Raw genomic sequence first — 115,045 nt, forward strand, 5'->3', positions numbered from 1 at the left:
GGCAACCCCCGCAACAGACCACCAACCAGCCGACCAGATCACGCCACCGACCGATCCGCCCAGCAGGACGGCAGATCACCCCCGGCCAATCCACCGACCCACCGATCAGCACCCAGCCGGACCCACTTGGCCGACCCGGCGGGTCACACCCTGGCCAAGCCACCAGGCAGACCCGTCAACCGACCCCCACCAAGCTGACGGTCAAGTTCCATCCAGGCCACCCGACCGGACCGCTCAGGCGGGCCGCAGGTCGTGCCGTGACCAGAGCAGCGGCCAGGCTATTCGTCGAGCCGCTGATCAGGCTGCACATCGTGCTGCCGGTCGGGCCGCGCGCCGTGGACCTCGGTCGGCAGGCCGGGCGTCCGGCGCTCCGCCCTGGGGAAGAGGTTGATCTGCGCTTCGGCGATCCTGGCCCCCGTCGTCGCGTCGGCCCTGGCCCTGACGCTCACCCGATAGGGAGCGATCAGCTCCTCGATCCTCTTCGCCAGCGCTTTCAACTCCTCCGCGTCCACCAGCAGAATCGAACGCATCCAGATGGCCGCGTCCCGCCACTCGACGGCCTCCCTCTCCCGCTGCGCCAGTGCCCGCGAGACCTCGTCGTCGGCACTCGCCCGGAACGCCCTGATCAGCAGGTCCTTCGCCGCCCGCACCTCCGGCTCGTCCTCCGGCTCGGGGGTGACCGACATCCCCCGGTCGCGGGCCTGCCACACGCGCTCCCGGCCGTCGCCGCGCGGCGGCGCGTCCTCCACGAAGCCGTACTTCGCCAGCATTCGCAGGTGGTAGCTGGCCGCACTGGGGGTCACCCCAACCACTTCGGCGACCTCGGTCGCCGTCGCCGCGCCCTCGATCTGCAGCCGGGTCAGCATGGCCAAGCGGGCCGGATGCGCGAGGGCGCGCATCGCCTTCGGATCGCTGAGTGCCATCGGCCGGTCCCCCGTCATGTGCAAACCGTACCCGTCCGCCGATCTGAAGCGTTGCCTTCGTAATCATGAAGCGTTATCTTCACAACTATGAAGGATACCTTTCACGATCCACCGCGTCCGGACCCGGCCACCGCCCCCACCCCCGAGCCACCACTCAGAAAGCAACGCGACTACCGCCTCTACTGGACCGCGCGGACGATCTCGCTCAGCGGTTCGGAGGTCTCCCGCCTGGCCATCCCGCTCACCGCGGCGGCGCTGCTCGGCAGTTCGTCCTTCGAGATGGGCGCGCTGACGGCCGCGTCGACGCTCCCGCATCTGCTGTTCGGGCTGGTCGCCGGCGTGGCCGCGGACCGGATGGCCCGGCGCAAGCCCTTGATGATCGGCTGCGAGCTGGTGGCCGCGGCCACGGCCGCCACCGTGCCGCTGTTCTGGTACCTGGGCATACTGTCGGTGCCCTACCTGCTCACGGTGGCCTTCGTGGTCGGGGCCTGCACGGTCGTCTTCCGGGCGGCCGACTTCCCGTACCTGCTCGCCGCCGTACCCCCGTCCCAGCGCACCGAGGCCATCGCCGGGGCCCAGGCCACGCAGTCCGTCGCCTCGGTCGGCGGCCCGGGCCTGGGCGGCGTGCTGGTACAGGCGCTCAGCGCGCCGCTCGCCGTACTCGCGGAGGCCATAGCCTTCCTGATCTCCGCGGCGCTGCTGCGCTCGATACGGGCCACCGAGCGGCACACCCCCGCCGCCCCCCAGGGCATGTGGCGCGACATCAAGTACGGCCTGCACCTGAGCCTCGTCAACCCGATCCTGCGCGCTCTCCTCGGCGCCGGCGCCACGCACAACTTCTTCGCCAGCGCCTACATAGCGATCTTCATGCTCTATGCCCTCAACGAGCTGGACCTGCCGTCTGGACTGATCGGCGGCCTCACCGCCTGTTTCGGGATCGGCGGCATCCTCGGCGCGATCATCGTCCCGCGCCTGGTCCACCGCTACGGCAACGAACGCGTACTGCTCGGCTCGGTCCTGCTCTTCCCCAGCGACTATGTGGTCGTGGCCCTCACCGGCGGTTCCCTGCCGGTCAAGGCCGCGCTGCTCGGCTCGGCCGCCATCGCCATGGGCATCGTCATCATCTCATTCGCGACCTGCATGAACACGCTGATGGCACGCGAGACGCCGCCCGAGTACATCGGCCGCGTCAGAGCCACCTCGGCCTTCGCGACCCAAGGCGTCCTCACCGTAGGCGGCCTGGTCGGCGGCGTACTCGGCGAACTCTTCGGCCTCCGCCCGGTGATCTGGATCTGCGCCGCGGGCGGCCTCCTCGCCATTCCCTGCATCTGGCTCTCCCCGCTCCGCCACGCCCCGCGCCCGTGACCCTCTGCATCCTCCTGCTCCTGTGGACAACGCCGCTTCGCCATCCACAGAATCCCGTTCACCCGCTCCTCGCCCCCGCCCCATCGGCCACCCTTACGCAGGTGAACCACACCGCCAGAACACGCCGTCCCCCGTCCGCACCCAACATCCCGCCGGTGCCCCATCCCCACCACCCGGCCTCGCCCGAGATCAACGTTCCTGCTCCCCGCCCCCGCCGTGCCTGCCGCCCCATCCAGCGAACACACGCCCCTCCGCTGTCATCAGCCCGCCACCGCCGCCTGTCCACGGTTGCCGTGCTGATCGTCCTCGCCACCTGCCTGCCCGCCCCCGCGGCGACCGGCGCTGCCACCGCCGCCGCACCCACATCGGCATGGACATGGCCCGTGACAGGGCGGCCGAGAATCCTGCGGCACTTCGCGCCTCCCGCGCAGCCCTGGCTCGCCGGGCATCGAGGCGTCGATCTCCAGGCCGCTCCGGGCGACACGATCCGGTCCCCCGGACCTGGCACCGTGGGCTTCGCCGGGCCGGTGGGAGGGCGGGGGGTGGTCACCGTCCTCCACGAAGGCGGGCTGCGAAGCACCTACCTGCCGGTCCGGGCGCGAGTACGGCGCGGCCAGCCGGTGACCGCCGGCGACGTGCTCGGCGTCATCGAGGAGCCAGAGCAGTCGCCGACCGGCGGCCCCGCCCACTGCCCGGTCTCCTGCCTGCACTGGGGACTGCGCAGCGGCACCGACTATCTCGACCCGCTGCTGCTCATGGGGCTCGCCCCGGTGCGGCTGCTCCCGCTGTGGCCGCCGTCCTCCTCAAGCTCGGGGATGCGCCTGCCGGTAGGCGCTCCGGAGCCGGTCGATGGACACATGAGTGTAGATCTGAGTGGTGTTGAGTGAGGCGTGCCCCAGGATCTCCTGAACACTGCGGAGGTCCGCCCCGCCCTCCAGCAGGTGGGTGGCCGCCGTGTGCCGCAACCCGTGCGGGCCCATGTCGGGAGCGCCCTCCACCGCGGCCAGCCGGGTGTGCACGACCCGCCGTACCGTCCCCGGGTCGATACGCCCTCCCCTGGTCCCGAGGAACAACGCCGGCCCGCTCCGCTCCCGGAGCCACAGCGGCCTCCCCTGCACGCACCAGGCGTCCAGTGCCTGCATCGCCGGAGCCCCGAACGGCACCGTACGCTCCTTGCCGCCTTTGCCGAGCACCCGCAACGTCCGGCGGTCGCGATCGACATCGTCCACGTCAAGCGCGCACAGCTCACTGACCCGGATCCCGGTGCCGTAGAGCACTTCCATGATCGCCTGATCGCGCAGCCTCTTCGGCCCCTCCCCTTCAGGCCCGTCGAGTACGGCTCGCGCCTCGTCCTGCCCGAGCACCGCGGGCAGCGTCCGCCCGGCCTTGGCCGTGCCCAGCAACAGCCCGGGGTCATCGGCCAGCCAGCCCCGCCGATGGGCGAACGTGGAGAACACCCGCGCACACGCCGTCCTGCGTGCCAGCGTCGCCCGCGCGAGCCCCGCCCGATGCTGCTCAGCGAGCCAGGCCCGCAGCGCCACGATGTCCAGCCCCGCCAGGTTCTCCGCACCGCCCGCCCGCAGATGCCCCATCAACCCCGCAAGATCGGTCATATAGGCCCGCACCGTGTGCTCAGAATGCCCCCGCTCCAACCGCAGGTACCGCTCGAACTCCCCCGCCACCTCATCCAGCCCCGGAACACCCACCCCGGGACCCTCCCCAAGCACATCCACCATCCCCTCTTACCCAATCGACCTCCTCCACAGCATGGCGAATGAAGGCATCCGAGCCGGAATGCGCCGGAGCAGCAACACAAACCGGCAGGCCATGGTGGCCTGACAGCGTCAAATACCGGGAAGCGTGACCGTGATGTCGAGCCCGCCCCCGGGTCTGGGGTGGGCGGCGAGCATGCCGCCGTTAGTCGTGGCGATCGCCGAGACCATGGACGACCCCCTTGAAACTTCGGGTACGGAAAGGCTCGAACAAGCCGGTCGTGATCTCGGGCGGAACAAGGCACCCTGAGTCGGCGACCCGTACGCTGGCCCGGCCGGGCGAGCCCCCCGTCGTGATGTTCATCCAGCCGCCGGGGGACACTGCGGCGGATGGCGTTGTCGACGAGATTGCTCACCAGCGGTTCCAGCAGCCCGTGGTCGCCCAATGCGCGGGCGGGCGCCAGGTAGTGAGCAACGCCCGCCTGGTCGGTACCGAGGTCGTCCAGCACGCCCCGGACCAGCGCCGCGAGGTCCGCAGGCCCAGGCCTTTCGATCCGTTCCCCGCCGTTCACCAGGACCGGCAGGCTCTCGATGAGACGCCGGTGGCGTTCCGTGGCCGCCTGCACCTTCACCGCCATCCGGCACATCGACGCAACGGCCGGCACCGGGTCGGCCGCTCGCTGAACGGTCAGCGGTGTGCAGAGTTCATGAGAGGGGTTCGCGACGTCCCCGACGCACGGTGGCCCATGAGCCTAGGTGGCCCCTGAGCCCGTTGATGTCTGAGCGACGCGGTAGCGCATGGGCACGGTACTTCCCGGACTGGCTCTGTTGGTGGGAACCGACAGCGAATGGACGCGGGAGCTGACAGCGCACGCCCAGGCCGCCCCTCCTTGTCGCTGAGTTTTGACAGCGGTCCGCGCGGGGCCGGGAGCTGGACGTACGGCGGCCAGTTGCTCCCGGCGCTGCCGGTTCTCGCCAACATTCCGCCGAATCGAAGATCGCCGAGCGCTGCCAGAACTCGCGAACATCCGCTGCTACTCCGCTCTGACATAGCCACCGGACTCGAGATGATCCCGCAACCACGAGGATGCACAGCCACAGTGATCCCGCAGCCCACACTCGCCCGTCCACGCATCAGCGACCATCGCACACGACCCGCAGTACTCCCCGGACTCGAAGTAACCCCGCAACCACGAGGATGGGTAGTGCCCAGGCAGCGGTGGATCTTACGGGATCGAGCCCCGGGCGAGCGCTAGGACCTGCGTAAAGGTGATCTCACCTGGCACCGCCCGAAGCGGTGAAGCCGCCGAGGGGGTTCAGGCGGGCTGTACCAGGCACAGGGCCTCCCAGTGGTGGCCGTCGAGGTCGGTGAAGGCCCGCTGGTAGCGGCCGAAGGACTCGCGGGCCTCGCCCACCGGCTCGGCTCCTGCCGACACCGCCCGAGGATGCGCAGCCGCGGTGGTCCCGTGGCCCACGCTGGTCCGTCGACGCATGAGCGGCGGTGGCACATGGTCTGCGTTGCTCCCCGGACTCGGGGGAGTCCCGTGATGTCCCCGGTGGTTCTGAGTCGCGGTGGTGGGTGGCCGCGATGGGGTGTGGGGGCATGGCGCTTCCCGGGTGGGTGGAGTTCATGGGCGTGTGGTGGGGTTTGGGCTTTGTTGGGTCAGCGGCGGTCGCGGAGGCGCCAGCCTTGGCGGCCGTGTTGGACGTAGCCGGCGGCGGCGAGGGCGCCGAGGCGGCTCAGGGCCGTTTGGAGGTCGATGCCTGCTGTGACGGCGATGGTGGCGGGGCCTGCTCCGGGGCCTCGGGAGGGGATGGCGTCGAGGACCGCGCGCGCCTCGGGGCTGAGGCTGTCCAAGGGGATGACCGTGCCCTTGGGTTCCGGGGCGAGGTCGGCTCCGATCGCGCCGATGAGGTCGAGGACCTCGGCGGCGTTCGTGACGCACTGGGCCTTGCCCTGCCGCAGCAGTGCGTGGCACCCGGCCGAACTCTCGGAGGTGACCGGCCCCGGCACCGCGCCGACGTGGCGGTGCAGGGTTAGGGCGTGGTTGACGGTGTTCAGTGCGCCACTGCGCAGGGCTGCCTCCGCGACGACGGTGCCCCTGGACAGCGCCGCGATGAGCCGGTTGCGGATCAGGAAGCGGCTTCGCGTCGGGTGGGCCCCCGGCGGAGACTCGCTGATCAGGACGCCCCGCTCGCGTATGACGGCGAAGAGGTCATGATGGCCGGACGGATAGCAGTAGTCGGTGCCGCAGGCGAGAACCGCGACCGTGGGCGCCTCCGCGGTCAGGGCGCCGCGGTGCGCCGCGCTGTCCACGCCGTACGCCCCGCCGGATATCACCGTCCAGCCTTCCTGGCCCAGCTCGGCGCCCATGGCGGACGCGACGTGGACACCGTACGGCGTCGCCGCGCGCGCCCCCACGATGGCGACCGAACGCAGACAGGAGAAGCGCAGGTCGGCCGCGCCTTCCACCCACAGCCCCGTCGGGCGGCCCACCCCCAGATCGTCGAGCTGGGACGGCCATTCGATGTCACCGGGGACCACCAGCCGGGCTCCCCGTTCATGGCCCGCGAGCACGTCGCGTACCGGATCGGCCGCCAGCAACCGCGTCCGCCACCCTGTCACCTTCGCCTGCACATCGCGCAAAGTGCGGCCACGATCGTGCGCCAGCCGGCCACCGATCTCGGCGGTCAGCGCGCCTTCGCGGATCTGGGCCAGCGCCTCCACCGGCCCGCACACCTCGATGAGCCGGCCGAGCAGCGGATCTCCGGACTCCCCCGCGCGCATCAGCGCCGCTCTGGCCAGCCTGGTCTCGTCCGCGAGGGGCGCGGCACCGGACGGCTCGGTCATTGGCCGACCCCCAGCCACAGCGCGAGCGCCGCACTGGTCTCCTCGGCTTCCGGATGCTCCTTGCCCGCCAGGTCGGCGAGCGTCCATGCCACCCGGGTCACCCGGTCGAGCCCGCGAGCGCTCAGGGAACCGTTGTCGATGCACGCGGTGAGGGGCCGCATCGCCTCCTCAGGGGGCCGTAGATCGCCGTGCAGGGCACTTGCGGGGATCTCGGAGTTGGTGCGCCAGGGCGTGCCGCCCAGCCGCTGGGCGGCACGCTCGCGGGCCTGTAGGACCCGTTCGCGCACGACGCCGCTGGGTTCGGCGAACCGGCGGTCGGCCATCAGCTCCCGCCGAGTGGAGCGGGCCACGGAGACCTTCACGTCGATCCGGTCGAGCAGCGGCCCGGAAAGACGCGCGAGATAACGCCGTTTCACCGTGGGCGTGCACTGGCAGGGCTCAGACGGGCTCGCCGGCTGGGCGCACGGGCACGGATTGGCCGCGAGAACCAGCATGAAACGGGCGGGGAAGGTGGTCGTGCCGGCGGCGCGCGAGACCGTGACCGTGCCGGACTCCAGCGGCTGGCGCAGGGAGTCCAGGACGGACGTCGCGAACTCGGGTGCCTCGTCGAGGAACAGCACGCCACGGTGGGCCATCGAGACCGCGCCCGGACGGGGCACGGAGGTGCCGCCCCCGACGACGGCGGCGACGGTCGCGGTGTGGTGCGGACTGACGAACGGCGGGCCGGCGAGCAGTGGTTGCCCGGCCGGCAGTGCCCCGGCGATGGAGTGGATGGCGGTGACCTCAAGGGCCTGCTCGTACTCCAGCGGCGGAAGCAGTGTGGGCAGCCGCTCGGCCAGCATCGTCTTGCCCGTGCCCGGCGGGCCGAGCATCCAGAGGTTGTGACCGCCGGCGGCGCACACCTCAAGCGCCTTTCGCCCCATCGGCTGGCCCGCGACGTCTTTCAGATCGGGCGCGGGACGCTGGGACGCCTGCGACGGCTCCGCGCTCTGCGGGGAGGCCGGATCGTCGCACTGCGGCGGGCGGGCCGGGTCTCCCTCCCGCAGCCACTCCACGAGCTGGCGCAGGTGCTGCACGGGGATCACCCGCACACCTGGGACGAGGCCCGCCTCGGCGGCATTGCCCGCGGGAACGACCACGCTGGCGGCCCCCGCCTCGGCCGCCGCGACGATGGAAGGAAGAATCCCCCTGACCACGCGGACCCGCCCGTCGAGCCCCAGCTCTCCGAGGAAGAACGGCTCGGCGATCCGCTCGCCCGGCACCACGCCGGCCGCGCCGAGCAGGCTCATCGCGATGGCGAGGTCGAACTGGCTGCCTCGTTTGGGGAGGCTCGCCGGGAACAGGCTGACGGTGACGCGGGTCTCGGGCCAGCCGTACCGGCTGTTGATGACGGCGGACCGGACACGGTCGCGGGCCTCGCTGAGCGCGGTGTCGAGCAGGCCGATCAGGTGGATGCCGGGAAGGCCGTTGGAGATGTCGGCCTCGATTTCAATGACGTGGCCGGTGACGCCGATCAGGGCGACGCACCGGGTACGGGCGACCGCCATTCAGGACACCCCCCGCTCGTGGTGGATGGAGTAGGCCCGTCCGAACCGCTCCAGAGCGACGACGTCGACGCGCACCGCGTCGAACCGCTCGCTCTGGCCCGCCAGCCATCGGCCCGCGAGTAACCGCAGGCGTAGCAACTTGAGCGGATTGACCGCCTCCAGCGCGGTGCCGTGGGTGCGGCCGGACCGGGTCTTGACCTCCACCACGACCAGCGCCCGGCCGTCCCGCGCGACGATGTCTATCTCTCCTTCCCTGCAGCGCCAGTTGCGTGCCAGGACCTCCCAGCCACGCGCCTGCAGGAAATCTGCGGCGATCTGTTCGCCGTGCTTGCCCAACTCATCCTTGGCCGCCATGACAACCACCTCCGACCCCGAGCATCTCTCGCCCACGCCGGCCGGAAAGGCACCGAACCACGTTCTGTGGATAACCCGGCACACTGCGTCACCACGCCCTGTGGACAACTGCCCCTTGGGAGCGCGGGGTCGCCGCTCCCTAGATGGGACCGTCGGCGTGAGGCGCCTCTCGCATTCCGAGAGCATCCGGACGTCGGCGGGCAGAGGGTACGGCGGCGGCTGGGAGATGCCGAATGCCTCGATATCTGCGGCCTGGGAGCGAGCGGCCTGCACGACGGGATGGAAATCTTCGGGCGGACGGTGTCCCCGAACCACGCACTGGATGTCATGAGGAGCGGGCGTCACGGCAGGCAGGGAGCCTCGCGTGGAGGGCGGATTGAGCCTGCACCCCCGGCGGGAAACCCAATGTGAGCGACCGACCGACGCGGGCGTTCGGTGTCATGGCCGGGCGGCCCTGGATGGTGGGGTGGGAAGCCTCGGGGGTGGCATCCCGAAGGTGGGTGGTCGGGGGCGAGGGGGTGCGGCTCTGGTTGGGCGTGTGCTGGGCGGCGGGGGTCCGCCGTGGTGCTGGGGCCTGGTCCTCGGGGCAGGAGGAAAGGGCCTGGGCCGGGAGGTGGCCAGGAAGTCTCTGGGATCGGGGGTCAGGAGGAGAAGCCCTCCTTGGGCATTTCGAGGTCGGGCTTGGCGAGTTCTTCGACGTTGACGTCCTTGAAGGTGACGACACGGACGTTCTTCACGAACCTCGCCGGGCGGTACATGTCCCAGACCCAGGCGTCCTGCATCTTCACGTCGAAGAAGACGTCGCCGTTCTCGGCCGTGCGCACATCCAGGTCCACGGAGTTGGTGAGATAGAACCGCCGCTCGGTCTCCACGACGTAGGTGAACAGACCCACGACGTCGCGATATTCACGGTAGAGCTGCAGCTCCATCTCGGTCTCATACTTTTCGAGATCTTCTGCGCTCATCCCGTCCTCCTGTCACGTGCCTCCCGGGCCGCCCCTTCAGACGACACCGGCCCCCACTTCATTCTCACCCATCTCGCTACCCAGCCCGGAACGCGCCACCGTGACGAAGGAGAAACGATGTTGCGGACAAGGGCCGTGGTTGGCGAGGGCAAGTCGGTGACCCGGGGTGACATACCCCTTGTGTACGGCAAAACCGTATTCGGGATGTTGCTCGTCCAGTGCCGTCATGATGCGGTCCCTCGTCACCTTGGCCACGATGGAGGCGGCCGCGACGCAGGCCGCGACCTGGTCGCCCTTCCAGATGGCCAGGGCGGGGGCGGGCAGTCCGGGCACCGGGAAGCCGTCGGTGAGGATGTAGCCAGGGTCGCAGGCGAGCCGGGCGACCGCGCGGCGCATGCCGGCGATGTTGCACTTGTGCAGGCCGCGCGTGTCGATCTCCTCCGGCGAAATGATCACCGTGGCGACGCCCTTGGCGGTGGCGAGGATGCGGTCGTACAGGGCCTCGCGTACGGCCGGCGTCACCAGCTTGGAGTCGCACAGCCCGTCGATCTGCCTGCCAAGGACCACGGAGGCCACCACCAGCGGCCCGGCGCAGGCCCCACGGCCCGCCTCGTCCACCCCGGCGATGGGGGTGAAGCCCCGCCGCGCCAGCGCCCTTTCGTAGGCGTAGAGGCCCGAATCCCGCCGTACGACGCTCGGCCTCGGGCGGTACGCCGGCGCGGAGATGCGCGACACAACAGTCATGACAGCATCGAGGTTACGCGCACTGGATCACCGAAAGCTATCGGACCCGTGCGAAAGTCTCGGGCCGCGACAGAATGGTCGCCCGGGAGAACGGCCACACGATCGCGAAGGCGCGGCCGATCACGTCGTCCTCGTCGACCGGGCCGTTGTACTCCTCGCGCGAGTCCGACGACGCCGTACGGTGGTCGCCCATCACCCACAGCTTGCCCGCCGCCAGCTTGGTCTTGAACTTCCGCTTGGAGGGGTAGTCGTCGGGGTGGATGTAGGTCTCGTCCAGCGGCACCCCGTTGACCGAGATGCGGCGCTTGGCGTCGCAGCACTCGACGGTGTCGCCGCCCACCGCGATCACCCGCTTGATCGTGTCGCTGCCGTCCCAGCCGCGGAACACGATGATGTCGCCGCGGTCGGCCGAACCGTGCAGTTTGTTGACGATGACCCGGTCGCCGATCTGAAGGGTGTTCTGCATCGACTCGGAGGGGATCCAGAACTGCCCGATCACGAACGCCTGCAGCAGCAGCGCGATGACCACGCCGATGGCGATCAGGCCGACCGTCTCGCGCAGGGTCCCGCGCTTCTTGCCGGCCCGCTCGCCCTTCGGCCGCTTCTTCTCGTCCTTGGTCACGGTCATCGGCTGCCGGGGCGCCTTCGCAGCAGGCGGCGGCGCACCAGGACCAGGGGCACCGCTCCGGCGAAGCCGAGCACCAGCGGGGTGGCGCCGCCGACCGCGGCGGCAGCGTGCAGCGCGGGCTGGGCGAAGGTCTCCGGGATGGGCAGGGTCGCGGCGCGGGAGAACGGCCAGACGATGACGAAGGCGCGGCCGACGACGTGGTCGGCGGGGATCGTACCGCCGCCGGGGTCGCCCATGTGCGAACGCGAGTCGAGGGACACCGAACGGTGGTCGCCCATCACCCACAGCCTGCCGGGCTCGACGGTGACCTCGAAGTACTTCTGCGAGGGCACATCGCCCGGATAGAGGTAACCGTCCTCTTCGATGGGCGTGCCGTTGACCGTGATCCGGCCCTTGGAGTCGCAGCACTTCACCTTGTCACCGGGGACGCCGATGACGCGCTTGATGTAGTCCTTCTCGCCGGGCACCATGCCGAAGGCGGTACCGATCCAGCGGAAGAAGGCCGAGACCGGGTTGGACGGCTCCTCGAACTGCACCTCGCCGTCCCAGGAGTCGACCCCCGAGAACACCACGACGTCGCCGCGCTCGATGTCGCGGGTGTGGTAGACGAGCTTGTTGACGAGGACCCGGTCATTGGTGAGCAGGGTGTTCTCCATCGACTCCGACGGGATGTAGAACGCCTGAATAACGAACGTCTTGATGATGAATGCCAAGACGAGCGCCACAACTACCAGGACGGGCAGTTCGCGCCAGAACGAACCCTTTTTCTCCTTGCCGCGTTTTGCGGCCTTCTCGGTGTCTTCCGCGACCACGTGCACCTCGTCCTCGGCGGGGGTGTGCGCGGCCGCGCCAGACCCCGGGTCCTCGTTAGCCATTGGTGACGAGCCTAGATGATGCGCGGTGCCAGAGGGTGGGCAGACCGCCTCGGAAAACCCGCGCGTCGCCTTCCGCACGGGCGTCACAGCCGTTCACGGACACGTTTACCCCTTTACGTCCCGGGACCTGGGAATGTCTCCGGCTTTGCGAAACCGAATGGCCCGCGCCCACCGGGGCACGGGCCAATCGGACGACCGGCGGCGCGGGGTCACTGCGCGGCGGTCACTTGCCGGAGGGGGCCGCCTCACGCTTCTCGCGGATGCGGGCCGCCTTACCGCGCAGGTCGCGCATGTAGTAGAGCTTGGCGCGGCGGACGTCGCCACGGGTCACGAGCTGGATCTTCTCGATGATCGGGCTGTGCACCGGGAAGGTGCGCTCCACGCCGACGCTGTAGCTGACCTTGCGGACGGTGAAGGTCTCCCGCGCGCCACCGCCCTGGCGGCGCAGCACGAAGCCCTTGAAGACCTGGATGCGGGACCGGTTGCCCTCGACGACGCGGACGTGCACCTCCAGAGTGTCGCCCGGGCGGAAGTCCGGGACGTCGGTGCGCATCGAGGCTTTCTCAAGCTCCTGGATCTGCGTGTGCATGGCTACGGTCCCTACATAGACGCGAGCCCGCGGAGGTCCGTCCGGCCGCGCGGTGAGGCGCGGCGTCGCGGCGGACACGCGAGCTGACTGGTTTGACGTGCGGTGTCGATGAGGCCGGCTTGGCGAGCCCGGCCACGGCTCACCGACCGATGGACAGTCGGCGACAGCGATTCAGTCTGCCACATCTTCGCGCCACATCGAAATCGGCCTATGCGGAGACGGCGCCCGTCAGGGCCGCGGCTCCTCGCCGGACTCGGAAAGGACCTCCCGGTCGCGCTTGTCGAGCGTGTCCGGGTCCAGCCGCGTCACCAGGTCCGGCCGGTTGCGGACGGTACGGCGCAGCGCCTCGTCCCGCCGCCACCTGGCGACCTTCCCGTGGTGGCCGGACAGCAGGATCTCCGGCACCCGCCGGCCCCGCCACTCCGGGGGCTTGGTGTAGACCGGCCCTTCGAGCAGGTTGCGCATCGCGCCCGGCGCGAAGGAGTCGTCGGCGGCCGACAGCTCGTTGCCGAGCACCCCGGGCAGCAGCCGCCCGATCGCCTCCACCATCACCAGCACGGCCACCTCACCCCCGGCCAGGACGTAGTCGCCGATGCCGACCTCGTCCACCCGGGTCCTTGCGGCGTACTCGTCGATCACGCGGGCGTCGATGCCCTCGTAGCGCCCGCAGGCGAACACCAGCCACGGCTCGGCGGCGAGTTCCAGCGCGAGTTCCTGGGTGAAGGGCCGGCCGCTCGGCGTGGGGACCACCAGGCGCGGCGGAGCCGAGGGGGAACGCGCCGCGACGGCGTCCAGGGCCTCACCCCAGGGTTCGGGTTTCATCACCATTCCGGGACCGCCGCCGTAGGGGCTGTCGTCCACGGTGCGGTGCACGTCGTGGGTCCAGTCGCGGAGCTGGTGGAGGGTGATGTCCAGAATGCCGCGTTCGCGGGCCTTGCCGATCAGCGAGACGTCGAGCGGCGCGAAGTACTCGGGGAAGATGGAGATGATGTCGATGCGCATGGGGTCTCAGACGGACTCGTCCGGGTCGAGCAGGCCGGGGGGCGCGTCCACGACGAGCAGCCCGGCCTCCAGGTCGATCTCCGGCACCAGAGCGCGTACGAACGGCACGTAGACCTCGCGCCCGTCGGTGCGCCGTACGACCAGCAGGTCCTGGCCATGGTGCAGCACGTCGGTGACCCGGCCGACAGGCTCGGCGCCCGGCGCGGCCACCGACAGGCCGATGAGCTGGTGGTCGTAGAACTCGTCAGGGTCGTCGAGCGGCGGGGAGTCGTCGGACTCCACGAGCAGCAGTACGCCCCGCAGCTCCCCCGCGGCGTCGCGGTCGTGCACGCCGGCGAACCGCACCAGCAAGAACCCCGAGTGCGGGCGGACCTGCTCGATGACCAACGGCCCCGCGGACGCCGGATCGGTGGCGAGGGACGCGCCCGGGACGAACCGCAGCGCCGGGTCGTCGGTCCGCACGTCCACGCTGACCTCGCCCCGCACGCCGTGCGGCCGGCCGATGCGTCCCACGACGAGCTGCACGAGAACTGACCTCCATGGGCGCATGTCCGCGCGCCCGGCGAAGAACGGAAGCGGTACCCCACCTGCACGGTGCCTCGCTACCCGAGGAATGTGAAAAGCGCCCCGGCGAAGCCGGAACACGGCCGGCCCACGACACGATGGAACGTGGGCCGGCCGGAAAGGCTCGCGAGGTCAGCGGGCTTCGCTCAGGTCGAGCAGGTCGACGCGGACGAACTTGCCGTCGGCCAGCGCGTTCACGACAGTGCGCAGCGCCTTGGCGGTGCGCCCGCCACGGCCGATGACCTTGCCGAGGTCGTCTGGGTGAACCCGGACCTCCAGCACGCGCCCGGTGCGAATGCGCCGGCCGCGGACACGGACCTCGTCAGGATGCTCGACGATGCCCTTGACCAGGTGTTCAAGGGCCTCTTCAAGCACCTCAGGCCCCGCCTTCCGAGGACTCCTCGGCCGCAGCGGCGGGGGCGGCTTCGGCAGTGGGCTCCTCGGCCTTCTGCGACTTCCTGGACTTGCGCTGCGTGGTGGCGGCACCGCCGGTGTCACCGGACAGCGCCTCCTTGGCCGCGGCCTCGTAGATGGCGTGGCGGTCCGGCTTGGGCTCGGCCACCTTCAGCGGCGGCGGGGCGGGCTCACCCTTGAACTTCTGCCAGTCGCCGGTGAGCTTGAGCAGCTTGAGCACGGGCTCGGTCGGCTGCGCGCCGACGCCCAGCCAGTACTGAGCGCGCTCGGACTTGACCTCGATACGCGAAGGGTTCTCCTTCGGGTGGTACAGACCGATCTCCTCGATCGCCCGGCCGTCCCGCTTGGTGCGGCTGTCGGCGACGACGATGCGGTACTGCGCGTTGCGGATCATCCCGAGCCGCTTGAGCTTGATCTTGACTGCCACGGGTGTGGTCTCTCCTGGACATTCGAGCGTGGGTGAACGGCGTCTCATCGAGTGGGGCACGACGGGAAGTCCGTCCGAGGGACAGACGGCCGGCGAGGATGAGAGGGCACCCGCGTGGCCGTGTTGTTCCAACATGCCATTGTGCCAGATCGAACGGCATGCGGCGCACTCACACGACGATCGTGACCTGATTGGCCCGAATCGGCCGCCGACGGCACCGATTCAGCACCGTCATTTGGTTCAGTTCTGGCCGGGCAGCTTGAGCTTGGAGGGGTCGAAACCGGGCGGCAGCTCCAGACCGGGGGGCAGCTTGCCGCCCAGGCCCGGCGGCAACTGCTGTGCCGGGATGTCGCCCCCACCGGGCTTCCTGCCCAGCGCCGCCTTGCGCGGGTCACCGCTGACCCTGCGCCCCTTCTTGCCCTTCTTGGCGGCCTTGGCGGACTTGCGCCCGCCTCCGCCGCCGGGCATGCCTGGAATGCCCAGGCCGCCCGCCATCCGCTTCATCATCTTCTGGGCGTCGAAGAAGCGGGTCACGAGGCTGCTCACCTCGGTGACGCTCACACCGGACCCGCGGGCGATGCGCGCCCGGCGGGAGCCGTTGATGATCTTGGGTTCGGCGCGCTCGCCGGGGGTCATGGAGCGGATGATGGCGGCGATGCGGTCCAGATCACGGTCGTCGATCTGGTTGAGCTGGTCGCGCATCTGCCCCATGCCGGGCATCATGCCGAGCAGATTCTTGATCGGGCCCATCTTCTGGACCATCGCCATCTGCTCAAGGAAGTCGTCGAGGGTGAAGCCGTCGCCCGAGGTGAGCTTGCCGGCCATCTTCTTGGCCTGCTCTTCGTCGAACGTCTTCTGGGCCTGCTCGATGAGGGTGAGCACGTCGCCCATGTCGAGGATCCGCGAGGCCATCCGGTCGGGGTGGAAGGCGTCGAAGTCGCCCAGCTTCTCCCCGGTGGAGGCGAACATGATCGGCTTGCCGGTGATGTGCCGCACCGAAAGGGCCGCGCCGCCCCTGGCGTCGCCGTCGAGCTTGGTGAGCACGACGCCGTCGAAGCCGACGCCCTCCATGAACGCCTGCGCCGTCGTGACGGCGTCCTGGCCGATCATGGCGTCCACCACGAACAGGATCTCGTCGGGCTGGACGGCGTCGCGGATGTCGGCCGCCTGCCGCATCAGCTCCTGGTCGATGCCCAGGCGGCCCGCGGTGTCGATGATGACGACGTCGTGCTGCTGCCGCTTGGCGTGGTCGATGGACCGGCGGGCCACGTCGACCGGATCGCCCACGCCGTTGCCCGGCTCGGGGGCGAAGACCGCCACCTCGGCGCGCTCGCCCACGACGGCGAGCTGCTGGACGGCGTTGGGCCGCTGCAGGTCGGCGGCCACCAGCATGGGCGCGTGGCCCTGCTCGCGCAGCCAGCGGGCCAGCTTGCCGGCCAGCGTGGTCTTGCCCGCGCCCTGGAGGCCCGCCAGCATGATGATCGTCGGCGGGGTCTTGGCCAGGCGCAGCCGCCGCGTCTCGCCGCCCAGGATCTCGACCAGCTCGTCGTTGACGATCTTCACGACCTGCTGGGCCGGATTGAGCGCCTGGGAGACCTCGGATCCCCGCGCCCGCTCCTTGACATGGGCGACGAAGGCCCGTACCACGGGCAAGGCGACGTCGGCCTCCAGCAACGCGATGCGGATCTCGCGGCAGGTCGCGTCGATGTCGGCGTCGGAGAGCCGTCCCTTGGCACGAAGGGAGGAAAAGACCGATGTCAGGCGGTCGGAAAGCGTCTCGAACACGTGATGGCCAGCCTCTGCGCGTCAGGTCCTGCGTCAGGTCGTGCGGTCGTGCAACGGAGTCGTGCGCCGCCTGGGAGCGTCTCGCACAGCGTGCTCCACACGTTCCCGGGCGACTCAGCCTCCCAGCCTAACCTCTGACGGGCGTTCAGCGTCCCCCACCGGGTACGGCCATGCGAATCGTCAGCGCGTGCTCCACCAAAGTGATCAATGTTGATTTGACCGACTCGCGCACCCGCGCGTCGGTCTGGACGATGGGGATCTGCGGGGCCAGGGTCAGCGCCTCGCGCAGTTCCTCCTCGGTGTGGGAGTAGTGGCCGTCGAAGCCGTTGACCGCCACGATGAACGGCAGATTGGCCTCCTCGAAATAGTCCACGGCGGGAAAACTGTCGGCAAGCCTGCGGGTGTCGATCAGCACCACCGCGCCGATCGCGCCGCGCACCAGGTCGTCCCACATGAACCAGAAACGGTGCTGACCGGGTGTCCCGAACAGGTAAAGGATCAAATCCCGGTCCAGCGACACCCGGCCGAAGTCCATCGCCACGGTGGTCGTCGTCTTGAGCGGCGTAAGGGCCGTGTCGTCGATGGCCGCGCTCGCGTTCGTCATCATCGCTTCCGTGGTCAGCGGCAGGATCTCTGAAACCGCCCCGACGAAAGTCGTCTTCCCAACGCCGAAACCGCCCGCCACGACGATTTTCGTCGAGGTCAGGCCGCCATTCCGATTAGAGTCTGCGAAGTCCACTGAGCACCCTTTCCAACAGATTGCGATCCGGCTTGCCCGCCTCCAAGGTCGTCTGGTGCACCTGGACCAGCCCCTCGGCCGCCATGTCGGCGACGAGGATCCTGGTGACGCCGAGCGGGATACGCAGCAGCGCGGAGATCTCGGCGACCGACCGCACCTGCCGGCACAGCGCACTGATCGCCTGGTACTCGGGGGTCCGGTGGGTCAGATCGTGCTGCAGGGAGGTCAGCGAGGAGACCAGCGCCTCCACTGCGAGCTGCGTACGGGGGGCGGTGCGCCCGCCCGTCACGGCGTACGGCCGGACCAGGGAACTCTGCTCCCCGGCCGGAGGCGGCGTGAGGTGATGCGCCCCACCGGTGTTCCGGTGGGGATCGTCCACGGGGTCGTACAGGGGGTTGTGTGGCATTCCGCCCCCTAGCGGACGGCCATCATGAAAGCCATGTCCTGTCACGGCGACCTCCTAGGGTCCCGCCCATCACCGTGGATGGGCGGCCTGGAGCTCCGCGCGTACGGCGGGCGTGAGCACCTGCCCGGCCCGCTCCACGAGAAGCGTCATCTGATAGGCCACCAGACCCATGTCGCAGTCGGGCGCCGCCAGCACCGCCAGGCAGGACCCGTCGCTGATCGACATGATCAGGAGCAGCCCGCGCTGCATCTCCACCACCGTCTGCGTGACCGCCCCGCCCTCGAAGACCCGGGAGGCGCCCTGGGTCAGGCTGATCAGCCCGGCCGCCACGGCGGCGAGCTGGTCGGCCCGGTCTCTGGGGAAGCCCTCCGAGAAGGCCAGCGGCAGACCGTCGGACGACACCACGACGGTGTGCGCCACCCCCGGCACGTTGTGCACGAAGTCCGTGATCAGCCAGTTGATACCGCGTGCCGCCTGGCTCAGTTCTCGCACTGCCCCTCCTCGATCGCGTGCGCCCGGGCGCTCGCGCCATGCATATGAACCCGCTTGATCACGAGTCCTCCTTGCTGTGTTCGATATTCCAGGTGAAGTCGGTGGGGGCCGGTTCCCCGGCCGGTTCGACGGCCGGTTCGCCGCGCGCGGCGGCACGGGCCTGCCGTACGCCCTGCTGGAAGCCCGCCAGGCGGTCGCGCACGGCCTCCGGCGACACGGGGGGCCTGGGGGGCACGGGCGCGGGCAGCGCGGCGGGCACCGGCACGCCCTGGGACCGGGCGGCGACCGCGCCGGGCAGCAGATTGGCCTTGGGCACGCGCTTGGGCAGTCCGGCGTGGGTGATGCCGCCGAGCGCGGGCCCGCCGGCGACCTGCGCGGCGGCCTTGTAGCCGGGGTCGGCGGGAGAAGTCCATTGGCGGGGGTCCGGCGGCGGGGCGTCCTCGCCCGGCCGGCCGGACTCCTCCCGCGGGCTCGCCGCGCGGAACCAGTCGGACTCGACCGCCGCGAAGATCGGCAGGTAGTCGTCAGGGTCGCGGTGGATGCCGGAGCCGTTGGCCCGCGCCACGGTCTCGGCGAGCGCCCGGTCCTGCGCACCGCCGGTGATCCGGTCGATGGGGCCGGTCGCCTCCGCGGCCGAATCATGGAGAACGGGGGGTTCTGGGGGGACGTGCACGTCCCAGGCGCCGGAGTCCCCGCCGCGCGGTCTGTCGCTCCACATGTCCTCGCGGGGCGCGGGCGCCTGAGGTGTGAACATGGGAGCGGGCGCGGGACCACCGAACACGCCGCCCGGCGCGAGCGCCGCCTGCCGTTCGTGCGCCGCCCGCGACACCCCGTTCCACGGTTCGGATTCGGCCAGCAGCGTGTCCGGCACCAGGACCATGGCGGTGAGCCCGCCGGTCTCCTGCTGGCGGAGCTGGACCCTGATCCCGTGCCGCAACGCCAGCCGCCCGACCACGAACAGGCCCATCCGCCGCGACACCGACACGTCCACCACCGGCGGGTTGGCCAGCCGCCAGTTCGCCTGGGACAGCTCCGCCGCGGTCATCCCGATCCCGACGTCGCTGACCGCGATCATCATGCCGCCGCCGTCGATCCGGTTGGTGGACACGGTCACCGCCGTCTCGCTCGGCGAGAAGGAGATGGCGTTCTCCACCAGCTCGGCGATCAGGTGGACGAGGTCGTTGACACCGGAGCCGACCACGGCGGGGCCGGTCGGGATGCGCAGGGCGACCCTCTCGTAGTTCTCGATCTCCGACAGCGCGGCGCGGGCCACGTCGATCAGCGGCACGGGCCGGCTCCACCTGCGGGCGGGCTCCTGCCCGGCGAGCACCAGCAGGTTCTCGCTGTTGCGCCGCATGCGGGTGGCCAGGTGGTCGAGCCGGAACAGGTTGCCCAGCCGGCCCTCGTCCTGTTCGCCCTGTTCCAGGGACTCGATGAGGGTGAGCTGCCGTTCGACGAGGGTCTGGGAGCGTCTGGACAGGTTGACGAACATCGCGTTGACGTTGTTGCGCAGGGTGGCCTCCTGCCCGGCCAGCCGTACGGCCTCGCGGTGCACCTCGTCGAACGCCCGCGCGACCTCGCCGATCTCGTCGCGGGTGGTCACGCCGATCGGCTGGAGGGCCTCGGACGCGGCCGTCTCGCCGCCCTCGCGCAGGGCGTTGACCGTCTCGGGCAGGCGGCGTCCGGCGACCTCCAGCGCGGCGTCGCGCAACCGGCGCAGCGGGCCGGCCAGCGAGCGCGCCATGACGGCGGTGATGCCGAGGACCATGAGCAGCAGCAGGGCCACCGCGACGGTGACGGACACCGCGCCGCGGCGTTCGCGGTCGCGGAGTTCGAGGCTGGTCGTCACGATCCAGGCGCCCACGCGGCGTTCCACGACGCGCATCCGCTCGATGGTGTCGCTCGCGGCGTCGAACCAGCGGTCGAGTTCGTGGGCGGCGAGCGGCACCGGGGGGACCGGGCGCTCAGCGGACCGGGAGACGGGGCCGCCGGTGGCCGCGATGACGGCCCGCAGCCGCATGTACTCCGCCCGGTCCACCTTCTGGCCGGTGACGGTGTCGTCGTAGAACTGGCGCTGGGCGAGCGTCGCCTCGGACTTGAACGTGGCGAGCGCGCTCTCCCGCTCGGCGCGGGCGGCGGCCAGCTCGTCCACCAGGGTCGCGCTGAAGCCGCCGGAGGCGATGGCCACCGACAGCAGGGCACGTTCGCTGGAGGCGTGCTCCTTGGCCTCGGCCAGCGCCTGGAACGCGGTGACCCCGTTGGCCAGCGTCTCGCCGCCGGACAGCCCCTGGCCGATCTCGTCGTGTACGGCCAGCAGGTCGTCCACGATCCCGTTGTAACGGTAGAGCACCGGCTCGGCGCCCACTTCGGTCTGTACCACGGACGCCCGCACACCGTCGAGTTGTTTCAGCCGGGTGCGAATCTGGGTGATCTCGCCGGCCACCCGCGGGGAGCCGCTGCCGGCGAGCGCGGCGTCGAGCCCGCGGCTCACCTCGCGGCGCAGGTCATCGACGGTCTGCTGTTCCTGGACCCGCAGGCTCTCCAGGTCCTCGGCCCGCCGCCCGGCCGCGACGAACCGGGCCGCGAGGTCGCGTTCCAGTTCCAGCTCGTGGGCGAGGTCGCCGAGCGTGATGGCGAACGACGCGAGCGCGCGCGCCCGCTCGTACTCCTCCGCCTCGGCCACGGAGTCGGCGATGCGGAACCCGCCGAGCACGACTCCCGCCATCGTCGGGATGAGCACGAGCACGATCAGCCGGGACCGCACCCGCCAGTTGCGCACGGACGGCCACCTGCCGCCGGGCGTCGCGTGGGAGGCGGCGGAGGGCAGGGCGCCCTTGGAGGCCCGGCCTGACTCGCCGCCCGGTTCACCGCCCGCGCGGTGGCCTCGTCTCCCGCCCCGCTCCCCCTGCGTCGTGGTGGCCGCCAAAGGGGCCTCCCAGTTGCCGCGATCGCCGCCCGCCTTGTCCGGATACGTCCCCTGCGCGCCCGGATGCGGACCTACGGGCGCGGGTAAGGCACCCGGGCCGCGGTCGCGGCCCGTGGGGGGTGTTGCAGTCATCAGCGTGCGAAACCTCTCCTCGGACGCGTGGCGGCGAGAACCAGGAGGCGCCGAGCTCGTGGGGGGTCACTGTGGGGGTCACTGTGTACGTGGGGCGAGGGTTCATTTGAGCACAAGTGGTCACACTGGGCCAATGCCTCAAAGGCACCAATTTTCATTTCAATCGCAATTGTGAGCAACCGAATCACGCCTACTTAAACTACGTTTACAACCTGTCCGAAACTAAGGGACGCTCCATGAAGGACGCTCGTTGAGCGCCCGGACGTCCATATCCGTGATCCGCTTCTGGACGGCCGCCATATCCGCCAGCTCGGCGGGGGTGAGCACGTCCGCGATATCGGCGAAGCCGTGCGGCGCACGCTCGAGCACCTTGCCGATCGTCTCCTCCATCGGCAGTTCCCGGTGGGCGAGGACCAGCCTGGCGGTGGCCTCCCGCCGCTGATCCTCGTAGTCGGCGAGGGCCGCGGGCACGTCGGGCGCGCGCAGCGCCACCGCCCGGGCGAGCACCCGCGCGTCCAGTACGGCCTGCGATCCGCCGTTCGACCCGACGGGGTACATCGGGTGGGCCGCGTCGCCCAGGAGGGTCACCCGGCCCTCGCTCCAGAAGGGCAGCGGATCCCTGTCCGCCATGGGGTGCTCCAGTATTCGGTCACTGGCCCGAATCAATTCCGGCACGTCCAAATAGGGCAACCGCCAATCCTCGTAGTGGGCCAGAACGTCGTGCAGGCATCCCACCCTGGACCAGTCGGCGGCCGGGGCCGGGCCCGGCTCGCCGACCTTGACCTCGGCCACCCAGTTGACCAGCGCCCTGCCGCGCGCCCGCTCCCGCGCCGAGATCGGGTAGGCGACGATCTTCGCCGCCCGGTTGGACCCGGCGACCAGCAGCGTCATGCCGTCCAGGAACTCCTCCCGGCCGGACGCCGTCCCGCGCCACATCCGGATCCCGTTCCACAGCAGCGGGCCCTCCGAAGGGTGCAGCCGGGCCCTGACCGTGGAGTTGACGCCGTCCGCGCCGACCAGCAGGTCCGCGTCCTCCTCCATCAGGCGGCCGGAACACGCCTCGCGCAGCCGCGCGGTGACCCGGGCCGCGTCCTGAACGTAGTCCTCGAAGACCAGCCCGGTCCGCACGCCGTCCGGGCCGAGGCGCTCGCGCACCGCCCCCAGCATCAGCATCTGGAGTTCGCCCCGGTGGATCGAGTACTGCGGCCAGTGGTAACCGGCCCCGCGCCCGCGCGGCAGGGACAGGATCTCCCCGCCGTACCTGTCGGTGTAGGACAGGTAGCTGGTGGGCACCCCGATCTCGGCCAGCGCCTCGCCCAGCCCCAGTTCGGTCAGCTCGCGCACGGCGTGCGGCTGCAGGTTGATGCCGACGCCGAGCGGGCGCAACTCCGCCACCGACTCCGCGATGACGCAGTCCACGCCGGCGGCGTGCAGGCTGAGCGCGGTGGCGAGCCCGCCGATCCCGGCGCCGATGATCAGGACACGCATCGGTCACTCCCTCCTCAGGTGGCCGCGCGGGCCAGGTGGTGCCGGCGCGGCCCGCGGCGTTCGACGAGTGTGAAGGCGGCGTTGAGCAGGTAGCCGAGCACGCCGACGAACACGATGCCCGCCCACATCGCGGCCGGCTCGAAGTCGCGCTGGCTGTCCACCAGGTGCGCGCCGATCCCGTGCTTGCTGCCGAACATCTCCGACAGCACCATGAGGATCAGCGCGAGGCCGATGCTGATCCGCAGACCGGCGATGATCTTGGGGGCGGCGGCGGGCAGCACGATCCTGCGCAACCGGCGCAGCCCGCGCACGCCGAAGACCTCGGCGCTGTCCAGGTGCAGCCGGTCCACCGTGCGCACGCCGTCCATGGTGTTCAGCACCACCGGCCAGATGACGCCGAACACGATGGTCGCCACCTGCATCGACGTGCCGAGCGCGAACACGCTCAGGAACACCGAGATCAGCGTGGGCGGCGGGATCGCCCGGCCGAAATGCACGATGGGCTCGACGTACCCGGCGAACGCGCGCGACAGGCCCAGCGCCACCCCGAGGGCGACACCGGCCAGGCCGGTCAGCAGCCACCCCGCGAACAGGTTGAGCAGGCTCGGTCCGAAGTCCTCGACGGCCTCCTCGGTCAGGAAGAAGCGGTCCGCCGGGCCGGAGAACCAAAGTTCGCGCCCGGTGGCGACGATCTCCGACGGCGGCGGGAAGTACGCCTCCCCGACCTGGCTGGTGACCCGTTCCCAGAGCCACACCAGCAGGACCGCGAACCACAGCCTGCCCGCCGTCCACGTCACGGCCCCGACCACTCGGCCCCTCACCGCAGGTCCCCCGTGCGTACGGCATGCCACCGGAACGCCGTCCGCGAGAGGCGTTGCAGCAGGGTGTTCACCGCCAGCCCGAAGACGCCCGCCCACAGCGCCACGGCGAGCATCACCTCATCGGAGCCGCCGCCGCTGCGCGCCTGGATCAGCACGACGCCGATGCCCCGCTCGCCGCCGCCGTACAGTTCCGCGCCGATGACCACGACCAGCCCGATCGCGGCCGAGACGCGCACCCCGGTGGCCACGAACGGCGCCGCGCTCGGCAGGGAGACCCGCCACAGCACGGCGAGCCGCCCGAACCCGAAGCTGCGCAGCGCCTCCTTGGCCAGCGGGTCCACGTCCCGCAGCGCGTAGATCGTGTTGAGCAGGATCGGCCAGGCCGCCGCGTAGCAGATCAGCGCGATCTTCATCTGGGTCTCCGCGCCGAACAACAGGATGGCCAGCGGGATCAGCGCCACCGAGGGGATCGGCCGCAGGAACTCCACCACCACGCCCGCGGCGGTGTTCAGGAAGGACACCGAGCCGAGCAGCACCCCGGTCAGCACCGCGGCCACCGTCGCGAGGGCCAGGCCCGCCGCCCAGGCGGCCACGGTGTCGGCCGCGTTCAGCAGGAACCCGCCGTCGGCGGCGAGGGCGAAGAACCGCACGACGACCTCGCTGAAGGGCGCCAGCCCCAGGACGCCGGTCCGGGTCAGCACCTCGGCCGCCGCGGCCGATACCAGGGCGCCGATCGCGCCGCGGACGACACCCCCGGTGTTCACCGGGACGCGGAGAAGAGCAGGTCCGAGACGTTCAGGTCCTCGGCGAGCAGGCCGTACTCACGCATGCTGTCGGCCACCCGCTGCAACCGGGTCGCGTTCAGCGAGGTGGGGAACCCGCCGATGGCCAGGCTGCCCGCCACCCCGGGCTGGATCTTGGTATACGTCGGGATGATCTCCACCACCTTGGCGCGGTCGGCCGCGGCGGCCTGGGCCTTGACCATGGCCCGCTGGAAGGCGGCGAGGGTCTTCGGGTTCTCCTTGGCGAAACCGCTGGTGGTGGCGTAGCCGGCGATCGGGAAGTCGGCGGTGGGGCCCTGGGCGGTGTCCCAGATCATCTTGGCCCCGATGGACTGGCTGAGCAGCGTGCCGAACGGCTCGACCACCAGCGCGGCGTCCACCTTCTTCCCCTTGAGCACCGCCTCCATCTCCGGGAAGGGGAACTCCACGAAGTTGTCGTCCTCGTCGAGTTTCACGCCGTGCGCGTCGGCGGCGACCCTGACCAGCATGGTGCCGACGTTCCTGCGCGTGTTGACCGCGATGGTCTTGCCGGCGAGGTCGGCGGGCGAGGCGATCGGGCTGTCCTTCGGCACCATGATGACGTGCGTCTTGGGCGCGCTCTGGAAGCCGTCGGCGACGACCTTCAGGTCGAGCACGTTCTTGGCCGAGGCGCTGAAGAAGGAGACGTAGTTGCCGAAACTGACGTCCAGCGCGCCGCTCTTCAGCTTCGGAATGGCCTCCGCGCCTCCCGCGAGGGGCTGAAGCTTCACCTGTAGGCCCTCCTGGCCGAACAACCCGTCGCGCACCGCGAGTTGCAGCGGCGCGACGTCCACGACCGGCATCGTGCCGACCGTTATCTCGGTCTTCTCAAGGCCGGAGCCGGACGCCGGGCGCGCGGATGTGTCACCGCCTCCGCTACTGCATGCGGCGGTGAGTGCGAACGCGATGAGAACGGTGAGGGATGTGCGGAGTTTCATGGATCCTCCGGACTGCGCTGGCGCGCCGAAATACAAACTCTGGGGGGGAACGGAGTGGATCGTAGCGCACAATTTTCACTAACAGCGCGTTTTATCACTCCGATATCAAAATGCTCTCTCGCCTCCCGCCAATAGCCACATTCAATGACATATGGCAGCGAATCGGACAGGGTATAGCCGCCCGGCCGACCCCTCCGCTAGAGTGCGCTGGTCTCTCGCAAGGGACAGATCATGCCCGGTGACGAAACGGCGTGAGGATTCGGATTTGTTAGAGATCGCCGAACTGACCCACACCTATCGTGGTGCCCGTGGCGCGCACACGGCCGTGCAATCGATCGATCTGAGTGTCGCGGCCGGCGAACTGGTGTGCATCGTGGGACCATCCGGATGCGGAAAGTCGACATTGTTGCGTTCCATCGCCGGACTGATCCGGCCCACCGCCGGGCGCGTACTGATCCAAGGGGTTCAGGTCGACCGCACACCTGACAATCTGGCCGTGGTCTTCCAGGATTACAGCCGATCTCTTTTCCCCTGGATGACAGTGGCCGAAAACGTTTCGCTGCCACTTCGCCGCAGGAGCGTGAAACGCGCCGAGCGGCGGCGGGTGGCGCTGGCCGCCCTGGAGCAGGTCGGCCTGGCAGGGGTCGGCGGGAAATACCCGTGGGAGCTTTCCGGCGGGATGCAGCAGCGCGCCGCGATCGCCAGGGCCATCGCCTACCGGCCGGCGCTGATGCTGATGGACGAGCCGTTCGGGTCGGTGGACGCGCAGACCCGTGAAGACCTGGAGGACCTGGTCCTGGCCGTCCGCCGGGCGCACGGCATGACGATCCTGCTGATCACCCACGACATCGACGAGAGCGTCTACGTGGGCGACCGGGTCGTGGTGCTGTCGAAGTCGCCCGGCACGGTGGTCGCCGACCTGCGGGTGGAGTTGCCTGGGCCGCGGGAGCAGATCGCCACCCGCGAGCACCCGGAGTTCGTACGGCTGCGCGCCGAGGCGGGCCGGTTGGTACGCGGCCGGTCCGCCCCGCCCGAGCCAGCGGGGCAGGGCCGGCGGGTCTCGGCCGGCCCTCAGACGCCGTAGGCGGCGCGCATCGTGAGCGCGTGTTCCACCAGCGTGATCAGGGTGTTCTTCACCGACTGCCGGTCACGCGCGTCGGTGCGCACGATGGGGATGTGCGGGGCCAGCGTCAGCGCCTCCCGCACCTCCTCCTCACCGTGCGGATAGGCCCCGTTGAAGCCGTTCAGGCCCACCACGAACGGCAGGCGGGCCTCTTCGAAGTAGTCGACCGCCGGGAAGCTGTCCGCGAGCCTGCGGGTGTCGATCAGCACGACGGCACCGATCGCGCCGCGCACCAGGTCGTCCCACATGAACCAGAAACGGTGCTGGCCGGGGGTCCCGAACAGGTAGAGGATCAGGTCCCGGTCCAGCGTCACCCGGCCGAAGTCCATCGCCACGGTGGTCGTCGTCTTCTCGGGGGTCAGCCCGAGGTCGTCGATGCCCGTGCTGGCGTCGGTCATCACCGCTTCCGTGGTCAGCGGCAGGATCTCCGAGACCGCGCCCACGAAGGTGGTCTTGCCCACGCCGAACCCGCCCGCGACGACGATCTTCGTCGAGGTCAGGCCGCCACCACTCCGGCTAGAGCCTGCGATGTCCACTTAACACCCTTTCCAGCAAGCCGACCCCCGGCTTGCCGGCCTCATGCCTCCGCCACCGAACGGAGTGCGCGGCACAGCTCCTTGATGGCACGTTACTCCCTGGTGAACGACATTATGAGGTGGTTGGACATCTCCGGGGGTGATCGGCCGTCACACCTGTGCGCCGTACGACGCGCGGACCTGCACGACGTACTCCACCAAGGTGATCAGAGTCGACTTGACCGAATCCCTCGACCGCGCGTCGCAGCGGACGATCGGAATGTGCGGAGCCAGTGCGAGCGCCTCGCGCACGTCGTCCTCGACGTGCGGGAACTGCCCCTCCCAGCCGTTCACTCCGACGATGAAGGGAAGCCCCGCCTCCTCGAAGTAGTCGATCGCCGGGAAGCCGTCGGCGAGCCTGCGGGTGTCGATCAGCACGACGGCGCCGATCGCGCCGCGCACCAGGTCGTCCCACATGAACCAGAAACGGTGCTGGCCGGGGGTCCCGAACAGGTAGAGGATCAGGTCCCGGTCCAGCGATACCCGGCCGAAGTCCATCGCCACGGTGGTCGTCGACTTGGTGGGCGTGAGCGCCAGGTCGTCGATGCCCGTGCTGGCGTCCGTCATCACGGCCTCGGTCGTGAGCGGCAGGATCTCCGAAACCGCTCCGACGAAGGTGGTCTTGCCGACGCCGAACCCGCCCGCGACAACGATCTTCGTGGAGGTTAGACCGCCGCCGCTAGAGCCTGCGTAGTCCACTGAGCACCCTTTCCAGCATGTGCAGATCTGGCTGACCCTCGTTGAGACGCGGCTGGTGGAGACGGACCAGGTTCTCATCGGCCATGTCGGCCACCAGCACCCGCGCCACGCCCAGCGGGACTCGCAGGAGCGCGGATATCTCGGCCACGGACCGGACCGAGCGACACAGTACGACGATGCTCTCCTGTTCGGGGGTGAGCAGCGCGAGGTCGCTGTCCGGCATGGCGTAGGAGGAGACCAGCGTTTCCATCGCCAGGTGGTAGCGCGGCTCGACGCGACCACCGGTCATCGCGTAAGGACGGAACAGGGGCTCGTCGTCCCCGGTTCCGTCAGCGCCGCGCACAGCCCTCTCCATTCATCATGATCATCGCGTCCTGGAAGTCTGGAGTTCGGCGCGCAGCGCCGGGGTCAGGACCTGCCCCGCACGATCCACCAGCAGGGTCATCTGGTACGCCACAAGGCCCATGTCGCAGTCGGGGGCGGCGAGCACCGCGAGCACGGAGCCGTCGCTGATCGCCATGACCAGCAACAGGCCGCGCTCCATCTCGACCACCGTCTGCGTCACCGCGCCACCCTCGAACACCCGCGAGGCGCCCACGGTCAGGCTGAGCAGCCCGGCCGCCACGGCGGCGAGCTGGTCGGCCCGGTCCGCGGGGAAACCCTCGGAGTTCGCCAGGCACAGCCCGTCGGCCGACACGACGACCGCGTGCGCGACACCGGGTGTGCCGCGGACGAACTCGGTGATCAGCCAGTCGAACCTACGAGCGTCGTGGCTCAGCGTGGTCACGCCTCCTCCTTCGCCGGCCGTGTGACCGAGACGCCCTCATGGTCGTATCGCTCACTCACTGGCCCTCCTTCTTGTCCGATCTGTTGGGACCGGACTCGTCACGAACTTCCGCGCGCCCTCGGCGCACGCCCTGTTGCAGGCTCGCCATCCGGGTGCGGACCCGCTCAGCCGAGACGGGGGGCATGGGCGTGGGCGCGGCGACGGGCGTCTGCGCGGCGGCGGACACCCTACCCGGCACGAGGTTCGCCTTGGGCGTGCGCTTGGGCAGCCCGGCGGCGGTGATGCCGCCCAGGGAGGGCTCGGCCGCCGCGGCGGCGGCCCGCCAGCCCTCGTCGGCGGCGGTCTGCCAGACGTCCTGCCCCTGCTTCTGGGCGGGCTTGGCGGCCGGCTTCTGCACCGGCTCCGGCGGCGTGTCCACGGCCGCCCTGGCCGACTCCCACTCCGCGAGGCGGTCCTGTTCCTCGCGCCTGGCCCGTTCGGCCTGCTCCGCCGCCGTCTCGGCGGCGATCTCCTCCGGCGCGGCGTCCGGCTTGCGGAACCAGGCGGACTCCACCGAGGCGAAGATCGGCAGGTACTCCTCCCCCGAATCCAGGGCGGAGACGTCGACGGCGGGCATCGCCGCGGTCGATGGGTCGTCGTCTTGGGGAGTCCAGGAATAGGACGATGTCGAGGACGCGGACGACGTGCCGGTGCGGGCGTCGTTCGACGGTACGGCGGGCGCGAACGGATCGGACCGGGGCGCGCCGGCCGGCGGCTCCTGACGCTCCGGCCGCGTGAAGGCCCCGCTGTCCCCCGGCGAGCGGGTGAACGCGCCGCTGTCACCGGGCGAGGCGCGGAACGCGCCGGAGTCGCCGCCGGTACGGCCGAAGGGATCGGCGTCGATGGACGGCCTGCCGAAGGCGCCGGTGTCGGTGGGCGAGCCGGTCCGGCCGAACGGGCCGGGCTGGGGGCGCGAGTCGCCACCGGTGAACTCGTGGGTCGGGAAGCCGCCCGACGCGCCTCCCCTGCCGAACGGGTCGCTGTGCCCGCCGAACGGATCGGCGTCCGGCCGGCTCTGACCGCCGCCCGGGGAGTCGGCCGTGGTCTGGCCGAAGTTCCACTCGCCGCCCGCGGGCGGCCGGGACGGCGCCTCGAAGGTGCGGTCTCCCGGCTGCCTGCCGAAGCCGTCGTCCCCGCCGGGCATGCTGCCGAACTCGTTCTTGGCCACGCCCGCCGAGTCGCGGCGGGCCAGGGTGTCCGCGCCGAACAGGGTGCCCGAGGCGGAGCCCGTGCCGCCCGGCTGGAAGGGCCCGAAGCTCTGCGGACCGGTGCCCATCCCGTTCGTGGCCGCCGGCCAGCCGGCCGGGGTGGCCGGCGTGGCGCCGGAGTCGGCGATCAGCGCGGGCGGGATCAGCACCATCGCGATCAGGCCGTTGCCCTCGGCCAGGCGGAGCTGGGCGCGGATGCCGTGGCGCAGCGCCAGACGGCCAACGACGAAAAGACCCATTCGCCGGGACACCGACACGTCCACGACCGGCGGCTCGGCCAGCCGGCGGTTGGCCTCGGCGATCTCCTCCTCGGTCATGCCGATGCCGGAGTCGATCACCGACAGCAGCGCCCCGCCGCCCTCGATGAGACTGCTCGACACGGTGACCTGGGTGTTTCGCGGTGAGAACTGGATGGCGTTCTCCACCAGCTCGGCCACCAGGTGGACGAGGTCGTTGGCGGCGCTGCCGACCACGGAGATGGCCCGGTGCACCTTGACCTGGACGCGCTCGTAGTCCTCGACCTCCGACAGGGAGGCGCGGACCACGTCCACCAGCTTGGCGGGCTGGCTGCGCCTGCGGGTCGGTTCGTGGCCGGCGAGGACCAGCAGGTTCTCACTGTTGCGGCGCATGCGGGTGGCGAGGTGGTCCAGCGAGAACAGGTCGCCCAGCCGCTTGGCGTCCTCCTCGCCCTTCTCCAGGCCGTCGATCAGCGAGATCTGCCGCTCCACCAGCGTCTGGGTGCGCCGGGAGAGGTTGACGAACATGGCGCTGATGTTGCCGCGCAGCTCGGCCTCCTCGGCGGCGAGGCGTACGGCCTGGCGGTGGACCTCGTCGAACGAGGTGGCCACCTCCCCGATCTCGTCTCGGGAGTCGACCGAGATGGGCTGGACGGGCGGCGGCGTGGCGTCGCCGCTGAGCCGCATCTCGCGGACGACGTTGGGGAGGCGGAAACCGGCGATCTCCAGGGCCTCGGTGCGCAGCCGGCGCAGCGGCGAGGTCATCGAGCGGGCGATGAACACGGTCAGGACCAGGACCAGGACCAGGAGGGCGAGGATCGAGGCGCCGGCGATGGCCGCGTTGCGCTGCTCGATGTCGGCGAGTTCCCGGTTGCGGGTGATCACGCCGTCGGCGACCTGCTTTTCGACCTTGCCGATCAGCTCGATGGTGGCCGCGCCCTGCTCGAACCACTCGCCTCGCTTGTAGGGCTCGAGCAGCGCGCCCCGGGCCAGCGTCCCGCCGGTGCTCTGGATCTTGATGGCCTGCGACTTGGTGATCTCGGCGTTGGTGCGGCGCTCGTCGGCGATGGTCCGGTAGAGGAGCTGCGCGAAGGCGGCGCCGGCCTCGGTGGCGAACTCCGCGAGGTACTTGCCCTGCTGGTCCCGGGAGGCGATGAAGTCCTCCATCTCCTGGGAGCTGACCAGCTTGGGGTCGAAGGAGCCGATCAGCAGCCGGTCGCGCTGCTTGGACGCCTCCTCCTTGGCGTGCGCGAGGGCGCTCAGGCCACGGAAGTTACTGACCGTCTCGGGGTCCCGGCTGACGGTGGCGAGCTCGTCGTGGACGCGCAGCAGCGCGGTGTTGAGCGCGGTGTAGGGGGCGGACTGGATGACCCGGTCCTTTTCCTTCTTGCGGTAGGCGGGCAGCGCGGCGATCTGCTGCTGGGCCTGGCGTACCGCTTCGGGGGCGAGGGCGCCGTAGGAGGCGTCGATGATCGCGAAGTCCTTGGTGACGCCCGCGAGCAGGACGTTCACCTTGTCCTGGCGCTTCTCGTACAGCTCGTGCAGGCTGTTCGCGGTCACGCGGCTGCCGTCGTACATGATGCGCTGCTGCTGGCGGCGGTTGGTGTTGAGGCGGGGGTTGACCTCGACGGTGAAGGACCACCAGGTGGCGAAGTCGCGTTCCTCTCCGAGGGCTTCGGTGAGGGCCCGGATCCGGCCGGCGGCCTCGGCCGCCGTGGCGGCGCGATCGTGGACGGTGATGCTCTCGATCGAGGCGACCACACGAGCACCGGACAGGAAGACCGCGACGGTGGTCGGAACCAGGATCAGCGCGGCCATGCGGGTACGCACCCGCCAGTTGCGCAGGGCGAAGACGCGCTTCGCGAATGAGGGCCGCCCACGATCGTCCCTGGCGGTACGGTCGGCCTCGTTAGTACCCGTCGCCACGCTCTCGCTACCCCCAACCGTCGCAACCAAACCAGCCATATCAGACCACAAGGTCGCGAGACATATTGGAAAGACCGGCAAACCCGGTTTAATCGTTACAAAGGTGACAGAATGCTGAGCACTGCCGCATTACCGTAGCGCAGCGAGCACATGGTAGCGAACCTGGCTGCGTCGATCTTCATCAGCGAGCAGGCGTCCGGCACTGTCGACGACATAGAAGACGTCCACTGCCTCTGCGCCGAGAGTCTCCACGCACGCGGCCCTGACGTCAAGACCGCATTCCCCGAATGCCCGCCCAATTCGCCACAATAGCCCCGGACGATCATGAACCCGGACTTCTACCACCGTAGCGGTCGCTGAGGCGTCGTCCAGAAGCGTCACCCTCGGCGGAGCCGCGGGCACCCGCGCGGGACGCGCCGCACGTGCCCGGCGAGCGAGCCGCCGCTCGATGTCGAGCCGCCCGGCGAGCACCAGCCGCAGGTCGGACTCGATCGTGGCGGGATCGGGCGGCGAGCCGTACTCCGGGACCACCGAGAACTCGATCACCGCCGTCGCTCCCGCCGACGCCGCCGTGGCCGAGCGGACCACCAGCCGGTGCGCGGCCAGCACGCCCGCGGCGCGCCAGAGCAGCCCGGGGCGATCCGGCGCGGCCACGGTCACCGCCCCGCCGTGAACGCGCACCGCGCCCCCGCCATGGCGGGCGAGCGCCGCCTGCTCCGGGCGCAGCACCGGAGCAGGCGGCGGCGGTGCGCCCGCGAGCACCGAACGCACCCGGCGCACCAGGTCCGACACCAGCGTTGCCTTCCAGCCGTTCCAGGCCGCCGGACCCGTCGCCCGGCCGTCCGCGACCGCCAGCGCGGCCAGCAGGTCCAGCACCTCGCGGGTGCCGACCGCCTCGGCCACCCGGCCGATCGTCACCGGGTCGGCGAGGTCCCTGCGGGTCGCGGTCTCGGGCAGCAGCAGATGGTGGCGGACCACGGCCGCCAGCACGTCCACGTCGGCGGGCGGCAGGCCGATGTGCGCGCCGATGTCCCTGGCCACGATCTCGCCGGTGACCGAGTGGTCGCCGGGCCAGCCCTTGCCGACGTCGTGCAGCAGCGCGGCGATCAGCAGCAGGTCGGGGCGGGACACCTCGCGGGTGAGCGCCGCGGCCCCGGCGGCCGTCTCGATCAGGTGGCGGTCCACGGTGAAGCGGTGGATCGGGTTGCGCTGCGGGCGGTGGCGGACCCGCTCCCAGTCGGGCAGCAGCCGTACCACCAGCCCGGCCTGGTCGAGGTCCTCCCAGACGGGCACCGCGGCGCGGCCCGCGCCGAGCAGCGCGACCAGCGCGTCGCGCGCCGCGTCGGGCCAGGGCACCGGCATCGGTGCGGAACGACCGGCCAGGGCGGTGACCGTGGCCGGCGCGAGCGGCAGCCCGGCCTCCGCGGCGGCGGCAGCGGCGCGCAGTACCAGCGCCGGGTCCCTCGCCGGGTCCGCGCCGCGGGCCAGCGCGACCTCGCCGCTGTGCTCCACGACACCGTCGGCCAGCGGCCTGCGCCCCTGCTGGCCGGGCCGGGAGACCGGCCGGTCCACCGCGCGCCAGGTGCCGTCCAGCGCGTGTGCCACGGTACGGCCGGCCTCGGCCACCCGGCGCATCAGCGTCTCGGCGTCCAGCAGGCCGAGCGCCCCGGCCACCGCGTCCTGTTCCTGGAACACCAGCCGGTCGGCGCCCCGGCCGGTCACCAGGTGCAGGCCGTGGCGTACGTCCAGCAGCAGTTCGTACGCCTCGCGGACGCGCGGCCCCGGCCCCCCGGCGACCCAGGCCGCGGCCACCGCCCGCATCGCCTGGACGTCGCGCAGGCCGCCGCGCGCGTCGCGCAGGTCCGGTTCGAGGAGGAAGGCCAGCTCACCGGAGGTGCGTGCACGCAGTTCGGCCGCCTCGCGCAGTTCGGCCAGCCGCCGCGCCGAACCGGCCCGCCACTCGGCGAGCACCGCCTCCCGTACCGACCGGGTCAGGTCGGCGTCACCGGCGACGTGCCTGGCCTGGATGAGCCCGAGCACCGCCTTGAGGTCGTCCCTGGCGACGTTGACGGCCTCCTCCGGGGTGCGCACCGAGTGGTCCAGGGCGACGCCGCTGTCCCAGACGGGGTACCACAGGCGGTCGGCGATCCCGGCGATGTCGTCCCTGTCGTCGTGGACGAGCACAAGGTCCAGGTCGCTGCCCGGTGCGAGTTCGCCCCTGCCCAGGCTGCCCACCGCGACCAGCGCCACCCCCTGCTGGCCCGTGCCACGCTCCCACGCATACGGCCCGGCACACGCGGCCCGCAACAGCCCATCCAGCCACCGATCCACAGAGGCCACCCGCTGCCTGCGCTCAGCCACAAAGGACTGTGTTTCCATGCGAGTTCCTATGCGACTCGCTCCGCTCGCGCGGGGCCCGGGCGCCTTCAAGGTCGCGTCCTCCGCTCCTCGCTCCCTCGTTCGTCCCTCACTCGATCGCTCGTCGCTCCGGACACGACCGCGCCCGGTCCCATGCGTGCTCATGGTGAGCGCATCCCAGGACAAACCACGTCGCTCGCGACGCTGACGCGTCGCCTCGCGGCCCGGACGCCGACAACCGGCGCACTTCCCTCGCCGCTCATCCGCTCGTCCCTCGCTCCTTCACTCCTCAGACCAGAGCACCGGCGCACCCTCACAGGCTCCTTCACTCCTCAGACCAGAGCACCGGCGCGCCCACACGGGCCCCTTCACTCCTCAGCGCAGGGCACTGGCGTGCCCTCGTGGGTTTCTTCGGGTGCGTGGTGGCGGTCGCGCGCGCGTGTTAGAGGGCTTCGGGGCCGCGTTCGCCGGTGCGGACGCGGACGGCGGTGTCGACCGGGACGGACCAGACCTTGCCGTCGCCGATCTTGCCGGTGCGGGCCGCCTTGACGATGACCTCGATCACCTCGTCGGCGTCGTCCTCCTCGGTCAGCACCTCCAGGCGGATCTTGGGGACCAGGTCCACCTGGTACTCCGCGCCGCGGTAGACCTCGGTGTGACCGCGCTGCCTGCCGTACCCGCTGGCCTCGCCCACCGTCATCCCGGTGACACCGTGCGCTTCGAGCGCGGCCTTGACGTCGTCGAGCTTGAACGGCTTGATGACGGCGGTGATGAGTCTCATGTGCCCACCTTCCTGGTGCTCTGCCCGGCCGGTACGGCCGGGCGGACGGCCGCGGAGACCCCGGCGGCGTGTACGGTGCCGAGGTCGTAGCCGGTCTCGGCGTGTGTGGTGATGTCGATGCCGGTGACCTCGTCGTCGTGCGGTACCCGCAGGCCCATGAAGCGGTCCACGGCCTTGGCCAGGCCCCAGGAGACGGCGAAGGAGTACAGGCCGACCGCGACCGGGCCGAGGATCTGGACGCCGAGTTGGGAGAGCGGCCCGCCGTAGAACAGCCCCTGGTTCTGGGCGGTCCCCGCGACCGGGTAGGCGGCCACGAAGCCCAGCGCGACGGCGCCGATCACGCCGCCGACCAGGTGGACGCCCACCACGTCGAGCGAGTCGTCGAAGCCGAGCCGGTACTTCCAGCTCACCGCGTACGAGCAGACCGCGCCCGCGAGCGCGCCGATCAGGAAGGCCGCCCATGGATCGACGAACCCGCACGCGGGAGTGATCGCGACAAGTCCGGACACCGCACCGGAGGCGACGCCGAGCGTGCTGGAGTGCCCATCGCGAAGCTTTTCGACCAGGAGCCACGAACCGGCCGCGACGGCGGCGGCGACCTGGGTGTTCATGAACGCCAGCCCCGCCGTGCCGTCCACCGCCAGCTCCGAGCCGGCGTTGAAGCCGAACCAGCCGAACCACAACAGCCCCGCGCCGAGCAGCACCAGCGTGAGGTTGTGCGGGCGCATCGGATCCTTGCGCCATCCGGCCCGTTTGCCGAGTACCAGGACCACGGCCAGCGCCGCGGCCCCCGCGTTGATGTGGACGACGGTGCCGCCGGCGAAGTCCTCGACGCCGAGTCCGCTCAGCCAGCCGCCACCCCACACCCAGTGCGCGACCGGGAAGTAGACGACGCTCACCCACGCCAGCGCGAACACCACCCACGCTCCGAACCTGGCCCGGTCGGCGAGCGCGCCGCTGATCAGCGCGACGGTGATGACCGCGAACGTCATCTGGAAGGCGGAGAACACCAGGCTGGGCATCCCGGTGCCGTCGGTCTTGGTGGCCGTGTCGACGAGCCCGGACAGCCCGAGGTGGTCGAGGCCACCGATGATCTTGTGGAGCGGGCCGGTGCCGTCGCCCACGGCGTCGAAGGCCAGCGAGTGCCCGTACAGCACCCAGGCCACGGTCACCACGATGATGCTCACCCAGGACATCATCATCATGTTGAGCACGCTCTTGGCCCTGGTCATGCCCCCATAGAAGAACGCGAGGCCGGGCGTCATGAGCAGGACGAGTGCGGTGCTCGCGAGCATCCAGGCGGTCGAGCCGCTGTCGATCTCCATTTCGACGCGACCCTCCTTCCGATCGGCGGGTACCGGTGGTTCCCCCCCGCGGTGGCCGCCTCCAGGGCTTCGCCGATCGGCCGCGCACCACGGGTTCAGTGAGCCATCAGCGTCGTCTTCCGCCGTTTCGAGTCCCGACAAGGTGTGTTTCACCTGGGTGAATCTCTGACATCTGGGGTTTCCGCAATGTTTCGGATGGGCCGAAATCAAATGTTTTGGTAACTGTGGATTGGCCGTTTCTTCAGGGCACGGTCACCACCGCGCCGGTCAGCCGGGAACGTTCCGCCGCCCAGGCGACCTGGTGACTGTGCAGGCTCTCGCGGGGATCGGACAGGATCAGGCCAGGATCGTCCTGGGCGATGGCGTCCAGGAACGCCCTGACCAGCCCGCCGTCACCGCCGCCGTGGCCGTCGGCCGCCGACGGGCCGCCCTCGGCCACGTCGATCTCCTCGGTGGTCCCGGTGAGGAAGTCGGTCACCGTCAGGACATGACCGTCGCCCTCGATGGAGCCGCGGGTGCCGAAGATCCGGGTCTTGCGGAACGCGAGCGGGGTGAACGCGGTCATGGTGAAGGACGCGCTGGCCCCGCCCTCGAATTCGAGGTTGACCACCTGGTGGTCGACCACATCGTTGTCACAGTCGTACACGCACCTGCCGTACGGGCCCTCGCGCAGCGCGCGGAGCACGCCCTGTTCGGTGACGTCGGGCGTGAGTACGGAAAGCGGCCATGACTCACGGCGGGGGTCGCCGACGAAGGAGAGATAGGTCCGTTTCGCGGAGTAGGGACAGGTGGTCTCGACCGCGCAGTCCAGGCAGCGGTCCGCCGCGCCCGCCGGGCGGTTCTCCGGCCGGAAGTGGTGCAAGCCGCCGAAGGAGGAGGCCCGCACCACTCTGCGGCCCACGATGTGGTGCAGCCAGTCGAGGTCGTGGCAGGACTTGGCGAGCAGCATGAACGTCGACTCGTCCGAGCGCCGCCAGTTGCCGCGCACGAAGGAGTGCGCGTGGTGCCACCAGCCGACCGGCTCCAGGTGCTGCACGCTGACGATCTCACCGATCCGGCCGGAGCCGACCAGGGCCTTGGTGGCGCGGGTGTAGGGGGTGTAGCGCAGTACGTGGCACACGGCGAAGATCACTCCGGCCCGTTCGGCCGCTGTCACGATGGCGGCGCAGTCCTCCTCGCGGACGGCCATCGGCTTTTCGAGCAGGATGTGGTAGCCGAGTCCGGCCAGGCGGACGGCGGGTTCGACGTGGCCGGCGTCCTGGGTGGCGATGATCACGGCATCGGCGAGCCGGGGGCGCTCGGCCAGGTGCCGCCAGTCGGTGAACGCCTCGGCTCCCGGGTGCTCGGCGGCGGCCTTCGCCCGCCGTACGTCGTCGGGCTCGGCCACGGCGACGACCCTGGCGCCGTGCCGTACGGCGTGCCCTGCGTAGGTCGTTCCCCGGGAGCCCGCGCCTACCACCGCGAGTGTGATCATGGATAATCCCTCGGTTATGTAAGGGGTTAACATATTTGCTCGGATGCTAGATTGCCGATCGGTTAGGGTCAATGCTCGCGGGCGAGGTCGGATATGCAGAAGACTGACGTAACCCTGGTGCGGCAGGTGAACACCCGGGTGACGCTGCGCGCGCTACGCGCGGGCGGCGCGCCGACGTTGACCGAGCTGGCCAGGGCCACCGGCCTGTCCAGGCAGACGGTGGAAACGGTGCTCGCTGAGCTGGCCGGGCGCGGGCTGGCCCAGGAGATACCGCCGAGCGAGGGCGGCCCCGGGCGTCCGGCCCGCCGCTTCCGGTTCCGCGCCGACGCGAGGTATGCGCTGGGGCTGGACGTGGGGGCGCACCGGGTGCTCGCGCTGGTCACCGACCTGGACGGCACGGTGGTCGCGACCGAACGCGCCGCCGTCGCGGCCGACGCCCCGGCGGCCGAACGGCTCGCCGCGCTCCGGGCGGTGGCCGAGGCGTGCCTGACCCGGGCGGGCATCGTCCGCACCCGGCTGGGCGCGGTGGCGGCGGGCACGCCGGGCGTCGTCGATCGCAGCGGCCGGGTCACCGTCGCCGGAGCGCTGCCCGGGTGGAGCGGCCTCGACCTGGCCGGTGTGACCGGCGGGTGGTTCGGCCGGCCTGGGTTCGCCGGCAACGACGCCAATCTGGCCGCCGTCGCCGAACACTGGCGGGGGGCGGCCCGGCACGCCCGCGACGTGGTGTACATCCTGGCCGGGCATCGCCTCGGTTCGGGAATCCTCATCGGGGGGCGTCCCCACCTCGGGCGTACCGGCGCGGCGGCCGAGATCGGCACCCTGCGCCTGCTGGGCTGGGAAGACGCCCCCGCCGAACTCACCGGCGAGGCGACCGCCGACCAGATCTTCGCCGCCGCCGACCAGGGCGACCCCGCCGCCCTCAAGGCCATCGACCGCTACGCCCACCGCGTCGCCCAGGGCGCCTCCGCTCTGATCCTGACCATCGACCCCGAACTCGTCGTCCTGGGCGGCGGCTTCTCCCACGCCGGCGACCTCCTCCTGACCCCCCTCCGAGCCCACCTCACCCCTCTCTGCCTCACTCCCCCGGAAATCACCGCCTCCACCCTCGGCGACGAAGCAGTCGCCCTGGGCGCCACCCGCCTCGCCCTCGACCACATCCACCAAGAACTCCACATCTAGACCAGTCCCCACGAGCGAGGGCCGAAGACCGGTTCCCAGCGGCCGAGCAGCCACGCGCAGCATCGCCATGTTGGCCGACGCGGCACGTCGCGTCGGGGAAGGCGGTTCTTCCTGGGACGCACTCAGCGCAACCACACACGGGCCCGGGCGCGATCGTGTCCGGACCGACGAACGAGTGAGGAACGAATGAGTGCCGCGAGGGCACGCCGGTGCCTGGACTGTGAAACGGGCGGATGCCGCCAGGGCGCACGCCGGTGCTCTGGGCTGAGGAGCTGAAGGGGCGAGGGAAGAACGCCGGTCATCAGTGCCTGAGCTGCAGCGCGTAGCGCGCGAGTAAGGCGGTTTGTCCCATGATGCACTCACCGCGACCACCCACGGGACCGGACGCGTCCTCCCTGAGCTGAGAAGCGAAGGAACGAGAGAGGAGAGCCGGTCGCCAGCGCCCGAGCCTCGACGCGCACCGTCGCGATGGTGGCCCACGCGGCGTGTCAGCGTCGGCTTCTCCTCGGACGCACTCACCACGACCACCCACGGGACCGGGCGCGCCCTCTCAGGACTGAGAAGCGAAGGAACGAGAGAGAAGACCCGCGTCGCCGCGTTGGCCGACGCGACACGCAGCGACGCCAGTAAGGCGGTTTGTCCCGTGATGCACCGACCGCAACCACCTACGGCCCCGGGCGCACCCTCTCAGGGCCGAGAAGCGAAGGGACGAGAGAGGAGAGCCGCGTCGCCGCGTTGGCTGACGCGACACGCAGCGACGCCAGTAAGGCGGTTTGTCCCGTGATGCACCGACCGCAACCACGCACGGGACCGGGCGCGGTCGTGTCCGGAGCGACGAGCGATGGAGTGAGGGAGCGAGGAACGAGCGAGTGAGCGACTGAGCGAGGAGCGGAGGACGCGGCCTTGAAGGCGCCCGGGACCCGCGCGAGCGGAGCGAGCGCCATGAGCACAGCGCGGCCTTGAAGGCGCCCGGGACCCGCGCGAGCGGAGCGAGCGCCATCAACACAGGCGAACGCCGATATTACGCTGCGGCCAGTTTGCGGAGGCGGGCCAAGGCGTCGCGTTCGATGCGGCGGGCGCGGTCGCGGCCGATGCCGTAGCGTTCGCCGACCTCGGTGAGGGTGTGCTCGCGGCCGTCGACCAGGCCGTAGCGCCAGCGCAGCATCTCGCGGGTGTTGTTCTCCAGGCCGGTCAGCCACTCTTCGAGGCGCTCGCGTTCGAGCACGTCGATGGCCTGCTGCTCGGGGTCGGCCCAGGTCTCGGCGGCGATCATGTCGCCCAGCTCGGTCTCGTCCTCGTCGCCCACGCCGAGCTGGAGGGAGACCGGGTCGGAGGCCCAGCGGCGCAGCTCGCGGACGCGTTCGATGGGCAGGTCGAGGACCTGGGCGAGGTCGTCGTCGGTGGGCTCGGCGTCGAACTCGGCCAGCATGTCCCTGCGCACCCGCATCAGCCGGGTCATCTGCTCCCCGGCGTGGGTGGGCAGCCGTACCGGGCGGGCCTGCTCGTGGATGGCGCGGCCGACCGACTGCCGGATCCACCAGGTCGCGTACGTGGAGAACTTGTACCCCCGCCGGTAGTCGAACTTCTCCACGGCCCGTACCAGCCCCAGGTTGCCCTCCTGGACCAGGTCGATCAGCGGCATCCCCCGCCCGGAGTACTTCCGGGCCACCGCCACCACCAGACGCAGGTTGGCCTGGATGAACTCGTCCTTCGCGCGCCGGCCGGAGATCGCCAGCCGTTCGAGCTCCTCGTCGGTGGCGTCACCGACGCGGGGCTCGGCCATGGCCGCGTCGAGTAGCTGCTCCGCATACAACCCCGCCTCGATGCGCTTGGCCAGCTCGACCTCCTCCTCGGCCGTCAACAGGGGCACTCGCCCGATTTCCGCCAGGTAAGTGCCGAGCAGGTCTCTATCTGAAACCTGCTGTTCCTGTGCGCGATTCCCCGTGGGCCTTGCCATCCCCTGGCACCTCGTTCCCGCCGCTGCCCAAGATTGCGTCTATTTGCGTATGCGTGTTCTTGAGTGGTTAGTCCTGACTGCGCCGTCTGCTTCGACCAACGACTCGATCAGGGCAAAGATTCCCTCAATGCATACGCCCGCAGGACGGTTTTCGTTTCCTCCTCACGGAGGATGCACGAACACTTCACGAACTTCGCGGCGGGACTCGGGCCGGACACGGGTCACGCCACCTTGCGACCACCCCGCCAGACCTGGTGCACGAGCGGTACTCCCGGCCGGTACGCCAGGTGGACGTAGGAGGGCGCGTCCAGGACCACCAGGTCGGCGCGCGCTCCGGGGCGCAGGACCCCGATGTCGTCGCGGCGCAGCGCGCGCGCTCCGCCGTACGTCGCGGCCCGGACGGCCTCGAGCGGGGTCATCCGCATCTCGCGGACGGCCAGCGCGATGCAGAACGGCATCGAGGAGGTGTAGGACGAGCCCGGGTTGCAGTCGGTGGCCAGCGCGACCGTCACGCCCGCGGCCAGCAGCCGCCGCGCGTCCGGGTACGGCGAGCGGGTGGAGAACTCCGCGCCCGGCAGCAGCGTGGCCACCACGCCGGAGGTGGCCAGCGCCGTGACGTCGTCGTCGCTCAGGTGGGTGCAGTGGTCGGCCGAGGCCGCGCCCAGTTCGCAGGCGATCTCCACGCCCGGCCCCACCCCGAACTGCGCCGCGTGGACCCGCGCGCCCAGCCCCGCCGCGATCCCGGCGGAGAGGATCTCCCTGGACTGGTCGCCGTCGAACGCCCCCCGCTCGCAGAAGACGTCGATCCACCTGGCCAGCGGCGCGCAGGCGGCCAGCATCGGCCCGGCCACCTGCCGGACGTAGTCGTCGGTGCTCACCCCGGCGGGCACCACGTGCGCGCCCAGGAAGGTGGTCTCCTCGGTGAACGCGCCGGCGATCTCCAGTGACCGGCGTTCGTCCTCCTCGGTCAGGCCGTACCCGCTCTTGATCTCCACGGTCGTGGTGCCCTGGGCGAGCATCTCGGTGACCAGCGCGGCCGTGCGCGCGGCCAGCACCGAGTCGGCCGCCTCCCTGGTCGCGGCGACGGTCGTGCGGATGCCGCCCGCGCCGTACTGCTCGCCGGACATCCGCGCGACGAACTCCGCCGTGCGGTCGCCCGCGAACACCAGGTGGGCGTGGCTGTCCACGAACCCGGGGAGCACGCAGCGCCCGCCGACGTCCACCCGCCGGTCGGCTTGCGGCGCGCTCGCGGCGGGCCCCACCCAGGCCACGGTCTCGTCTTCGACGACGAGCGCCGCCGAGGCGATCTCCTCCCCGCCCGTCTGGTCACCGGTGTAGAGGAGCCCGATCTCATCGAACAGAATTGATGCCACTTAAATGCCCTTTGTTAACATCGGCCGGCCGCATGGGAATTGCGCCCGGCGCTCAAATCGAATTGATCGCGGCGGACAGGAGTGGTCCGATCTCGCCGAGCGCGTGCCGTCCTTCGGCGACGACGCGCCGGCCGCCGGACACCACCGAATGCACATCGGCCGCGGTGGCGGCGAACACGACGGACTCGGCGGCGGTGGCCGGGCTCGCGCCCGCGGTACGGACGGAGTCGAGCCGGACGGACACCAGGTCGGCCCAGGCGCCGGGCAGCAGCGTGCCCGCGTCGGGGAAGCCGAGGGACGCCTGGCCCGCGGAGGTGGCGGCGGTCAGCAGTTCGGCGGCGGTCCAGTGGCCGCGCCGTTCGGTGGCCAGCCGTTCGTCCAGTTCCACCGCCCGAGCCTCCTCGAACATGTCGATCATCGCGTGGCTGTCGGTGCCGAGTGTGATCGGCGAGCCGGCGTCGTGCGCCGCGCGGGCCTTGCCGACGCCGTCGGCCAGGTCGCGTTCGGTGGTGGGGCACATGCACACGTGCGTGCCCGACTGGCCGAGCAGGGCCAGATCGACATCGGACAGGTGCGTGGCGTGCACGGCGCTGGAGCGGGGGCCGAGTACGCCGTGCTCGTGCAGCACCTGCATCGGGCTGGCCGCGTACATCTCCACGCAGGCGGCGTTCTCCGCACGCTGCTCGGAGACGTGCGCGTGCAGCGGCACGGCGTGGTGCTGGGAGTATTCGGCCACGATCGGCATCTGCTCGGGCGGCACCGCGCGCACCGAGTGGACGGCCGCGCCCACCACCACATCATCGGCCCCCGCGTAGTCGCCGGCCAGCCGTTCGGCGCGGACCGCCCAGCGCTCCGCGTCGCCGTCGCCGAACCGCACCTGCGGTCCGGCCAGCGGCTTGCCGACGCCGCCGGCGAGGTAGCAGGTGTCCAGCAGGGCGATCCGCAGCCCGGCCTCGCGCGCCGCGCGGACCAGCGCGTGCCCCATCGCGTTGGGGTCGTCGTACGGCGTGCCGTCCGGCTGGTGGTGCAGATAGTGGAACTCGCCGACACAGGTGACGCCCGCCAGGACCATCTCGGCGTAGACGGCCTTGGCGAGGGTGTAGTAGGAGTGGGGGTCGAGCGATCCGGCGACGCGGTACATCTGCTCCCGCCAGGTCCAGAAGCTGCCCTTCTCCGCCTGCGTCGAGCCGCGCAGCGCCCGGTGGAAGGCGTGCGAGTGGGCGTTCGCGAAGCCGGGCAGGGTCAGCCCGGCCAGCCGTACGGCTCCCGCCGGCGGCTCGCCCACCCCGGGCACCACCTCGGCGATCCGCTGCCCGTCCACCCGGACCAGCACCCCCTGGACCACCTCACCCGGAGGCAGCCAGGCGAGCTCACACCAGTAGTTCATCGGCAAGCTCCTTGATGGCGTCGGCGAGCGCGGCGACACCAGCGTGGCAGTCGGCGGGCTCCGCATGTTCCTCTGGGGAATGGGAGATTCCCGTTGGATTACGGACGAACACCATCGCGGTGGGCACGCCTGCCGAGGCGAGGATCCCCGCGTCGTGGCCCGCGCCCGTGCCGATCAGCGGCGCGCCGCCGAGCGCGGCGGCCAGGCGGGCGGCCAGCGCCGGGTCGAACTCCACCCGCGGGCTCCAGGACTCGCAACCCACCCGCGCGCCCGCGCCGACCTCGGCGACCAGGTCGCGTACCGCGTGTTCGTCCTCGCCCCTGACGTCCAGCCAGGCGGTGACGTGCCCGGGGATCGCGTTGGCGCTGCCCGGCGAGACCCGGACCTTGCCCACGGTGGCGACCACCCCGCGCCGCTCGGCGGCCGTCCTGGCCGAAAGGACCGCCTCGGCGAACGGGATCATCGGGTCGTCGCGGTCGGCCAGCCGCGTGGTGCCCGCGTGGTCGGCGCGGCCGGCGAAGTCCAGCCGCCAGCGGCCGTGCGGCCAGATGGAGGTGGCCACGCCGATGGGCGCGTCCATGTCGACCAGGGCCCGGCCCTGTTCCACGTGCAGTTCCACGAAGGCCCCGATGTGGCGGCGCGTCTCGGGGTCGGCGCCGAGGGCGGCCGGGTCGCGGCCCGCCCGGCGCAGTACGTCGGCCATGGTGTCGCCGTCGTCGTCGGTCAGCCCGCGCGCCCGGTCCGGCTCGACCACGCCGGTGAGCAGCCGCGACCCCATGCACGGCACGCCGAACCTGGCGCCCTCCTCGTCGGAGAAGCAGGCCACCCCGAGCGGTACGCCGGGCCGCACCCCCCGTTTCCTCAGCAGGTCGATCGCCGCGAACGCGGACACGACCCCGAGCGGCCCGTCATAGGCGCCGCCCTGCCGTACCGAGTCCAGGTGGCTCCCGGTCACCACTCCCGGCCGCGCCTCCGGGTCGCCCCACCACGCCCACAGATTCCCGTTGCGGTCCTCCCGCAGGTCGAGGCCGCGCCGCCCGGCCTCCTGCCGGAACCACTCGCGCAGTTCGAGATCGGCCGCCGACCAGGCGTCCCGCAGGTAACCTCCCCGCGCGTCCCGTCCCACATCGGCCACCGCCGCCCACATACCGTCGAACTCCATCGCCGATCCCCTCAATCGCCTTGCGGCGGTGTCCCGATCATGCGCCCAAGGGTAGACCGCGCCCATCTGGGAGGACAGAACACCCCATGAGGTACATCACATCCGCAGAGCGGACCTTCACCCCAAACCGGAAACCGGACTCTCCCCTCCCCGGCGGCGGGCGCGTCATGCCTCGCCGGGCGGGCGCGTGTTCGTAGGGTCGGATGGGTGAGTGACATGAACAGGCAGGTCAGACTGCCGGCCGCCTTCGCCTGGTCACCGAAGGGGTGGCCGTCTGAACGGGCCTTCGCCGAACCGGGGGCGGCGGAGGTCTGGTGTTACACCGACAAGTTCGCCTACTTTCCCGGCGAGACGGTCCGGTTCCACCTCAGCGCGAGCGTCCCGTCCTTCGATCTGGAGGTGGTCAGGGACGGCCTCGCACCCAAGGTGGTGTGGGCACGCCGAAGACTCACCGCGGGGCGCTTCGAGGCGCCGGCCGACGCCTACGCCACGGGCTGCGACTGGCCCGCCGGGGCGGAGCTGGAGATCCCCGCCGACTGGCGCAGCGGCTTCTACATCGTCACCGTCCGGGCGACCACGTCGGACGGCGAGCTGTGGGAACGCGAGCACTTCTTCGTGGTCAAGGCCCCGCCGCGGCGGCGGGCGCGGGCCGTGCTGGTGCTGACCACCGGCACGATGCTGGCCTACAACGACTGGGGCGGGGCCAACCACTACCGGGGCCTCGGCGACGACCCGCGGCACGACGCCGGATCGCCGCTCGCCTCCACCCTGCGGCCGATCGCCCGCGGCATGATCCGCAAGCCGCCCGGCGCGCCCCGGGAGGCCGCCACCGGATCACTGCCGATGTACGGCGCGCCGCGCTACCCCTCCTATGAGTGGGCGCGGCTGACCGGCTACAGCCGTCACCACGCCGACGCCTTCTGGGCCACCTACGAGCGGCACTTCGCGCTGTGGGCCGAGCGCAACGGCTACGAACTCGACTACCTCACCCAGCACGACCTGCACTTCGACCCCGCCGCCCTGGACGGATACGCCTGCGCGGTGATCGTCGGCCATGACGAGTACTGGTCCTGGCGGATGCGCGACACCGTCGACGCGTTCGTGGACGCCGGAGGCGGGCTGGCCAGGTTCGCCGGGAACTACCAGTGGCAGGTACGGCTCAGCGACGACGGCAACACCCAGTACTGCTACCGCCTGCCCTCCGCCGACCCGGCCGCCCGGGAGACGCCGCACCTGGCCACGACCGTGTGGGAGGCCAGGTCGGTCGGCAGGCCCGGCGCGACGACGATGGGGCTCAACGGCCTCGGCGGGATCTACAACCGGTACGGCGTGGCGGCCCCCCGCTCCTCCGGCGGCTTCACCGTCTACCGGCCGGGCCACTGGGCCATGGCGGGCACCGACCTGTACTACGGCGACCTGCTCGGCGGCCCGCCGTCGTTCCTGGCGGCTTTCGAGCTGGACTCGGTGGAGTACACCTTCCGGCGCGGGCTGCCGTACCCGACGTTCGAGGACGGCGCGCCGGAGACGCTGGAGATCCTGGCCCTCGCGCCCGCCGTGCGCGGGGAGGAGGACCGCTTCGGCGGGCGGGTGCCGATCGGCGGGCCCGAGGAGGAGGTCTACAACTACAACGCCGGCCTCGGCGACGACCTGCCCGCTTACGTCCACGAGGGCGAGATGCGCGGCGCGGGGATGATCGCCGCGTTCACCCGCGGCGCGGGCGAGGTCTTCAACGGCGGGTCCACCGAGTGGCCGCACGTGCTGGGCCTCGGCGACCCGTTCGCCGAACGCATCGCGCACAACGTGCTGCGCCGGTTCGGTGCGGCAGGGCCGGGAAAGGGCCTCTGACCTGCGGGTACCGTACCTAGCACAGGGAGGAGCGAACAGATGCCGAATCCCGTGATCAAGCCGAGATCCGCGAACGCCCTGGCGGGCGACGCCATGGGCACCAAGGACCTCGTGTTCACCGTCCTGGCCGCCCTGGCGCCCCTGACGCTCATCGTCGCCGTCGCCCCGCTGCACTTCCTCAAGGGCGGGGTGGCCGTTCCCGGCGGTTACCTGGTGGCGGGCGTGGTGATGGCGCTGTTCGCCGTCGGTTTCATGACCATGAGCCGCTATGTCCGAAACGCCGGGGCGTTCTATGCGACCATCTCCCGCGGGCTCGGCCGCCCGGCGGGCTCCGGCGCGGCCATGCTGGCGGTGGTCGCCTACAACGGCCTGCAGATCAGCACGTACGGCGCGCTCGGCGTCTACGCCGGCACCACGTTCACCAAGTACACCGGGCTTGACGCGCCGTGGTACGTGTTCGCGCTGGTCGCCCTCGTCCTCGTCGCCTGGCTCGGCTACCGGGGCATCCACACCAACGCCCGGGTCCTCGGCGTCCTGCTGATCCTGGAGATCGCCGTCCTGGTCATCCTCGTGGTGTGCGTCCTGGCCAGGGGCGGCATCACCGACTGGTCGGCCACGTCGTTCTCTCCCGCGACCGTGTTCGCCCCCGCCAACGCGGCGATGTTCGCGCTGGTCGCCGGGGCCTTCATGGGTTTTGAGGCGACCGCCATCTTCAGCGAGGAGGCGCGCGGCGGCATCAGGACCGTACGGCGGGCCACCTACCTCGCCGTCGGCTTCATCGCCGTCTTCTACGCGTTCGTCACCTGGATCGTGGTCATCGACTACGGCTCCGCGAACATCGCCGCCGCCGCCCAGGCCGACCCGGTCGGCCTGGTGGTCGCGGTCTTCACCGCCAACGTGCCGGGCCCGATCGTCGAGGTGATGAACGTCCTGCTGCTGACCAGCGCGTTCGCCGCCCTGCTGGCGCTGCACAACGCGGCCAACCGCTACTTCTACGCGCTCGGCCGCGAAGGTCTGCTGCCGCGCGGGCTGGGCCGTACCGACCCGCGGACCAAGGCCCCCTGGGCGGCCGGCCTGCTCCAGACCGCCATCGCGGCGGCGGTCGTCGGCGCGTTCGCGATCTTCGGGCTGGACCCCTACCTGGGCCTGCTGCTGTGGGGCAGCGCCCTCGGATTCCTCGGCATCATCACCCTGTGGGCGCTGTGCAGCCTCGCGGTGATCCGGTTCCTGCGCGCGAACGCCCCGGAGACGGGGATCTTCCGGACGACCGTCGCGCCGGGCCTCAGCTTCGCGGCCCTTGCCGTGGTGCTGGTGCTGGTCCTGGTGAACCTGCCGCTGCTGACGGGGGCGGGCGCGGCGGCCAACATCGTGATCGTCGGCATCGGCGTGGTCGCCGTCGTCGCGGGGGTCGCCCGGGCGCTGTACCTGCGCTCCCGTTCGCCCGCCCGCTACCTGGGGCTGGCGCAGACGTCGGTCGCGGAGGGGCGGTGAGCGGCGATGCCCGGCGCGCGAGGAACCGCTCCGCCGCCGGGCGCGCCGGGTCTAGTCCACGTAGAACTCGCCGGTCTCCTCGGCCATCCGGTCCAGTTCGGAAAGCCGCGCGCCGGTGCGCAGCGGGGCCGCCTCGGCCATCGCCTCCACCAGCGCCATCGCCAGGGCCATCGGCGCCGCGTGCGACCCGGCGGCCGGGCGGTCGGCCACCGGCGCGTCGAGCACGACCTCGGCCGGGAAGGGCACCGCGGGCCGGTCGGTGATGGCGGCGATCCGCAGGCCCAGCCGGTCGGCGTAGGCCAGCGCCCGGACCGCCTCGGCCGGATAGCGGGGCAGCATCACCGCGAGCACCCATTCGGCGCCCGCCCGGCGGGCCGAATGCAGGCCCTCGGCCAGCTCCGAGCCGCCGTGGGTGAGCATCCGCACGTCGGGATGGACCCGTCTGGCGTAGTGGCAGAACGTGGTGGCCAGCCCAGCCGACGCGCGCAGCCCGAGGACCGGCAGCGGCTCGCCCGCCGCCAGCGCCCCGCCCAGGTCGCCGATCCGCTCCCCCAGGCCGTCGCCCTCCTCCGCGCACAGCCGCTCGTGGACGGCGGAGAGATTGCGCAGTTCCGCCTCCACTCCCGCGCAGTGGCGCGCCTCGCCGTGCGCCGGCTGGGCGGCGGGGCCGGTGGCCTCCTCGCCGCCCAGCGCCAGCGGACGCAGTGCCTGCCTCAGCTCGGGATAGCCGGCGAAGCCGAGCACCATGGCGAACCTCGTCACCGACGGCTGGCTGACCCCGGCCCGCTCGGCCAGCTCCACGCTGGACAGAAAGACCGCCTCGGTCAGGTGACTCGTGAGGTACCGCGCGATACGCCGCTGAACGGGCGACATTTTCCTGCCGTTGAAAAGCTTCTGCAGTCCCTCGCCCACGTAACAGCGAACACGCGAGGCTCACCGGTCATTCCTGACCACCCAGAATCATTCGCTCATCGGCACCCTGACCTGGCGCTCCCTGGCCACCTCGGCGGCGGAGTCGTAGCCGGCGTCCACGTGGCGGATCACGCCCATGCCGGGGTCGTTGGTCAGCACCCTGGTCAGCTTCTCCCTGCCCAGCGCGGTGCCGTCGGCCACGGTGACCTGCCCGGCGTGGATGGAGCGGCCGATGCCGACCCCGCCGCCGTGGTGGATGGACACCCACGAGGCCCCGGAGGCCACGTTGATCATGGCGTTCAGCAGCGGCCAGTCGGCGATGGCGTCGGAGCCGTCGAGCATTCCCTCGGTCTCCCGGTAGGGGGAGGCCACCGAACCGCAGTCGAGGTGGTCCCGGCCGATCACCACAGGGGCCTGTAGCTCGCCGGAGGCGACCATGTCGTTGAAGCGTTCCCCGGCCAGGTGCCGCTCGCCGTACCCGAGCCAGCAGATGCGCGCGGGCAGGCCCTGGAAGTGGACCTTCTCCTGGGCCATCCGGATCCATCGGGCCAGCGGCTCGTTGTCGGGGAACAGCTCCAGCACGGCCCGGTCGGTGGCGGCGATGTCCTTGGGGTCACCGGACAGCGCGGCCCACCGGAACGGGCCCTTGCCCTCGCAGAACAGCGGCCGGATGTAGGCGGGCACGAACCCGGGGAAGTCGAAGGCGCGGGTGTAGCCCGCGAGCTGCGCCTCGCCCCTGATCGAGTTGCCGTAGTCGAAGACCTCGGCCCCGGCGTCCTGGAAGCCGACCATCGCCTCGACGTGGCGGGCCATCGACTCACGGGCCCTGGCGGTGAACCCGGCCGGGTCCTTGTCCCGCTCCCTGGCCATGTCCTCGAACGCGACGCCGAGCGGGAGGTACATCAGCGGGTCGTGCGCGCTGGTCTGGTCGGTGACGATGTCGATCTGCGCGCCGCCGGCCAGCAGCTCGGGAACCGCCTCGGCGGCATTGGCGGCCACGCCGATCGACAGCGGGCGGCGCTCGGCGCGCGCCTCCTCGGCCAGCCGCATCGCCTCGGCCAGCGAGGAGGCCCGTACGTCGAGGTAGCCGTGCTCGATCCGGCGCTCGATCGAACGCGGGTCGCAGTCGATGCAGACGGCCACGCCGCCGTTCATGGTCACGGCGAGCGGCTGCGCGCCGCCCATCCCGCCGAGGCCCGCGGTGAGCGTGATCGTGCCCGCCAGCGATCCGCCGAACCGCTTGGCGGCGACGGCGGCGAAGGTCTCGTAGGTGCCCTGGAGGATGCCCTGCGTGCCGATGTAGATCCACGAGCCCGCGGTCATCTGGCCGTACATGGTCAGCCCGGCCGCCTCCAGCCGCCGGAACTCCTCCCAGTTGGCCCAGTCGGGGACCAGGTTGGAGTTGGCGATGAGGACCCTCGGGGCCCATTCGTGGGTGCGCATCACGCCGACCGGCCGACCGGACTGCACCAGCAGCGTCTCGTCGTCGCCGAGCGTGGTCAGGGTGCGCAGGATGGCCTGGAAGGAGGCGCGGTCGCGGGCCGCCTTGCCCGAACCGCCGTAGACGACGAGCTGCTCGGGGTGCTCGGCCACCTCCGGGTCCAAGTTGTTCTGGATCATGCGAAGGGCGGCCTCCTGGGGCCAGCTCTTCGCGGTGAGCGTGGTGCCGCGCGGGGCGCGCACCGTCGTACTGCCGGTCGTCATGGTTGGGTCCTCTCCGTCGAGGAGTCGGGGCTCCGTATCCGGATCTTACGTAAGTGTCCGAATTCGACTACGGGGGGGCATCCCCGGTCGGGGTCTCCGGCGGGGATGCCCCTCACGGCCGCCTGCCCGGGCGCACGCCCCGGGGCATGGCCCCCGTCTCGCGAAGGAGAGGCTTCGCAACCACCGCCGTTCCCGGTTTGCCGGCCGGCCAATCGCCGACATCACCCACCCCGCCTCATACTTTGGGCTGACTCGCCCCCGACTTTGTAACGAACTTCCCGCGGTCGCGGAACGCCACCGATGATGGGACCCGTTGACCGATTTGTGAACGGCACCCTCGCGGAACCCGCCCCCGCCACCCCGATCGCCAAAGGGTCGTGGCGGCTTCTCCTCACCCACATCAAACCGCGCAAATGGCCTCTTGTCGCCGGTGGTCTGCTCGGCTTCGTCGGCGGCATCGCCGGGCTCGCCGAGCCGCTGGTGGCCAAGTCGGTGATCGACGCGTTCGGCTCGGGGGCCTCGCTCACCGGTCCCATCCTCATGCTCACCGTGCTGGTGCTCTTCGGGGCCACGCTCTCGGCGGCGGGGACGTTCGTCCTGGAACGCACCGCGGAGTCGATCGTGCTCAGCGCCCGGCTGGGGCTGGTCGGCCGGATGCTGCGGCTGCGCGTCCCCGACGTGGACCGGCTCAAGCCCGGCGACCTGATCTCCAGGGTCACCGCCGACACCACCCTGCTGCGCGCGGTCTGCACCGGAGGCGTCACCAACGGGATCACCGCGCTGTTCATGCTGGCCGGATGCGTCGTGCTGATGGGGTTCATGGACGTCGTGCTGCTCGGCGTCACGCTGGGCGTGCTGACGGTGGTCGCCACGATGGCGCTGTTCGTCTTCCCGCGCATCGGCAGGGCCACCACCCAGGCGCAGGAGGCGCTGGGCGAGATGGGCGCCGTGCTGGACCGGGCGCTACAGGCGTTCCGCACGGTCAAGGCCGCCGGGGCCGAGGAGCGGGAGACCGAGGCCGTGCGCGGGGCCGCGCAGCGCGCCTGGCGCAAGGGCGTCACCGCGGCCGGCTGGAACTCCATCGCCGGCACCGCCACCTGGCTCGGTGTCCAGCTCTCCTTCCTGGCCGTGCTCGGGGTCGGCGGGCTGCGGGTGGCGTCGGGCACGCTGGAGGTCTCGGCGCTGATCGCGTTCCTGCTGTACCTGTTCTACCTGACCGGGCCGATCTCGATGCTGGTGGAGGGCGCCACCCAGTTGCAGACCGGACTCGCCGCGGTGACCCGGCTGCGGCAGGTGGAGGAGCTGGAGGTGGAGTCGCTCACGCCGGGCGAACCGGCCGCGCCCACAGGTACCGCTCCCGCCGCGCTGACCTTCACCGACGTGCGCTTCTCCTACACCGAGGACCGCTCCCCCGCGCTGGACGGGGTGTCCTTCGAGGTGCCCGCGGGCAGCATGACCGCGCTCGTCGGGCCTTCCGGGGCGGGGAAGTCGACGATGTTCGCGCTGCTGGAACGCTTCTATGAGCCGGACGCCGGGTCGATCACGCTCGACGGCAGGGAACTGCGCGACATCCCGTTGCCCGAACTGCGGGCCGCGCTCGGCTACGTCGAGCAGGACACGCCGGTGCTGGCCGGGTCGCTGCGGGAGAACCTGCTGTTCGGCGCGCCCGAGGTGACCCAGGACGAGGTGGCCGCGGTGATCGCCCGCACCCAGCTCACCGACCTGGTCGACCGCCTGCCCGAGGGCCTGGAAACGCAGGTCGGCCACCGCGGCCAGATGCTGTCCGGCGGCGAGCGGCAGCGGGTCGCCATCGCCAGGGCGCTGCTGCGCAGGCCCCGGGTGCTGTTGCTGGACGAGGCCACCTCCCAGTTGGACGCGGTCAACGAGCTTCGGCTGCGCGAGGTGATCGATGAGGTCGCGGCCACCACCACCGTGCTGGTGATCGCCCACCGGCTGTCCACCGTGACCAGCGCCCGGCAGATCGTGGTCCTGGAGGCGGGCCGGGCCCGCGCCACGGGCAGCCACGCCGAACTGGTGGCCGCCGACGACCTGTACCGCGAGCTGGCCACCACGCAGTTCGTGGCGAGCGGGGAGGCGATGGCGGGCAACGCCGGGTAGCCCGGCCGCGGAACAGAACATGATCGGTTCGATCCACGGGATTCGGAGCGCCGAATAGCCGGTCGAGGACCCGGCCGGACCTCGTCGCAAGTCCGGCGGCCGGCTGCGGCCGGTCGCATTCTGGTCGAAGGGACCGAACCGACATGCATTTACGGATCGATCGGCGCGCACTCATCGGGCTGGGCCTGGCGGGGGCGCTGGCCGTCTCCTCCATCGGCCTGCTCCGCGCCGACACCGGCACCGCGTCCTCCCACCGCGAGGCCCCCGGCATCGCCGGTGACCCGCGCAACGACAACACCGACGTGTACGCCTTCGTCAGCCCTGACAAGCCGGACACGGTGACGCTGCTGGCCAACTGGATCCCGTTCGAGGAACCGCAGGGCGGGCCCAACTTCTACACGTTCGACAACGACTCCAGGTACACCATCAAGATCGACAACGATGGTGACGCCAAGCCCGACGTCACCTACCAGTGGACGTTCCGCGAGCAGGACCGGCGCGGCAACACCACGTTCCTCTACAACAACGGGCCCGTCACCTCGCTGGACGACCCCAACCTGCTCTACCGGCAGCTCTACAGCCTCAAGCGGATCACCGAGTCGGGCACCAAGACCCTCGTGTCGGACGGAGTGGTCGCGCCGAGCAACGTCGGCCCGGCGTCCATGCCCAACTACGGCACCCTGCGCGCGCAGGCGATCACCGGGCTGCCCGGCGGCGGGAAGACCTTCGCCGGCCAGTCCGACGAGGCGTTCTTCCTGGACCTGCGGATCTTCGACCTGCTCTACGGAGGCGACCTTTCGGAGGTCGGGCAGGACACCACCAAGGGCTACAACGTCCACACGCTGGCCCTCCAGGTGCCCGCCGACGAACTCGCACTGAAGGGCGACGCCACCCGCAACCCGGTCATCGGCGTCTGGTCCACCACCGACAAGAAGGGCAGCGACGGCTTCGTCCAGGTGTCCCGGCTCGGCAACCCGCTGGTCAACGAGGTCGTGGTGCCCGCCGGGCTGAAGGACGCCTTCAACGCCCTGCCCCCGGCCAAGGACGCCGGCGTGCCCGCGCTGGTCAAGCGGGTCACCGACCCCGAGGTACCGCGGCTCATCGAGTCCGTCTACGGCATCAAGGCCCCGGCCACCCCGCGCGATGACCTCGTGCAGATCTTCCTGACCGGGATCGCCAAGCGGAACGGCCCGATCAAGGCCGACCTCAACTCGCAGATCCTCAACAAGGACGCGAACCCGGGCAAGTTCCGCCCCTCGGAGATGCTGCGGCTGAACACCTCGATCCCGCCGAGCAAGGACCCCGACCGGCTCGGCGTGCTGGCCGGCGACCTGGCGGGCTTCCCGAACGGCCGCCGGCTGGCGGACGACGTGCTGGACATCGAGTTGCAGGCGCTGGAGGGCGCGGCCCGCACCGGCGAGATCGTCCAGGCGCTCAAGGCGGGCGACAAGGTGGACAAGAACGACAAGCCGTTCGGGGCGACCTTCCCCTACATCCCGCTGCCCAGCAACAAGGCCGTCAACAAGAACTGACCCGTGCCGCGGGGCCCGCCCACCCGGCGGGCCCCGCCGCCCGTCTTCTTTCACCGACCTCGGACCGGGCCGACATGAAACCGACACGCAAGGCCGCGCTGCCGATCGCGGCGATCGCGGTCGCCGGGACACTGACCGCCGTCGCCATGCTCATCCCCTCCTCCTCCTCGCCGCCACCCGCCACCGCCGCGCCCGCGGCGGCCGAACGGCCCGCGGGCTCGGCCGCCGACCTCGAACGCACGGTCGCCGCGCTGCGGGCCCGCCTCGCCCGGCTGCCCAAGGACCACCAGGCGTGGGCGGCCCTCGGGTCGGCGCACGTGGAGCAGGCCAGGCTGACCGCCGACCCCGGGTACTACCCCAGGGCCGAACGCGCGCTGGCCACCTCCCTGCGCCTGGCCCCCGGCAACGCCGCCGCGCTCACCGGGCAGGCCGCGCTCGCCGCCGGGCGGCACGACTTCGCCGGGGCGGTACGCCTGGCCACCGCCGCCACGCGGGCCAACCCGCATGGTCCCGGCGGCTACGGCGTGCTCGCCGACGCCTACACCCAGCTCGGCCGGCTCGCCGACGCCGACCGGGCGATCAAGGCGATGATGGGCCTGCGCCCCGGCGTGGCCGCCTTCACCCGCGCCTCCTACGCGGCCGAACTGCGCGGCGACCTCGGCGAGGCGCGGGCCATGCTGCGGTCGGCCGTGCGCGACGCGTTCTTCCCCGCCGACATCGCCTACTGCCGGCACCGGCTGGGCGAGCTGGCGCTGCGCTCGGGCGACCTGCGCGCGGCGGGGGCGGAGTACGACCGCGCGCTCGCCGCCTACCCCTCCTACATCCCGGCGCTGGCGGGCAAGGCCAGGGCCGCCGCGCTGGCCGGGCGGCTCGGCGAGGCCGCCGGGCTCTACCGCACGGTCGTGGCGCGGCTGCCGCTGGAACAGCACGTTATCGAGTACGCGGAGGTGCTGGCGGCGGCCGGGCGGGACCCGGCGGAACAGTGGCGGCTGCTGCGCGCGATCCGCGACCTGGCCGCGGCCTCAGGGGTGCGCGATGACCTGACGTGGGCGGAGTACGAGGCCGACCACGGGGACCCGGCGCTCGCCGTACGGCACGCGCGGGCCGAACACACGCGCAACCCCAACCTCGCCGCCGCCGACGCCCTGGCCTGGGCGCTGCACCGGGCGGGCCGGTCGGCGGAGGCGCTGCCGTACGCGCGGCAGGCCACCGCGACCGGGTGGCGCAACGCGCTGGCCCGCCACCACCGGGCCGAGATCGAGCGGGCGCTGGGCAAGGACGCCGCCGCCCGCCGTTCGGCGAAGCTGGCGCGGAGCTACGATCCGGCGTTCGATCCGAGGCTGCCCGCGCTCGGCAGGCCGTCGTGATCGCGCTGGTGCTGGCCGCCGCGCTGGCCGCGCATCCGCTCGGCGACTTCACCGTCAACCACTACAACGGGCTGCGGGTGCTGCCGGACCGGGTGGAGAACGTCGCGGTGGTGGACGCCGCCGAGCTGCCCACGTTGCAGGCGGCCCCTCAGGTGTCCGCGTCGGGGACCGGGCGCTACGCCGCCGCGCGGTGCGCCGAACTGTCCCGGGCGCAGCGCCTGACGGTGGACGGGACGGCCGTCCCGTGGCGGGTCTCGGGGTCCGCGTTCGCCTACGAGCCGGGCCAGGGCGGGCTTTCGACCAGCAGGCTCACCTGCCGCCTCACCGCGCCCGCGGACCTTTCCGGGCGCGCGTCGGTGGAGTTCGCCGACGACTTCCTGACCGACCGGATCGGCTGGCGCGAGGTCACCGCCGTGCCGCAGGGCGTACGGCTGGCGGCGTCCTCGGCGCCGGCCGTGAGCGTCAGCGGCGGCCTGCGGGCCTATCCGGAGGATCTGCTGTCCAGTCCGCCCGACCAGCGTTCGGCACGGCTTTCGGTCGTGCCGGGCACGGGGACGGCGGCGGGCGCGCCGCTGCCGGGGCCGCTCGCGGCCGGGCCGCTGGGGGACGCGCTGGCGTCGATCGACCGGACGTTCACCTCGCTGACGGGGGCCGGGACGCTGACCGTGCCGCTGGGGCTGCTCGCCGTGCTGCTGGCGGCGGTGCTCGGCGCGGGGCACGCGCTGATCCCGGGGCACGGCAAGACGATCATGGCCGCCTACCTCGCCGGGCGGCACGGCCGGCGCAGGGACGCCCTGATCGTCGGCGCGACGGTCACCGCCACCCACACGGCGGGGGTGATCGTGGTGGGGCTGTTGCTGAGCGCGTTCTCCGCGCTGGCGGGCGAGGCGGTGCTGGGGTGGCTGGGCGCGGCGAGCGGCGTGCTGATCGCCGCCATCGGGCTCGGCCTGCTGCGGTCCGCGCTGCACCGTCGCCGCCACGACGTCGGGCATGGTCACGGGCATGGTCACGGGCACGGCCATGGACATGGACACGGTCATGGGCACGGGCCTTCGCGGCGGGGGTTGGTGGGGATGGGGATCGCGGGCGGGCTGGTGCCCAGTCCGTCGGCCCTCGTCGTACTGCTGGGGGCCATCGGGCTCGGCCGTACGTGGTTCGGGGTGGCGCTCGTCGCCGCCTACGGGTTCGGCATGGCCGTCACGCTCACGGCCGCCGGCCTGCTGCTGGTCAAGGTCTCCCACCGGCTGCTGACCACACCAGGGGCCTGGTTGTCGCGGTTCGCGCCGCTGGGGACCGCCGCGATGGTGTTCCTGCTCGGCGCGGGCCTGGCGGTGCGCAGCCTGATGGGGGCGGTCTGAGTCAGTCGTCCACGGCGGGCAGGTCGAAGTCGGTCGCGGGGTCGAGGTCGCCGTCCTCGGCCCTGCGCAACTTGATGTCATCGGCCCACGCGTACGCGAACCGCCTGATCTCGTCCACCCGCTCCTCCGGGACGCCGAGGGCCACGAAGCCGGTGTCGGCCACCAGATCGACGCCTTCCAGGCGCATGACGAGGTCCTCCAGGGAGAAGTCCTCGTCGTGCAGGCGGGCCAGATGCTCCAGCTCGCGGAACGGGTAGAGCCGGCCCGCCTCCGCCGCGTCGCGGAAGTCGCGGGCCAGCCCCCGCTCGTGGAGATCGCGCAGCCGCAGGCCGATCGCGTCGGGAAGCGCCACGACGGCGATATCGCCGCACCTGACGGGGGCGGCCTGAAGGGCCTCGCGCAGCAGCGCGAGGCGGCAGGTCTGCCCGGTGACCGGCTCGGTGACCAGCAGCAGGGACGCCCTCGGCCCCGACTCCAGATCGCCCACCTCAAACCCCGCCGCCCGGCACGCCTCACCGGCCGCCCAGGCCACCCCGGCCGGCTGCTCCTCCCCCGTCACCGCGAACCGCAGGCTCTCCCCCGGCCGCTCGGCGAGCCCGTGCGCCATCATGGCGTGCCCTCCGGCCAGGGCCAGGCCATGTCGCTCGGCGATGGGCGACAGCACGGACACCAGCCGCTCATGGAACTCCGGAAGCCTCAGTTCATCCATCCGGCCCGAGCCCCCGCATCATGGTCTCCCACGCGTTCCGGTAGCCCGGTCCCAGGCCTATCCGCAGCAAGGGCCAGTCCGCGGCGAGCAGGCCGGCGTTGAGGTAGGTCTCCGCGTCCTGTCCGCCGCCGCCGGTGATCACCGTGCGGTACATGCTCATGCGCAGCCGGCGGTCGGCGAGGTCGAAGCGCGTGAGGCCGGACCACGCCAGGTGCGGCGGAGGCTCGACGACGCCGCTGGACGGACCATGCAGGGCGTCCGGGGAGGGCGGGACCCGCCTTGTGAGTCCGCTGGTGCGGGATGGGAGCGCGTCTGGCATGGTCACAGTATGCCCACTGAGGGTCATCGGGCCGTCCAGGTGCGGGCGGCAGGGATGATGTCCTCGATCGGGGGGATTTCGGGGTACCAGGTGCGTTCCCACTCCAGGGAGATCCAGCCGTCGTAGCCGGCCTCGGACAGGGTGTCGTGGACGGCGTCCAGGGGCACGCCGCCCTCGCCGAGCGGGACCGGGGTGGGGTCCTCGGCGGAGGCCGCGTCCTTGATCTGCACGTAGCCCAGGTGGTCGCGCAGGGCGGCGTACGTCTGCGCCGGGGTCTCGCCCGCTCGCCAGGTGTGCAGGGTGTCCCAGACGGCCCCGGTCGCGCCGGGCTCGTCCGCCGCCGCGAGGAGCCGTCGTACGGCCGCGCCCGTGGGGTGTGAGTCGTGCGTCTCGACCAGCACCCGCACGCCCGTCGCGAGCGCGTGCGGCGCGATGGCGCGCAGCCGCCGCGCGGCCCGTTCGTCGTCCTCCGAGCCGTCCCCGCCGGGGAACACCCGGACGAAGGGCGCCCCAAGATCGGCGGCCAGGCTCACATCGGCGCGCAGCGCGCCGAGCACGGACTCGTCCGGCCCGCCGGCCGCGATGCGCACGTATCCGGAGATCGCCGCCGCCCGCAGCCGGGAGCGGGCCAGCAGGCCGCGCGCCCTGGCCCGCTCCGGCTGGCCCATCCCCGCGTGGACGCCGGTGTCGGGATGCGCGCGCAGTTCCAGCCCGTCGCAGCGCCCCATCACGGCGATCAGGCAGGCGTCCTGCAACCCCGCGCCCGGCATGCCGAGGGTGGACACGGCCAGTGGCCACGGTGCCGTCATGGCAGCCTCCTGGTGCTCTCGCGGATGACGACCTCGGCGGCGACGGACTCGGTGGCCACGGCCTCGGTGCCCAGCGCCAGTTCGACGGCACGTCTCCCCATGCCGGCCAGCGGCAAACGCACGGTCGTGAGCCCGGGGGTGAGATCGCGCAGGGTGGGGATGTCGTCGAACCCCGCGACGGAGATCTCGCCGGGCACGTCCGCGCCGGCCGTGCGCAGCGCGGCGAGCGCCCCGGTCGCCATCACGTCGTTGACCGCGAACAGGCAGGTCACGTCGGTGCCCTCGGACCACAGCCGGGCCGCCGCGGCGTACCCGCCGTCGCGGTCGAACGCGCCGGGCACCGCCCGCGGCGGCGGCAGGCCCAGCGCGGCGAGCCCTTCGGCGAACCCGGCGAGGCGGTCGGCGGCGGTGACCAGCCCCGGCGGGCCGGACAGCACGGCGAAGCGGGTGTGGCCGAGCCCGGCCAGCGCGACGGCGAGCGCCCGCGCGCCGGTGCGGTTGGCGGGCACGAGGGTGTCCACACCCAGCAGGTCCTGGCCGATCACCGCGGCCCGGCCGCCGCTCGCGGCGAACCGGCCGAGTTCGGTGCGCAGCCGCAGGGTCACCGCCTCGTCATCGGTGCGGCTGCCCGCGAGCACGATGGCCCGCACCCGCTGGGCGCGCAGCGTGGCGACGTACCCGATCTCGGCCTCGGGGTCGCGGAAGGTGGTGCCGACCATGACCGTCAGGCCCCGGGCGTCGGCGGTGCGCACGACCGCGTTGGCGATCTCGGCGAAGTACGGGTCGGACAGATCGTGGACCACCAGGCCGAGGACGTCGCTGGCGCTGCGGGCCAGGGCCTGGGCCGCGCGGTTGGTGGTGTAGCCGAGCTCGGTCGCGGCGCGCTGGACGCGTTCGCGCAGGACCTTGCCCACCTGGCGGGTACTGCCGTTGAGCACGCGTGAGGCGGTGGCCAGTGACACTCCCGCCCTCCGGGCGACATCTTCGAGTGTGGCGTCTCGCGGCATGCCTGCCCTTTCGGATAATCGGACGACCGGAAAGCGTTTCCCCCGAAAAATCCGGCGCACGGTCCCCGCCGTGCCTCAGTGCCGCTTGATCCGGCGCGGCGAGGGCAGGTCGTGACGGCCGGAGACGAACTCCTGAACGGCGATCTTGGCACGGATCACCGGGTGCCGCCAGCGTTGTTCGCGGCGTAGCGCGCGGGCCATCTTGCCGGGGTTGGGCCGGCGCGCTTCGGGGGCGAAGGACCAGCGCGCCCACGGCGATGCGGGGCGGGCCAGCCGTACCGCGCCGACGACCAGCAACACCGGCACGAACAGCCCCACCAGCCCGGTCCAGATCTTGCCCTTGAGCAGCGTGGCGACCGCGAGCAGCAGGTTCGCCACCAGGACGCCGGGCGCGAAGAACGGCAGCGTGCTCAGCGGCTCGGGTAGCTCCCAGGCCAGCGGGCGCAGCCCGATGAGCAGCATGCCGGTGACCGCGACGGCCACGAAGACGGCGTCGACCGAGGCCCTGCCCTCCTCCGACCAGTAGACGTCGCGCAGGTGCAGGATCAGCGCGAACTCGTCGAGCACCAGCGCCGCGCCGACACCGAAGACGGCCGCGGTGACCGCGTGCCAGCCCACCGAGCCCTCCGCCACGACCAGCCCGGACACACCGCCGAAGAGCATCAGCACCACGCCGAACACGACGTGGTGGACGTGGACGTCGCCCACGTTGACGTTGGAGAACCACCAGCGCACCCGGGCCCGGATCAGCCGCACATTGATGCGGGTGAACACGAACGCCAGGATCAACGCCGCGAAGAAGCAGAACAGCGGCAGCCTGCCGCTGTCCACGATGCGTGCCGCGAACCAGTCCCCCATTTATCGCCCGCCTTCGATGGTAGGCCGGTCCGGCGGGCGGTGCGGACGTCCGTCAGGCCGGGAATCCGCTAGGCCAGGAATCCGCGCAGCAACGCGGCGGTGGCCTCCAGGTGCTCGGCGACCGCGCGGTAGGCCGCCGCCGGGTCACCGTCCAGGATCGCCGTGACGATGGCCCGGTGCTGGACGGCGGCGTGGTCGATGTTGGTCTGCAGGATCGGGATCGCGTTGAGCAGGTGGGCCACCCGAAGGCGCGCGTCGGCGCACGCGCCGGCCAGCAGCGTGGAGCCGGTGAGTTCGGCGATCGACAGGTGGAAGGCGGTGTCCAGGCGGCGGTAGTCGTCCGGGCCGGATCCGTTGACGTCGGCCAGGCGGCGGCAGAGGGTGTCGCGCTGGTGCGTGGTGAGCGTGGCCGCGGCGAGGACCTGGGCCGCGCCGCACTCGACCGCCATCCGGAAGTCGAGCGCGTCGGCGAGGCCCTGTCCCATGTCGGCGACGGCCTTTCGCAGGTCGGCGGGTTCGGCGCCGGCCTCCCGGTAGATCACGAAGGCGCCGCCGTACCGGCCGCGGCGCACCTGGAGGTAGCCGGCGTCGGCGAGGTACTTGATCGCCTCGCGCAGCGTGACCCGGCTGATGCCGAGCCGTACGGCCAGCTCGCGTTCGGCCGGTAACCGATCCCCCGGCGGCACGACCCCGAGCTTGATGGCCCGCAGCAGTCGCTCGACGGTCTCCTCGAACGCGTTTCCCGCACGCACCGGCCGCAGCACGGCGTCCAGTCGCGGTGAGTTCTCCAATATCACCTCCTGCCCTTGCCAACATACCTCCTGGAAATCGTCAATGGTCGGTAAATGATCCAATGGAACGGCCGTTCAGGGCCGGCCGGTGCCGGGTCAGAGCACGAAGTAGCGCAGCCAGATGTAGACCCAGGCCAGCACCGCGCTGAGCGCCGTGACGACGATGCCGTACCGGGTGAACTGCCAGAAGCCGATCCGGTGCCCGGTGCGGGCGGCGATCCCGATCGCCACGACGTTCGCGCTGGCGGCCACCGCGGTGCCGTTGCCGCCGAAGTCCGCGCCGAACGCGAAGGCCCACCACAGCGCCTGCCCCACCCCCGGGTCGGGGACCTGCGCGACCAGGTCCTCCACGATCGGGGTCATCGTGGCGACGTAGGGGATGTTGTCGAAGAACGCCCCCAGCACGGTCGAGCCGAACAGCAGCGCGGTCGCCGCGAGCAGGTGGTCACCGCCGATCGCCTGGATGACCCAGGTCCCGATGGTCTCGATCACCCCGGTGTGGACGAGTCCGGCCACCATCACGAACAGCCCCATGAAGAACACCAGCGTGGGCCACTCGACCTCGCGCAGCACGTCGGAGACCTCGGTACGGGCCACCAGGATCATGATCCCCGCCCCCACCAGGGCGACGATCGACGGCTCGACATGAACGACCGAGTGCAGCCCGAAACCGACGATCACGCCGCCGAGCACCACCAGGCAGCGGACCAGCAGCCGCGGGTCGGTGATCGCCCGCCGTTCCTGTAGCGCCGTCACCGCGGCCACGCGCTCGGGGTTGTACTGGAAGGACCTGCCGAACAGCGCCCGGCTGAACAGCACGAACACCGCGAAGATGATCACGACGGCGGGGGCCATGTGGACCAGGAAGTCGTTGAAGGTGAGCCCCGCCCGGCTGCCGATGATGATGTTGGGCGGGTCGCCGATGAGCGTCGCCGCGCCGCCGATGTTGGAGGCGAGGACCTCGGCGATCAGGTACGGCTGGGCCGAGATGCGCAGCCGGTCACAGACCATCACGGTGACCGGCGCGACGAGCATGATCGTGGTCACGTTGTCCAGGAACGGCGAGGCCACCGCGGTGATGGCCATCAGCATCACCATCAGCCGGTACGGCCGGCCTTTGGACCGCTTGGCCGCCCAGATGGCCAGGTAGTCGAACAAACCGGTCTGCTTGATCACCCCGACGATGACCATCATGCCGAACAGCAGGAAGATGACGTTCCAGTCGATGCCCTCGTGTTCGGAGAAGAACACCTTGGCCCCGGGGATGAGCCCGAGCACGGCCATCGCCCCGGCCGCGATGAGCACGACCTTGACCTTGTCGGCCTTCTCCGTGGCGATGTAGAAGAACGCGACCAGGAAGATTCCGAGGGAGGCGATCGCGGTCAACGGCCCGGCCCCGGAGGTCCGCTACGCCCGGCTCCTGCGGAGACGAGGACGAATGATGACGTTCGCGGTGAGATGCGATGCACGCGAGACCTCCGGATTGTGCGCACGCTGAAATGACACGAGCCGCCTGGCGGGCCCGTGGAAAGGTCGTGGGGTGCGGCGGGGTCAGCCGCCGCTGCCGCTGCCGCTGATGGCCAGGCAGGTGAGCAGCCGCTCCAGGGTGATGGCCCCGACGAGCAGGCCCGCCGTGTCCACCACCGCGACGAGCGGGCTGTGCTGCCTGGCCATCAGCGCGGCCACTTCGAGCAGGGTGGCGTGCTGCGAGATCGTCTCCGGCCTGGGCCGCTGCCGCGGCAGGCAGTCGCCCACGGTGAGGTCGCCGAGTTCCTGCCAGAAAAGGTCCGCGTGCGCCTCGTCGATCGCGCGGCACAGCGCGGGGTCCTCCTGGTAGGGCGTCGGGATCGCGAGCCTGAGCACCTGGGTGCCGGGCAGTACCGTCGAGGGCCGCCCGGCCGTGTCGACGACGATGAGCCCGGGCAGGCGGCCGACCGCCATCACGCGCACGGCGTCGGCGACCGGGTCGCGGGTGGTCACCGTCGGGAGGGTCACGGCGATGTCGCGCGCTTGCATTGCACCATCCGGTCGGGAGCGGGAGCGGGAGGTCCGCGGCACGGTCACGGCGCCTCCCCGGTCATCTCGGCGAACCGGCGTTCGAGCCGGGCCAGGCGATCGGCGATCGGCCTGGAATGCAGGACCTCCGCGACCTGATCGGCCTCATCGCGTTCCATGACGATGGTCTGCGCGGGCGCGTCGGGGTCGGCGGCCTCGTAGACGAGGAGGTGGCGGCGTCCGGCTTCGTCCACGAGCAGGGCGAACCGCTGGCCGGCGCGAGTGCCGAACTGGTGGATCAGGCCGGTTCCCGGCACGGTCGTGCGGGTCACGTCCATGGCGTGCTCGCCTCCGTTCCGATCGGGGAGCCGGCCGCGCCCTCACCGGCGCCGTGGCCGCCCGTGACCGCGATCTCGCGCCGGGGCCGGGCACCTGCCCGCGGTACGGCGGGCGGCGGGCCACGGCCCGGCGGTGATCACGGCCATCACGCCTCCCAACTGCGTAAAGTGTCCGTGACGCCAGTCTGGCGGCGCTGGGGGGGCGACCGCCATTGGGGCCGGCACCCATAGCCGGGTGGGTGAAATATGTAGATATAGGCGTATTGATGGGGGGCGGCCCGGATGGACACCGTGCGCCGCGGCGATGAGGCTGAGGGGATGAGCGACCACGCGAGCGCCGGCCGCCGCGACGGCGTCCGGCCGCCGGCCCAAGGGGGTGCCACCGACGTGCGCGACGACGACCACCGCCCGGCCCCCGCGTGGCACGACCCGGTCCCGCCAGCCGCGGCCGACACCGGCCGACGGACGCGCCCCGGCGCGAATCCCGGGGAGCGGGAGGTGCGGCCGGCGCGGGCGCTCTTCCGGCGGGTCTTCGTGATCAATGGGCTGGTCTTCGCGGCCGGGACGCTCGTGCTCGCGGTCTCGCCCGCGACCGTCTCCTCGCCGGTGCTGCTGACCGAGGTACCGGTACTGATCATCGGCCTGGCGCTGATCCTCGGCGCCAACGCGCTGCTGCTGCGCCGCAGCCTCGCGCCGCTCGACACGCTCACCACCCTGATGGAACGCGTCGATCCGTTGCGGGTCGGCGACCGGCTCACCGACAGCGGCAACGGCGACCTCACCCACCTGATCGAGACCTTCAACGGGATGCTCGACCGGCTGGAGGCCGAGCGCAGCGCGAGCAGCGCGCACGCGCTCGCCGCCCAGGAGGGCGAACGGCAGCGCATCGCCAGGGAACTGCACGACGAGATCGGCCAGAGCCTCACCGTGGTGCTGCTGAACCTGAAGCACACCCTGGGCCGCGCGCCGGAGGAACTGCGCCAGGAACTCCTCGCCGTACAGGAGACCGTACGAGGCAGCCTGGACGAGGTCCGCCAGGTGGCCCGCCGGCTGCGCCCCGGCGTACTTGAGGATCTCGGGCTGCACAGCGCGCTCAGCGCGCTGGCCGGCGACTTCGCCGAGGCCGGTGAGGTCCAGGTGACCCGCGACATCGATACGGAACTGCCCGAGATGAGCGGCGAGGTGGAACTCGTCCTCTACCGGATCGCCCAGGAAGGGCTGACCAACGTGGCGCGGCACGCCGCCGCCACCCGCGTGTGGCTGTCGCTGCGATCGGCGGAGGACGGCGGGCTGACCCTCCGGGTCACCGACGACGGCCGGGGCGGCGCGCGGCAGGACGGCGCGGGAGTACGCGGCATGCGCGAACGCGCCCTGCTCATCGGGGCCCGCCTGACCCTCGACTCACCGCCCGGCGGGGGCACCGACGTGCGTCTGGTGGTGCCCGCGCGGGCCGTCGCCGAACCCGCGGAGCGGAGCTGACCTGGTGGACACCACATCCAAGACGCGCATCCTCCTGGCCGACGACCACGCGCTGGTCCGCCGCGGTCTGCGCCTGATCCTGGACGCCGAACCCGACCTCACCGTGGTCGCCGAGGCCGCCAACGGCGCGGAGGCCGTGGAGGCGGCCACCGGCGGCGGCGTGGACCTCGCCATCCTGGACATCGCGATGCCGCGGATGACCGGCATCCAGGCGGCCCGCGAGATCTCCAGGCGGGCCCCGCAGGTGCGCATCCTGATCTTGTCGATGTACGACAACGAACAGTACTTCTTCGCCTCCCTCAAGGCCGGGGCCTCGGGGTACGTCCTCAAGTCGGTCGCCGACCGCGACCTGCTCGAAGCCTGCCGGGCGGCGATGCGCGGCGAGCCGTTCCTCTACCCCGGGGCGATCACCGCCCTGGTACGCGACTACCTGCGCCGGGCCAGGCAGGGCGAGCGGCTGCCGGAAAGCGTGCTGACCCCGCGCGAGGAGGAGATCGTCAAGCTGATCGCCGAGGGCAACTCGGCCAGGGAGATCGCCGAGACGCTGGTCATCAGCGTCAAGACGGTGGACCGGCACCGGGCCAACATCCTCCAGAAACTCGGCATGCGCGACCGCCTCGACCTCACCCGCTACGCCATCCGAGCAGGCTTGATCGAACCCTGACGGATGGTCTCGCCCGGTACCGCCCGGCATCGGGTCGCGCGGCGTGATCGATCAGAAGTCAAGCGGCGTTTCGTGTTATGATCATTTTGTCATGAACACTCATGACACCGAGGCCGAGCCGCTCACCGCCCTCCACGCTCATCTCGCGGCTTATGTGGCGGCTTTCAACGCGGGCGACGCCCAGGCCGTTGACCGGATGTACGAGCAGGCGAGCGTCGTCGTCCCCTCACCCGGCACCCCGATGACCGGACCCGCACGGGTCGCCGCCACCCGTCATCTGCTGAGCTGGGGACTGCCCATCGAGGCCACTCCCCGCCATGTCTACGTCTCCGGCGACATCGCCCTGCTGATCGTGGACTGGGCCATTCGTGGCACCACCTCCGACGGCATCGGCGTAGACCTGAGCGGCACCTCCACCGATGTGGTCCGCCAGGGCTCCGACGGTCGCTGGCGCTACGTGATGGACAACCCCTTCGGCACCGCCCTCGCACCCGAACGGGGCTCCGGGACCGGCTGAGTTCCACTGTGTCGGCCAAGGGCATTGCGGGCCGGTAGCCGTTCGGTCACGCTGGGTTGTGACCGAACGATCGCATGGGCGAAGTGTGGCTATTTGTCGCCTTTAGTGGCGTATGGGGCTTAAGGTGCCGTTTATGCGTATCCGATCCCCGGGGTCATCGGGCCCGGTGATCGCGGTGTTGACCGCGATTCTGCTGGAGTTGCTGCGGGCCTTCGGGTCTTCCGCCGGCTCGACGGCGGCCGGGGCGGGCGTCGCGGCGGGCGCCTTGGCCGCGTCCGTGCTGGCCGGGCCGCTCGGGCGGGCGCTCGGTGACTCGGCGGTCATCGTCTCGGTGGCCGGGCTGGTCGCCGCCCGCCTGGCGCTCCAGGCGTTCGAGGCCCCGCCGTACGCGCTCGGGTCGGCCGCGGTCGTCCTCGGGATGATCGCGCTGTTGCTGACCGTCGGCGGGGCCGAGGGCGGGGCCGCAGCGGCGGGCCTGCCCACCGGGATCGCGCTGGACGTCGCGGTGCGCTCGCTGTTCTTCAGCTGGGACGTGATCTGGCAGCCCGGCCCGCTGCCCTGGGTCGTCACCGGCGCGCTGTGCGCGGCGGCGCTCGTGCTCGCCTGGAAGGTCCCGCGCGGCGCGATCCCCGCCGGGCCGCGCGCCTGGGTGATCGGGCCGTTCCTGGGGCTGGCCACGCTCATGCTGGGCAGTCCGGCCTTCGCCGCCTCGCAGGCGGGGGTGCCACTGCCGGTCGCGTCCGGGGTGCTGATCATCGGCGCGCTCTTCGCCGTCGTCGTGGCCGGGGAGGCCGGTCACGCGGCGGCGCTGTGGCGGCGCAGGGTCCTTTGGGCCGCCGGGCCCGCGCTGGCCGGCGCGCTCACCGCCGCCCTGCTGGCCACCGGCCCGGTGGTCCTGGCCGCGCTGGCGGCGGCCCAGCTCTGCGCGGCGCTGCTGCTGGCCCGCGCCCTCGCCGGAGACGGACGCGAGGGGGTCGGCTGGGCCGGGCTCGCGGCGGGCCTGGGCTTCGCCGTGGTCGTACTGCCCTACCAGGCTCACCAGGAGACGCCGCTGGGCGTGCCCGGCCTGGTCTGGCCGCTGGCCGGTACGGCGATGCTGGCCCTCGCCGCCCACCTCGGCCGCCCCCGGGCCCAGGGCGCGGTCGCGCACGAGTTCCATCTGGCGGGCGGCTGCGCGGTGGCGCTGCTCGCCCCGGTGATCGCGCTGGTCACCACCCCCGCCCCGGCGGCCAAGACACCGGCCCGCGCGCAGTTCAAGCTGCTGTCCTGGAACATCCAGCACGGTGTCACCGGCGCGCCCGCCGTCGATCCCGAGGCGATCGCGCGGCTGATCGAGGAGCGCGACCCCGACGTGGTGATGCTCCAGGGGGTCGCCAGGGGCCTGCCCGCCGCCGCGGGCGTCGATCTCGCCGAGTGGCTGACCAGGCGGCTGCGTCCCGTCTCGCGGGTCTGGGCACCCGCCGCGGGCCGGCAGTCGGGCAACCTGATCCTCACGCGGGTGCCGCTCACGGGGCGGGGAGCCGGCGGCGGCCCGTCGTACGCGACCGGGACGATGACCCTCCCCGGCGACCCCTCCGAACCGCGCGGGAACGGGCGGCCCGTCCATCTGATCACCACGCAGCTGCGCCTCCGCCCCGGTGATGCCCCCGCCCTCACGCCCCGGCTCGACGCCCTGCTCGCCGCCTGGAACGGCATGCGGCCCGCGGTGATCGCCGGTGACCTGGGCCGGACCCTCCCCCGCCGCGCCGAGACCGCGATGTTCGACCGCGCCGGGTTCAGCCCCGCCGCCGAACCGGCCGGCGCGCCCGCCGCCTGGCGCGGCGAGCACGACCGGGGCGGCTGGATTTGGGCCACGAAAGACCTGATATTTCGTGATTTCACGGTGCTCAACGATGTGACCGTCCTCGGCCCTCCTCCTCTGGAGGCCACCATCGCGCTCGCCGCTCCCTGAACCTGGCCCATCTTGATAGGCTGGCGCGCGTCGCTGACGATCCCGGCGGGAGAGCGTCCTGGCAGCCGGCCAGGACCCCTGAAGGAGCAAGCCCTCCCCGCGAACCTCTCAAGGCAAAGGACCGCTCGGGGCAGGCGACCTCTGGAAAGCAGGCCGGCGGACCAATGGCCTCGCCGAAGGTGAAAGTCCGGTTAAGAACCGGGCGAAGCTCTCAGGCACCCGTGACAGAGGGGGAGGATGCCCACATCCGACCTGTCTGGGGGTCTGCGTACATGTCCCGACCCACGCCACTACGCGAAGTCCATGAAAGCCTGGGCGCGACGCTGACCGACTTCGCCGGCTGGCTGATGCCGCTGCGCTACGGCAGCGAGGCCGCCGAGCACAACGCGGTCCGCAGCGCCGCCGGGCTGTTCGACCTTTCGCACATGGGCGAGATCTACGTGACCGGGCCGCAGGCCGCCGACGCGCTCGACCACGCCCTGGTCGGCCATCTCGGCACCCTCGACACCGGCCGGGCCCGCTACACCATGATCTGTGCGGACAACGGCGGGGTCCTCGACGACCTGATCGTCTACCGCCTGGCCGCCGAGACCTTCATGGTGGTGGCCAACGCCTCCAACGCCCCGAGGGTCGCCGCCGAGCTGACCGCGCGGGCGCGGCCGTACGACACGGTGGTCGACGACCGCTCCGACTCCGTCGCGCTGATCGCGATCCAGGGGCCGCGCGCCCAGGAGATCCTGGCCACGCTCACCGACGCGGACCTTCCCGGGCTGAAGTACTACGCGGGGCTGCCGGGCACGGTCGCCGGGTTCGACGCGCTGATCGCGCGCACCGGCTACACCGGCGAGGACGGCTTCGAGCTGTTCGTGGCGGGCCCGGACGCGACGCCGCTGTGGCACGCGCTGACCAAGGCGGGCGAGCCGTACGCGCTGCGCCCCGCCGGGCTGTCGGCCCGCGACACGCTGCGTCTGGAGGCCGGGATGCCGCTGTACGGCAACGAGTTGTCCGACGCGCTCACCCCCTTCGACGCCGGGCTCGGCCGCGTGGTGAAGTTCGACAAGCCGGGCGACTTCGTCGGCAGGGCCGCACTGGAACGCGTCCGCGACACCCCGCCGCGCCGCCGCCTCACCGGCCTGGTGATGGTCGGCCGCCGGGTGCCCAGGCACGGCTACCCCGTGGTGTTGCGCGAGGACGGCACGATCGTGGGCGAGGTCACCAGCGGCGCGCCCTCGCAGTCGATCGGCCGGCCGATCGCGATGGCCTACGTCGACACCGGCGCACAGGGCCCCCTCGCCGTGGACATCCGCGGCTCCCACGAACCCGTCGATGTTGTTGATCTGCCTTTCTACAGGAGGAAGAAGTGAGCGAGATTCCCGAAGAGCTCCAGTACACCAAGGAGCACGAGTGGGTGTCCGGTCTTGAGGACGGCGACCTCGCGACCGTGGGCGTGACGGCCTTCGCCGCCGAGCAGCTCGGCGATGTGGTCTTTGTACAGCTGCCCGAGGTCGGGGCCACCGTGACGGAGGGCGAGGCGATCGGCGAGGTGGAGTCCACCAAGTCGGTGAACGACGTCTACAGCCCGGTCGCCGGTGAGATCGTCGCGGTCAACGACACGGTCTCCGACGACCCCTCGCTGGTCAACAGCGACCCCTACGGCGAGGGCTGGCTGTTCCGGATCCGTATCGACGGCGCCACCTCCGAACTTCTGAGCGCGGCCGAGTACACCGCACTCTCCTCCGGCGATTCCTGAGCAAGGCGATATCGGCAGACGGAAGGCCCCCTCGATGGCGATCAGCGTCTTCGACCTGTTCAAGATCGGTATCGGCCCGTCCAGCTCGCATACGGGCGGGCCGATGGCCGCCGCTCACAAGTTCGCCCGCGGCCTTTACGAGGACGGCCTGCTGGAGCGGGTGGCGAACGTCCGTGCCGTCCTCTACGGCTCGCTCGGCCTGACCGGCAAGGGCCACGGCAGCGACAAGGCCGTCCTGCTGGGCCTGGCCGGTGAGAAGCCCGAGCTCGTCGACGTCGACTCCATCGACGACCGGCTGGCCGCGATGCGCGGCTCGGGCACCGTCCCGTTGTACGGCAAGCGGGAGATCCCCTTCGTCGTCGGCGACCACCTGGTCTTCGAGCGCAAGATCTCCCTGCCGCACCACCCCAACGGCATGCGGTTCACCGCCTTCGGCAAGGACGGCGAGCCGCTACGGGAGAAGGTCTACTACTCGGTGGGCGGCGGGTTCGTGGTGGACGAGAACGCCACCGGCGCCGACCGGATCAAGCCCGACGACACCGAGCTGCCCTACCCCTTCTCGACCGGTGCCGAACTACTCGCGCACTGCGCCGAGACCGGCCTGTCGATCTCCGGCCTGATGCTGGAGAACGAGCGGGCCTTCGGCCGTGGCCCGCTGGAGATCCGCGAGCGGCTGCTCGAACTCTGGGGCGTCATGTCCGCCTGCGTGCGGCGCGGCTGCGCCACCGAGGGCATACTGCCCGGCGGGCTCAAGGTCAAGCGGCGCGCGCACCGGCTGCACGTGCGGCTGTCGTCGGAGACCAGCGAGAAGGACCCCATGCAGATCATGGACTGGGTGACGCTGTTCGCCCTGGCCGTGAACGAGGAGAACGCCGCGGGCGGGCGCGTGGTCACCGCCCCCACCAACGGCGCGGCGGGGATCATTCCCGCGGTGCTCACCTACTACGACAGGTTCGTGCCGCACGCCGACGACGACGGCGTGGTCCGCTTCCTGCTCACCGCGGGGGCGATCGGCGTGCTGTTCAAGGAGAACGCCTCGATCTCCGGCGCGGAGGTCGGGTGTCAGGGCGAGGTCGGTTCGGCCTGCTCGATGGCCGCCGCCGGCCTGACCGAGGTCCTGGGCGGCACCCCCGAGCAGGTGGAGAACGCGGCCGAGATCGGCATCGAGCACAACCTCGGGCTCACCTGCGACCCGATCGGCGGCCTGGTGCAGATCCCGTGCATCGAGCGGAACGCGGTGGCCTCCATCAAGGCCATCACCGCCGCCCGCATCGCGCTGCGCGGCGACGGCCGTCACTTCGTCCACCTGGACCGGGCGATCAAGACCATGAAGGACACCGGGCGCGACATGCTCGACAAGTACAAGGAGACCAGCCGTGGCGGGCTGGCCGTCAATGTGATCGAGTGCTGAGATTTCCCGGCGGTGCCCATTACGCCGAATGAATCCGCCTTTCGATGGTCTTCGCAGGTCAGAACCGTTGCGGCCGGGTCAGCCGGACATTGGGTCATGACATCGGGTCACGTCCGAAGTCGATGAAACATGGCCGGACCTGATGCAAACGGCCGGGCGAAATACGTTCATTGTCTAGGATGGTGCGCCTGACCTGACCGGGGCCGGTACGGCCGGCGACCCCGCGCGGGGTCTTTTCCGACCCCGCGCGGCAGACCAGCAGGAGGCGGCTGGAGTGGCGTTTCTCCGCGCCCACTGGGTGTTCCTTCTCGTCCTGATCGCCGGGACGGGGCTGCGCGCGGTGGCGATGCTCGGGTATCAGCCCGCGCTGTGGTTCTGGGCCGACTCCTTCGCCTATCTCAACGCGGCGCTGGACCCACGGCCCCTGGAGTCGCGCCCGGCGGGCTATGCGCTGTTCCTGTGGGCGCTTTCGCCGTTCTCCAGCGTGGCCCTGGTCACCGCCGTGCAGCATGTGCTCGGCCTGGCCATGGCCGTCTGCGTGTACGCGCTGGTCAGGCGGCGGGCCGGGCTGCCGGGGTGGGCCGGGGCACTGGCCGCCGCGCCGGTGCTGCTGGACGTCCACCAGGTGCAGCTCGAACACCTGGTCATGGCCGATCTGCTGTTCACCTTCCTGGCCCTCGCCGCGGTCACGCTGGTGATGTGGCGACCGCGTCCCGCGGTGTGGATGGCCCTCACCGCCGGGCTGCTGCTGGCCGCGGCCACCGTCACCAGGACGGTCGGGCTCGCGCTGGTCGCGGTCGTGGTGGTGGCCATGCTGCTCACCCGGGCGGGCTGGAAGGCCGTGCTGGCCACCGCGCTGACCGCCGCGCTGGGCCTGGGCGGGTACGCCCTGTGGTTCCGCGCCGAACACGGCCAACTGGCCCTCACCCGCAGCAACGTCTTCCTGTGGGCGCGCGTGATGACGTTCGCCGACTGCGCGAAGGTCCGCCCGCCGCAGCCGGAGGCCGCGCTGTGCCCGCGCGAGCCGCTGGGGCGGCGGCTCACGCCGCCGCAGTACATCTGGAGCGGCGACTCCCCCTACAACAGCAAGGCGCTGAACGGGCTGGACCGCAACGCGCTGGCCGCGTCGTTCGCCACCCGGACGATCATGGCGCAGCCGGCCGACTTCCTGCGCACCGGGGCGCTGGACGTGGCGTCGATCTTCGCCTGGGAGCGCAGGGTCTATCCGGTCAAGGGGCCGCAGAGCGCGTACGTCTTCCCCCGCTCGATCCCGCCGTTCGACCCCGCCAAGCCGGCCTCGCGCGACCGGAGCGCGAGCGAGATCACCACCGCCTACCAGGGGCGGCCGGGCGATGTGGCGGTGACCGAGCCGTACGCGGGGTGGCTGCGGGTCTATCAGGAGCAGGGGTACCTGCGCGGGCCGCTGCTGGGGGTGATCCTGCTGGCCGGGCTGGCCGGGGTGCTGGTACGGATCAGGCGGCTGGGCGGGGTGGTGCTGACGCCGTTCGCGGTGGCGGTGACGCTGCTGGCGCTGCCGCCGTTCATCGCGGCCTTCGACCACCGCTATGTGGTCCCCGCGGTGCCGTTCGCGTGCCTGGCGGCCGGGCTGGCCTTCGCCAGGCGGCCGGGGCGCGGGGAGCCGGAGGCGCGCGAGCAGGCCCCGCCGCCGGAGGAGGAGACCGAGGAGGTCACGGTCGCCTCACGGCAGCCCGGGCGAACGCTACCGGCCCGTACCCCGCTGCCGTCGGAGGAGATCACCGCCCCGCTGCCCAAGGTCGAGGCGGCGCCGCTGCCGACCCGCCGTCCCGAGGGCAGGCACGCCGGACCGCCGCTATCGGCGGCGGACATGCAGGCGCACCAGCGCGGGAAGCCCGTCGTCCCGAACCGCCCGCCGCACACGGCCCACCACCCCGCCGTCCAGCGCGGCGACCAGACGGCGGACATCCGTGTCTGGCGCGCAGGCCAGGCCGATCCGCAGCCGCTCGTCTCCGACGACCCTGACCCGGATACGGCGGAGTCCTTCGACTTCTTTAAGCCCCACACCGATCATCGCGACCGCGGACCCGGCCCGTCGTCCCAGCCGCCCCCGGCCTAGCGCCCGTACCAGCCAGCGCAGGGTGACCATGGCCAGCGTCACCAGCGCGAAGGCCAGCAGCCAGCGCAGCCGCCCGTCCGCCGCGACCGTCTCGGCGAACGGCGTGGCGGGCAGCCGGTCGCCGCGCGGGTGCCCGGGCAGGAGGCCGCGTCCGCGCAGGATCGCGTACCCGCCGCCGAGCAGGGTGGGCAGGCCGACCAGGGCCAGGCCGATCCGGTTGCCGAGGTAGGCGCGCATCCGGTCAGCCACCGGTCCCGCGCAGCCGTACCACGACCTCGCCCGCGCCGGACGCGCCCAGCGCGGCCAGCCGGTCCCCGACGGCCGCGCCGACCTGCCGCAGCAGCGTGGCCGGGCGCTCCGCGCCGGTGACCACCATGATCTCGATCCGCCCGCGGCCGAGCCGCACCCGCGCCCGGTCCACTCCGGCGACGCCCTCGGCGACGGTCCGCAGCGTACGGCGCAGCCCCGCGCGCGTGAACCCGACCACGATCAGGGGGTCGCGGGTCTCGGCGGGCACCAAGCGGGTACGGCCGGGCAGTGCCGCGACCGCCAGCAGCACGCCGCCGAGCACGGCCATGGCCGCCGCCCCGGCCTGCACGAACGGATCGGACCACGTCCGCGCGTCCAGCGCGGCCACGATCCGGTCGAACGGCACGACCCGCGGCGGCGCGCCCAGCACCGCCCCGACCGCCTCGGCGGCGGCCAGCAGCGACACCGCCGCCAGCCCGGCGGCCATGGCGATGCCCGCGGGGGCCCGGGTCGGCCGCAACGCCCGCGCCGCGGCCCGCGCGGCATCGTGGCGCTCCTCGTCGCCTTCGGGGGGCGCACGGTCGATGGTCTGCTCCGGCGAAGTCGTCACGGCGAACACAGCTACACCGCCCCACCCCGCCACGGCGGGGACGAACCACCCGCTTGCGCGATCGGGGAACACGACCGGACCAGAATTTACGCACGCCCCGGCCACCCGCACGAGAGAACGGGCGTCACCGGGAGTACGCGGCCGTAGGGAACACGGCTGACCACCCGACGTACGGCGGCCGGGCGAGAGTACGGCCTCCACACGGGAGCAGGGCCGCCGACAGGAGCACGCGGCCCGCAGGAGTACGGCCGGCGAGGCGGTGTACGACGGCTGGGCAAGAGTGCGGCCCCCACCGCAGGGCCTCCACATGGTTCGGCCGTCGCCAGGAGTACGCGGCCTGCGGAAGTACGGCCGGCTACGCGGTGTACGGCGGTCACGCCGGAGGGCGGCAGGCCGGGCGGTAGCGCGGCGACCGCAGGCGAGTACGGCCCCATACGGGAGTCGGGGCCTCCACACGGGAGTACGGCCGCCCACAGGAGCACGCGGCCCGCAGGAGTACGGTCGGCGAGGCGGTGTACGACGGCAGGGCAAGAGTGCGGCCCCCACGGAGGGGCCTTCACGCGAGAGTTCGGCCGCCGACAGGAGTACGCGGCCTGCAGAAGTACGGCCGGCTACGCGGTGTACGGCGGTCACGCCGGAGGGCGGCAGACCGGGCAGTAGCGCGGCGACCGCAGGCGAGTACGGCCCTATACGGGAGTCGGGGCCTCCACACGGGAGTACGGCCGCCCACAGGAGTACGTGGCCCGCAGGAGTGCGGCCGGCTATGCGGTGTACGGCGGGTCGGGCGCACGCGGGTATGGCGGCCGGGTGGGAGCGTGGAGTGGCCGGGGGTGCTCTGCCGGGGGCAGGGACGGGGTCGGTGGCGGTGGTGGTTCAGCGGCGGCGGCGGCGCCAGAGCATGATGGCGGCGCCGACCACCAGGACCGCGCCGACGCCGATCAGGACCGGGGCCAGTTCGCGCGCCCGCTCGCGATCGACCCAGAGGTCGTCCGGCCCTTCGCCCTCGTCGGGACCGAGTGCCGGGCGGGGCGGCCCGGCCAGGCCCACCACGTCGCCGACCGTCGAGCCGACCGTGGAGAGGAGGTGTTCGGCGTTCGCCCGCACTCTCGCCACGCCGCGCTCGGCCACCCGGCGCGGGCTCACCCGGTCGGCGATGGCGTCCACCGTGCGGGCGAGGTCGGCGCGCGTGCGCTCGATCGTCCGCTCCAGCTCATCCGGGTCGATGTCCGCCATGGCTCTCCTCTCGTCGCCGTCGACGGCGATCAGTCTTTCAGGTGGCACCCCCACCCGGCACGCTGGGCGTGCCGGTAAGTTGGCCTCGACCTCATTCCATCCATCTTCCCGCGTCCGGCCCGTCCGTGACGCGCCCCGCCAAGGAGGACCCGTGGCCGACGACAACCGGCTCGCACCGGGCGACGCCGCACCCGAGTTCACGTTGCCCGCCGCCGACGGCTCCAGCGTGTCCCTCGCGTCCCTGCGCGGAAAAAAGGTGATCCTCTACTTCTACCCCGCCGCGATGACCCCTGGGTGCACCAAGCAGGCCTGCGACTTCCGCGACAACCTCGGTTCGCTCGCCGACGCCGGTTACGAGGTGCTCGGCGTCTCCAAGGACAAGCCCGCCAAGCTCGCGCAGTTCGCCGAGCGCGACGCGCTGACCTTCCCGCTGCTGTCCGACCCGGAGCTCGCGGTGCACAAAGCCTATGGCGCGTACGGCGAGAAGAAGCTGTACGGCAAGACCATGGTCGGTGTGATCCGGTCCACATTCGTCATCGACGCCGACGGCAAGGTGGCCACCGCCCTGTACAACGTGAAGGCGACGGGGCACGTGGCGAGTCTTTCCAAGAAGCTCGGTGTTTCCTGAACCCACCCTATTCGGTGCGTTTTCGTAGCCCGGAATTAGCGGCCCGGCGGCGGCCCTCGTCCGCCGCCGGCCCGGCCGAGCGGCAGGCTGCGCCCCCATCGGTCTATCAGGGCTCTGACCTGCGTCGATGCGCTCTGACAGCGGGCGGTGTGCCACTGGTGGGCCTGGCATGTAAGATCGAGGGGGATCTTCGGTCAACGACGAGGATTTCCCGGGAAACCACAACTGAGAAAGGGGCCGTAGCCCAACGGCAGGAGGCGGCGATTTTAGGTGTCGTACAGTCCGGGTTCGAATCCCGGCGGCCCCACGACGAAGTGAGAAAACGCGCCTTCCCGGCCCTTCCCGGCGACGTCGGCCATCCCCCGGCGCCTTTCCCGGCATACCCGGCCGGATTGGCCAGGCCGCACGCTGGAGCACATGCCGGCCCGAAGCGCATGCCGACCCGAAGGCGGTCCGCGATCGGCGCACTCAGACCATCGGTGAAGCGGCAGAAGCAGGCCGGCCCGGCCTGCGGGCGGATCTCAGCTCATGATCGCCGTGGGTCGCGCGGCGCGTCCTCACCGCCACGCGACCCGGCATCGGCGCGCTCCGCCATTCAGAACTCCCTTTACCGCCCCGAAGAGGCGCTCCCGATGACCACTTTGCCCGACCGGCCATAAGGGCCGCGTAAGGGCCGGTGACATGCGACCTAGGTCGTATCCCAAAGGTCCGCCGCAAGGGGGAACGCGCGGTCTCGGACGCTACGTATCGTGGGGATGTGTTCGGCGGACTGCGCGCATGGGGCGAACGCCACCCCATGGTGTACGACTTCATCTGGGTGGCGCCCCTGGCGTTCTACTGTTACCTGTCGGCGCCGATCCACACCCTCAGTCCGGCCGGGGGGCGGGGGTTCGTGCAGGTCGGCTACCTGACCCTGACCACGGTGTTGCTGCTCCCGCTGTTCTGGCGGCGCAGGTGGCCGCGCGTGGTGTTCGCGGTGGTGGCGACGCTCAGTTTCGGGCAGTGGGCGGCGGGCCTCGAGGCGGTGGTGGCCAACATCTCGGTGCTGATCGCGATGTACACCGTCGCCGTGCGTCACACCCTGCGGTGGTCGGTGGCCGCGGCGATGGTGGCGGAGTTCGGTGTGTGGCTGGCGATGGGCGGGTGGAACGACCGGGGCGTGACGGCGTTCGCCAGCGGGTCGGTGTTCGTGGTGGCGATCTGGCTGGCCGGAATCTACGCCAACACGCGCAGGCGTTACCTGGAGGGGCTGGAGGAGCGTGCGGAACGGGCCGAGCGGGAGCGCGACCAGCAGGCCCTCATCGCGGCGGCGGCCGAGCGGGCCAGGATCGCGCGGGAGCTGCACGACGTGGTGGCGCACAACGTGAGCGTGATCGTCGTGCAGGCCGACGGCGCGGCGTACACGATCGACGGCGACCCCGAGCAGGCGCGGCGGGCCGTGCAGACGATCTCGGCGACCGCGCGGCAGGCGCTGGCCGAGATGCGCCGGCTGGTCGGCGTGCTGCGCCAGGACGGCGGGCCGCCGGAGGAGTACGCGCCGCAGCCGGGGCTGGACCAGATCGGGGAGCTGATCACGCAGGTGCGGGCGTCGGGCCTGCCGGTGGAGGTGCGGGTGTCGGGCGAGCCGGGCGCGGTGCCCGCGGGCGAACAGCTCACGATCTACCGGATCGTGCAGGAGGCGCTGACCAACACGCTCAAACACGGTGGCCCGGAGGCGGGCGCGACCGTGGAGATCGAGTACGGCCCGCGGGAGATCACCCTGGTCGTGTCCGACGACGGCAGGGGCGCGGGCGCGCCGCTCGCGGGCGGCGGCAACGCCGGCGGTCACGGTCTTGTGGGCATGCGCGAACGCGTGACGATGTACGGCGGGCGGGTCCACACCGGCCCCCGCCCCGGCGGCGGATTTCACGTCCACGTCACCCTGCCGGTGGCCGACACCACCACGGCGGGGGCGACATGATCCGGGTGATGCTGGTGGACGACCAGGAGTTGCTGCGGGCCGGGTTTCGGATGGTCCTCGGGGCGCAGCCGGACATCGAGGTGGTGGCCGAGGCCGGTCACGGCGCGGCCGCCGTGGAGGCCGCCCGGCACACCGAGGTCGACGTGGTGCTGATGGACGTCCGGATGCCGGTGATGGACGGCGTGGAGGCCACCCGCGCGATCTGCGCGGCCGACGGGCCGCGGGTGCTCATCCTGACGACCTTCGACCTCGACGAGTACGCGTTCGCCGCGCTGAAGGCGGGCGCGTCGGGGTTCCTGCTGAAGGACGTGCCGCCGGCGGACCTGGTCAGCGCGATCAGGTCGGTGCACGCCGGTGACTCCGTGGTCGCCCCGAGCACGACCCGGCGGCTGCTGGAGCGGTTCGTGGCGCAGTTGCCCGACGACATCAGTGAGCGGCCGGCCGCCGCCGGGCTGACCGCGCGCGAACGCGAGGTGCTCCTGCTGGTCGCGCGCGGCCTGTCCAACGCCGAGATCGCCGACCGGCTGACCCTGGCCGAGGCGACGGTGAAAACGCACCTGGGCCGGGTGCTGGCCAAGCTGGGACTGCGCGACCGGGCGCAGGTCGTGGTCTACGCGTACGAGTCGGGACTGGTCGTCCCCGCCGAACCGGCGCGCGATCAGCCGAAAGGCTGACCCCGGACTGCCCCTAATGTCGCAACGGGGCCAGAAAGCTCCCCGAACGGCGCACCCGAGGTCCATCCGCGCGGCCCATGGCGGGCGTCGTTCCCGCTCATAGCGTTGTTCTCGGTTTCACAAATCCGAGGAGTGATGTCGTGAGCACGACCGAAGCCCGTACGACGGCCGCCGCCGCCGTGACCGCGAGCGGGCTGACCAAGGTGTACGGCAGGGGCGACGCAGCCGTGCACGCGCTGCGCGGAGTGGACGTCTCCTTCGACGCCGGGGCGTTCACCGCGATCATGGGGCCGTCCGGGTCCGGGAAGTCCACCCTGATGCACTGCCTGGCCGGGCTGGACACGGTCTCGTCGGGCTCGGTGCGGATCGGCGGTACGGAGATCACCGGCCTGGACGACAAGCGGCTGACGATGCTGCGCAGGGAGCGGATCGGGTTCGTCTTCCAGTCCTTCAACCTGCTGCCCACCCTCACCGCCGAGCAGAACATCCTGCTGCCCCTCCAGATCGCCGGGCGGCAGCCGGACCGGGCGCTACTCGACCGCGTGCTGGAGACGGTCGGGCTGCGCGACCGGCTCGGGCACCGCCCGGCCGAACTGTCCGGCGGGCAGCAGCAGCGGGTCGCGGTGGCCAGGGCGCTGGCCGCCCGCCCGCAGGTGATCTTCGCCGACGAGCCGACCGGCAACCTGGACTCCCGCAGCGGCGCAGAGGTGCTGTCGTTCCTGCGCACGTCGGTACGCGAACTGGGGCAGACGATCGTGATGGTCACCCACGACCCCGTGGCCGCCTCCTACGCCGACCGGGTGGTGTTCCTGCGTGACGGCCTGCTGGTGCGTGAACTGACCGCGCCGACGCCGCAGACCGTGCTGGACACGCTGGTGAGCCTGGAGGGCACGCCATGCTGAGGACGACGCTCGCCGGGCTGCGCGCGCACCGGCTGCGGCTGATGCTGACCGCGGTGGCGATCACGCTCGGCGTGGGGTTCATCGCGGGGACGTTCGTGCTGACCGACACCATCCAGGCCGGGATCTCCCGGTCCTTCGGGGCGGCGGCGGACTCGATCGACGTGGTGGTACTGCCGCCGCCGGGCGGCAAACCCGTGGTACTGCCGGACCGGACGCTCGCGAAGGTCCGCCAGGTGGACGGCGTCGCCTCCGCCGACGGCCTGATCCGCGGCACGGCCGCGCTGGTCGGCAGGGACGGCAAGACCGTCGGCGACCACCCCACCCGCGGCATGTCGATCGACTCCCGGGTCTCCGTCACCAAGGGAGCCGCGCCGCGCGGCCCCGGCGAGGCGGTGCTGGACGAGAACACCGCCCGGCTGCGCGGGTTCGCGGTCGGGCAGGCCATCACGGTCCTGGACCAGAAGGACGCGCCACACCGGTTCCGGCTGACCGGGCTGTTCGACGTGGGGGTGGACCAGGAGCTGGCCTACTTCGGGGCGGTCGGCTTCGACGCGGCGACCGCGCGGGCCATGACCGGGGTCAAGGGGTACGCCGAGATCGACGTCAAGGCCGCCCCCGGCGTGGCGGCCGACCGGTTGCGGGCCGCGGTGGCATCCGCGACCGGGGCCGGACCCGAGGTGCTGACCGGCAAGGCGCTCGCCGACCGCCTGATCGCGGCCAACGGCGCGAGCGCCGAGTTCATCGCGCTCGGGCTGCTGCTGTTCGGCGTGGTCGCGATGCTGGTGGCCGCGCTGGTGATCTACAACACGTTCGCCATCCTGGTGGCCCAGCGGACCAGGGAGATGGCGTTGCTGCGCTGCGTGGGCGCCACCCGGCGGCAGGTGTTCGGGTCGGTGCTGCTGGAGTCGGCGCTGGTCGGTGTGGTCTGCTCGGCGCTCGGGCTGCTGGCCGGGCTGGGGATGGGCGGCGCGGCGCTGGCCGTACTCGAGGGCATGGACGTGCCGCTGCCGACCGGCACCGTGGCGCTGGCCCCGCGCACGATCACGGTGGGCCTCGCGGTCGGCGTGCTGGTGACGGTCGGCGCGGCGGTGCTGCCCGCCCGGACCGCCACGCGGGTCCCGCCCGTGGCGGCGCTGCGCACGCAGCCGGAGGCCGCGGTGGACGGGCCGGGCGCCGGTACCGTACGACGGGTCGCGGCCGGGCTGCTGCTCGCCGCCGGGGCCGCGATCACGACGGTGGCGGTGACCGTGCTGGGCCCTGGCGAGGCGGCGCTGTTCACCGTGATGGGCGGCGGGATGGTGACGTTCCTCGGCGTGCTGGTGATCGGGCCGGTGCTGGTCCGCCCGCTGAGCGCGGTCGCCGGGTGGCCGCCGGCCCGGCTGTTCGGCGTCCCCGGGCGGCTCGCGGTGGACAACTCCCGGCGCAACCCCAGGCGCTCGGCGACCACCACGATCGCGCTGACCATCGGGGTGACGCTGATGACCATGATGGCCGTACTCACCGGCAGCATCCGGGCGAACTACAACCACAAGCTGGAAGAGCAGTTCCCGGTGGACTTCATGCTGAGCACCCAGCGGGAGGGTTCGCACATCCCCTCGGGGGTCGGCGACGGGCTGCGCGGCCGTCCCGAACTGGCCTCGCTGGTGCGGGTCCGGCAGGCGGAGACGGCCGTCACGCTCGGCGGCCGGGAGGCCAGGCGCACGGTGGGCGCCTACGAAGGGCCGCTGGAGGTGTCGGCGTCGTCAGGCTCGGCGCGCGGCCTGGCCCCCGGGTCGGTGCTGGCCGCCGAGGGGCTCGGCATACGGCCGGGCGGCACGCTCACGCTGACCCCCGACAAGGGCGGGGAACCCGGCGAGCCGGTCACCCTCCGGGTGGCCGCCACCTTCGACGCGAACGCGACCCCGCTGCCCCCGCTGGTCATGCCGCCCGCGGAGTTCGCCCGGTACTTCGACGTGTCCGGCGACGCGCAGATCATGGTGGACGTCGCCCCCGGGGCCGACCCCGACCGCGCCAGGAAGGTCCTTGAGGAGGCGGCGCGGCCGTATCCGGCGGTGCGGGTGGCGGCCTCGACCGACATACGCGGCCAGTTCGACGAGGCGCTGGACACCCAGTTGATGGTGGTGACCGGGCTGCTCGGGCTGGCGATCCTGATCTCGCTGCTCGGCATCGCCAACACGCTGTCGCTGTCGGTGCACGAGCGGACCAGGGAGTCGGCGCTGCTGCGCGCGCTCGGCCTGACCCGCCCGCAGTTGCGGCTCATGCTGTCGGTGGAGGCGCTGGTGCTCGGCCTGATCGGGGCGCTGGTCGGGGTGGCGCTCGGGATGGTCTTCGGCTGGGCGGCGATCCAGACGATGTTCGCCGATCCGATTTACGCGCCTCCGGTGGGTCAGGTACTGACCTTCGTGGCGCTGTCCGGGCTGGCCGGGGTGCTGGCGGCGGTGCTGCCCGCCCGCCGCGCCGCGCGTGCCCGGATCACCGCCGCGCTGTCGGAGACGTGAGCCGCGCCCCTCAGCGCGGGCTGCGGCCCGGCCACTGCTCGGCGACGGTCTCCGGGCTGAGCAGCGGCCGGATCACGATCTCGCCGGTCGCGCCGTCGATGACGATGCAGCCGCCGCCCGCGCTGTCGGGCAGCACGCTCGGGTCAGCGGCCTCGGGCTCGCGGACCCAGGCGACGTAGCCGTCGCGGAACGCGTGGATGGCGACCTCGCGCGGCCGGTCCAGGGGGTGGCCGCCGTTGAAGTAGTCTTCGGCCACGGCTCTGGCCAGGTCGAGGTTCACCGCCGCCGCCCCTCACGGTCGATCACCACGCAGAAGACGCCGGTCACGTCGGCGTAGGGCGGCTCCACCGCCATGTGGCCGCGCTGGGCGTCGATCCAGATCACCTCGCCGCGCGAGTTGACGGCGTTCCAGGCGTGCGCGCCGCCGCTGGTCCAGCGGGTGATCAGCATGGCGGCGGCGCCGTGGCCGCCGGTCAGCAGCCTGCGCCCGATGGCCGCGTAGGCGCGGCGGCCCTGCCCGACGTACTCGAAGCGGTGGCCGAGCCACGACTCGGCCCGCACCACGCCCCTGGTCTCGCCGGTGAGGACCGGCCGGCCCGCCGGGCCGTACTCCGGCCTGCGCGGCGCGGCGACCTCGGGCTCGCCGTGCCAGGTGGACAGTGTGGCAAGAGCGCAGTCGACCGCGTTGGTGGTGCGGAACGGGTCGTCCACGGGCCCGTCGCCGTTGATCAGGCGGATCCAGGTGCCGCGCGGATCGGGAAAGCGCCTGGGCCTGCCCGTCTCGTCGGTGGGCACGGCCGCGCGCAGGTCGTGCTGGGCGGGCGGGTCGGGCCTGGCCAGCCCGCCGGGCGCGCCGTACGGCCGGGCGGCGGGCAGCGGCGGCGGCCGGGTGGCCCGGTCGAACCAGTCGGGCCCGTGGCGCGGGGCGGTGGCGGGCGGCGGCACCGTCCTGGACGGGCCCGCGTCGAGGACGTCGGCCTCGGCCGCCGGTTCGTACTCGGGCCAGGTCTCGGCCGCCGTCTCGTAGTCGCGCCAGCGCCGGCCGTCGGCGGCGACGACCGGGTTGTAGCCGCCCGGAGGCAGCCGCCAGGCGTGTCTGCCCCGGGTGCGCGGATCACCGAACACCGTTCCCCCTCCGTCACGCTGACCGGTCCGCAAAGGCCGATGGTAGGGCGATGGTCCGGCCCGGCGTGGGATGTTCGGCCGATCCGTGGCGTGTGGTGGTCAGCCGGTGCGGTGGTCGGACCGTGTGGTCTCAGCCGGGGGCGGGACCTCCCCGTTCTGGCCGCCGACCAGCGGCCCGAGAGCCTGGTTCGCGCGTTCGGCGACGTCGTGTTCGGCGCGTTTGGCGGCCCGCAGCACTGCCTGCGCCAGGGCCTCCGCGCCCAGCCCCAGCGCGCCCGGCTCGATCCGCACGCCGACCAAGGTGCCCGAGGACGACACCTCCACCCCCACGAGTCCACCCACCGACTCGCCGTTGCCGCGCGTCTCCGCCAGATCCCTGCCGACCCGGCCGAACCTCGCGGCCTGCTCGTCGAGCGACGACATCATCCGGGTCAGGTCCGCTTCCGCCGGCGGTACCGGCTCGTAGCCCATCGGCGCGGCCTCCCTTACTCCCACGTCTTCACCAAGCGGACCTTCGACAATTTCCCGCTTTCCGGCCTGGCCTAACATGGAGTTCAGGTTGCGGTAATTTCGAGCACATGGTAACCGGAGGCACCGTCCGGGACCGGCGGGGCGGTCTGGGCCGGCTGGGTGCGGCCGGTGCCGTCGGTGGCGCGGACCGCGATCGTGTGCCCGCCCGGCCGCAGGTCCGCCTCGATCGACCACTGCCGCCAGGTGTCCGGGCCGGGAGTGCCGGCGAGCCGCGCCTCCCGCCACTCGCCGCGGTCCACCCTGACCTCCACGCCCGCCACGCCTCTGTGCTGGGCCCAGGCCACTCCCGCGATCACCGTGCGACCGGCCGGCACCGCCGTGCCCGAGGCCGGCACGTCGATCCGCGACTGCGTCTTGATCGGCCCCTCGGCCGCCCAGCCGCGCGAGGTCCAGTAGGCGGTGTCCCGGTCGAACCGGGTCACCTTGACGTCCACCACCCACTTGGTCGCCGAGACGTACCCGTACAGGCCCGGGACGACCTGGCGCACCGGGAAGCCGTGCTCGGTGGGCAGCGGCTCGCCGTTCATGCCGACGGCGAACAGCGCGTCCCTGCCGTCCAGTACGACCTCAAGCGGCGTGCCGCAGGTCCAGCCGTCCGCCGAGGTGCTGAGCAGCATGTCGGCCCCGGCGTGCGGCCGGGCCTCGCGCAGCACGTCGGCCATCCGGACGCCGAGCCAGCGGGCATTGCCCACGTAGGGGCCGCCGACCTCGTTGGAAACGCAGGTGAGCGTGACGTCGGCCTCGACCAGGGGCCGCCGGAGCAGGTCGGTGAAGGAGATCTCGACCGGGCGGTCCACCATGCCGTGGACGCGCAGCGTCCAGTCCCGCGGATCGACCCTGGGCACGACGAACGCGGTGTCCACGCGGTAGAAGTCGGAGTTCGGCGTGACGAACGGCGACAGCCCGGGGATGCGGAGGTCGGCGCCCCTGGGCAGCGGGGTGGCGGGGCGCACCGCGCGGGGCAGGGCGAGGGTGTTCCGCGCGGCGTCCACCGCCCTGTGCCCGCCGAGCAGCGCCCCGGCCACGCCGCCGGCGCCCGCCAGCACGACGCCACCGGCCACGCCGCCGAGCAACGCCCGCCGGTCGAACCCGGGGGCCGGTCCACCGGCCCGCATCACCGCAGGCCGTTCGCCCTCGTGATCGGGCTCGCCGGACGCCGTAGGCGCACCGGGCGTGGCGGGGGTACCGGGCATGGGCGCCACGGCGGTCAGGGCGCGGCGGTCCAGGAGTGCCAGCGTCAGGCCACCGGCGAGTACGCCGAGCAGGGTGGGCACGGCGTCCACGGCGGAGGCGCCCGGACGGGTGAGCACCGCGGCCAGGCCGAGCGCGCCGAAGGCCGCCAGCCCCGCCAGGCCGTACGGCAGGCCGCGCCGCCGGACCAGCCGGCCGATGCCCGCCGCGCCCAGCGCGAGCAGCACGGACACCCCCGCGATCACCACGGCCTTGTTGCTGCTGCCGAAGGTGCGGTTGGCCCAGTCCTTCAGCGGGCCGGGTGAGACGTCCACCAGCGTGTTGCCCACCGCGGCCACCGGGAACGCGGCCGGATCGACCAGCCCGGCCGCCGTCGCGGCCACGCCCAGCGCCACCGCGCCCGCCGTGAGGCCGCACAGCACCGCGGCCCATGCGGGCACGGCGGCCCGCCTCTCATCGCTATGCACGACACCGACGCTACGCCCGGCGCCGGGAGAAGAACCTTACGCGATGGTTACAGCAGTTCGGAGACGACCGGGGCGAGCGCTCTGAACGCGCGGCCACGGTGGCTGATCGCGTCCTTCTCGGCGGGCGACAGCTCGGCGGTGGTGCGCGTCTCCCCCTTGGGGACGAAGATCGGGTCGTAGCCGAACCCGCCACTCCCCCGGGGCGCGTCGATGATCACGCCTTCCAGCGTGCCCTCCACGACCCGCTCCTGCCCCGAGGGCAGCGCCAGCGCCGCGGCGCAGGCGAAGTGGCCACCCCGCCGGCCGTCCGGGACGTCGCCGATCTGGGCGAGCAGCAGGTCGAGGTTGGCGGCGTCGTCGCCGTGCCGCCCCGACCAGCGCGCGGAGAACACGCCGGGCATGCCGTTCAGCGCGTCCACGCACAGGCCGGAGTCGTCGGCGACGGCGGGCAGCCCCGAGCCGCGGGCCACCGCGTGCGCCTTGATCAGCGCGTTCTCGGCGAAGGTCAGCCCGGTCTCGGCGATCTCGCCGATCTCGGGGAAGTCGTCCAGCCCGACGAGCGTCACCGCCGGCCCAGCGTCGGCCAGGATGCGCCGCAGCTCGGCGATCTTGCCGGGGTTGCGGGTGGCCAGGACCAGGCGGCTCACGCCAGGGCCTGCCGCTGCAACTCGGTCAGCTCGGCGCAGCCGGCCACCGCCAGGTCCAGCAGCCGGTCGAGCTGCTTACGGTCGAACGGCGTGCCCTCGGCCGTGCTCTGCACCTCGACGAAGTCGCCGGTGCCGGTCACCACGACGTTCATGTCGGTGTCGGCCGCGACGTCCTCGGTGTAACAGAGGTCGAGCATCGGGACGTCGTTCACCACGCCCACCGACACCGCGGCGACCGAGCGGATCAACGGGTCGCCGGGGGTCATCCGGCGCTTGCGCATCCACCGGACGGCGTCGGCCAGCGCCACGTACGCGCCGGTGATCGCCGCGGTACGGGTGCCGCCGTCGGCCTGGAGGACGTCGCAGTCCAGCAGGATGGTGTTCTCGCCGAGCGCCTTGGTGTCCACGCAGGCACGCAGGGAACGGCCGATCAGGCGGGAGATCTCGTGGGTCCGGCCGCCGATCCGGCCGCGCACCGACTCGCGGTCGGAGCGGGTGTTGGTGGCACGGGGCAGCATGGCGTACTCGGCGGTGACCCAGCCACCCAGGCCACTGCCCTTGCGCCAGCGCGGCACGCTGTCCTGGACGGTCGCGGCGCACAGGACCCTGGTGCCGCCGAACTCGACCAGCACCGAGCCCTCGGCGTTGTCCAGCCAGTTGCGCGTGATCTTCACCGGTCGGAGCCGGTCGGGTGTGCGTCCGTCTGCGCGTGCCATAACGCTCACCCTAGGGGATAGGCGGCGCCGCTCCGCGCCAGGTCGATCTTTCCGTCGAAGCCGCCGCGCGTCGCGTCCTCGGCGATCCTGGCGTGGTCGAACCACGGCACCAGGTGGGTGAGCACCAGCGTGTCCACCTGGGCCCGCGCGGCGTGCTCGGCCGCCTGCCGGCCGTTCAGGTGCAGTCCGCCGGGCGCCCCCGGCTGGTCCAGGAACGACGCCTCGCAGAGCAGTACGTCGGCTCCGGCGGCCAGTTCGACCAGCCCGTCGCTCTCGCCGGTGTCGGCGGAGTAGGCCACCGCGTGGCCGCCGTGGGCGACGCGGAAGCCGTAGGTCTCGACCGGGTGGTTCATCAGCGCGGTGGACACCTGGAAGGGCCCGATCTCGCGTACGCCGGGGCGCAGCGGCACGAAGTCGAAGGCGGTCTCCAGGCCGGGCTCGTCGGGCATGCCGTAGGCGGCGGCCATCCGGCGCGGGGCGTCGGCGGGGGCGTAGACCGGGACGCGGGCCAGCGGGCCGCGCGGCGAGTAGGTGCGGACGACGTGGTAGGAGCAGAGGTCCAGGCAGTGGTCGGCGTGCAGGTGTGACAGGCAGATGGCGTCCACGTCGTACAGGCCGATGTGGCGTTGCAGCGCGCCGAGCGCGCCGTTGCCGAGGTCGAGCAGCAGCCGGAAGCCCTCGGCCTCCAGCAGGTAGCAGGAGGCCGGGCTGTCCGGCCCCGGGAAGCTCCCCGAGCATCCGATGATGGTCAACTTCATGGCGGCGGTCTCCTAACGAGGAGCGGTGCGTCGCTCCGGTTGCGGAATGACCCCGGCGGCGATCTCCCCGCCGATGCTCGCGGCCTCGACTGAGGTGATCTCCGGCCCGAGGAACCTCTGGCCCAGCCGCCCGAACAGCCTGGCGTCGCCGGTCGTCTTGAACCGGTGACGCGGGGTTTCGGCGTCGCCGGCGAGGCCACGGTCGTGCAGTGTGCGATAGACGTCCTTGGCGGTCTCCTCGGCGCTCGACACCAGCGTCACCGCGTCGCCGGCCACATAGGCGATGGCGCCGGTCAGCAGCGGATAGTGGGTGCAGCCGAGGATCAGCGTGTCGCAGCCGTCCGCGAGGATCGGCCGCAGGTATCTCCTGACCACCTCGATCAGGCGGTCGCTCATGGTCTCGCCGCGCTCCACGAACTCCACCAGCCGCGGGGCGGCCACCCCGGTCAGCCGGATGTGCGGCGCGGCGGCGAACGCGTCGTCGTAGGCCATCGACTCGATGGTGGCCCGGGTGCCGATCACGCCGACCTTGCCGTTCCTGGTGGCCCGCGCCGCCCGCCGGGCGGCGGGCTGGATGACCTCCACCACGGGCACCCGGTAGCGCTCCCTGGCGTCGCGCAGCACCGCGGAACTGGCGCTGTTGCAGGCGATGACCAGCATCTTCACGTCGTGCTCGACGAGGTGGTCCATCACCTGAAGGGCGAACTCACGCACCTCGGCGATCGGCCGCGGGCCGTACGGCTGGCGGGCGGTGTCCGCCACGTAGAGGATGGACTCCCGGGGAAGCTGATCGATGATCGCCCGTGCGACCGTCAGCCCGCCCACACCACTGTCGAAGATCCCGATGCTCTGGCCCGCCACGTTTCCCAAGGTTAGGCCAGCGGTGGTGATCCCTCAGTGAATTAGTGCGCAGTACGGGTGTGGTCCTCGCCTCATTTCGGACCGGTTCGGGCCGAACTTGGCCCCATTTGAGGTTAGATGCGGCGATCAGAAAGATAGTTCACTGCAAGTGGATCGCTACTGATGTGGGCTACCGTCTGTATCGCCCAGAATCCAGACGTGTGAGTGAGTATGTCTGCCAACTACCCCTCAGGTCCGCCGTCACCCGACGAGCAGGATCCCCAACGAACCGTGGCGTACCGCCCCCAACAAGGACAGCAGCCCCCATACCCGCCGCAACAGGGCTACGGGCAGCAACCGCCCTATGGGCAGCAGAGCCAGCCCGGCCAGCAACAGCCCTATGGACAACAAGGCCAGCAGGACCAGCAGGGCCAGCCGTACCCTCAGCAGCCCTACGGGCAGCCGCAACAGCAGTACGGCCAGCAACCATATGGTCAGCAACAGCAGCAGCAGTACGGCGGGCAGCAGCCCTATGGCCAGCAACAGCAGCAGTACGGCCAGCCGTCCTGGCAGGGCAACGCCGAGGTGATGGGCCCTGCGGAGGGCGGCAAGGGGGGCGGTAAGAGCAAGAAGACCTGGCTGATCGCCGCCATCGCCGCGCTGGTGGTGGCGCTGATCGGCGGCGGCGGTGTCTACGCCGCCAGCCTGCTGAGCGGCGGCGGCAAGCAGCCGCACGAGGTGCTGCCCCAGAGCGCCATCGGCTACCTGCGCCTGGACCTCGACCCGGCGGCCAACCAGAAGCTCGCGCTGTTCGGCATCGCCAGGAAGTTCACCGTCACCAAGGACAGCTTCACCGGCGAGGACCCGCGCAAGGCGCTGTTCGAGTCGCTGAAGAAGGACGACTCCGACCTCGCCAAGCTGGACTACGCCAAGGACGTCGAGCCCTGGCTCGGCTCGCGCATCGGAGTCGCCGCGCTGCCCCCGGCGGCGGGCTCGGAGACGCCGACGCCGGTGATCGCCGTGCAGGTCACCGACCAGGAGGCCGCGCGTACCGGCATCGAGAAGCTGATGGCCGGCGACAAGTACGGCATCGCCTTCCGCGAGGACTACGCGCTGCTGGCCGAGTCGCAGGCGACGGTCGACCAGTCCGCCCAGGCTCCCACGCTGGCCGACAACGCCAACTTCACCGGCGACATCGGCGCGGTGGGCGAGCAGGGCGTACTGTCCTTCTGGATGGACGTCGAGCAGGTCGGCAAGCTGTCCGGCCAGTTGGACGGAAGCGAGCAGGAGGTGCTCAAGCAGCTCGCGGGCACCCGGATGGCGGGCGCGCTGCGGTTCGACTCGCAGTACGTCGAGCTGGCCGGTCTGCTGCGCGGCGCCAAGGACCTGATGCCCGCCGAGAGCGAGGCGGCCCGGGTCGCCGACCTGCCCGCCTCCACGCTCGGCGCGGTGTCCATCTCCGGGCTCGGCGACATGTTCACCAAGCAGTGGCCGAAGTACCAGTCCATGCTGGCCTCGACCCCGTCCTTCCAGCAGATGCTGACCGCCGCACAGCAGAGCGGCGTGACGTTGCCCGACGACGTCGCCACCCTGCTCGGCAAGAACCTCACCGTGGCGGTGGACGAGAGCGGCCTCGACAACAACCAGCCGAAGGTCGGCGCCCGCATCGTCACCGACACGGCCAAGGCGCAGGGCATCGTGAGCAAGATCGAGCAGCTTCTCGCCGCGCAGGGCGCGGGCGCCCCGCAGCTCGGCAAGGCCACCGGCGACGGCGTGCTGGTCTTGGCCTCCACCCAGGAGTACGCCCAGCAGCTCGCCCAGGCGGGCACGCTCGGCGACAGCGAGAGCTTCAAGCTCGCGGTCCCCGACGCCGGCGCGGCCGGCTTCGCGATCTACGTGGACCTCGACAAGGCCGAACGGCTCTACCTGCCCACCCTTCAGGGCGACGACCAGGCCAACGCCAAGGTGCTGCGCGCGGTCGGCCTGAGCGGCAAGTCCACGGCGGAGGAGGCCACCTTCTCCCTCCGCGTCCTGTTCAACTGACCCGCCCCTGACAAAGGGAAGATCCCCCGCCCGGCCACGGCCGGCCCGGGGGATCTCCTTTTCTCCCGGCCCGCCAAGGCTCTGATGGGGGCCGGCCGGGTGTGAACGGTCGTTGATCGGTCAGACTCGGTGCGGCGATACTCATGTCAGCAGGCAGGGTGTCGCTGACACAAAGCCGTCGCACCACAGCGCGCTACACAGGGTTAGAGCAGTCCCGCCTTCGGCGCAGCCCGTCCAGCACGAGGGTGATGACATCGTCGGCCTCGGCCCGCCAATCGGGGCGGTCATGAGCCGCGCTGATGCCGTGCAGCGCCATCATCACGGCACCGGTATCCACGTCGTCGCGTACGGTGCCGTCCCGCACGGCGGCGGCCAGCAGGTCGGTGACGGCCTGCTCCAGCGCCCGGCCGCCCTCGGCGCGGGCACCCGAGCGATCGGCCATGAGCGTGGCCAGCGTCCGGGCCAGGCCCGCATGGGCGGCTATGTGGTCGACCATGCCGCGCAGGAAGGTCGCCAAAGCCTCCGCCGCGGGCAGCGCGCCCTGTAGCCGGCGGGCGCGGTCGCACAGCGCGGCGACCTCCCCGTGGTAGACCGCCTCGGCCAGTGCCTCGCGGGTGGGGAAGTGGCGGTACAGCGTGCCGGTGCCCACTCCGGCCAGGCGGGCGAAGTCATCGAAGCGCAGGTCGAAGAAGTCGCCGGCGTCGAAGACCTCTCGTGCCTTGGCGATCAGGACATCGCGGTTGCGCTGGGCGTCGGCCCGCAGCGGCTTGTCGGCGGTCATGCGCTACCTCGCGTTGACAAATGGAGATAACCTCCATATTTTCGAAAGTGGAGATAGCCTCCAAATCGATCGTACCCCACGAGGTGCAGCGTGAAGATCGTGATGTTCGGCCGAGGCGTGATCGCCACCATCTACGGCTGGGCCCTGCAACAGGCGGGACACGACGTCGAGTTCTACGTCCGGCCCGGCCGGACGGCGACGTACGGAGACGCAGTGGACCTCGACCTGATCGATACGCGGCGCCGGGTGCGGGGGCAACGTGTCGTCCAGAAGTGGCCGGTGCGCTACCGCGAGGCGCTGGAACCGGACCACGACTTCGACCTGATCGTACTCAGCGTGCCGCACCACCGCCTCGCGGAGGCGACGGCCTTCCTGTCCCCGCGTGTCGGGCAGGCCACGGTGCTGGTCTTCGGCAACATCTGGACCGAGCCGCCGGCCGCGGTCGGCGCACTCCCTCTCGACCAGATCGCCTGGGGCTTCCCCCAGGCCGGTGGCGGTTTCGGCGCGGACGGCGTACTCCGCGGGACACTGCTGCCGTCGGTCGTCTTCGGCACCCTCGGCCGGCCCCCGACCGAACGCGAGCGGGCCGTGCGCCAGGCGTTTCGCGAGGCCGGGCTCCGGATCAAGGAGCAGCCTGACTTCCGCGGCTGGCTGTGGATCCACTTCGTGTCGGATGCCGGCCTGTTCTCGCAGGGCCTGCGGCTGGGTTCCCTGTCCGAGCTGGCCGGGGCGACCGGCGACCTGCGCGAGGGGTTGCTGGCCGGCCGCGAGCTGCTGCCGCTCCTTACCGCGCGCGGCGTTGACCTGCGACGTCATCGGGGCGGTGTGCTCATGTTCCGTGCGCCCACCTGGCTGACGGCCCCCGTGCTCGCCTGGCTGACGGCTCATTTCGCGCCCGTGCGCGTGAATTTCGCGGCGCACTCCGACCCCGAGGCCGAGGAGCCGCGTGAGGTCTGCCGGGACACCCTGGCGGAAGCGCGACGGTTGGGCGTCTCGGTACCGCGACTGGAAGCGGCGGAACCGCACTTCACCCGTGAGGGGACGAGTCGAGCCTGAATTCACCGATGGGCCGGTCCCGTTGATCCATTACGGCTCCTTGGCCCGCGGCATCCCAGAGCCGAACCCGGCCGCACCGGCCGGACAACTGCCGTTCGCACGCCGTTTTTCGCTGTCCGACCTCTTATCGCCTGTCCGTGACGTCGTGGAAGGAAAAGTCATGACCACCGCCGAGAAGCACGAGTTCCCCATGGCCCGTACGTGCCCGTTCGCGCCGCCGCCGGCGTACGAAGAGATCCGCGAAGAAGAGCCGGTCTCGCGGGTTCGCCTGCCCGACGGCGGGTGGGCCTGGGTGGTCAGCCGCCACGAAGACGTGCGAACCGTGTTGAACGACCGGCGGTTCAGCGCCGACCGGCAGCATCCGGACTTCCCGCAGTTGGTCAAGGGCGAGGCGGCGTCCCGGCGGCCGGACGAGGAGCGCCTCCTGATCGCGATGGACGCGCCCGAGCACGGGCCGGCGCGCAGGGCGGTGCTCGGCGAGTTCACGGTGCGCCGGTTGGCGGCGCTGCGGCCGCGGATCCAGGAGATCGTCGACGGGCAGGTCGACGCGCTGCTGGCCGGGCCGCGGCCCGGTGACCTGGTGGACTCGCTGTCGCTGCCGGTCCCGTCACTGGTGATCTGCGAGATGCTGGGTGTGCCCTACGCCGACCATGAGTTCTTCCAGGAGCACACGGTGAAGGTGATCAAGCAGTCAACGCCGCCCGAAGAGCGGGGGGCGGCCATAGGGGCCATCCAGGGCTACATGACCGACCTCGTCGCGGAGAAGGAAAAGAACCCGCCGGACGACCTGCTCGGGCGGCAGATCGTCAAGCTGCGCGCGAACGGCGCCTACCGGCGGACGGCACTGGCCGGCATGGGCTTCCTGCTGCTCGTGGCCGGCCACGAGACGACGGCGAACATGATCTCGCTGTCGACCGTGGCGTTCCTGCGTAATCCGGAGCAGCTCGCGATGATCAAGGCCGACCCGGGCAGAACGCTCAACGCGGTCGAGGAGATGCTGCGGTACTTCACGATCATCGACGCGGCGACGGCCCGGCTGTGCGTCGAGGACGTCGAGGTCGGCGGGCAGCCGATCCGCGCCGGCGAAGGAGTGCTGGCGCTCGGTCTTTCGGCCAACCGTGACCCGCGAGCGTTCGAGAACCCGGACCAGCTCGACATCGAGCGCGGCGCGCGCCACCACGTCGCGTTCGGGTTCGGGCCGCACCAGTGTCTGGGCCAGAACCTGGCTCGGATGGAGCTGCAGATCGTGTTCGACACGCTGTTCGGCCGCGTCCCCACGCTGAAGCCGGCGATGGACATCGACGAGCTGCCGTTCAAGGACGACGCGAACATCTATGGCCTGTACCGGCTCCCGGTGACCTGGTAGCGGACGAACTGCCATCCACCTCAGGAGGACAGGGCCATGAAAATCATCGCGGACACCCGCAGGTGCGTCGGTGCCGGGCAGTGCGTGCTCACCGAGCCCGGGTTGTTCGACCAGAGCGAGGAGGACGCCACGGTCATCGTGCTGAACGCGACACCAGAGGGCGAGCTGGTCGAGAAGGCCCGCGAAGCGGTGCACGTGTGCCCTGGCCAGGCCCTCTCCCTGGAAGAGTGAGTCGACCCGGATCTGGCCGGCGTGGATACGGGTGGTGTTCTGCGGTTCGGGTACGGGCGCGTGCGTTCTCCTGGACGATCTGCCTCTTCTCGCGCTTGAGCGGCTGTGCCTCGCGGCGCAGCGAAGGCGGTCGTGCGCGGGGGCGGGGCCCGGCCGTGGTCGGCATGCGCGGTGCCGCCCATGCCGACCACGGCCAAAGCGGTCAGGCCCAGAGTTGCCCTTCCAGGCGGTCTTCGGCCTCGTCAAGGGTGCCCTCGTAGGCACCCGTGGAGAGGTACTTCCAGCCGCCGTCCGCGACCACGAAGACGATGTCGGCGCGGGTGCCCGCCTTGACCGCCTTGGCGGCGACGCCGAGCGCCGCGTGCAGCGCGCACCCCGTGGAGATGCCCGCGAAGATGCCCTCGGTGGCCAGCAGTTCGCGGGTGCGGCGCAGCGCGTCGGCCGAGCCGACGGAGAACCGGGTGGTGAGCACGTCGGGGTCGTACAGCTCGGGGACGAAGCCCTCGTCCACGTTGCGCAGCCCGTACACCAGCTCGCCGTACCGCGGCTCGGCCGCCACGATCTGGACGCCCGGCACCCGCTCGCGCAGGAACCGGCCGACCCCCATCAGCGTGCCCGTCGTACCGAGCCCCGCCACGAAGTGGGTCACCGACGGAAGGTCCTCAAGGATCTCCGGGCCGGTGGACTCGTAGTGCGAGCGCCAGTTGGCCGGATTGCCGTACTGGTAGAGCATCACCCAGTCGGGATGCTCGGCGGCCAGCTCCTTGGCGACCCGGACGGCCTCGTTGGAGCCCCCGGCGGCGGGCGAGGAGATGATCTCCGCGCCCCACATCCGCAGCAACTGCCTGCGTTCCTCGGAGGTGTTCTCCGGCATCACGCAGATCAGCTTGTAGCCCTTGAGCCGGGCCGACATGGCCAGCGAGATGCCGGTGTTGCCGGAGGTCGGCTCCAGGATCGTGCAGCCCGGGGTGAGCAGGCCGTCCTTTTCGGCCTGCTCGACCATCCACAGCGCCGGGCGGTCCTTGATCGACCCGGTGGGGTTGCGGTCTTCGAGCTTGGCCCAGATTCGCACGTCGCCCGAGGGGGACAGTCTGGGCAACCCCACCAGCGGGGTGCGCCCGACCGAGTCGATCAGCGAGTCGAAGCGCATGCCGGCTCAGCCACCGGCCACGGCGGGGAGCACGGTCACGGTGTCGCCGTCGGCGACGGGGGTCTCCAGGCCGCCGAGGAAGCGGACGTCCTCGTCGTTGAGGTAGACGTTGACGAACCGGCGCAGGGCGGCGCCGTCCACCAGCCGGTCCTTGATGCCGGGGTGGCGCGCCTCCAGGTCGCCGATCAGCTCCTCAAGCGTGCCGCCCTTGCCCTCCACGGCCTTCGCGCCGTCGGTGTAGGTGCGCAGGATGGTCGGAATGCGAACTTCGATGGCCATCGCGATCGATCTCCTTGATGATCAATAAGTCGTCGTCGGGCACCCCATCCGATCGAACACGGACGGGCGCGCGGGTGTTCCGGAACGGTCCGGGCGGGCCGGGGGTCGGTCGGCCGGATCAGCGGCCAGGACAGTCGTAGACGACCACCAAGGGCGTGTGCGCGAACAGATAGCTCTGCACCGGCGGCGCGCCGGGCAGGCCCCGGCCGCGCAGGTGCGGCGCGATGTCGGCGACCGCCTTGAGCGCCCCGCGCGGGGCGCGCGGAACCGGTGAGTCGAAGGTCGGCACGGTCACCAGCTTACTGAACGATGGTGATCTCTTCCTCTGTGACCACCCCGTCGAGGATCCGGTAGGACCGGAACTCCACCTTGTCCTCCTCGCGGGTCGAGACCAGCACATAGTGGGCGTCGGGCTCGGAGGCGTAGGAGATGTCGGTGCGCGAGGGGTAGGCCTCGGTGGCGGTGTGCGAGTGGTAGATCACCACGGGCGTCTCGTCGCGGTCGTCCATCTCCCGCCAGACGCGCAACTGCTCCATGGAGTCGAAACGGTAGAAGGTGGGCGAGCGTTCGGCGTTCTCCATCGGGATGAAGCGCTCGGGCCGGTCGGAGCCCACCGGACCGGCGATCACGCCGCATGCCTCGTCGGGGTGATCGGCCCGCGCGTGGGCCACGATCCGGTCCACAAGATCCTGCGAGATCGTCAGCATGCCTGGAAGCTACCAAAGAGCGCGGACGAGGCTGTCCTGCAGGTAGGTCAGCCAGTCGTACATCATGTAGGCCGGGTAGCGAGGGTCGTCCTCGGCCATGCCGGCCAGTTCCTCGTGCACCTCTTCGGTGATCTCCAGGCGGGTGCCGAGAGTCAGCCGTACGTCGTTGAGGGCGCGCAGCCACGCCTGGGCCTGGTCGGCGGAAAGCTCCGCGCGGCCGGAGGCCACGCTGTCGAGCACGGCCCGCGCGTCGGCGCGCTTGCCGTCGCGCAGCGCCGCCTCGGTGTAGCGGCGGAACTCGGCGGCCTGCTCCTCGTCGGCGTAGGCGGACGGGAAGAGCCTGGCCAGCACCGGGTCGTCGGGGACCTTCGCGGCGCCGATGCCGAGCGCGCGCTCCAGCGGGTCGCTGCCGGTCTCCCCCGGCTCGACCATCCCCAAGATCATGCCGACCAGTGAGCGCAGGATCGACACCTCGGCCGGGTCGAACTCGACCACGACGCCGCCCTCGGCCCCCGGGCTGAATCCCGTGCTCACCGCGCTCCCCTCACGAATCCTGCTGGACGGTCGCCCACAGGCCGTAGGAGTGCAGAATCTGGGCGTCGCGCTCCATCTCCTCGCGGGCGCCGCTGGACACGACGGCCTTGCCCTTCTGATGCACGTCGAGCATCAGCCGCTCGGCCTTCTCCTTGGGGTATCCGAACACCTTTTGGAACACATAGGTCACATATGACATCAGGTTGACCGGGTCGTTCCAGACGATCGTGAGCCAGGGTATGTCGGGCCGCACGTCCGTCGTCGGACGCTCGGTCTCCATCGGAGCGATGCCGGGCACGTTCACCAGTCTGCCCTACCTCCCCCGTAGTCTTCGACACGTGAACGACCCCATGAGCACCGCGTTGCTCACCGATCACTACGAGCTGACAATGGTCCAGGCCGCGCTGCGCAGCGGGGCCGCCGGACGCAGGACGGTCTTCGAGGTGTTCGCCAGGCACCTGCCCGGCGGGCGCAGGTACGGCGTGGTGGCCGGCGTCGGACGACTGCTCGACGCGCTTTCGAGCTTCAGGTTCGCCGATGACGAGCTGGCCTTCCTGGCCGAGCGGGACGTGGTCGACGCGGCCACGCTCGACTTCCTGGCGGGCTACCGGTTCTCCGGCGATGTGTACGGCTACCGCGAGGGCGAGTCCTATTTCCCCGGCTCCCCGATCATGGTGGTCCACGGGACGTTCGCGGAGAGCGTAGTCCTGGAGACCATGATCTTGTCCATCCTCAACCATGACAGCGCCATCGCCTCCGCCGCCGCCCGGATGTCCCACGCCGCGGGCGAGCGCCCGCTCATCGAGATGGGCACCCGCCGCACCCACGAGCGCGCCGCGGTGGCCGCCGCCCGGGCCGCCTACATCGGCGGGTTCGCGACCAGCTCCAACCTGCGGGCCGGTTTCCTGTACGGGGTGCCCACCCGGGGCACCAGCGCGCACGCCTTCACCCTGCTGCACGATTCGGAACGGCAGGCGTTCCAGGCCCAGATCGCCTCCCTCGGCCCGGCGACCACGCTGCTCATCGACACCTACGACGTGGCCGAGGCCGTGCGCACCGCCGTCGAACTGGCCGGGCCGGAGCTGGGCGCGGTCCGCATCGACTCCGGCGACCTGGCCGAGGCCGCGGTCGCGGTACGCGAGCAGCTCGACTCCCTGGGCGCGGACAAGACCCGGATCATCGTCACCGGCGACCTGGACGAGTACTCCATCGCCGCGCTCGCCGCCGCGCCCGTGGACGGCTACGGCGTCGGCACCTCACTGGTGACCGGCTCGGGCGTGCCCACCGCCGCGATGGTCTACAAGATGGTGGCCAGAGCCGATCCGGACGGCGAGCTGCGGCCGGTGGCCAAGCGGTCGGTCGGCAAGCCGAGCCGGGGCGGCGCCAAGGCGGCGTTCCGCAGGCTCGGCCCGGACGGCTGCGCGCTGGCCGAGATCATCGTCCCGGACGGGCCGCACGCGGCGCAGGCCGCGGTGACGGTCGCGGTCAACGGCGGCGGTACCAACGCGCGCGACACCCACCGGCCTCTGCTGGTCCCGCTGGTCAAGGACGGCGAGGTCGTCGGCGGGGAGAGCCTGGCCGCGGCCAGGGAACGCCGGGCCGCCTCGGCGGCCGAACTGCCGTCAGAGGCGCACCATCTGTCCCGCGGCTACGCCGCGATCCCGACCGTCTTCGCCGGGCCGTGGGGCGCGCCGTAGGATCGAGTCATGAGCACCGCTCTGATCATCGTGGACGTCCAGAACGACTTCTGCGAGGGGGGCAGCCTCGCGGTGAAAGGCGGCGCGGAGGTGGCCGAGGCGATCTCCCGCCATGTCACCGCGCGCGACTACGACCATGTCGTGGCGACCCGCGACTACCACATCGACCCGGGGCCGCACTTCGCGGACGAACCCGACTTCGTCGACTCCTGGCCGCCGCACTGCGTGGCGGGCACCCACGGGGCGGAGTTCCACCCCGCCTTCGACACCACAGGGGTGGAGAAGGTCTTCAGCAAGGGCGCGCACTCGGCCGCCTACAGCGGCTTCGAGGGCGCCGCCCCCGACGGCACCACGCTGGCGGGCTGGCTGACCGCCAAGGGGGTGCACGCGGTCGAGGTCGTCGGCATCGCCACCGACCACTGCGTGCGCGCCACGGCCATCGACGCGGTGGAGAACGGCCTGGCCGTACGCGTGCTCCTCGACCTCACCGCCGGAGTCGCCCGGGTCACCACCGAGGCCGCCCTGGCCGAGCTGTCCGCCGCCGGCGTCCAGCTCAGCGGCACCCCGATCAACCGCCCCTGACCCCAACGGCTCCAGTCCACACAAAGGCCGGCCCCGTCATCCCGTACGCCCGGAACAATGGGGTCGACACGAACCCCGATCAGCCCCGGGTGTGGGCCCACGGCCCGGTACGGCACGCGGCGCTGGACCGACGCCACCCGGTACGGCCAGAGCGGTTACACCGGCCGAACCCGGGGGGCGCGCCGTGAACGCCGGGCCTCACCGCCCGTGGTGCGCGTAGTGGTGGGTCAGCGGGAGCGCTGGGTGGCCCATTTGCGGATTTGGGCGATGCGGTCGCGGATCTGGTCGGCGGTGGCCTGGGCGATGGGCGGGCCGCCGCACAACCGGCGTAGCTCGGCGTGGATCACGCCGTGCGGCTGGCCGGTGCGGTGGTTCCATGCCCCCACCAGGCCGTTGAGCTCCTTGCGCAACGCCGCCAGCTCCTCGTGCGGCGACCGCTCGGGCACGGCATCGGCGGTGCCCGCCAGTTTGCGCTTGGCGGCCTGCTGCTCGGACTGGCGCTTGCGCAGCAGCGTCGCCACCTGATCGGGCTCCAGCAGGCCGGGCAGCCCAATGAAGTCTTCCTCCTCGGGTGACCCGACGTCGCCCCCGGTGCCGAACTCGCCCCCGTCGAACAGCACCCGGTCGAAGGTGGCCGACGCCTCGACCGTCTCGAACGGCAGCTCGTCGCCCAGGACGTCGGGGTTGTCCTTCTTCTGCCTGGCCTCCTTGAGCAGGTCGTCGTCAAGGCCGTCCTCGGCCTGCCGGCGCCCCAGGACGTGGTCGCGCTCGGCCTCCATCTCCCCAGCCAGCCCCATCAGGGTCGGCACCGAGGGCACGAACACCGAGGCGGTCTCGCCGCGCTTGCGGGCCCGCACGAAGCGCCCCACCGCCTGCGCGAAGAACAGCGGCGTGGAGACGGACGTGGCGTAGACGCCCACGCACAGGCGCGGGATGTCCACCCCTTCGGAGACCATCCGGACCGCGACCAGCCAGCGCTCCTCCGAGGCGGCGAAGCCCTTGATCTTCTTGGAGGCGTCGGGGTCGTCGGACAGGACGACGGTCGCGCCCTCTCCCGTGATCGTGCGGATGTGCCGGGCGTAGGCCCTGGCCGTCTCGTGGTCGGTGGCGATCACCAGGCCGCCCCCGTCGGGGACGCCCCTGCGCACCTCGGTCAGCCGCCGGTCGGCGGCCCGCAGGACCTGCCTGATCCAGTCGCCCTTGGGGTCGAGCGCGGCCCGCCACGCCTGGGAGAGCTGGTCCTTGGTGAGCGGCGTGCCCAGGGTGGCGGTGATCTCGTCGCCCGCCCGGGTGCGCCACTTCATCTCGCCCGCGTAGGCCAGGAAGATCACCGGCCGGACCACGCCGTCGGCCAGCGCCGGGCCGTAGCCGTAGGAGTAGTCGGAGACGCTGCGCAGCCCGCCGTCGCCGTCTTCGACATAGCCGACGAACGGGATCGGGTTGTCGTCGGACCGGAACGGCGTGCCGGTCAGCCCCAGCCGCCGGGTCGCGGGCTCGAACGCCTCCCTCACCGCGTCGCCCCAGGACTTGGCGTCACCCGCGTGGTGGATCTCGTCGAAGATCACCAATGTCCTGCGGCCCTCAGTGCGTGCCCTGTGCAGCGCCGGGTGCATGGCGACCTGGGCGTAGGTGACGGCGACGCCGACGTAGTCGCGGGAGGTGGTGCCCTGGCTGTTCTTGAACTCGGGGTCGATGGCGATGCCCACCCGGCCCGCCGCGTCGGCCCACTGGCGCTTCAGGTGCTCGGTGGGTGTGACGATCGTCACCGTGCGCACGATGCCCCGGGACAGCAACTCGCTGGCGATGCGCAGCGCGTAGGTGGTCTTGCCCGCCCCCGGTGTCGCCACGGTGAGGAAGTCGCGCCGCTCGGCGGCGAAGTAGAGGTCGAACGCCTCCTGCTGCCAGGCGCGCAGCTTGGGCGCGGTGCCCCAGGCGGCCCTGTCGGGATAGGAAGGGGAAAGATGCGATGCGGCGGAGGTGCTCACACCACGCTCCTTGCCGTGCGTCTCGTCAGGCCGCCCGCGTCGCAGGCGTCTCTTTCGGTTGGGGCCCTCACAAGGACACCAGGGTAATCCCCGGCACCGACAAGACGTGCCGTACGCCCCGGATCCTGGCCAAGGCCGGCTCCGCGTGCTAGACGGCCGCGCGGCGCGGTCATCCCACCGTGGCGCCCTTGATCACCTGGCCGATCGCGGCCCGGGCGCGGGCGTCGTCGGGCTGCGCGATGGCGACCAGGAGCAGGGTCCTCGGGCCGCGGTCCACCACGATCACCCGCAGGTAGGCGGGGCGGTTCACCACATCCTTGTACTGCGCGACCACGGCCCGCGCGTGCCCGGTGGCGCCGCCCACCGCGATGGCGGCGTCCTCGGCCACCGAGACCGTGTCGCCGTGCAGCAGCAGCCTGCCGTACAGTTCGGACGCCTTCAGCGCCGCCTCGCGCGGCGACCCGCCGCCCAGCGGGGGCCCCGGCATGGCCATCACCATGGCGCCACCGGCCGCGTCGGCGGCGGCCGAGGTGAAGGCCGTCACCGGGGCGACGGGGCGTTGAGCCCAGCCCTCGGGCAGCCGCAGCCGTACCCCGGCGAGCGCGTCGGAGACGACCTGTACGGCCGGCTCCGGCGACACCGCGCGCAGCACGACCACCACCGCCCCGGCGATCAGCGACAGGCCGACGGCGAGGCTCCCGGCGATCGTGAGGGACCGCACGACCCAGCGCGGCAGGCGGCGCGGATGCGGGTCGGCGGGCGTGCCGTACCAGCGGGCGGACGGTGGGAGCGGGTCCTCCCCCGCCGGTTCGGGCGTCTTCGGCGTCCTGGCCGGGGGCCACGACTGCCGGGCGTAAGGCCGCCGGGTGCCCGGTCGTTCTTCCACGACGCCTCCTCCCGCACGGCCACCGCTTCCTTGTCCTACCACGACCGCCGCGCGGACTCAGGAAATCAGTGATCACAGATACGGCTGGGAAGAACGGAGATCTATGTCCGGACCCGGACACGTCCCGCGACGATCGCGGCGAACGCCCCGAGCACCGCCATCACCAAGGAGATGGTGACGAACCCGGTCGCGATGTCGTCGTGCCCGACGAAGTTGATCAGCGCGCCACCGAAACCGATCGCCAGGGACGCCCCCAGCGTGTCCGTCACCTGTAGGGACGCGGAGTTGGCGCCCTGCTCCGCATCGCTGGACTGGGCCATCGTGGTGACGTTGACGCTGCTGATGCCCATCCCCATGCCGAGCCCGGCGACGACCCAGGCGGGCACCGCGATCCATCCGGGCACGGCCGGGACCACCGCGAGCGCGGTGAGCAGAATCCCGGCGGTGACGGCCACCGCGCCGAACATGATCAGCCGCTCGCGCCGGACGACACCGCGGCTTTGCAGGTACGCCCCCGCCGACCAGCCCAGCGCGCCGGTGGTGAGCGCCACCCCCGCCGCGGCGTCGGAGAAATCGCGCACCTCCTGGAGCATCAGCGGAATGAAGGAGTTCACGCAGAAGAACGGGCCGGACAGCAGACCGCGCATGACCACCGTGGTGGGCAGCCCGCGGCGCAGCCGCAGCGACCCGGGGGGCAGCAGTCTGGGCAGGCTCAGCCCGAGCAGCAGGAGCCCGGCCGCGCACGCCGCCAGGCCGATGGGCGGCTGGCGGTGCAGGACGCCCACGCCGTAGAGCAGTACGCCCGCTCCCACGGCGGCGCCGGCCGCGGCGAGGGTCATGGCCACGGGCCCGGGCCGCCGTACGGCGTCCCCGGCGTCCCCGGCGGCGGCCTTGGGCTCGTCGTCCTTGGCGCGCAGGGCCGGGAGCAGCATCAGCAGCGCGGGGATCACCAGGGGCACGATCCCGTAGAACACCCAGCGCCAGCCGACGGTCCCGGCCACCAGGCCGCCGACGCTCGGCCCGATCAGGGCGGGCACCACCCACGCGCTGGACAGCGCCGCGAAGATCTTCGGCCGGGCGTCCGGACGGTAGACGCGCGCGATCATCACGTAGCTCGCGACGATCACCGCTCCTCCGCCGAAGCCCTGCACCGCGCGCGCCGCGATGAACATGCCCTTGTTCGCCGCCGCGCCCGCGATGATCATGCCGGCCACGAAGACCGCCACGCCGAGCAGGAACGGCAGCGCGTGCCCGCGCCGGTCCGACCACTGCCCCGCCATCACGGTCACGAACAGACCGGCCATCAAGAACGCCGAAAAGCTCCACCCGTACAGGTCGATGGCCTGGAGATCCTTGGAGATCGCGGGCATCGCGGCCCCGATCGACATGCCCTCGAACGCGATCAGAGTGATCACGAGCAGGATGCCGGAGGTCGCCGTACGGTACTGGGGGCTGAAGATTCCTGGGGTGGAGTATGGAGCGTCTACTGTGGTCGGTACTGTCACCTGCTCAGCGTAGAACTCCGCCCAACCATGCGGTAAGCCGCCCATGCAGTGCGAATCCGGACAGCCTGCCCCTGAGTGAACTCCGACATGCACCGATCGTGGGCATAGTCCATGAAGTTGTGGAACGGGTCCTTGCCGGACAGCGGGCAGGTGTCCTTGGTGTCCGGGCAGCCCTCGGTGGCGTACGCCTCCGGCGGGGTGTCGGCCACGCCGTCGCCGGGCTCGGCACAGCCGTTCTCGAAGGTGTGCAGCAGGCCGAGCCAGTGGCCGATCTCGTGGACCGCGGTGAAGCCGCGGTTGAAGGTCCGCATCGTGCCGCCCGGCATGCTGCGCCAGTCGATCACCACGCCGTCCAGCACCGGGTTGGTGCGGTACCAGTAGGGATAGGTGCCATAGCCGAGGACGACCTCGTTCAACTCGGCGATGTAGAGGTTCAGGGCGGACGGACCGCCCCGGCGCAGGGCCTGCTTCATCTCCTGCTCGTGGCCGAGCGGATCGCGAAACCAGGCGGGATTGGCGGTCGAGGTCATCCCGGCGAGCTTGAACCTCACGCGGGTGTCCGCGCCGCCGAACCGGCCGCCGTACGCTGCGTTCAGCGCGTCGATCTGGTCGCGTACCGACTCCCTGCTGATCCGCCGCCCGCCGTCGATGACGTGCACCCACAGCGGCACGTTGATCGCTCCGGTGGGGACGACCCGCAGCCGCCGGGCCCGCGCGTCGAGGTCGGCGACCATCCGCCGGGCCTCCTGCGGCGAAAGCTCACGCACCCCGGCCCGGGCGCCCGGCCCCGGGACGCGCGCCGCGTACGGCGGACAGTCGTCGCCATGGGCATGGACCTCGCCCGGCCCCCTCTCCGCGTGGCCGGCCACACCCGATCCTGACGTGCCGAACGCGAACAGGCATACCGCTACAGCGGCGATCGAACGCCGGGCCATGCGCTCCCCCGAGTCTCACCCGTGCCGGACCTGGCACGTGCCGGTCAGATCCGCCGCACCGCGGCGCTATCCAGACCGTAACGGCACGACCGCGCACAGTAGGCGAGCAACACTCCCGAGGGGCCCGAGTCATCGGCGAAATCCGCGCGGACGCCCCCGCGTCCGCCCCCGGGCCCGGGGCATGGCGCACGACGGGCCGGGACCGCGGCGCTGCGCGATCCCGGCGTCGTCACTCGGACTTTTCCGGCTCGCCCTTGGGCAGGCCCTCGTATATCTCCTTGCACTCCGGGCAGACCGGATACTTCTTCGGGTCTCGGCTGGGCACCCACACCTTGCCGCAGAGGGCACGGATCGGGGTCCCGGTCACCATGCTCTCGGTGATCTTGTTCCGGTCGGCGTAGTGGGCGAATCGCTCGTGGTCTCCGTCGTGGGAGAGCTCCTGGCGGACATCGCCCTCGGGAAGGATCTTCGTGCTCACCTCAATGAGTCTATGCGCACGAGGGGCCCCGTACTCAGCCGACGTGCACGGAAGGCCCATCGATCTTACGCCCCGCCCGGACGAAGACGACAAGCAGGGCGGCCACCACGGCCACCGCGGCGCTGACCGTGTAACCGAGGTGCATGCCGTCCAGGAAGGACAGGTGCGACGCGGTGGTGATCGCCTGCACCGCCTGGTCGGGCAGGCCCGGCGGCACCGGCGCCTGGCCGTACGCCACGGCGTCCTTCATCAGGTCCACCTGACCGGCGGTCGGGGCGGGCAGCCCCTGGGCGGTGAAGTGGCCGGGAAGCACGTCGGCGACCTTGGCCACGACGATCGCGCCGAGCACCGCCGTACCGAGCGAGCCGCCGACCTGCATCGCCGACTGTTGCAGGCCGCCGGCCACCCCGCTCAGCTCCACCGGTGCGTTGCCCACGATGATCTCGGTCGCGCCGACCATCACCGGGGACAGCCCGAACGCGAGCAGCGCGAACGGGATCGCCGTGTCCGCGAACGCGGCGTCGATGCCGAGGCGGGAGAGCAGGAACATGGAGACCGCGGTGATCAGCATGCCGCCCGCGATCGGGATCTTCGGCCCCAGCCGGCCGATCAGGAACCCGGCCAGCGGCGACGCGACGATCATGCCCGCGCTCATCGGCAGCATCCGCAGCCCCGCGTCCAGCGGCGTCAGCCCGTGGACGCCCTGGAAGAAGAACGTGAGGAAGAACATCGCCCCGAACATGGAGAACGCGGTGAGGATCATCAGCACCGTGCCGATGGACACCGAGGCGTTCCTGAACAGGCTGAGCGGCAGCAGCGGCTCGCGCGCCTTGGTCTGCCACCAGGCGAACAGCGCGCCGAGGACGAGGGTCGCGGCGCCGAACGCGATGGTCTTGGCATCGCCCCAGCCGTACTCCGGCGCCTTGATGATCGCCCACACCAGCGAGAACATCGCGCCGGACAGCAGGAGCACCCCCAGCCAGTCGATGCGCGACAGCGCCCCGGCCCGGCTCTCCTTGATCACGACCAGCCCGACCACCAGCGCCACCAGGCCGACCGGGACGTTGATGAAGAAGACCGACTGCCAGTTGACCTTCTCGACCAGGACGCCGCCGACGATCGGGCCCGCCGCGCTGGAGACGCCGATCGCGGCGCCCCAGATCCCGATCGCCATGTTCAGCCGCTCACCGGGGAAGGCGACCCGCAGCAGGGCCAGCGCGGCAGGTTGGAGCAGCGCGCCGAACAGGCCCTGCAGGACGCGGAAGGCGATCAGCCAGCCGATGCCCTGGGACAGGCCGATGGCGAGCGAGGTCAGCGCGAAGCCCGCGATGCCGACCATGAACACCCGCTTGTGCCCGAACAGGTCGCCGAGCTTTCCCGCGGTGATCAGGAAGACCGCGAGGGCGAGCAGGTAGCCGCTGGTCACCCACTGGATCTCGGCGAGCGACGCGCCCAGCTCGGTGGCGATCACCGGGTTGGCGATGGCGACGACGGTGCCGTCGAGCATGACCATGATCACGCCGAGCGACACCGCGATCAACGTGAGCCACGGGTGCCCCTGCGCCCGTCTTCCGGTCGGCGAGCCGGACAGCGGGCCGTCCACTGTCTTCGCATGCGCCATCACGAAACGTCCCCCTTAACTCGGCAGGGCACCCCATGCCCTGCCACCCCTTAACCTGAAAGATTTTTCACCATGGTGACAGTCACTGACAATCGACAAAGCCCAGCAAGTGTCACATAGTGATGGATGGCACACTGTGTCATGAAGGTGGCGAAGGGATGACGACCATGGGTCAGATCGGCCTGCGCGAGCGGAAGAAGCTCAAGACCCGCCACGCCCTCATCGACGCGGGACTCGACCTCTTCCTCGCGCAGGGGTACGAGCACACGACGATCGAGCAGATCGCCGCGGCGGTCGAGGTCTCCCCCAGGACCTTCTTCCGCTACTTCGCCGGGAAGGACGACCTCGCCCTTTACCACATGGCCGATCTGGAGATCGCCGTGACCGAGGAGCTGGAGTCGCGCCCGGCCGGGGAGTCACCGGGGACCGCGCTGATCAACACCTTCCGTGCGGTCACCCGCAACCTCACCGCCTCGGGCCAGGCGGACAAGGAACGCTACATGAAGACCCGCAGGCTGCTCGACGCCACCCCCGCACTGCTGAGCACGGCGGTCGGCCGGGCTGCGGGGCTGGAGAGCCGGCTGGCCGGCCTGGTCGCCCGCAGGCAGGGCGCCGAGGGGCCGCCCGATCGGCGGGCCTGTCTGGTCGTGGCCTTCGTCACGGCCGCCGCCCGGGTCGGCTTCGAGTGCCCGGGCGCGCACAAGGACCTGGCCGCGCACGAGGACCTGGCCGCGCTCGTGGCGCGGGTGGACGAGACCCTGACGCTCGCCGAACGGTCCTTCCGCCCGGGCTGGGACACGCTCGACGGCATCTAGGGAGCCGGAGGGTCAGTTGAGGGTCGGGTCGTCCGGGCAGGTCGCCACGAAGGCCAGTTCCCCGGGCTGGCGGCGCAGTACGGCCCGCCAGAGCGATTCGGGGTCGGAGAAGAAGGTGTCGCCCTGCTCGGCGTCCACGACGTACCAGGCGCCCTCGGCGATCTCCGACTCCAACTGCCCCGGAGTCCATCCGGCGTAGCCGGCGAAGATCCGCATCTGCGCGATCTCCCCGGCCAGGATCTCCGGGGGCGCGTCCAGATCGACCGTGCCCAGCCTGGACACCGCCGGAATGCCCGCCTGCAACCGGCGCCACCCCAGCGGCTCCTCCCCGCTCGGCACCGCAGCCAGCGCCAGCGCGCTGTCGGTCTGCACGGGCCCGCCCTGGAACAGCACGGACGGCCCGCTCACCAGCGCGTCCCAGGTGGGCAGCACCTGAGTGACCGAGATGTCACTTGGCCTGTTGAGGACCACCCCGAGAGTGCCGCCGTCCTGATCATGCTCCAGGACCAGCACCACACTACGCCGGAAGTTGGGGTCGTCGAGCCGTGGCGTCGCCACGAGCAGCCCGCCGACGTAGATCGCCTCCGCCATACACACCATCATGGAGGGTGAAGCACAAATCTCGCGCCTCACCCCGATACATTCGAGGAAGTTACTCCTCGGAGCCAGGCGGGCACTCCAGGGAATATCGATCACTCGCACCATCCGGGGGAGCCCACGATGTCATCACTCCCTGCCCGCACCCGCACGACATCGGGGGGCCGGCTGCGGGCCCTGGGAGTGGCGGTGGGGGTGGCCGGCGTCCTGGGGGCGGGCCAGGCGGCCAAGGCGCAGGCACAGGTGCAGGTCGTCACCGGTCACCATGTGACGGTGTCACAGGCGGATGCCACACCATGTGCCCCGTGCCGATACGGCGCGCCACCACGACACCCGAGAACCGCGCTCACCGCGGGGCCCGCCGGGCAACGGCGCGCGGCGGGTAGGGGTCATGCCGTACCGCACAGGCCCCCACCAGCACCTCACGACACAGCGCCGGCCCTGGCACCCGCCCCACCGCACAACGACCCGGCCGAGACGAAAACCCCGAGCGGCACGGTCACGCGGCCGATCCCGGCAGCCACCCCACCGCACAACGACCCAGCAGAGGCGAAGGCACCGAGCGGCCCGGGCAAGCCCGCCACAGCCGCGCAGCCGATCCCGGCAACCGCCCCACCGCACAACGACCCGGCCGACGCGAAAACCCCGAGCGGCCCGGGCAAGCCCGCCACAGCCGCGCAGCCGATCCCGGCAACCGCCCCACCGCACAACGACCCGGCCGACGCGAAAACCCCGAGCGGCCCGGGCAAGCCCGGCGCAGCCGGGCGGCCGACCCCGGCGGCCGGCCCACCGCACAACGACCCGGCCGGGGCGAAAACTCCGAGCGGCCCGGGCAAGTCTGGCGCGGCCGGGCGGCCGGCCCTGGCAGCCGCGTCGCTCATCAATGGCACACGCCCCGGCCCGGCCGAGACGAAGGCTCCGGAGGGGGCCGGGGAGGGTGGCGTGGCTGTGGCCGGGCAGTTGGTGCTGGCGGTCGCCCTGCTGGTCATGGGCGGGCTGCTGTGGTGGCTCGGGGCCATCTGGCCAGGCCGCTACCCCGACCCGTCACGCTGACCCCGGCGGCCCCCTCACTCGGACTCCAAGGCGGCCGGGCCCCTATGCCTCGGTGCTGCCGCGCGGGCGCCCTCCGGCGGACTCGCGGACCGCGGCGGCCACCGCCGTCGCGACGTCGGCGTGGAAGACGCTGGGGACGATGTAGTTGGGGCCGAGCTCCTCGTCGGTGACCACGTCCGCCAGGGCGCGAGCCGCGGCGAGCAGCATCTCCTGGGTGACGCCGCCTGCCTGGGCGTCCAGGAGGCCGCGGAAGACGCCCGGGAAGGCCAGCACGTTGTTGATCTGGTTGGGGTAGTCGGACCGCCCGGTCGCCACCACCGCCGCGGTCTCGCGGGCGTCGTCCGGGGAGACCTCCGGCTCGGGGTTGGCCAGCGCGAAGACGACCGCGCCATCGGCCATGGTGGCCACGTCGTCGCCGGTGAGGATGCCCGGGGCCGAGACGCCGATGAAGACGTCGGCGTCCTTCACCGCCCCCCGCAGGTCGCCCGAGTAGCCCTCGGCGTTGGTGTGGTCGGCGATCCAGCGCAGCGAGTCGTCGAGGTCGTCGCGGCCGTGGTGGATCGCGCCGAGGTAGTCGCACACGACCACGTTGCGCGCCCCGGCCGCGAGCAGCAGGCGCAGCACCGCCGTACCGGCCGCGCCCGCGCCCGCCATCGTGATGCGCACCTGCCCGAGGTCCTTCTCCACCACCCGAAGCGCGTTGGTCAGGGCGGCGAGCACGCAGATGGCCGTGCCGTGCTGGTCGTCGTGGAAGACCGGGATGTCGAGCAGCTCGCGCAGCCGGCGTTCGATCTCGAAGCAGCGCGGAGCCGAGATGTCCTCGAGGTTGATGCCGCCGAAGCCGGGCGCGATGAGCTGCACCGCGCGCACGATCTCGTCGGTGTCCTGGGTGTCGAGGCAGATCGGCCAGGCGTCGATCCCGGCGAACCGCTTGAACAGCGCCGACTTGCCCTCCATGACCGGCAGCGCGGCGGCCGGGCCGATGTTGCCCAGCCCGAGGACGGCCGAACCGTCGGTGACCACGGCGACCGTGTTGCGTTTGATGGTCAGGCGGCGGGCGTCTTCGGGGTTGCGGGCGATCGCCATCGACACCCGCGCGACGCCGGGCGTGTAGGCCATGGACAGCTCGTCACGGTTGCGCAGCGGGACTTTCGAGACCATCTCGATCTTGCCGCCGAGGTGCATCAGGAAGGTGCGGTCGCTGACCTTGTGGATGGCCACGCCCTCCACCGCGTCGAGCTGGTCGACGATGGCCTGGGCGTGGTCGGTGTCGCGGGCCGCGCAGGTGACGTCGATCCGCAGCTTCTCGTGCCCGGCGGTGGTCACGTCGAGGGCGGTGACCACACCTCCGGCCGACTCGACGGCATGGGTGAGCTGGCTGACGGCCTTGCCGCCTGCGGGCACCTCCAGCCGGACGGTGATGGAGTAAGAAACACTGGGCACGGTGGCCACGTCATCCGCTCCTTTGTAGTGGCCTGGTTTGAGGATTCCATGGTGCCACCTTCACTGAGCGTCGCGCCTCCGGTTCACCCGTGAGCGGACCCGGCCGGGGGCGGGGCCGTGAGGGTCAGCCGATCGCCTCGGCGGCCGAGGCGATCAGCTCCACGCAGGCCGGCACGGGGATGCTGGTGCTGTCCACGACCAGGTGATACAGGGTCGACCGGCCGGGATCGGTGCGGTAGAAGTGCCGGACGTACGCCGCGCGGGCGCGGTCGTTGTCCTCGACGATCTTGCGGGCCTCGCGCTCGCCGAGGTCGAAGAAGGCCGCCGTCTGGCGGATCCGGCGTTCCAGCGGGGCGTCCAGACGTACGTGGAGCGCTCCCGGGTGGTCGGCGAGCACGATGGCGCCGGCCCGGCCCAGGATCACCCCGCCGCGCGCCTGCGCGGTCGTCCTGATCACCTTCTCGGTGTGCGCGACGAACTCCTCCGGCGGGGTCGGCATCGCGCCCGGCAGGTAGGTGTCCACGCCGCCGAAGGTCACCGTCGGCAGCCGCATCGCGCCGGACAGCAGCCTGCCGATGCCGTGCTCGGCGCGGTCGTCGTGGACCAGCGCCTCCTCCAGCGTGCAGCCCAGCTCCTCGGCGACCGTGCCGGGGATGGCGCGGTCCACGAACGGCACGCCGAGCATCTCGGCCACGGCGGGACCGATCACGTTGCCCGCGGTGCCGTACGTCGCGGAGATGGTCACGACCCGCACACCGGATACTTACCCGTTCCAGGTCACAGTTATAGGGTGTAACCGGGAAACTTTCCAGGTAGCCGGTCATCCGCCGGGTGGCGCGTTACCCATCATGCGATCAGTGGGCGCACCTCTTCGGCCACGAAGCGCACGAAGCCCTCGATGTCGGGTTCGTCCGCGGTGGGCTGGAGGATCACGGTGTCGGCCCCGGCGTCGGCGATCCGCCGTACGGCCTCGGCGACCGCCTGCGCGTCGCCCGCCACCCCGGCCTCGCTCTTGCCGGCGTCGCCAGAAGACTCCAGCTCGGCCTCGATCCGCGCGGCGGCACCGGGCCCGGTCGCGGCGTTGAAGTAGGCCACGACCTCGTGCGGGTCGGTACGGCCGGCCTCCGCCCTGCCCTCCTCGACCAGCTCGCGGGCCCGGCGTACCTCGCCGGGCGTGCGGCCGGAGGTGAGGATCGTGCCGTCCGCGGCCCGACCGGCCAGGCGCAGCGTGCGCGGGCCGGTAGCGCCGACGTAGATTGCGGCCCCCGCCTGGGGCGGCCAGTCCAGGGCGACGCCGTCCAGCCGTACGTAGCGGCCCTGTGTGGTGACCCGTTCGCCGCGCAGCAGCGCCCGCATCGCCGACAGGTGCTCGGTGAGCAGCGTCATGGGCGACTCCGCCCGCGCGCCGACCTGCGCCATCCAGTGCTGTACGCCGTGGCCGACCGCCAGCTTCGCCCGGCCGGGGAACAGGCGGTGCAGCGTCGCGGCCTCCATCGAGGTCAGCGCGGCGTTCCGGAACGGCACCGGCAGCAGCCCCACGCCGACCCGCAGCCGCTGCGTCCAGGCCAGCGCCGCGGCCATGGCCGCGATCCCGCTCTCCAGGAAGCAGTCCTCCCACAGCCACAGCTCCTCCAGCCCGGCCGCGTCGGCCGCGCGCGCCACGTCGCGGAGCCGTTCGGGGGGAAGCTGGGGACGGAACACGACACCGAGCGCAGTCATGGGGTCATTCCTATCGCGCCCGGCGCGGCACGGACAAACTCCGCGACGCGTCCCGCTGTGCCAGGGTACGGCCCGCCGTACCGGTGACCGGGGTGCGCGCCACGATGTGCTCGGCGGCCGACGGGAGAAGACTCGGCGAAGTAGTCACCGGCGATCCCCCGGAAGGTGCCCCCGATGCGCACGATGCTCGCTACCCCCTCCCCGGAGGCGGCCCCCGCCCTCCCCCGCACCATCGCGACCGCCGCCGCGCTGTGGCTGGCGGCGGTCGGCGCGGGCGTCCTGGAGTCCGCCATCACCATCGCCGGCCTGCTCGCCGGCGGCTCGGCCACGCTCGCGGACCTGGCCCCCCAGATCGGCCTGAGGCTGGCCGTCTACACCGCGGCCGCCTTCGTGGCGATGCGGCTGTATCGCGGTAAGCCCTGGGCCCGGATCGCGCTGGCCGTGGGCCTCGGCGGGTTCGGCACCGTCTCGCTGGTCATCGAGCCGATCAACTGGCTGCTTTCCGGAGGGTCGGTCGCCGAGGCGGTCGCGGACGCGACCGTGCCGTCGATCGTCCTGGCGTCCATCAGGTTCCTGCACCTGATGGCGGTGCTGACGGCCCTGCCGCTGATGTTCACCCCGACCGCGAACGCCTACTTCCGCACCCGCCACGGCTGAGCCGGACCGGCGGCCGGACCGAGCGCGGGCCCGGCCGGCCCCACGACGTCAGAACAGGGCGCTGGCGAGCGCCCGGCGGGCCTTGGAAAGAGCCGGGTCGCCGTTGGGCAGGGCCTCGAACAGCCCCAGCAGGTGACGCCGGACCTTGTCGCGCTCGTCGCCCGAGGTCTGCCGGATCGTGCGGATGAGCCGGTCGAAGGCGGCCTCCACCGAACCGGACAGCATCTCCAGGTCGGCCGCCTGGCACTGGGCCTCGATGTCCTTGGGGTCGGTGGCGCGCCGCTGCACGTCGGCCGGATCGAGGCCCTCCGAGCGCTGGATCAGGGTGACCCCGGCCAGGCCCATCGTGGCGTCCTCGTTGCTCGGCGAGTGGGCCAGCAGCCGCTGGTAGGCGGCCTTGGCCGCGTCGAGGTCGCCCTTCTCGATGGCCTCCTCGGCGGCGATCAGCTCGGGGGCGGCCTGCGGACCGCGGCCCGGCTGCTCCTGGCCCTCCTCCGGCGGCTGCTCCCCGGCCTGGGCCAGGTGCGGGGCGAGGGCCTCCATGAGCTGGTCGAGCCACTGGCGCACCTGCGGCTCGGGCAGCGCCCCCTGGAAGCCGGTGACCGCCTGCCCCTGGAAGATCGCGAGCACCGTGGGGATGCTCTGGACCCGCAGGGCCTGGCTGATCTGGGGATTGGCGTCGACGTCGACCTTGGCCAGCACCCACTTGCCGGCCGCCTCGGCGGCCAGCTTCTCCAGGATGGGGCTGAGCTGCTTGCACGGCTGGCACCAGGTCGCCCAAAGGTCGAGGATGACCGGAACGCGCATGGAGCGCTCGATCACTTCGGCGGAGAAGGTCTCGTCGGTGATGTCGAGGACGGTGGCGGCGCCGGCCGCCCCCGGCGCGCCGCCGCCCGCGTTGTCCTGCGCCGCGGCCTGGCGGCGGGCCTGCGCTTCCAATGCCTGCTTGCGCGCACCGAGGTCCACGGCGCCGTACAGCGATCCGGGTCGATTGAAGTCCGCTGGGCTCATACATCCAATCCTGCCCCATGCCCGCGCATGCCCGTACGAGGCGGGGCGGGGCCGGTCAGATGTCGATCAGATCTCGAACAGCTCCAGCAGGTCATCGCCTCTGCGGGTCCGCGTGACCCACACCTCGCGCCCCTTGCGCTCGCGTTCGATGAGCCCCGCGGAGGCCAGCCGTTCGCAGTGGTAGGTGATGGCGCTGGGCACCGTGCCGGCCTGCTCGGCGAGCCTGCTCATGGTCGTCGGCGTGTGCAGTACGGCCAGCAGCCCGGCCCGCATCTCGCCGAGCACCGCGGAGAGCTCGTCCGCCGACCGGTCGCCGCCGGCCTGCCGCCACACCGTGTCGACGCCGGGCAGCGGATAGCCGATCCACACCAGTTCGGGGTGCTCGTAGTTGACGACGATCGAGTCGCGGCCCGCCAGGGTCGGCACCAGGACCAGCCGACGGCCGCCCAGCTCGTACCTGCCGGGTTCGAGGTCGCTGACCCGCAGGGTGCCATCGCTGTAGACGATCCGCTCGCTGAGCGAGCCGAGCAGGACGTCGTGCGCGCCCCGCACGACCGCCGCGCCGACCCGTTCCACCTCGCGTTCGATGGCGGGCCTGGCGCGCCGCCACAGCGGCTCGACGGCCGACCACACCTCGTCCACGGCCGTCGCGTACCCCTGCAGCCAGCGCCGCGGCTGGTCGGCCGCGCGCCGCCAGTGTCTGGGCACCGGCTCCGTGCCGAAGGTCCGCCCGAGGTCCTCTTGCAGGTCGTCGGGCTTGGCGTCGCGCAGCCAGGCGACATGCCGCGC

109 protein-coding genes, 1 tRNA gene and 1 riboswitch (1 of these 111 running past the window's edge) are annotated in these 115,045 nt (G+C 71.7%); of the genes, 33 read left to right on the top strand and 77 right to left on the bottom strand.

Annotated elements, in window-relative coordinates; genetic code table 11:
- Positions 1–278: 278 nt before the first annotated feature.
- Positions 279–941: an ArsR/SmtB family transcription factor gene (locus ACH34R_RS27420; RefSeq protein ID WP_397564407.1), complete on the bottom strand. Its 663-nt coding sequence runs from the start codon at positions 939–941 to the stop codon at positions 279–281.
- 69 nt (positions 942–1,010) lie between these two features.
- Between ACH34R_RS27420 and ACH34R_RS27425 the strand changes: the two genes are divergently transcribed.
- Both ACH34R_RS27425 and ACH34R_RS27430 read left to right on the top strand, forming a co-directional pair.
- Complete coding sequence (locus ACH34R_RS27425) at positions 1,011–2,288, top strand: MFS transporter (protein WP_397564408.1); 1,278 nt, start codon at positions 1,011–1,013, stop codon at positions 2,286–2,288.
- A gap of 155 nt (positions 2,289–2,443) precedes the next feature.
- Positions 2,444–3,175 carry a murein hydrolase activator EnvC family protein gene (locus ACH34R_RS27430; protein WP_397564410.1) on the top strand — a complete coding sequence of 244 codons (732 nt, stop codon included), beginning with the start codon at positions 2,444–2,446 and terminating at the stop codon, positions 3,173–3,175.
- Here the strand turns inward: ACH34R_RS27430 and ACH34R_RS27435 are convergent.
- The 22 genes from ACH34R_RS27435 to ACH34R_RS27540 all read right to left on the bottom strand — a co-directional run bounded on the left by ACH34R_RS27435 (position 3,092) and on the right by ACH34R_RS27540 (position 25,487).
- Positions 3,092–4,024, bottom strand: a complete 933-nt coding sequence (locus ACH34R_RS27435) for a tyrosine recombinase XerC (protein ID WP_397564412.1) — start codon at positions 4,022–4,024, stop codon at positions 3,092–3,094. The genes ACH34R_RS27430 and ACH34R_RS27435 overlap by 84 nt on opposite strands.
- Positions 4,025–5,663: 1,639 nt before the next feature.
- Positions 5,664–6,851 carry a DNA-processing protein DprA gene (gene dprA / locus ACH34R_RS27440; protein ID WP_397564414.1) on the bottom strand — a complete coding sequence of 396 codons (1,188 nt, stop codon included), beginning with the start codon at positions 6,849–6,851 and terminating at the stop codon, positions 5,664–5,666.
- Positions 6,848–8,398, bottom strand: a complete 1,551-nt coding sequence (locus tag ACH34R_RS27445; protein ID WP_397564415.1) for a YifB family Mg chelatase-like AAA ATPase — start codon at positions 8,396–8,398, stop codon at positions 6,848–6,850. The genes dprA and ACH34R_RS27445 overlap by 4 nt, the downstream gene beginning before the upstream one ends.
- The gene (locus ACH34R_RS27450) at positions 8,399–8,752 is read right to left on the bottom strand and encodes a YraN family protein (RefSeq protein ID WP_397564417.1); all 354 of its coding nucleotides are present in this window, start codon (positions 8,750–8,752) and stop codon (positions 8,399–8,401) included.
- A 641-nt stretch (positions 8,753–9,393) separates the two neighbouring features.
- On the bottom strand, positions 9,394–9,717 hold the full coding sequence (locus ACH34R_RS27455; RefSeq protein WP_030511723.1) for a DUF2469 domain-containing protein: 324 nt from the start codon (positions 9,715–9,717) through the stop codon (positions 9,394–9,396).
- 36 nt (positions 9,718–9,753) lie between these two features.
- A complete protein-coding gene (locus ACH34R_RS27460; protein WP_397564418.1) occupies positions 9,754–10,461 on the bottom strand; it encodes a ribonuclease HII in 708 nt (235 codons plus the stop codon).
- A gap of 37 nt (positions 10,462–10,498) precedes the next feature.
- On the bottom strand, positions 10,499–11,089 hold the full coding sequence (gene lepB / locus ACH34R_RS27465) for a signal peptidase I (protein WP_397564419.1): 591 nt from the start codon (positions 11,087–11,089) through the stop codon (positions 10,499–10,501).
- Complete coding sequence (gene lepB / locus ACH34R_RS27470) at positions 11,086–11,964, bottom strand: signal peptidase I (protein ID WP_397564420.1); 879 nt, start codon at positions 11,962–11,964, stop codon at positions 11,086–11,088. The genes lepB (ACH34R_RS27465) and lepB (ACH34R_RS27470) overlap by 4 nt, the downstream gene beginning before the upstream one ends.
- Positions 11,965–12,187: 223 nt before the next feature.
- A complete protein-coding gene (gene rplS, locus ACH34R_RS27475; protein ID WP_397564421.1) occupies positions 12,188–12,553 on the bottom strand; it encodes a 50S ribosomal protein L19 in 366 nt (121 codons plus the stop codon).
- 228 nt (positions 12,554–12,781) lie between these two features.
- Complete coding sequence (gene trmD / locus ACH34R_RS27480; RefSeq protein ID WP_397564422.1) at positions 12,782–13,555, bottom strand: tRNA (guanosine(37)-N1)-methyltransferase TrmD; 774 nt, start codon at positions 13,553–13,555, stop codon at positions 12,782–12,784.
- 6 nt (positions 13,556–13,561) lie between these two features.
- On the bottom strand, positions 13,562–14,080 hold the full coding sequence (gene rimM / locus ACH34R_RS27485) for a ribosome maturation factor RimM (RefSeq protein ID WP_397564423.1): 519 nt from the start codon (positions 14,078–14,080) through the stop codon (positions 13,562–13,564).
- 171 nt (positions 14,081–14,251) lie between these two features.
- Positions 14,252–14,494: an RNA-binding protein gene (locus ACH34R_RS27490; protein WP_111165585.1), complete on the bottom strand. Its 243-nt coding sequence runs from the start codon at positions 14,492–14,494 to the stop codon at positions 14,252–14,254.
- A gap of 1 nt (position 14,495) precedes the next feature.
- On the bottom strand, positions 14,496–14,960 hold the full coding sequence (gene rpsP, locus ACH34R_RS27495; RefSeq protein WP_397564424.1) for a 30S ribosomal protein S16: 465 nt from the start codon (positions 14,958–14,960) through the stop codon (positions 14,496–14,498).
- Positions 14,961–15,200: 240 nt separating this feature from the next.
- Positions 15,201–16,745: a signal recognition particle protein gene (ffh, locus tag ACH34R_RS27500; protein ID WP_397564425.1), complete on the bottom strand. Its 1,545-nt coding sequence runs from the start codon at positions 16,743–16,745 to the stop codon at positions 15,201–15,203.
- 145 nt (positions 16,746–16,890) lie between these two features.
- Entirely contained in the window at positions 16,891–17,451 is a 561-nt protein-coding gene (locus ACH34R_RS27505) for a GTP-binding protein (RefSeq protein ID WP_397564613.1), read from the bottom strand.
- Positions 17,452–17,464: 13 nt separating this feature from the next.
- Positions 17,465–17,890, bottom strand: a complete 426-nt coding sequence (locus ACH34R_RS27510) for a DUF742 domain-containing protein (protein WP_397564426.1) — start codon at positions 17,888–17,890, stop codon at positions 17,465–17,467.
- A gap of 69 nt (positions 17,891–17,959) precedes the next feature.
- Positions 17,960–18,373, bottom strand: a complete 414-nt coding sequence (locus ACH34R_RS27515) for a roadblock/LC7 domain-containing protein (protein ID WP_199536697.1) — start codon at positions 18,371–18,373, stop codon at positions 17,960–17,962.
- 67 nt (positions 18,374–18,440) lie between these two features.
- On the bottom strand, positions 18,441–21,308 hold the full coding sequence (locus ACH34R_RS27520) for a nitrate- and nitrite sensing domain-containing protein (protein WP_397564428.1): 2,868 nt from the start codon (positions 21,306–21,308) through the stop codon (positions 18,441–18,443).
- A 354-nt stretch (positions 21,309–21,662) separates the two neighbouring features.
- A complete protein-coding gene (locus tag ACH34R_RS27525; RefSeq protein ID WP_397564429.1) occupies positions 21,663–22,928 on the bottom strand; it encodes a flavin-dependent oxidoreductase in 1,266 nt (421 codons plus the stop codon).
- A 14-nt stretch (positions 22,929–22,942) separates the two neighbouring features.
- Positions 22,943–23,749: an ABC transporter permease gene (locus ACH34R_RS27530; protein WP_397564430.1), complete on the bottom strand. Its 807-nt coding sequence runs from the start codon at positions 23,747–23,749 to the stop codon at positions 22,943–22,945.
- Positions 23,746–24,513 carry an ABC transporter permease gene (locus tag ACH34R_RS27535; RefSeq protein WP_397564431.1) on the bottom strand — a complete coding sequence of 256 codons (768 nt, stop codon included), beginning with the start codon at positions 24,511–24,513 and terminating at the stop codon, positions 23,746–23,748. The genes ACH34R_RS27530 and ACH34R_RS27535 overlap by 4 nt, the downstream gene beginning before the upstream one ends.
- Entirely contained in the window at positions 24,510–25,487 is a 978-nt protein-coding gene (locus ACH34R_RS27540) for an ABC transporter substrate-binding protein (RefSeq protein ID WP_397564432.1), read from the bottom strand. The genes ACH34R_RS27535 and ACH34R_RS27540 overlap by 4 nt, the downstream gene beginning before the upstream one ends.
- Before the next feature lie 151 nt (positions 25,488–25,638).
- On the opposite strand from ACH34R_RS27540, the gene ACH34R_RS27545 reads away from it, so the two are divergent.
- Positions 25,639–26,571, top strand: a complete 933-nt coding sequence (locus ACH34R_RS27545; RefSeq protein WP_397564434.1) for an ABC transporter ATP-binding protein — start codon at positions 25,639–25,641, stop codon at positions 26,569–26,571.
- Here the strand turns inward: ACH34R_RS27545 and ACH34R_RS27550 are convergent.
- The 9 genes from ACH34R_RS27550 to ACH34R_RS27590 form a co-directional block, all read right to left on the bottom strand.
- Positions 26,559–27,110: a GTP-binding protein gene (locus tag ACH34R_RS27550; protein ID WP_397564614.1), complete on the bottom strand. Its 552-nt coding sequence runs from the start codon at positions 27,108–27,110 to the stop codon at positions 26,559–26,561. The two genes, ACH34R_RS27545 and ACH34R_RS27550, sit on opposite strands and share 13 nt — an antisense overlap.
- Positions 27,111–27,296: 186 nt before the next feature.
- A complete protein-coding gene (locus ACH34R_RS27555) occupies positions 27,297–27,884 on the bottom strand; it encodes a GTP-binding protein (RefSeq protein ID WP_397564435.1) in 588 nt (195 codons plus the stop codon).
- Positions 27,865–28,227, bottom strand: coding sequence for a DUF742 domain-containing protein (locus ACH34R_RS27560; RefSeq protein ID WP_233507127.1), 363 nt, complete (start codon positions 28,225–28,227; stop codon positions 27,865–27,867). The genes ACH34R_RS27555 and ACH34R_RS27560 overlap by 20 nt, the downstream gene beginning before the upstream one ends.
- A gap of 21 nt (positions 28,228–28,248) precedes the next feature.
- Positions 28,249–28,671, bottom strand: coding sequence for a roadblock/LC7 domain-containing protein (locus tag ACH34R_RS27565; protein ID WP_397564436.1), 423 nt, complete (start codon positions 28,669–28,671; stop codon positions 28,249–28,251).
- A gap of 55 nt (positions 28,672–28,726) precedes the next feature.
- Positions 28,727–32,080, bottom strand: a complete 3,354-nt coding sequence (locus tag ACH34R_RS27570; RefSeq protein WP_397564437.1) for a nitrate- and nitrite sensing domain-containing protein — start codon at positions 32,078–32,080, stop codon at positions 28,727–28,729.
- Positions 32,081–32,209: 129 nt separating this feature from the next.
- Entirely contained in the window at positions 32,210–34,459 is a 2,250-nt protein-coding gene (locus tag ACH34R_RS27575) for a [protein-PII] uridylyltransferase (RefSeq protein WP_397564438.1), read from the bottom strand.
- 421 nt (positions 34,460–34,880) lie between these two features.
- Complete coding sequence (locus ACH34R_RS27580; protein WP_111165601.1) at positions 34,881–35,219, bottom strand: P-II family nitrogen regulator; 339 nt, start codon at positions 35,217–35,219, stop codon at positions 34,881–34,883.
- Positions 35,216–36,544, bottom strand: a complete 1,329-nt coding sequence (locus ACH34R_RS27585; protein WP_397564440.1) for an ammonium transporter — start codon at positions 36,542–36,544, stop codon at positions 35,216–35,218. The genes ACH34R_RS27580 and ACH34R_RS27585 overlap by 4 nt, the downstream gene beginning before the upstream one ends.
- A 241-nt stretch (positions 36,545–36,785) precedes the next feature.
- On the bottom strand, positions 36,786–38,018 hold the full coding sequence (locus ACH34R_RS27590) for a Gfo/Idh/MocA family protein (RefSeq protein WP_397564441.1): 1,233 nt from the start codon (positions 38,016–38,018) through the stop codon (positions 36,786–36,788).
- Positions 38,019–38,111: 93 nt separating this feature from the next.
- Here ACH34R_RS27590 and ACH34R_RS27595 point away from each other — a divergent pair, with 93 nt between their 5' ends.
- A complete protein-coding gene (locus tag ACH34R_RS27595) occupies positions 38,112–39,197 on the top strand; it encodes an ROK family protein (RefSeq protein ID WP_397564442.1) in 1,086 nt (361 codons plus the stop codon).
- 1,021 nt (positions 39,198–40,218) lie between these two features.
- Here ACH34R_RS27595 and ACH34R_RS27600 read toward each other — a convergent pair.
- The 4 genes from ACH34R_RS27600 to ACH34R_RS27615 form a co-directional block, all read right to left on the bottom strand.
- Positions 40,219–41,154: an RNA polymerase sigma factor RpoD/SigA gene (locus tag ACH34R_RS27600; RefSeq protein ID WP_397564443.1), complete on the bottom strand. Its 936-nt coding sequence runs from the start codon at positions 41,152–41,154 to the stop codon at positions 40,219–40,221.
- Positions 41,155–41,375: 221 nt separating this feature from the next.
- Positions 41,376–42,527: an imidazolonepropionase gene (hutI, locus tag ACH34R_RS27605; RefSeq protein ID WP_397564444.1), complete on the bottom strand. Its 1,152-nt coding sequence runs from the start codon at positions 42,525–42,527 to the stop codon at positions 41,376–41,378.
- Positions 42,528–42,579: 52 nt separating this feature from the next.
- A complete protein-coding gene (locus tag ACH34R_RS27610) occupies positions 42,580–43,914 on the bottom strand; it encodes a formimidoylglutamate deiminase (protein ID WP_397564445.1) in 1,335 nt (444 codons plus the stop codon).
- Positions 43,898–45,076: an allantoate amidohydrolase gene (locus ACH34R_RS27615; protein ID WP_397564446.1), complete on the bottom strand. Its 1,179-nt coding sequence runs from the start codon at positions 45,074–45,076 to the stop codon at positions 43,898–43,900. The genes ACH34R_RS27610 and ACH34R_RS27615 overlap by 17 nt, the downstream gene beginning before the upstream one ends.
- A 216-nt stretch (positions 45,077–45,292) precedes the next feature.
- On the opposite strand from ACH34R_RS27615, the gene ACH34R_RS27620 reads away from it, so the two are divergent.
- Positions 45,293–46,921: a N,N-dimethylformamidase beta subunit family domain-containing protein gene (locus ACH34R_RS27620; RefSeq protein ID WP_397564615.1), complete on the top strand. Its 1,629-nt coding sequence runs from the start codon at positions 45,293–45,295 to the stop codon at positions 46,919–46,921.
- 39 nt (positions 46,922–46,960) lie between these two features.
- Positions 46,961–48,412 carry an APC family permease gene (locus tag ACH34R_RS27625; RefSeq protein WP_397564447.1) on the top strand — a complete coding sequence of 484 codons (1,452 nt, stop codon included), beginning with the start codon at positions 46,961–46,963 and terminating at the stop codon, positions 48,410–48,412.
- A gap of 51 nt (positions 48,413–48,463) precedes the next feature.
- Here the strand turns inward: ACH34R_RS27625 and ACH34R_RS27630 are convergent, their stop codons facing one another.
- Positions 48,464–49,285 carry a MurR/RpiR family transcriptional regulator gene (locus ACH34R_RS27630; protein WP_397564448.1) on the bottom strand — a complete coding sequence of 274 codons (822 nt, stop codon included), beginning with the start codon at positions 49,283–49,285 and terminating at the stop codon, positions 48,464–48,466.
- Positions 49,286–49,372: 87 nt separating this feature from the next.
- Positions 49,373–51,028, bottom strand: coding sequence for a urocanate hydratase (hutU, locus tag ACH34R_RS27635; RefSeq protein WP_397564450.1), 1,656 nt, complete (start codon positions 51,026–51,028; stop codon positions 49,373–49,375).
- 300 nt (positions 51,029–51,328) lie between these two features.
- On the opposite strand from hutU, the gene ACH34R_RS27640 reads away from it, so the two are divergent.
- The 4 genes from ACH34R_RS27640 (at position 51,329) to ACH34R_RS27655 (ending at position 57,403) form a co-directional block, all read left to right on the top strand.
- The gene (locus ACH34R_RS27640; protein WP_397564451.1) at positions 51,329–53,146 is read left to right on the top strand and encodes an ABC transporter ATP-binding protein; all 1,818 of its coding nucleotides are present in this window, start codon (positions 51,329–51,331) and stop codon (positions 53,144–53,146) included.
- A gap of 143 nt (positions 53,147–53,289) precedes the next feature.
- Positions 53,290–54,678: a DUF4331 domain-containing protein gene (locus tag ACH34R_RS27645; RefSeq protein ID WP_397564452.1), complete on the top strand. Its 1,389-nt coding sequence runs from the start codon at positions 53,290–53,292 to the stop codon at positions 54,676–54,678.
- 74 nt (positions 54,679–54,752) lie between these two features.
- Positions 54,753–56,045: a hypothetical protein gene (locus tag ACH34R_RS27650; RefSeq protein ID WP_397564453.1), complete on the top strand. Its 1,293-nt coding sequence runs from the start codon at positions 54,753–54,755 to the stop codon at positions 56,043–56,045.
- Positions 56,042–57,403 carry a nickel/cobalt transporter gene (locus ACH34R_RS27655; protein WP_397564454.1) on the top strand — a complete coding sequence of 454 codons (1,362 nt, stop codon included), beginning with the start codon at positions 56,042–56,044 and terminating at the stop codon, positions 57,401–57,403. Before ACH34R_RS27650 ends, ACH34R_RS27655 begins: the two co-directional genes overlap by 4 nt.
- A gap of 1 nt (position 57,404) precedes the next feature.
- Here ACH34R_RS27655 and ACH34R_RS27660 read toward each other — a convergent pair whose 3' ends face one another.
- From ACH34R_RS27660 to ACH34R_RS27700, 9 genes are all read right to left on the bottom strand, one after another.
- On the bottom strand, positions 57,405–58,112 hold the full coding sequence (locus tag ACH34R_RS27660; RefSeq protein ID WP_397564455.1) for a hypothetical protein: 708 nt from the start codon (positions 58,110–58,112) through the stop codon (positions 57,405–57,407).
- Entirely contained in the window at positions 58,105–58,431 is a 327-nt protein-coding gene (locus ACH34R_RS27665) for a hypothetical protein (protein WP_397564456.1), read from the bottom strand. Before ACH34R_RS27665 ends, ACH34R_RS27660 begins: the two co-directional genes overlap by 8 nt.
- A gap of 23 nt (positions 58,432–58,454) precedes the next feature.
- Entirely contained in the window at positions 58,455–59,240 is a 786-nt protein-coding gene (locus ACH34R_RS27670; RefSeq protein WP_397564457.1) for a sugar phosphate isomerase/epimerase family protein, read from the bottom strand.
- Positions 59,237–60,247 (bottom strand): LacI family DNA-binding transcriptional regulator, encoded by a 1,011-nt coding sequence (locus ACH34R_RS27675; RefSeq protein ID WP_397564458.1) that lies wholly within the window; start codon positions 60,245–60,247, stop codon positions 59,237–59,239. The genes ACH34R_RS27670 and ACH34R_RS27675 overlap by 4 nt, the downstream gene beginning before the upstream one ends.
- Positions 60,248–60,322: 75 nt before the next feature.
- Positions 60,323–61,105, bottom strand: a complete 783-nt coding sequence (locus tag ACH34R_RS27680) for a hypothetical protein (RefSeq protein ID WP_397564459.1) — start codon at positions 61,103–61,105, stop codon at positions 60,323–60,325.
- Between the two features lie 68 nt (positions 61,106–61,173).
- Positions 61,174–61,896 (bottom strand): FadR/GntR family transcriptional regulator, encoded by a 723-nt coding sequence (locus ACH34R_RS27685; RefSeq protein ID WP_397564460.1) that lies wholly within the window; start codon positions 61,894–61,896, stop codon positions 61,174–61,176.
- A gap of 96 nt (positions 61,897–61,992) precedes the next feature.
- Positions 61,993–63,282 carry an SLC13 family permease gene (locus tag ACH34R_RS27690; protein ID WP_397564461.1) on the bottom strand — a complete coding sequence of 430 codons (1,290 nt, stop codon included), beginning with the start codon at positions 63,280–63,282 and terminating at the stop codon, positions 61,993–61,995.
- A 165-nt stretch (positions 63,283–63,447) separates the two neighbouring features.
- Positions 63,448–63,912: a CBS domain-containing protein gene (locus tag ACH34R_RS27695; RefSeq protein WP_397564462.1), complete on the bottom strand. Its 465-nt coding sequence runs from the start codon at positions 63,910–63,912 to the stop codon at positions 63,448–63,450.
- A 44-nt stretch (positions 63,913–63,956) separates the two neighbouring features.
- Complete coding sequence (locus ACH34R_RS27700) at positions 63,957–64,229, bottom strand: hypothetical protein (protein ID WP_397564463.1); 273 nt, start codon at positions 64,227–64,229, stop codon at positions 63,957–63,959.
- A 318-nt stretch (positions 64,230–64,547) separates the two neighbouring features.
- Here ACH34R_RS27700 and ACH34R_RS27705 point away from each other — a divergent pair, with 318 nt between their 5' ends.
- The 9 genes from ACH34R_RS27705 to ACH34R_RS27745 all read left to right on the top strand — a co-directional run bounded on the left by ACH34R_RS27705 (position 64,548) and on the right by ACH34R_RS27745 (position 74,325).
- A complete protein-coding gene (locus ACH34R_RS27705) occupies positions 64,548–65,708 on the top strand; it encodes a histidine kinase (protein ID WP_397564464.1) in 1,161 nt (386 codons plus the stop codon).
- Between the two features lie 4 nt (positions 65,709–65,712).
- Positions 65,713–66,372 (top strand): response regulator, encoded by a 660-nt coding sequence (locus ACH34R_RS27710; RefSeq protein ID WP_397564465.1) that lies wholly within the window; start codon positions 65,713–65,715, stop codon positions 66,370–66,372.
- Between the two features lie 91 nt (positions 66,373–66,463).
- Positions 66,464–66,889, top strand: a complete 426-nt coding sequence (locus tag ACH34R_RS27715; RefSeq protein ID WP_397564466.1) for a YybH family protein — start codon at positions 66,464–66,466, stop codon at positions 66,887–66,889.
- 175 nt (positions 66,890–67,064) lie between these two features.
- Positions 67,065–68,840, top strand: coding sequence for an endonuclease/exonuclease/phosphatase family protein (locus tag ACH34R_RS27720; RefSeq protein ID WP_397564468.1), 1,776 nt, complete (start codon positions 67,065–67,067; stop codon positions 68,838–68,840).
- A gap of 36 nt (positions 68,841–68,876) precedes the next feature.
- A riboswitch (glycine riboswitch) is annotated at positions 68,877–68,974 on the top strand.
- A 138-nt stretch (positions 68,975–69,112) separates the two neighbouring features.
- On the top strand, positions 69,113–70,204 hold the full coding sequence (gene gcvT, locus ACH34R_RS27725; protein ID WP_397564469.1) for a glycine cleavage system aminomethyltransferase GcvT: 1,092 nt from the start codon (positions 69,113–69,115) through the stop codon (positions 70,202–70,204).
- Complete coding sequence (gene gcvH / locus ACH34R_RS27730; protein WP_397564470.1) at positions 70,201–70,590, top strand: glycine cleavage system protein GcvH; 390 nt, start codon at positions 70,201–70,203, stop codon at positions 70,588–70,590. The genes gcvT and gcvH overlap by 4 nt, the downstream gene beginning before the upstream one ends.
- A 34-nt stretch (positions 70,591–70,624) precedes the next feature.
- The gene (locus ACH34R_RS27735) at positions 70,625–72,001 is read left to right on the top strand and encodes an L-serine ammonia-lyase (protein ID WP_111171295.1); all 1,377 of its coding nucleotides are present in this window, start codon (positions 70,625–70,627) and stop codon (positions 71,999–72,001) included.
- Between the two features lie 274 nt (positions 72,002–72,275).
- Positions 72,276–74,096 carry a hypothetical protein gene (locus tag ACH34R_RS27740; protein ID WP_397564471.1) on the top strand — a complete coding sequence of 607 codons (1,821 nt, stop codon included), beginning with the start codon at positions 72,276–72,278 and terminating at the stop codon, positions 74,094–74,096.
- 22 nt (positions 74,097–74,118) lie between these two features.
- On the top strand, positions 74,119–74,325 hold the full coding sequence (locus tag ACH34R_RS27745) for a hypothetical protein (protein WP_397564472.1): 207 nt from the start codon (positions 74,119–74,121) through the stop codon (positions 74,323–74,325).
- Positions 74,326–74,337: 12 nt separating this feature from the next.
- On the opposite strand, the gene ACH34R_RS27750 is transcribed toward ACH34R_RS27745, so the two are convergent.
- On the bottom strand, positions 74,338–74,955 hold the full coding sequence (locus tag ACH34R_RS27750; RefSeq protein ID WP_397564473.1) for a DUF6286 domain-containing protein: 618 nt from the start codon (positions 74,953–74,955) through the stop codon (positions 74,338–74,340).
- Positions 74,956–75,828: 873 nt separating this feature from the next.
- Entirely contained in the window at positions 75,829–76,188 is a 360-nt protein-coding gene (locus ACH34R_RS27755; protein WP_397564474.1) for a DUF3618 domain-containing protein, read from the bottom strand.
- A 151-nt stretch (positions 76,189–76,339) separates the two neighbouring features.
- On the opposite strand from ACH34R_RS27755, the gene bcp reads away from it, so the two are divergent.
- From bcp to ACH34R_RS27785, 6 genes are all read left to right on the top strand, one after another.
- Positions 76,340–76,816, top strand: a complete 477-nt coding sequence (bcp, locus tag ACH34R_RS27760) for a thioredoxin-dependent thiol peroxidase (protein ID WP_111166320.1) — start codon at positions 76,340–76,342, stop codon at positions 76,814–76,816.
- A gap of 233 nt (positions 76,817–77,049) precedes the next feature.
- A tRNA-Leu gene (locus tag ACH34R_RS27765) sits at positions 77,050–77,123 on the top strand.
- A 450-nt stretch (positions 77,124–77,573) separates the two neighbouring features.
- Positions 77,574–78,776 (top strand): sensor histidine kinase, encoded by a 1,203-nt coding sequence (locus tag ACH34R_RS27770; protein WP_397564475.1) that lies wholly within the window; start codon positions 77,574–77,576, stop codon positions 78,774–78,776.
- Complete coding sequence (locus ACH34R_RS27775; RefSeq protein WP_397564476.1) at positions 78,773–79,450, top strand: response regulator; 678 nt, start codon at positions 78,773–78,775, stop codon at positions 79,448–79,450. The genes ACH34R_RS27770 and ACH34R_RS27775 overlap by 4 nt, the downstream gene beginning before the upstream one ends.
- A 140-nt stretch (positions 79,451–79,590) precedes the next feature.
- The gene (locus tag ACH34R_RS27780; protein WP_397564477.1) at positions 79,591–80,352 is read left to right on the top strand and encodes an ABC transporter ATP-binding protein; all 762 of its coding nucleotides are present in this window, start codon (positions 79,591–79,593) and stop codon (positions 80,350–80,352) included.
- Positions 80,346–82,850, top strand: a complete 2,505-nt coding sequence (locus tag ACH34R_RS27785) for an ABC transporter permease (RefSeq protein ID WP_397564478.1) — start codon at positions 80,346–80,348, stop codon at positions 82,848–82,850. The genes ACH34R_RS27780 and ACH34R_RS27785 overlap by 7 nt, the downstream gene beginning before the upstream one ends.
- 10 nt (positions 82,851–82,860) lie before the next feature.
- Here the strand turns inward: ACH34R_RS27785 and ACH34R_RS27790 are convergent, their stop codons facing one another.
- The 9 genes from ACH34R_RS27790 to ACH34R_RS27830 all read right to left on the bottom strand — a co-directional run bounded on the left by ACH34R_RS27790 (position 82,861) and on the right by ACH34R_RS27830 (position 89,668).
- Entirely contained in the window at positions 82,861–83,130 is a 270-nt protein-coding gene (locus tag ACH34R_RS27790; protein ID WP_111166324.1) for a hypothetical protein, read from the bottom strand.
- A complete protein-coding gene (locus ACH34R_RS27795) occupies positions 83,127–83,975 on the bottom strand; it encodes a toxin glutamine deamidase domain-containing protein (protein ID WP_397564479.1) in 849 nt (282 codons plus the stop codon). The genes ACH34R_RS27790 and ACH34R_RS27795 overlap by 4 nt, the downstream gene beginning before the upstream one ends.
- A 99-nt stretch (positions 83,976–84,074) precedes the next feature.
- Entirely contained in the window at positions 84,075–84,470 is a 396-nt protein-coding gene (locus ACH34R_RS27800) for a YbaB/EbfC family nucleoid-associated protein (protein WP_397564480.1), read from the bottom strand.
- 59 nt (positions 84,471–84,529) lie between these two features.
- Positions 84,530–86,164 carry a molybdopterin-dependent oxidoreductase gene (locus tag ACH34R_RS27805; RefSeq protein ID WP_397564481.1) on the bottom strand — a complete coding sequence of 545 codons (1,635 nt, stop codon included), beginning with the start codon at positions 86,162–86,164 and terminating at the stop codon, positions 84,530–84,532.
- 47 nt (positions 86,165–86,211) lie between these two features.
- The gene (gene rdgB / locus ACH34R_RS27810) at positions 86,212–86,811 is read right to left on the bottom strand and encodes an RdgB/HAM1 family non-canonical purine NTP pyrophosphatase (protein WP_397564482.1); all 600 of its coding nucleotides are present in this window, start codon (positions 86,809–86,811) and stop codon (positions 86,212–86,214) included.
- Positions 86,808–87,527 (bottom strand): ribonuclease PH, encoded by a 720-nt coding sequence (rph, locus tag ACH34R_RS27815; protein ID WP_111166329.1) that lies wholly within the window; start codon positions 87,525–87,527, stop codon positions 86,808–86,810. Before rph ends, rdgB begins: the two co-directional genes overlap by 4 nt.
- 5 nt (positions 87,528–87,532) lie before the next feature.
- Positions 87,533–88,285, bottom strand: a complete 753-nt coding sequence (locus ACH34R_RS27820) for an MBL fold metallo-hydrolase (protein WP_397564483.1) — start codon at positions 88,283–88,285, stop codon at positions 87,533–87,535.
- Positions 88,286–88,297: 12 nt separating this feature from the next.
- Positions 88,298–89,146, bottom strand: a complete 849-nt coding sequence (gene murI, locus ACH34R_RS27825) for a glutamate racemase (RefSeq protein WP_397564484.1) — start codon at positions 89,144–89,146, stop codon at positions 88,298–88,300.
- A 240-nt stretch (positions 89,147–89,386) separates the two neighbouring features.
- On the bottom strand, positions 89,387–89,668 hold the full coding sequence (locus tag ACH34R_RS27830) for a hypothetical protein (RefSeq protein ID WP_397564485.1): 282 nt from the start codon (positions 89,666–89,668) through the stop codon (positions 89,387–89,389).
- Between the two features lie 45 nt (positions 89,669–89,713).
- Between ACH34R_RS27830 and ACH34R_RS27835 the strand changes: the two genes are divergently transcribed.
- Complete coding sequence (locus ACH34R_RS27835; RefSeq protein WP_397564486.1) at positions 89,714–91,168, top strand: DUF3352 domain-containing protein; 1,455 nt, start codon at positions 89,714–89,716, stop codon at positions 91,166–91,168.
- Between the two features lie 193 nt (positions 91,169–91,361).
- Here the strand turns inward: ACH34R_RS27835 and ACH34R_RS27840 are convergent, their stop codons facing one another.
- Positions 91,362–91,949, bottom strand: a complete 588-nt coding sequence (locus ACH34R_RS27840; protein ID WP_397564487.1) for a TetR/AcrR family transcriptional regulator — start codon at positions 91,947–91,949, stop codon at positions 91,362–91,364.
- A 90-nt stretch (positions 91,950–92,039) separates the two neighbouring features.
- Between ACH34R_RS27840 and ACH34R_RS27845 the strand changes: the two genes are divergently transcribed.
- The 3 genes from ACH34R_RS27845 to ACH34R_RS27855 all read left to right on the top strand — a co-directional run bounded on the left by ACH34R_RS27845 (position 92,040) and on the right by ACH34R_RS27855 (position 94,602).
- Positions 92,040–93,005, top strand: a complete 966-nt coding sequence (locus tag ACH34R_RS27845) for a ketopantoate reductase family protein (RefSeq protein WP_397564488.1) — start codon at positions 92,040–92,042, stop codon at positions 93,003–93,005.
- A 160-nt stretch (positions 93,006–93,165) separates the two neighbouring features.
- Entirely contained in the window at positions 93,166–94,371 is a 1,206-nt protein-coding gene (locus ACH34R_RS27850; protein WP_397564489.1) for a cytochrome P450, read from the top strand.
- Between the two features lie 36 nt (positions 94,372–94,407).
- Positions 94,408–94,602 carry a ferredoxin gene (locus tag ACH34R_RS27855; RefSeq protein ID WP_397564490.1) on the top strand — a complete coding sequence of 65 codons (195 nt, stop codon included), beginning with the start codon at positions 94,408–94,410 and terminating at the stop codon, positions 94,600–94,602.
- A gap of 202 nt (positions 94,603–94,804) precedes the next feature.
- Here the strand turns inward: ACH34R_RS27855 and ACH34R_RS27860 are convergent, their stop codons facing one another.
- From ACH34R_RS27860 to clpS, 6 genes are all read right to left on the bottom strand, one after another.
- The gene (locus ACH34R_RS27860) at positions 94,805–95,752 is read right to left on the bottom strand and encodes a PLP-dependent cysteine synthase family protein (protein ID WP_397564491.1); all 948 of its coding nucleotides are present in this window, start codon (positions 95,750–95,752) and stop codon (positions 94,805–94,807) included.
- A 6-nt stretch (positions 95,753–95,758) separates the two neighbouring features.
- Positions 95,759–96,031 carry a MoaD/ThiS family protein gene (locus tag ACH34R_RS27865; protein ID WP_397564492.1) on the bottom strand — a complete coding sequence of 91 codons (273 nt, stop codon included), beginning with the start codon at positions 96,029–96,031 and terminating at the stop codon, positions 95,759–95,761.
- A gap of 118 nt (positions 96,032–96,149) precedes the next feature.
- Positions 96,150–96,326: a hypothetical protein gene (locus ACH34R_RS27870; protein WP_397564493.1), complete on the bottom strand. Its 177-nt coding sequence runs from the start codon at positions 96,324–96,326 to the stop codon at positions 96,150–96,152.
- A 4-nt stretch (positions 96,327–96,330) separates the two neighbouring features.
- The gene (locus ACH34R_RS27875; RefSeq protein WP_397564494.1) at positions 96,331–96,738 is read right to left on the bottom strand and encodes a Mov34/MPN/PAD-1 family protein; all 408 of its coding nucleotides are present in this window, start codon (positions 96,736–96,738) and stop codon (positions 96,331–96,333) included.
- Positions 96,739–96,747: 9 nt separating this feature from the next.
- Positions 96,748–97,272, bottom strand: coding sequence for a DUF2017 domain-containing protein (locus ACH34R_RS27880; RefSeq protein ID WP_397564495.1), 525 nt, complete (start codon positions 97,270–97,272; stop codon positions 96,748–96,750).
- 10 nt (positions 97,273–97,282) lie between these two features.
- Complete coding sequence (gene clpS, locus ACH34R_RS27885) at positions 97,283–97,552, bottom strand: ATP-dependent Clp protease adapter ClpS (protein ID WP_397564616.1); 270 nt, start codon at positions 97,550–97,552, stop codon at positions 97,283–97,285.
- Positions 97,553–97,610: 58 nt separating this feature from the next.
- Here clpS and ACH34R_RS27890 point away from each other — a divergent pair, with 58 nt between their 5' ends.
- Together ACH34R_RS27890 and ACH34R_RS27895 are read left to right on the top strand one after the other, a co-directional pair.
- Positions 97,611–98,969, top strand: coding sequence for a nicotinate phosphoribosyltransferase (locus tag ACH34R_RS27890; protein WP_397564496.1), 1,359 nt, complete (start codon positions 97,611–97,613; stop codon positions 98,967–98,969).
- A gap of 9 nt (positions 98,970–98,978) precedes the next feature.
- On the top strand, positions 98,979–99,551 hold the full coding sequence (locus tag ACH34R_RS27895) for an isochorismatase family protein (RefSeq protein WP_397564497.1): 573 nt from the start codon (positions 98,979–98,981) through the stop codon (positions 99,549–99,551).
- Between the two features lie 227 nt (positions 99,552–99,778).
- Here ACH34R_RS27895 and ACH34R_RS27900 read toward each other — a convergent pair whose 3' ends face one another.
- The 6 genes from ACH34R_RS27900 to ACH34R_RS27925 all read right to left on the bottom strand — a co-directional run bounded on the left by ACH34R_RS27900 (position 99,779) and on the right by ACH34R_RS27925 (position 106,961).
- Positions 99,779–101,536 (bottom strand): DEAD/DEAH box helicase, encoded by a 1,758-nt coding sequence (locus ACH34R_RS27900; RefSeq protein ID WP_397564498.1) that lies wholly within the window; start codon positions 101,534–101,536, stop codon positions 99,779–99,781.
- Positions 101,537–101,705: 169 nt separating this feature from the next.
- Positions 101,706–102,422, bottom strand: a complete 717-nt coding sequence (locus ACH34R_RS27905) for a hypothetical protein (RefSeq protein ID WP_397564499.1) — start codon at positions 102,420–102,422, stop codon at positions 101,706–101,708.
- Between the two features lie 101 nt (positions 102,423–102,523).
- Complete coding sequence (locus ACH34R_RS27910; protein ID WP_397564500.1) at positions 102,524–103,927, bottom strand: MFS transporter; 1,404 nt, start codon at positions 103,925–103,927, stop codon at positions 102,524–102,526.
- Positions 103,924–104,796: a zinc metalloprotease gene (locus tag ACH34R_RS27915; protein ID WP_199536787.1), complete on the bottom strand. Its 873-nt coding sequence runs from the start codon at positions 104,794–104,796 to the stop codon at positions 103,924–103,926. Before ACH34R_RS27915 ends, ACH34R_RS27910 begins: the two co-directional genes overlap by 4 nt.
- Before the next feature lie 295 nt (positions 104,797–105,091).
- Positions 105,092–105,340 carry a DUF3039 domain-containing protein gene (locus ACH34R_RS27920; RefSeq protein WP_225878742.1) on the bottom strand — a complete coding sequence of 83 codons (249 nt, stop codon included), beginning with the start codon at positions 105,338–105,340 and terminating at the stop codon, positions 105,092–105,094.
- Between the two features lie 34 nt (positions 105,341–105,374).
- Positions 105,375–106,961 carry a DHA2 family efflux MFS transporter permease subunit gene (locus ACH34R_RS27925; RefSeq protein ID WP_397564501.1) on the bottom strand — a complete coding sequence of 529 codons (1,587 nt, stop codon included), beginning with the start codon at positions 106,959–106,961 and terminating at the stop codon, positions 105,375–105,377.
- A 158-nt stretch (positions 106,962–107,119) separates the two neighbouring features.
- On the opposite strand from ACH34R_RS27925, the gene ACH34R_RS27930 reads away from it, so the two are divergent.
- Positions 107,120–107,776 carry a TetR family transcriptional regulator gene (locus ACH34R_RS27930; protein WP_397564502.1) on the top strand — a complete coding sequence of 219 codons (657 nt, stop codon included), beginning with the start codon at positions 107,120–107,122 and terminating at the stop codon, positions 107,774–107,776.
- A gap of 12 nt (positions 107,777–107,788) precedes the next feature.
- Here ACH34R_RS27930 and ACH34R_RS27935 read toward each other — a convergent pair whose 3' ends face one another.
- The 4 genes from ACH34R_RS27935 to ACH34R_RS27950 form a co-directional block, all read right to left on the bottom strand.
- Positions 107,789–108,367 carry a YqgE/AlgH family protein gene (locus ACH34R_RS27935; RefSeq protein ID WP_397564503.1) on the bottom strand — a complete coding sequence of 193 codons (579 nt, stop codon included), beginning with the start codon at positions 108,365–108,367 and terminating at the stop codon, positions 107,789–107,791.
- A 1,101-nt stretch (positions 108,368–109,468) separates the two neighbouring features.
- Complete coding sequence (locus tag ACH34R_RS27940; RefSeq protein ID WP_397564504.1) at positions 109,469–110,878, bottom strand: NAD-dependent malic enzyme; 1,410 nt, start codon at positions 110,876–110,878, stop codon at positions 109,469–109,471.
- A 115-nt stretch (positions 110,879–110,993) separates the two neighbouring features.
- Positions 110,994–111,623 (bottom strand): AAA family ATPase, encoded by a 630-nt coding sequence (locus ACH34R_RS27945; protein WP_397564505.1) that lies wholly within the window; start codon positions 111,621–111,623, stop codon positions 110,994–110,996.
- 92 nt (positions 111,624–111,715) lie between these two features.
- Complete coding sequence (locus ACH34R_RS27950; RefSeq protein WP_397564506.1) at positions 111,716–112,588, bottom strand: LLM class flavin-dependent oxidoreductase; 873 nt, start codon at positions 112,586–112,588, stop codon at positions 111,716–111,718.
- Between the two features lie 174 nt (positions 112,589–112,762).
- Between ACH34R_RS27950 and ACH34R_RS27955 the strand changes: the two genes are divergently transcribed.
- Entirely contained in the window at positions 112,763–113,245 is a 483-nt protein-coding gene (locus ACH34R_RS27955; protein ID WP_397564507.1) for a hypothetical protein, read from the top strand.
- A 48-nt stretch (positions 113,246–113,293) separates the two neighbouring features.
- On the opposite strand, the gene ACH34R_RS27960 is transcribed toward ACH34R_RS27955, so the two are convergent.
- Complete coding sequence (locus tag ACH34R_RS27960; protein WP_397564508.1) at positions 113,294–114,256, bottom strand: tetratricopeptide repeat protein; 963 nt, start codon at positions 114,254–114,256, stop codon at positions 113,294–113,296.
- 66 nt (positions 114,257–114,322) lie between these two features.
- A protein-coding gene (locus ACH34R_RS27965; protein WP_397564509.1) for a hypothetical protein crosses the window boundary here: on the bottom strand, positions 114,323–115,045 show its 3' portion. Its footprint extends 285 nt past the window's final position; the window shows 723 of its 1,008 coding nt (coding positions 286–1,008); the start codon falls outside the window, past its right edge — the gene reads right to left on this strand; the stop codon is at positions 114,323–114,325.

Source organism: Spongiactinospora sp. 9N601 (genome assembly GCF_044326295.1).
In the GTDB taxonomy this organism is placed as follows: Bacteria; Actinomycetota; Actinomycetes; order Streptosporangiales; family Streptosporangiaceae; genus Spongiactinospora; species Spongiactinospora gelatinilytica.

Coding starts and splice junctions, on each gene's coding strand:
- ACH34R_RS27420 (WP_397564407.1), bottom strand. CDS start 941: ATGACGGGGGACCGGCCGATGGCACTCAGCGATCCGAAGGCGATGCGC.
- ACH34R_RS27425 (WP_397564408.1), top strand. CDS start 1,011: ATGAAGGATACCTTTCACGATCCACCGCGTCCGGACCCGGCCACCGCC.
- ACH34R_RS27435 (WP_397564412.1), bottom strand. CDS start 4,024: ATGGTGGATGTGCTTGGGGAGGGTCCCGGGGTGGGTGTTCCGGGGCTG.
- dprA (WP_397564414.1), bottom strand. CDS start 6,851: ATGACCGAGCCGTCCGGTGCCGCGCCCCTCGCGGACGAGACCAGGCTG.
- ACH34R_RS27445 (WP_397564415.1), bottom strand. CDS start 8,398: ATGGCGGTCGCCCGTACCCGGTGCGTCGCCCTGATCGGCGTCACCGGC.
- ACH34R_RS27450 (WP_397564417.1), bottom strand. CDS start 8,752: ATGGCGGCCAAGGATGAGTTGGGCAAGCACGGCGAACAGATCGCCGCA.
- ACH34R_RS27455 (WP_030511723.1), bottom strand. CDS start 9,717: ATGAGCGCAGAAGATCTCGAAAAGTATGAGACCGAGATGGAGCTGCAG.
- ACH34R_RS27460 (WP_397564418.1), bottom strand. CDS start 10,461: ATGACTGTTGTGTCGCGCATCTCCGCGCCGGCGTACCGCCCGAGGCCG.
- lepB (WP_397564419.1), bottom strand. CDS start 11,089: ATGACCGTGACCAAGGACGAGAAGAAGCGGCCGAAGGGCGAGCGGGCC.
- lepB (WP_397564420.1), bottom strand. CDS start 11,964: ATGGCTAACGAGGACCCGGGGTCTGGCGCGGCCGCGCACACCCCCGCC.
- rplS (WP_397564421.1), bottom strand. CDS start 12,553: ATGCACACGCAGATCCAGGAGCTTGAGAAAGCCTCGATGCGCACCGAC.
- trmD (WP_397564422.1), bottom strand. CDS start 13,555: ATGCGCATCGACATCATCTCCATCTTCCCCGAGTACTTCGCGCCGCTC.
- ACH34R_RS27510 (WP_397564426.1), bottom strand. CDS start 17,890: ATGCCACACAACCCCCTGTACGACCCCGTGGACGATCCCCACCGGAAC.
- ACH34R_RS27525 (WP_397564429.1), bottom strand. CDS start 22,928: ATGCGTGTCCTGATCATCGGCGCCGGGATCGGCGGGCTCGCCACCGCG.
- ACH34R_RS27540 (WP_397564432.1), bottom strand. CDS start 25,487: ATGAAACTCCGCACATCCCTCACCGTTCTCATCGCGTTCGCACTCACC.
- ACH34R_RS27545 (WP_397564434.1), top strand. CDS start 25,639: ATGGCAGCGAATCGGACAGGGTATAGCCGCCCGGCCGACCCCTCCGCT.
- ACH34R_RS27575 (WP_397564438.1), bottom strand. CDS start 34,459: ATGGAAACACAGTCCTTTGTGGCTGAGCGCAGGCAGCGGGTGGCCTCT.
- ACH34R_RS27580 (WP_111165601.1), bottom strand. CDS start 35,219: ATGAGACTCATCACCGCCGTCATCAAGCCGTTCAAGCTCGACGACGTC.
- ACH34R_RS27585 (WP_397564440.1), bottom strand. CDS start 36,544: ATGGAGATCGACAGCGGCTCGACCGCCTGGATGCTCGCGAGCACCGCA.
- ACH34R_RS27590 (WP_397564441.1), bottom strand. CDS start 38,018: ATGATCACACTCGCGGTGGTAGGCGCGGGCTCCCGGGGAACGACCTAC.
- ACH34R_RS27595 (WP_397564442.1), top strand. CDS start 38,112: ATGCAGAAGACTGACGTAACCCTGGTGCGGCAGGTGAACACCCGGGTG.
- ACH34R_RS27600 (WP_397564443.1), bottom strand. CDS start 41,154: ATGGCAAGGCCCACGGGGAATCGCGCACAGGAACAGCAGGTTTCAGAT.
- ACH34R_RS27610 (WP_397564445.1), bottom strand. CDS start 43,914: ATGAACTACTGGTGTGAGCTCGCCTGGCTGCCTCCGGGTGAGGTGGTC.
- ACH34R_RS27615 (WP_397564446.1), bottom strand. CDS start 45,076: ATGGAGTTCGACGGTATGTGGGCGGCGGTGGCCGATGTGGGACGGGAC.
- ACH34R_RS27620 (WP_397564615.1), top strand. CDS start 45,293: ATGAACAGGCAGGTCAGACTGCCGGCCGCCTTCGCCTGGTCACCGAAG.
- ACH34R_RS27625 (WP_397564447.1), top strand. CDS start 46,961: ATGCCGAATCCCGTGATCAAGCCGAGATCCGCGAACGCCCTGGCGGGC.
- ACH34R_RS27630 (WP_397564448.1), bottom strand. CDS start 49,285: ATGTCGCCCGTTCAGCGGCGTATCGCGCGGTACCTCACGAGTCACCTG.
- hutU (WP_397564450.1), bottom strand. CDS start 51,028: ATGACGACCGGCAGTACGACGGTGCGCGCCCCGCGCGGCACCACGCTC.
- ACH34R_RS27640 (WP_397564451.1), top strand. CDS start 51,329: ATGATGGGACCCGTTGACCGATTTGTGAACGGCACCCTCGCGGAACCC.
- ACH34R_RS27645 (WP_397564452.1), top strand. CDS start 53,290: ATGCATTTACGGATCGATCGGCGCGCACTCATCGGGCTGGGCCTGGCG.
- ACH34R_RS27650 (WP_397564453.1), top strand. CDS start 54,753: ATGAAACCGACACGCAAGGCCGCGCTGCCGATCGCGGCGATCGCGGTC.
- ACH34R_RS27660 (WP_397564455.1), bottom strand. CDS start 58,112: ATGGATGAACTGAGGCTTCCGGAGTTCCATGAGCGGCTGGTGTCCGTG.
- ACH34R_RS27665 (WP_397564456.1), bottom strand. CDS start 58,431: ATGCCAGACGCGCTCCCATCCCGCACCAGCGGACTCACAAGGCGGGTC.
- ACH34R_RS27670 (WP_397564457.1), bottom strand. CDS start 59,240: ATGACGGCACCGTGGCCACTGGCCGTGTCCACCCTCGGCATGCCGGGC.
- ACH34R_RS27675 (WP_397564458.1), bottom strand. CDS start 60,247: ATGCCGCGAGACGCCACACTCGAAGATGTCGCCCGGAGGGCGGGAGTG.
- ACH34R_RS27680 (WP_397564459.1), bottom strand. CDS start 61,105: ATGGGGGACTGGTTCGCGGCACGCATCGTGGACAGCGGCAGGCTGCCG.
- ACH34R_RS27695 (WP_397564462.1), bottom strand. CDS start 63,912: ATGCAAGCGCGCGACATCGCCGTGACCCTCCCGACGGTGACCACCCGC.
- ACH34R_RS27700 (WP_397564463.1), bottom strand. CDS start 64,229: ATGGACGTGACCCGCACGACCGTGCCGGGAACCGGCCTGATCCACCAG.
- ACH34R_RS27705 (WP_397564464.1), top strand. CDS start 64,548: ATGAGCGACCACGCGAGCGCCGGCCGCCGCGACGGCGTCCGGCCGCCG.
- ACH34R_RS27715 (WP_397564466.1), top strand. CDS start 66,464: ATGAACACTCATGACACCGAGGCCGAGCCGCTCACCGCCCTCCACGCT.
- gcvT (WP_397564469.1), top strand. CDS start 69,113: ATGTCCCGACCCACGCCACTACGCGAAGTCCATGAAAGCCTGGGCGCG.
- ACH34R_RS27735 (WP_111171295.1), top strand. CDS start 70,625: ATGGCGATCAGCGTCTTCGACCTGTTCAAGATCGGTATCGGCCCGTCC.
- ACH34R_RS27755 (WP_397564474.1), bottom strand. CDS start 76,188: ATGGCGGACATCGACCCGGATGAGCTGGAGCGGACGATCGAGCGCACG.
- ACH34R_RS27775 (WP_397564476.1), top strand. CDS start 78,773: ATGATCCGGGTGATGCTGGTGGACGACCAGGAGTTGCTGCGGGCCGGG.
- ACH34R_RS27785 (WP_397564478.1), top strand. CDS start 80,346: ATGCTGAGGACGACGCTCGCCGGGCTGCGCGCGCACCGGCTGCGGCTG.
- rph (WP_111166329.1), bottom strand. CDS start 87,527: ATGGCACGCGCAGACGGACGCACACCCGACCGGCTCCGACCGGTGAAG.
- ACH34R_RS27820 (WP_397564483.1), bottom strand. CDS start 88,285: ATGAAGTTGACCATCATCGGATGCTCGGGGAGCTTCCCGGGGCCGGAC.
- ACH34R_RS27835 (WP_397564486.1), top strand. CDS start 89,714: ATGGGCCCTGCGGAGGGCGGCAAGGGGGGCGGTAAGAGCAAGAAGACC.
- ACH34R_RS27840 (WP_397564487.1), bottom strand. CDS start 91,949: ATGACCGCCGACAAGCCGCTGCGGGCCGACGCCCAGCGCAACCGCGAT.
- ACH34R_RS27850 (WP_397564489.1), top strand. CDS start 93,166: ATGACCACCGCCGAGAAGCACGAGTTCCCCATGGCCCGTACGTGCCCG.
- ACH34R_RS27855 (WP_397564490.1), top strand. CDS start 94,408: ATGAAAATCATCGCGGACACCCGCAGGTGCGTCGGTGCCGGGCAGTGC.
- ACH34R_RS27860 (WP_397564491.1), bottom strand. CDS start 95,752: ATGCGCTTCGACTCGCTGATCGACTCGGTCGGGCGCACCCCGCTGGTG.
- ACH34R_RS27865 (WP_397564492.1), bottom strand. CDS start 96,031: ATGGCCATCGAAGTTCGCATTCCGACCATCCTGCGCACCTACACCGAC.
- ACH34R_RS27875 (WP_397564494.1), bottom strand. CDS start 96,738: ATGCTGACGATCTCGCAGGATCTTGTGGACCGGATCGTGGCCCACGCG.
- clpS (WP_397564616.1), bottom strand. CDS start 97,552: ATGGAGACCGAGCGTCCGACGACGGACGTGCGGCCCGACATACCCTGG.
- ACH34R_RS27895 (WP_397564497.1), top strand. CDS start 98,979: ATGAGCACCGCTCTGATCATCGTGGACGTCCAGAACGACTTCTGCGAG.
- ACH34R_RS27925 (WP_397564501.1), bottom strand. CDS start 106,961: ATGGCGCATGCGAAGACAGTGGACGGCCCGCTGTCCGGCTCGCCGACC.
- ACH34R_RS27930 (WP_397564502.1), top strand. CDS start 107,120: ATGACGACCATGGGTCAGATCGGCCTGCGCGAGCGGAAGAAGCTCAAG.
- ACH34R_RS27935 (WP_397564503.1), bottom strand. CDS start 108,367: ATGGCGGAGGCGATCTACGTCGGCGGGCTGCTCGTGGCGACGCCACGG.
- ACH34R_RS27950 (WP_397564506.1), bottom strand. CDS start 112,588: ATGACTGCGCTCGGTGTCGTGTTCCGTCCCCAGCTTCCCCCCGAACGG.
- ACH34R_RS27955 (WP_397564507.1), top strand. CDS start 112,763: ATGCGCACGATGCTCGCTACCCCCTCCCCGGAGGCGGCCCCCGCCCTC.
- ACH34R_RS27960 (WP_397564508.1), bottom strand. CDS start 114,256: ATGAGCCCAGCGGACTTCAATCGACCCGGATCGCTGTACGGCGCCGTG.